Origin of the sequence: Flavobacterium sp. KMS (assembly GCF_000813005.1) — a bacterium.
GTDB lineage: Bacteria > Bacteroidota > Bacteroidia > Flavobacteriales > Flavobacteriaceae > Flavobacterium.
Window position 1 is genome coordinate 461,373 of sequence record NZ_JSYP01000001.1, and the last position, 115,343, is coordinate 576,715.

Sequence of the window (115,343 nt, forward strand, 5' to 3'; positions counted from 1 at the left end):
CGAAAACCTATGGGTTTTAAGAGTTCAGGGAAGATACCGAGCAAATAAACTTATTGATCTTGGTGGAGGTTTCGCTTATTTTAATGTCAATACCCAGAGTACCGAAATTGATCCCGATTTTTCGATTCCAGAATACAGAGCACAACAAGATATTACACTTATAAACGACATTGCAAAAATCACTTTCCACAATCGTTTTCAGCTAGAAGAACGTTTTATTCACAAAGCCAATCAAGAAGAATTACTCGATGGTTACTCTTTTTCCTTTCGATTTCGGTACCGTTTACAATCTACATTTACCCTTTGGGAGAAAGAAAAACGAAGCTTAAAAGGAACCATTTCTAATGAAGTCTTATTAAATTTCGGAAAAGAAATCAAGAGAAATACCTTCGACCAAAATAGAATTTATGTTGCATTACGTTATCATTTTAATCCAAATGTAGGTCTAGAATTAGGCTACTTAAAAAACTTTCAGCGAAGAGCGAGCGGAGTCGATTTTTACGACAGAGATATTATCAGACTTACACTTTACCACAGAATTAATCGGAAAATGTGAGAGCGTGAAGACTTGAGAATGTGAGATAAAAAGGTGCAACATGCAAGACGAAAAGATTTGGCTAAAGCCCTTTTCCTCTTAATCATTAATATCTCCAGCCAAAGCTGGAGCCAATTCAAACTTTAAGTTTTCCTAACTTTGTTTCTTTTGAACCTATAAAACCTTAGTATCTCAGAACCTCTGTAACTTTGAACCTTTGAACCTATAAAAAAACCTTAGTCCCTTCCACCCTTTTTCTTAGATCCTTTTTTATCAGATGCAAAATTTCCAATTTTATACGATAGCGAAAACATTACATATCGTCTTAAAACAGTATTTTCTTCATCACGAATAGATGTCGCCGAAATTGTCCTTGTGGCGCTTTGGTTTTGGTTTAAAAGATCATAAACTTTTACTTTTATAAACATTTTCTTGTCCAATATTCCATAAGACAAACTCGTATTCCATAGAAAGAAATCTTTCTTAAAATCACTCGAAATATTAGAATTGTAAGTGTATCCGAAATCATTACCAAAAACTAAATTTTCAGGCCAATAAGTTGTTGCCTGCAAATTAATTTTATGAATCACGTTAGAGGTCGCATCTCTAGAATAGTTCTCATACGTTGTTTCGTTATAAGAAAAACTATATGATGGAGCAATAGTAAGCAACTCGCCATAATCGTATGATAAATATACTTTTGGCGTAATTGCTGTAGATTTTGCATTGTACAAAACCGCATTTGTATATCCTTTATCAAAAGAATAACCACCATTTAATCCTAGACCATATCTTAAAACATGAGCATCTTTTTTTATAGACTGGTTCCAGTTACCTCCTGCATTAATAGCATAAGTTCCCGAAATATTAGTATAAGTAGTCGTTCTTTTTCCGCTATCATCATAAATTGAGGTCGAAACAACATCGTTTTTATAATAATCTCCCCTTACAAACAAACTATAACCGGATCGTGTTCGGAAATCAAAATTCCTAAAATTAAAATTAGCACTATTTTTCTCAACAGGATTTAAATCTGGATTCCCTATTATAGTATTCAATGGATTACTCAGATTCAAGACAGGTAATAACTGAGTCGAAGTAGGAAGCGCATTAGAATAATCATACTTAAACGATATGTTTTTTGACTTACTAAACTTGTATCTAATTTGGAAATCACCATAAGGCAAAGCATATTTTTTATTCAAATCAGTTTCTTTATTCAAGTACAAAGAGTGATTATCATAATCGACAATTGCTGTTCTAGAATTCACGTTTATGGTAAACTTATCTTTCTGCCAAGTAATACCAACTTTAGGACTAATCGAATTTTGTTTGGAGGTTATATAATTCGTCAATGATAAATTTAAATCCGAATACGATTCTGTAGTTGGATCAAAGTTGAATGTTTTTTCATCATTTATAGTATTTGCCAAATCAAAATTTGATCCAAATCTTACTCTCAACGAATCAGTTATAGGCTCTGTATATTCCAGATCTAACGAGTAAGTATCACTAATAGTATTCTTTTTAGTATTTTGATTTCTCTTATCACTAGGTTTACTGTCTTGATAAAAAATAGTTTCCGAAAGATTTAACGCGTCCGAATCATTACTTGTATTATTATTAATAAATACCAAACTTAGGTTACGATGCTTTCTCTCAAAATTTTTATTGAAGTTAATAACATTACTAAAGTTAGTATTGGTACTTTCTGAATAGGATTTCGAATTACTTTCGTTTAAAGATTGCCCGTTTCCATCTTCAGAAAAACTAGATGAATCTGAATTATTATTAGAACGAGACTGACCCAATTTTGGCGAAACAAAAATTTGAGTAGTCGGATTAATTTTATACTCTAACTCAAGGTTTACATTATTACCTGTATTTTCATTTCTTGTATTCGAGTCTGAACTTGTTACAATATTTCCTGTAGGCAAAAAACTAGTTTGATCAGACTTACTTGCGTTTTTGTTAACCGTATTAGAGAAATCATAACTCGCCGTAGCTTCCAAATCTTTAGACCATTCATCAGAGTAATTAAAGCCCAGCAAGTTCGATTGTGTGATTCCTTTACCACCACCAGAAGAGTTATTACTTAATCCTTTACTATTTCTTCCTCCTCCCATATTATCAAACACATCATCCATAGAGAATCCCGTAGAATTAATATTATTAGAAGAAGCTAAAACACTAATCTTTTGTTTATTATTAAAAAAATTCATGATAAGGCTACTCTCATATCTATCGTCAGAGCCATAACCGCCAAGAATCTTCCCAAAGAAACCTTTATTTTTCTTTTCGTCTATAGTTAAGTTTATACTCGAATAATCCGAAGTTGATTCTTGTTTAGATAATTCTTCTTTTTTGGTTTTAAAATCAGAAACCTGAACTTTTTTTATAATATCAGCAGGCAAATTTTTCAAAGCAATCGCCCCATCTTTATCAAAAAAAGCTTTCCCATTTACCAAAAACTGAGTTACTTGTTTTCCGTTTACAGTCACCTTACCATCATTATCTACATCTACGCCTGGCAATTGCTTCAATAAAGCTTCTACATTCGAGTCTGGGCGCACTTTATACGAAGCTGCATTAAACTCTAGCGTATCTTTTTTCATTGTAATTGGCGCAGCTTCACTTTTTATAACCACATTATCTAAGGCATTTACGTTCTCGAGTAAATATAATTTTCCATAATCCTTACTTGCCAGTAATCCTTTTTCCTCCTCATAATACGGCTGATATCCCATGTAATTTATCTTCATAAAAACAGGTTTATCATATTTCTTAGTATTTATGCTAAAAAAACCATTCTTATCCGTCGTTGCATATTCAATTATAGTCGAATCTTTAACTGTAGTAAAATAAACTGTAGCCAGTTCCAGTGGTAATTGCGTATTAATATCGATGACAGTTCCCTTTATAACAATGTCATTTTGAGCACTAGCAGTAAAACCTAAAATAAAAAGCAATAAGAAAGCGTATAATCTAATCATGAAAGGATTTTTTAATACTATAAGACCCAAAAAAAGGGCAAAGGTTTAACTATTTATCATCTATTTTCTTGGCTTTACAAACTAACCTTGCTAACAAAGATAATTCACCAAAATAAAACGCTGTAAACATACATTAATTGCATAAAAAAATCCCGATTTCTCGGGATTTCTGTTTATTATTTCTCTCTGATATAAATATCGATTGGCACTCCTGAAAAGTCCCAGTTTTCTCTAATCTTATTTTCAAGATATCTTTTATATGGTTCCTTAACATATTGTGGCATGTTAGCAAAAAACACAAACTGAGGCGTAGGTGTTGGCAACTGCATACAATATTTAATTTTCACATATTTTCCTTTAGTCGCTGGTGGCGGGTAAGCTTCGATCACCTTCAACATAAATTCATTAAATTTAGATGTAGGTATTCTTTGTTGTCTATTTTCATAAACCTGAACCGTAGCTTCTAATGCTTTCAATAAACGTTGTTTCGTTAAAGCCGAAACGAACAAAATTGGCACATCAGTAAAAGGCATTAATTCTTTTTTGATCTTCTCTTCGTAATCACGAGTCGACATCGTATCTTTTTCAACCAAATCCCATTTGTTCACAAGGATTACAACACCTTTACGGTTTTTCTCAGCCAACCAGAAAATACTTTGATCCTGACCTTCAAATCCACGAGTTGCATCTATAACCAAGATACAAATATCAGCATGCTCAATTGCACGAACTGAGCGCATTACTGAGTAAAACTCTAAATCTTCCTTCACTTTAGCCTTACGACGGATTCCCGCAGTATCAACCAAGTTAAATTCAAAACCAAAACGGTCAAATTTAGTATCAATTGCATCACGAGTAGTTCCCGCAATATCAGTTACCATAAAACGTTCTTTACCAATAAGTGCATTGATAAAACTAGATTTCCCAGCATTCGGACGTCCTACAACAGCAAAACGTGGTAAAACCACTTCTTCCTGAACAGGTTCTGGTTTTACAGGGAAAGATTCGATTAAAGCATCCAATAAATCTCCTGTTCCGCTTCCCGAAATACTAGCAAACGTATAATATTCACCTAAACCTAGGTTATAAAACTCAATCGCATCTTTCTCACGCATTGCGTTATCTACCTTATTTACAGCAAGTAAAACCGGTTTTGTAACTTTACGCAACAAACGAGCAACAATGTCATCCATTGGTGTAATCCCCTCTTCTACATCTACCACAAAAATAATAACATCGGCCTCATCAATAGCCAATTCTACTTGTTTGCGGATTTCTCCTTCAAAAACGTCATCAGAACCACGAACGTATCCGCCGGTATCAATAACCGAAAATTCTTTTCCGTTCCACTCGCTTTTACCATAGTTTCTATCACGGGTAACCCCAGATACTGAATCTACAATAGCTTCTCTTCTTTGTATCAGCCTATTAAAAAGGGTTGATTTCCCTACATTAGGTCTTCCTACTATCGCAACAATGTTATTCATTTTTTTGAATTTTAGATCCTGGATTCTAGATTTCAGCTTTTTAGTTACCCAAAAACCTAATCACTTGTAATCCAAAATGCTTTATTTTAATTTTTTGCAAAGGTAGTCTTTTTTAGTTTGCAGTTATCAGTTTTAAGTATTCAGTAAAAAAACTGCTAAAACTGTGACTCTAAACTAAAAACTGACTACTTTTTTCAGGAGCTGTTTCCTGCTACCCGCTTCAAACGAAGTTCACTGAACTCCGCTTTTAAATATACATAAAGTGAAGTAATCTTTTGTTCCGCTAAAGGAGCGTCACAAAAGGATTTTCACTACTATCAGGGCTAGACTTTCGATTAAACAATTAACCGATTCAACGATTAACCTTTTTTACAATTAACCAATCAGTGGTAAATATTTTTCTTCAATAAAATCCAAATGATGAATTTGATGACCAATTATATTAAACCCCATTGCCAATACAGACATTCTATATTTCCAATTAATTCCTGTTTTCTGCAAATCTTCAGCATCAAAACTTTTAAATAATGATACTGTGGCTCGTCTTACGGCAATTAACTCATCAATGATTTCAGTTATCGATTTAGAATTTGCTTTAGATTTTCTTGCCATTTCATCTTCATCAAAACTTATAACAAAATCCTTTTCATCTCTGGCAAATCTCAAAGTCCCTGAACATAATAATCTTTCGATATCAGTAATATGCTGGATAATTTCATTAACTGTCCATTTACCTTCCAGATATGTTTTTCCTTTTAATGCTATAAAAGTCGAAATATCCAACAATTGTAATTGTTCTATACTTTTCTCAAAAGCTTCTTCTAGTTCTATATCTTCAACAAGATTAATATACCTGTCAAAGTATTCTGGCATAGGATTAATATCCGATTTTATCATCAACTTTAGATTATACGTTTAAAACGACTCCCGATTAAATAGTTAAACGATTAACCAAATCAACATTTATTGGTTATACCCAAAACGTTTTAGCATATTAGCATTACTTCTCCAGTTTTTATTCACTTTTACGTATAGTTCAATATGAATTTGTTTTCCGAAGAACTTCTCTAAATCCGCACGAGCTTCCATACCCACTTTTTTCAAAGCAGCACCTTTATGTCCAATGATAATTCCTTTTTGCGTATCGCGTTCTACCATAATCAAAGAACGAATACGGATGATATTCTCATCTTCAAAAAATTCTTCGGTTACAATTTCTACTGCGTATGGGATTTCTTTACTATAATTCAATAAGATTTTTTCACGGATAGTTTCGTTTACAAAGAAACGTTCCGGCTTATCTGTCAATTGATCTTTTGGGTAATATGCTGGCGATTCAGGTAATAATTCGATGATTCTACCAAAAACCTCAGGCACATTAAAGTTTTGCAAAGCCGAAATTGGGAAAATCTCAGCATTAGGAACTTTAGCAGTCCAGAATGCAACTTGCTCTTCTAATTGTTCCTGATTCGAATTATCGATTTTATTCAATAACAATAGAACTGGAATTTTGGCATGTATGATTTTATTAAAGAAAGCTTCGTCTTTTAGCTCCTGCTCCCCTATCTCTACCATATAAACTAGGATATCAGCATCTTCAAAAGCCGATTTTACAAAGTTCATCATCGATTCCTGCATTTCGTATGCTGGTTTGATAATTCCCGGAGTATCAGATAAGATCAACTGAAAATCTTCTCCATTTACGATTCCTAGGATTCTATGACGTGTAGTTTGTGCTTTAGATGTTATTATAGACAATCGTTCTCCAACGAAGGCATTCATTAGTGTTGATTTTCCAACGTTTGGATTTCCGATAATGTTTACGAAACCTGCTTTATGTGACATTTGTGTACTATTTATTCTGCAAAGGTAGTCATATCAAGTCAATACAGAAAATAAAACATTTTTTAAAGTTTTTGTTGAAATATCCAATAATTGGTTATACCTTTGCACCCGAAACAACGCGGGATAGAGCAGTAGGCAGCTCGTCGGGCTCATAACCCGAAGGTCACAGGTTCGAGTCCTGTTCCCGCTACTAAAACAAAAGCTTCAGAGAAATCTGGAGCTTTTTTTTATTACAAAATCTAAGCTATCAGGCTCATATCCGCCGCGTCGGACACAGATTCGAGTCCTGCTCACGCTACTAAGACAAAAGCTTCAGATTTCTCTGAAGCTTTTTTTATTTTCCCCCTCTTTGTCAACATCTCGTTGCGTTCACGAACGGGATGCTCACGCCAGCAGGGGATTTAACTTTTATTTAATCAAAGGTTCATAATCATATTTTTTTATTTTACTTGATATATATGATAATCTTTCTTCAGTAGTATCTTATTTTCATTTAACGTATAATTTCTAATTCTTTTGAGCCTTTGGGAATGTGTAAAAATAAATTATTCCATTCAACAACTTTTGCTCCAGAATTATTTACAAACTGATATGAAAACATTGAATTTCCTTTATTGTGTCCTGATAAACTTTCTAAAGCTATTACTGTATTATTACAGTAATAAGATAATTTATAATTTTTCAATGGAAGCATCTCTAAACTATTAAAGCTGTTTTGATATAATGCTTTTTGAAATTTAGTTCTAACACTTTCAGAAAAATATTGTGATTGATACCATTCTGTATCAGCCTTAAGATAAAGAGTATTAAAATAATCAAAATCCTTATCTCTAAAAGCATCAATAGTTTTATGGTAATACTGTAATACATTTTGCAGTAAAACTTCTTTGTCTATTTTGCTTAGGTCTTCACTTTCTGACCATCCTTTTAATTCATAAGGTACTTTCGCTGTAAATGTAAATTCTTTAATGAATTGATTTTGTTTACTGTAATCGATAGGTTGTTCGTAATTAGGTTCATCATTATTATTTGTTTTATATTTTGGCAGTTCGTATTTTAAAATCGTTTCGGGTTTTTCTAAATTGCCATTTTTACTCCAAGATGTTTGCTCTATTTCCAAAGAAAAGAAATCTTTATTTGTTAGATATTCATTTTGAATGTTTTGAGAATTGTAAGTGGGATATATTTTCATTTTTAAAGTTTGAATACCACTTTTTAGAATAGCGGAATTAATACTAAAGCCTATTTTACCTCTCATTTTATCAAAATAAGTATATACAGGAAAATCATTTACTAGTATCTGATAGCAATTTTGTGTTTTAACTTTTATTTGATACAAGGGTTCATAATCATATTTTTTTATTTTATCTGCTATAAAAGATATTCTTTGTTCTGTATTCATAGTATTCTCTTTTTTTTCTTGTGAATTACAATTCACAAGAAAAAAAAGAAATATCCATCTTAGATTTATCATTTTGCTTCTCCCTTTAAGAAGTTTTTATCGATCATACTATATCGGATTATTTCAAAATCTTTTGCGCCTTTAGGTCTATGTAAAAAAATGTCAAAAACTAGTACATAATTAAAAGCCCCTTTTTTATAACGATATCTTAAAATTCCCTCATTTTTATCCCATGTTTTAACTCCTCTAATACTTACAATTTTACCATTACCGTAAAATTCAAGCTTACCGCTATCTATAGGTTCAAAAGTTTTTCCTTTCGCAACGAAATCAATCCATTTATTACTTTTTGATTTTGCACTTTCAATAGTGAAGTAATTACTTTGAAAATAATTAAATTCAGCTTTTTTGATACTATTGAGGTAAAAATCACTATTTCCGTCTTCAATACTGCTTCTAAATTCATTATAAAAAGCTAATACTTTCTTTTTTAGATCCAGAGTATCTGTTTTTGTTAAATCTTCGCTATCTTCCCAACTATATAAACTATAAGGCACCTTAGCTATAAAATCTAATTCTGTCGTAAATTCTTTTAATTTACTATAATCGATAGGCTTACTGTAATCTTCCTCATTATTCACATCACGTTGATATTGTGGTAGTTCATAATTCATAATAAGTTTAGGCTCTTCCAAACTTCCATTTTCCCAGGCTGTTTGTTCTACTTTTAATTTAAATTTGATTCCATTCTTTAGATATTCATTTGGCGTAACTTGCCCTTCGCCAAAAGGAATTGGAGGATAAATTTTTACTTTTAGTTTTTGTGAACCACTTTTAAGTATAAATGAATTATCAAAAGTTCCAAAAACATTCATAACATTATTGTGTTTTGTTAGAACCAAAACATCATTAGCCCAAATGTCATAATTATATAAAGTTTCTACTTGTAACTGATAAATGGGTTCATAATCATACTTTTTTATATTTGCTAATAAAGGATTTTCTTTCATCGTATTCTTTTTTTCTTGTGAGTTGCAACTCATTAAGCAAATGCTTAGTGCGAAAGTTAAAATTATTTGTTTCATATTATTGTTGTTTATTATAGAGAAATTATTGGTAGTTTCCATCCAGTACTCCATTCATAAGGGTCAAGAACTACTATTCTACCTTCAGCAGTGTAGTGTATTCCGTCTGATTCAGTTAGTTCAGTATCATCTACTGGTGGATCAACAATACCAGCTTCAAACTTGGCACCTATTACAAATCCTTCAAATTTCATTTCTGGTTCGATATAAATACTATCTTTATCAGCTTTGGTAACGCATTCTACAGATATCCCACTAGTCATTTCCACTTCAAGACCAGCGTATAATTTTCTTTTAACAAAACCTAAATATGCAACAGTTCCGTTACCTTTTATTTTTCCGGAAAGTGTCATCATTACTTTACCACCAACTTTACAAGGAGAATCATCGTCGTCTTTCATTAATCGCTCACTATATTTACTGCCCTCAGCGGTATTTATAGTTCCTTTCAGTGCACCACTAATTTCTGACGTTATAATTAGATCAAGATCAATGTCAAAATTGTCTCCAAGTGCTTCGTCTAAAATGTCTAACGTTGCTACTACAGCTAGAACAACAGGATGATTTATTTTGTATAACAATTGATAAACATCATACTTGATTTCAAATCCAAAAAGAGGGTCAAAATCTATAGCGCCTTCTATCATTGTGCCCATTACTGGAGTATATAAATCTTTTGGAGGGTCAGCATACCAACTTACCGATACTCCCACACTTGGTGGGATAAACTCAAAACTCCAATTACTCTTTTTTGTTGCTTTACTTTTTTCTAATTTTTCTTTTAATCTATTTGATCTAGCACTTGTTTTACTGTTTCCTTTAGGAGAATTTTGAGTAGTTTTGTCGTTTGTACCATTAAAGATACTTTCAATCAAATCTTTAATATTGCCTATTTTTTTTAAGAAATCGGTTATTTCGGGCATGCCTGATGATAGCTCTAAAGCTTGGTGAGGACGATCAAACTCACATATGAGCGAAAACTCACAATCAATTAGCCCTAAGTTTGTAGTGTTGCTAATCATGTGCGAAGCCTGGCTTTTATAGGACTGTTTTCTTTTTGCTTTAGCTTTAGCTTTTTTTGCTTTAAGTTTTGCTTCTTTTAGTTTTTTGCGTTTCTTTTTTTCATCAGAATCAAGGTTCTCAGATTTTGCCTTTAATTTTTTTAGATCATCTTTTGCTTCCAGTTCTTTAAGTTTCCATTTATCGTGATAGATATCTCGCAACTTATTAAATTCTTCACCATCATAGTTAAACGCTAATTGCAATGTCCACTTAGTATCAGGATAAACCATAATATCTAAAGGTATATCAGGACAGCATGTATGTAAGTTAACAGTGTATTTTTGTGCTAAACTTTCAGTATTCGGCCATAAAGTTTGCAGTAATCCACGTAATGCGCTGACTTTTTTTCCATTTGTAAAGTCATAACCTACCTGTAATTCTAATTTTTCATCTGTTGGGGGCTGCAAAACAAAAGGCTTATGCTCTTCTAAAACTTTAAAAGAGGCTTGCGATTTTAGAGATGAAATACCATTTATAAATTTAAAACTGTTTGTAATAATACTTTCATCAGAACCATGATTTTCAGCTTCTACATTAGGGTTTTCTTTTGAAACACTGTTGCTTTTATACTCTGCTAATCTCCATTTTTCGCTTTTTTTGCCTTTACCGTTTTCAATTAATTTTTCAATTTTAGAAATATCAATTACATGACCAGTATGTGTTTTAACGGGATCGTCAGCATAAATACATTCACTGGTTTGTAAACCCTCTAATTCTACTGTAAAATCTTTTCGAGCTTCTTTTATACCAGCTGTCAGAGGGAAAACTAATTTGGTTAAGTTTAGATTATTTTGAATATTATAGATTTCGATTTCAACCGTCTCTTCTCCTCTTGCATATTTACCAACAGCTCTGTTAAAGCGACATGGCAAAAAATTAGCAATTGAAGTTTCTATTGTACCCGCAACTAAAACTTTATTTCCTTCGGGCTCTAAAGCAGTTTTTTCAGATGTCCTGCCTAATACTCTTACAAGAGGCTGGTTGTCAGAATTATTTATCTTTAAATATTGGTTGTTAACCGCCGTGAATATATAGGCTTTTATCTCAACAGAATTGTCGGTACCTTGAGGATTGTTTGTTTCTTTATTAACAAAAAAAGCCCAAATAGGATCTACATAAATATTTACAATGCACTTTTGAACTGATTTTTTTGTCGTTTCATTCTTGCTTTCATCAATTATCTTTAGAGTGTATAATTCACATTTAATAACTCGATCTTGTAAATCATTATGTACTTTTACTTCTCTCGTTAATGTTTTGTGAGATATAGGGGCATTTTTTTTATTAATTTCCTCTTTAGGTCTGGGTACTTTTTGATATACGCCGTTATCTTTTTCAAATAAAGGTAAATCTTCATCTTCAAATTGTACATCATGAAGATTAATTAGTATTTCATCTCCATATAACCCTTCCGTATAGATATGAAGTTGTATTGTTTCTCCATATTTGACATCTCCCTTTATGATGGCTCCATCATTGTTCGATGAATACTTTCTCCATTCATAACCAATCACTTTTGGAGTTGCTTTTCCTGACACAAAAAGCCCTTTTTTAGGATTACCTGTTGGAGAGCTAACTCCATATATGTAGGGCTCTAACCAAGCAACTGCATTACCACTGTAAATTGCTGGAAGGCTGAAATTTCCACCAGAGTATCCTTTACCAATAAATTTATTATAGTCGTTATCTTTAAATGCTAACTTGTTCTCTAGTAAACTCCATATCCAAACAGTATCATTTTTTTCAGTCTCTGATAATTCATTCCAATTTTCTATTACAGCATGAACAATAGGATTATTATTTCCGAGTTCATTTTTACTATTTGGCTTAGAATTGGAATTTCCAATTTTAATAAATGAATTATTAGGATTGTAAATATCATTAATTCCAGGATTAACTTTTAATTTAAGTTTTGACATAATACTAATCTTTAATTGGCAGTTGTATATTTTTTGTTTCTAAATTACTCAGGTCTATTCCTGGGAATATTTGTGCATTTATTTCATTATCACTGTTTTTTACATTTTGTTTAGAAACTTCAGCAACTTGTCCATGATTTTTTATTGTGATGCAGTCAGCCCCTCCTATCGGACAAGTAGCTTTGCTATCTTCAAGTAATATTTTGCCTTTATTAGATAAAATTACTTTTTCATAAAAACCACTCCATTTTGTAATTACCGCCTGACAAGGCAGATAATCTCCGCTTCCGTTGGGCTGCATTTTACATTTACCAAAAGTATTTTTTTCTAATGTCTGCCCAATTTCTTTGTCAGTGGCAATAAGTTTATCCTTTCCGTCTTTATCATTTGCATAATGCTTCGAATGTGTTTTAACTTTTAACTTATCAATTTTGGGTTCAACACTAAATTTACATTCACAGGTTGCTCCTTGAACAACAAAATGTTTTTCAGCCATAATAATCTGGGATTAAATTATCTTATTTTTTAAACATCTTTAAGAATCTCTCTAATGAGCTTTTTCTTTGGAGAGTTGGGATTTCTTCTACAAATAGACTTATTTTTTCATGAGGCTCTTTTGAACTGGGAGTATATTTAAAATCTTTCAATCTTTTACTTATATCTATAATATCTTCGTCTCCTGCAGTTTGAAAGCTTTTAAATTGTTCCTGTGCCCTACGTGCTCCAAGATCAGACTCAGGCCTAAAAAATTTATCATCTACCAAATGGTATAATGATATTTTTTGTGTTTTGTTTTTAGTATCATTTATTTTAGTTTCATAAGTCGAAATAATCGAAAATATTGATCTGTCCTCTGCATAGAGTTTATATTTTACTTCCATTTCTGATTCTAAAGTTTTATAGGCTATACCTTGTAATTTTGCCTTTGGATAATCAATTCCCTGTAAAACTTCTTCAATGGAACGCTCATCACTACTTTTGCCTTTAGCATTAATAATTATTTTGTCTGTAGCAGTGTAATATTCCTCGATAGTATGATTTACATTATAACCAATAGACTGATTACCAAAAACAGGCGATTTCCATTTATATATTTGTGATGTTTCCAGAGGATAGTCAATATAGAGAGGAGAAAAATATAGATGAAAAAACCAATCTTGATTTAACGACTTTTCAAGTTCTTGTTTGTTTAAAATTAGTTTATGGACTTTATTTAATATTTTATAAGCAACGTCACTATAATAATAAGAACCAAGATGTTCTTTTAATGAGCGCCATCTTTGTAGAATTTCATCATGATTGTCGATCTCAGATAGTGTACCATCCTCAGCAGGTATAATTCTTATCGGAAAAATTGCTTTAGCACATTTTTCCAGCATTTGCTCTACTAATAGATCTGGTTCCTTATTGTCAACATAGACTTGTTTTCGGTTTATTTCAAAAATAAAATCATTATAACTATGGCGGGTTTTACAGTTTATGTCGACTTCGTAATGCACTTCTTTAATAAGTTTTTCATTTTCAAAATCTTGATACCTGTATCCGAATTTTCTTGTTTCATTAAAATTACTATGTTTTAACTCACGGTCTTTATAAAAATTTATTTTTTCTAAACTGGGCATATATTAAGAAAAGGTTTGTTATTTTTTTTATGTAAATGTAAGTTTTAGTTTTAAAAAAAAAGTATTTTAAATTAATTTTTTAACAGCAAATTTCGCATTTAAAAAACAGAGGCTTGATGTATTGATCTGCCTTCCCAATAAATAATTTTACATATTTAAAGAAACAATAGGGACACAATATATTTGGTAGGCTTCTTTTTATTCTTCAAAAAGGTTATAGCAGAATTTAAAAATTAAATTTATGATGCACATTCAATAAGATTATAATAATCTGGTTAGAAATTTGAATGCTTCCCGCTACTAAGACAAAAAGCTTCAGATTTCTCTGAAGCTTTTTTTGTTTATTTAGATTTACAACATTAATAGTTGCATAACTTTTCACAAACGGGCCTACAAAAATTTTGTGTATAAAACAATCGTAAACGTATCATCCTGAGGAACGAAAACACGAGTGATAGCGAACTGACGAAGCAATCTCCGCAAGAAACTAACATAAAATATTTTTAGATTATCTAATCTATTTGCCCGATTTCTAAAAATCATATCCCTTTTTCTTCTTGAATCAGATTACGGGTGCGAAGTCAGGAGACATTCGCACAGCTTTTCATAAGAACACTTCGAAGATCACTTTTTTTATTCTTCCAAGTATTCACAGTATTTTAAAAACAGATAATTATTACTTTTAATTATTTCAAAGAATTTGTCGAATGCTGTTTCGTTAGTGTTGTATAATTTTGATAAATCTGAAATTAATTCTTTTGCTTTATTCTCTTCCAATTTTTCATTTCTAAAAAAGCCTAAAAGTGAAGCACCTATTCCAAAAAGTTCAAAATTGTATTTTTCAAATAAGTGTTTTGCTAAAGCGTAATTTTCAAAAGGATTTAGGTCGCTTTCAAAATAACCATTCGGGAAACCGCAAATTCCTTCATATGGCTTTTCTACAGGAACAATTTTAAGAATTACCTGTTCATCTAAGTAATCAAGTGGCGTTCGATTAACTTTCTCTAAAATTAAAATTTCGGCTTCGTCAATTGTTAATTTTCTTTCACAAACAGATGCGAAGTCAATACCTTTTGCTTGTTTCAATAAGTTCTCCTTTCTAATGAAAAACTCAGATGGTGTTGAAAGATAGCCCAAATGTTCGCCATCTTCAAAACACGATTTATCAAGCCCTGATAAGTCATATCCTTCTGTTTCGTCAAGATCATTTGAATTTATCGAATGTCCACTTGTATATTCAGCTTGCCCTAAATCATCAAGTGTCAAAATTATTGTCTTATCAGAATTATTTTGTTTATAAGTCTGATAAATTTCAATTAGCTCATCGAAAGATTTTAGATTTTCGATTACAAAACTGTCAAATAAATTTTCCTCACTTGACTGATTCGATGTTAATGGTTGTATTTGCATAGTGTTTGTTTAAAATAGCAGGTAACCCCTTTTGGTTATTTTTTTGAAGTCAAACCTACAGGAATCATTAAACTGTCTTTATCGTACATATTTATGTAAATTCGTAGAGTATCATCCGTCATATCTTCCCAATATACTTTATAAGTATCAAGTGAACCTTTCATTCCTTTTTCTACATTAGGAGTTTCAAAAAGACAACAACTTCCTTCTCTGTAAAATCTAACTGTTTCTCCATTTGGACCTTTTAACGCACTTAAAAATCTTCGCTCATTTTTTGGCCCCATACTTTCGGAACTTCCTCCAACTTTAATTGGATTAGATTCTGAAAAGCCATAACTCTTATCAGAACTTTGATCAAGCAAGTGAAAGTAATCCAGTTCAACCTGTCCTTCTTTTTTTAAAAGCGCTTCTTCCAGTTGCTTTTGTTTATTATTACAAGACAGAAAGAATAATAAAATTAAGGAGAAATATGTCTTCATAGAAAATCTTTTTTTTACAATGTTGGCTAACATTCTGGTACTACAGCAGGTTTGGGACTAAATTAAGCCATTATTCGAATTTGCCACCCGACCGATAGCGAACAGACCAAGCAAATCATCCCATATACAAAACAATTTTTCCACCAAGGCTATTGCCCAAATCCGTTGTAGTAGCTGTTACCTGCTGGCTTTTGTTATTGCTTCTTCAATACTTTTTAGAGCGTTTATTTCTGATTTCATCCATATTTCGCTATCATAACCATTAGCTATCAACCAGTCTTTTAACGTTTCCAAATCTCGTAAGTTATTTAAGTCGGATTGAGCGATAAAAAAAGAACAATATGCTATTTCATTTCTATCCCCAATATTTAACATAAATAAGTCTAAAAGAAACTTACCAGCTCTTGAAACAATCTCATTTTTAATATAAGGTGTCAACATTTTGTCAAATCCAAATGCGACAGACTTAATTAGTATATCTCGGTCGTCTTCATTCCAATTTATAATATCTTCTTTTAAATCTTCCCAATCTTTTTCAGAAAAACTATTAAGTTTATTTTGTATTTCGTGACTTCCACCACCCCAAGACCAATAATCACTATCTACATATTCATTTTTTAATAAATAGTCATAAACTCCTAAAACTCTACAGTTTTGACTTTTAGTTTTTGAGTGTACTTTAAAATTCTTCTTCCATTTTTTTATTTCTGGGTGACAAAATCCGTTCTGCATTTTTGAATATAATTCTTGGGCTAATAGTCTTTTTTCATTATCGTACTTGACTTCAAATTTTCCATCAATTCCGTAGGCAACACAATCAGATACAATATTTTGTTCCAATTCACTCCAATTAGAAAAATCATCAATAAGAGAATTCCAATCATTCTCAGAAAGTTCAATCAAAATTCTATGCAATTCTAAGTTCTCTTTTGATTCCCAAGTTTTAGATTCTATGTTATTTTTTACAAAAGAATATATCTTCAGAATATTCTGATTTGAACTTTTAGAATTTGAAATTAGTTTTTCCGTCATTTTGTTTAAGCTTGCAGGTAACGTTCTGGTACTACAGCGGGTTTGGGATTAAATTAAGCCCATTCTTCGGATTTGCCAAATCATTCCAAATACAAAACCATCTTTCCATTAAGCCAATTGCCCAAATCCGTTGTAGTGGCTGTTATGCGTTCGGTTTTTTAATTACACCCAATTTTCGGAATACATAATTCTGGTGCAAGTCCACCAAAAAATGAAATTCCGATTTTAGTTTCTTCATTATCAAAATATAGAATGTTTTTTTCAATACATTTTGGCAAATCATAAGGCATCGCTAAATCATAAATTATAATTTGATTATTTTTTTTGTTAATAAAAGCAACTTCACTTCTTCCTCGTGGTGATAACATTTGACCAATTCCAAAAACATGAAAATTTGTTATTACGTGATAAGAGTCTTCTTTATTTAAGTCGCTTATTATTCCTAAATATTTTATTTCAGTTTTGGTTTGTTTTTCAGTTATCGTTTTAAGGATATTAATCTTTTTTGGATTTATAAATTTCTTGTAAAATTTAAGTTTGATTTCAGCAGATTTAAACTTTTCATTTAGTAATTCACCTTTCATATTTTTATTAAAAACTAAAGTGTCATAAATAATTGCAAGAGATTTTTCTGCTACAATATTTTTAGATGATTTAATTTCTGTTTTCGGTGATTTTTTTACAATCTCAATTTTCGGCTTATTGTTTTTTGAATTACAACTCAAAACTAAAATGGAAACAATTATGATTATAAAATTATTCACATTGGCTTTAGTATTTTTTGTCTATTTTTTTCTGTAAGGTTCTGGCAAACTGACGTATAAAGTTCTGGCGCTTGGCGTGGTTAGGGACTAAAGAGGCGGGATTTTTCGGTTAAACACAAATTTCCCAAACACAAAACCTATTTTAAATTAAGCTCAAAACCCCAATCTTGCCAAACGCCTGTTACCAGTAGTTTTTTATTTTGCTAAACTTCGGATATAGTCATAAAAAAGTTGCCTGACTCCGCCTGGCAGTCTTAATTCGAGTAAAGAGTTTTGATTTAAATCGTCAGCTTTTTGTATGCACTTATAAACTAAATCCCTAAATTTCTCAACATTAATATGAGTAGTGTATTTATCACGGCTGCCATCAAGAGTTTCATAATTACCATCCCATTTCTCTTCTGCTTTTTGGTAAACATTCTCAATTTCCTTGTTATAGCGAAATATGTAATGATTGTCTTTAAATTTGTCAATTGATGTCAAACTTACATTGTGTAAAAGCCCATTTCTTAATGCATAAAGAGTATTTATAAGTTCATCATCTTCGTCTATTTCGCCAAAATAGACTAAACACCTTTTTATACCGTTCTCAAATTTTGGTTCAGCCTTGTCTTTTCTGTTATAACATATGCCTAATTGGTCTAGTATTGCACACAACGATAAATATGGCATTAACTGTTTGCTGTATTCAAAAGACAACGAGTGTTGAATATTCTGACATATAAAAGATAAAGTAGACCTTAGAATTACGTTTTTTACTGGAATAGGAGAATAGCTTGTAGATAAATGTATGAAAGCCATCTCTTCAAATGAGAGTTCATCTGTTTTTTTGCCGTATAATTTGTGTGGAGTAATGTTATATTCCATTTTTCATATAAAATAGTTTGTTCTTAATTGTTCGATGTGTCCTTTTTAAAATTGCTGGTAACGTCCTGGTACTTCAGCGGGTTTGGTACTAAATTAAGCCCATTATTCGGATTTGCCAAATCATCCCAAATACAAAACCAACTTTCCCTTAAGCCTTATGCCTAAATCTGCTGTAGTAGCTGTTGTGCGTTCGGTGTTTTAACAAGGAAACCACCAATGCATAAAGTATAATTTATCATTTTTAATAAATATTTTTATATGTCCGCTAGAGGCATTGTTTTCATCCTCTCTTAACTGAATTACTTCTAGTTTACCCTCTCCATAAACATCCATCTTTCCAATATCTTTAGTTGCATTTGGAAAGAGCTTTTGAAGATCACTTATTGATGTAGTTGATTTTAATTTTATTCCTTTAAATAAAATAAAATTACTTTTTGTAAATCTAAATTCATCCACGGCTACTTTGTCTTTTGAGTTTTCAAATCGTGAACCATCTTTATAAAGATATTTGTCTTCCGGATCAACACTTCCATCTTCATTTTCAAAAATTGAATAGCAAGGTCCCTCTTCTAAGACTAATTTAATGCTGTCATTTTCTCCAAATACTTTTTCGAATTCGCTTAGAGTGAAATATCTTTTTAGTCTTCCATTAAAAAGAATATCTTTTTCATTCATTACTTCATTTTGGTAATCTTTAATATCAGTAGTGTCAGATTTATTTTTATTCTCAGAAATTGTCTTTTCTATTTTCTTTGAATTATCTATTTTTTTAACTGGTTTTATTTCCTTGTTTTTGCAGGAAATACTGAATAATAAAATTGATATAATTACTAATATTTTCATCTCTTTCTTTTTACACTAACGCACAACTTGTGTATATCCCTGACAAATGTCAGTGCTTATTTATTTTCAAAAATAGGATTTTTATTTCATGAATCATCAAATGAGCTTTTTATTTGTAGAATACTTTTCGTACTAACATGAGTGTAAATTTTGGTGGTCTTGCTGCTTTGATGACCTAAAAATTCTTGAATATATCTTAAATCAGTTCCGCTTTCAAGTAAATGAGTAGCAAAGCTATGGCGCAACCAATGCAAACTTATAGGTTTTGTTATGCTAACTTTTTTAAGTACTTGTTTTAATACACTTTGTAAACTTTTTTCAAGATAACTCAATTGAAATTTACAAAACAATACCTGATTCACTTTGTGTGTACAGATTACAACCCCACATTACCTTTTATCTATTTCACGTATCTTATCCAGCAACTCCATTTCATCCTCAGGAAGAAGCTGTAAAGCAATTTCGAGTAAGATTATTAAATCAATTGCGATTCCAGAATAAATATCATTTTTAAGTAAATTAATACTTGTTTTAAGCAAAGAAGAAACCATTAGATTTAATTCATAATAAGAAGATAATTTTATTGGTACGCTAAGCGAATTATTATCAGCATCGGGGTTTAGTTTTGTAAAAAATTCCATGTTACTCATTATTTTTTTAAGATTCTCTAATTTTTTAGTTTCAGCTATTTCCATGATATTTTATTATTTTTATTTGCATAGTTCAGGAAGTTTTTACAATAAAATAGGAACGTATATGACTAGACTTATACGTTCCTCCATTTATGACTGTCTATTTACAAATGCTAATAATTAAAGCAACAAACACAGGTTCGAGTCCTGTTCCTGTAAAATCAAAAAGCTACAGATTTCTCTGAAGCTTTTTTCGTTTCTAAACTTTCGTTGAAACTTTTATATTCGTTACGTTCACGGGATTATCTCAGCACAAACTTATCTTTATTTGTTAGTTTTCCTTTATCAAATACATTAACAAAATGAATTCCTTTTTTAAACTCTTTCATTCTAATTTCATGTTCAAATTTCAATGAATCATTTGGATATTTTACATTAGAAATATAACTGTAATTCAAAACAGAATTTCCAAATTTGATTTCCTTATTTTCACCCAATATATTATTTTCACTATCAATAACCTGAACATAATATTTTTTTTTCAAAGAAAGCCCCGAATTTAAAAACCCCACTATTGTAAAAGAAATTTTTAAGATATTTACTTTTTTTGCTTTATCAGTAACTGTAAATTTCCCTCTCTCTTCTTTAAAAGACTGTACCTCAAGGTTAGTCAATACAATTTCGTTACTGTTTTTTTGTATTTCCTTCAAATAATTATTCCAAGCAATGAGAGTGTCATTTTTTTTCTTTACACTACCTAAAATCATTTTTGTACTGTCTCTTTGCATTTTATACAATTTCGCAATTTTTGATAATTTTATTTTTTCTTTTTGCATAAGAGAAACAATTCTTTTCAATCGAAGTACTTCTTTTTTATATTTTATTATAACTACAGCATCAACATTAGTATTCTTTATTTCATATAATAAATTTTCCACTTTTTGCTTTTCGTTAATCAATTCATCTTTATAATAAATATTTTCGGAAATAGCAGTTTCAAGTTCTTTTTTTGATTCTATTAAATTCTTTACCAGTTCTATTTTTTCTACTTTTAAATCATTAGCTACTGTTTGAGTATATACATATTGATTGTAAGAATACCCCAATATCCCAAATAATACAAATAATACAATTATAGTAGAAATTTTTAATGCCTTTCCAGAAAGATTTTTCATCATAAATTTTTAACAGCAAAAGAACATTTTTTTTTAAATTCATAATTATATTATATTATCCATAAATAAATCTATTTTAATCTAATTCTAGAAACACTAGCTATTTGATGTTTATAAAAAAAGCCTAAAATACACAGTAGATTTATTTGAGATGCAGTCGCATCTGTTAGTTTACCTCTAAAATATTGGAACATTCTAAATTTACGCTACCAACTTATAGAATGATTTGAACATAGTTTGTCGAGGATTAATCATCTAATCGTTACTTAACATGCGTATAACTTCAATTCTGAGTATGAATATCAGTAAGTGTATAATTCTATAGCATAAATTAAATTCCGACAAAGACAGTCTATTACAAGTATTGCCATTTGCATTTGCATTTACATTATCCATCACTGCTTTATTGCTTAAACAAAACCAGGATATCTTATCGCAATCATCATTCACAATAACAAAAAAATGTGCAAAGTCAGTAATATTCGCATTATATCTCATTAGAATACTTCCAACAACAGGCATTTTTTCAAAAAATCAACAGAAAAACTATAAGAATAATCTCTCAAAAGTAAATATTTATCATTCTTAATAAAATTTAACATTTTAATATAAAGAAGAAAAAAAACCTCTTCATCCATTTTTAAAACAAAACAACCAATTATTAATCAAATAAATACATTTTAATTAACTCAATTCTGTTTATGATTGATGATTTTTAACAATGCTCTTTTCAGTGTAACCAAAAAAAGTTTTTCGAAAAAACTATTGTGTATTTTAAAATTGATTGTATTTTTGCACCCGCAATAGCAAAGTAGGCCCGTTCGTCTATCGGTTAGGACGCATGGTTTTCATCCATGTAAGAGCGGTTCGATTCCGCTACGGGCTACTAAGAAAAAGCTTCAGAGAGATCTGAAGCTTTTTTCGTTTATATTTACTTTAAAGAAATAAAAACTACACTCTTTAGAGAATAGATAACACAAAGGTTTACAAAATTTAATCAATAGCTTTATAAATCTTTGCAGTTAAATCAACACAAAAAAAAGGACTGCATTAATAATAAATAATAGTAAAATGGAGCAGATTTTAGAAAAGCTAAACTTTTTTATTGAGAACAATTTACCTCTTGTACTGTCGAATTATACTGAAGATGATTTTGACATGATTTTAGATGAAAGAGACGAAGACTATTTTTCTGAAAAATGGATGGAAATATTTGATATCATCAAAGTGAAAGTTAGTGAAAGTAAAATAGACAAAACTAGTAGCCACAGCTTAAGAGAAAAAGTTTTTAAACTCGTATATTCTATAACAAATCATCCTGATTTATCTTCCTACGTATCTGATGATTTTGGCTTAATATTACAGTCATTAGAAATTAAACATAATGATTACTGGTTAAATTCGCTGTGGTTAGAATATAAAAAAGGCAATTTACCACATGGCCAATTAGCGGAAACTAAAGGTGAATTAATTGATTTAATCTAAAGAAAGCTTCAGATCTCTCTGAAGCTTTCTTTTTTTAGAACTTTTGATATTACTAGTGATATTTACAATTCTTCCTTCACTCTGACTCCATCCCTTCTAATAATATATGCAGGAACACCAATTACGGTACAATTCTCAGGAACATTTTTTACAACTACAGCGTTTGCTCCAGCCTTAGAGTTATTTCCCATTTTTACTTTTCCAATTATTTTAGCACCTGCATTAATTGTTACATTATCTCCTAATTCAGGACTATCTGTAGCATTTGAAAACCCAATAGTTACTTGCTGATTAATCCAACAATCGCGACCAATAGATTTAGCAGATATTATTGTTGCAAAACCATGCTGAATAAATAACCCTGGCCCAATATTTTTTGTCAAAATAAATAGTGTATTCATCTTTGGGCACAACCAATTTATTAAAAAAGAAATCTTTCCTACTCTTACATAAAAAACGTTTCTATATTCTGGGTAAAATGTCATAAGTGTTAGGAAACCAAATTGAGTATTGCTTCCTGAATTAGTTATCTTCAGCCAACGTTCGACATCATAATGTATTACTTTCTTATTCCCATGAAAATTAAACAAAAGAATATGAGGTAAAAGTCGTATCGCACTTAATATTACAACGATTTTTTTTATATTATTTTTCATCTTATTTCTTGTAAATGCAAAATTTGCCTTTGCTTAATTGATATTACTTAATAATGGCGCAGTAAACTTAATGCTTACCTCTAAATTAAGATAGATTTACAAAGGTTTGCATTATTTTTTTGCCAAATATATAATATTTATCCTACTAATCGTTAAGCCTTATATATATTTTAAGGAAACATTAGACATTACGTTTTTTATAGTAGATATTAATGCCAGGTAAAAAATCAAAATTATAATCTCGCATTCCTAAACTTATCTCTTTTTTGTAATTTCTAAGAACTATAACAAAGGTTATGAGATTTTTATAGATTTCATAAAATACGAAAAGTTGTACAGATACAGGAATCCTAATGCAATTTTATATAGAAACACTTCCCTAAATGAGTCATTATTCCACTTTTCTAAATAAATCACATTTGCTTATTACTCTTTTTCAACACATTAGAAATATAAAATAATATGCGAGTGTCTTAACAATTTAATAATATATTTTCCTAATAACTGAGTTTGTTCTAATAAATGTTTTTATAAATTTGTGGCCTTGTATTTAATAGTTTTTACTTCACAGCATTTAAGACTTGGTAACCAAATACTCTATCATTTTGTCACTTATATATAAGCAACTAATCATGAGATCCTTTTACTTTATTGTTAATATAAAAGATATATTAACCTTGAGAAGTCCACTTCTGTAGTCTTTAAATTATTTACACTAAAAAAATATTACCCACAATTCAAATATCTAATTTACAAACAAAACAACAAACAATTCCCTCACAATCTTTATTCATTAAATTATAACAGTAATTAAATCCAATGCTTAAAAAACACACAACCCAAATTCTAATTTTTACCCTTTTAAGTTTATTTTTTTCCATCAATTCATTTTCTCAAAAAAACATTTACGCAGGAATTGAAATCGGACGTAGAGCAATAAAAACTTCTGTTGTAGAGATAAATAATATTAAGAAAGCAGACTATACAATTCTCCACTTCTCGAATGAGAGAATTAACCTTGCCGAACATATTTCTACTTACGGAGAGCTTCCTCAGGACGACATTAATAAAACTAGCAATATAGTTCTTAGTCAACTGAGAGAAATAAGAGCCAAATTTAAAATTCCCGAAGAAAATATTTTTATAGTTGCTGCTCCTGCTTTTTCATCTGCTCGCAACATTGACGTTTTAAGAAATAGAATTTCTACTTTAACTAGCAAAAGTTTTGATATAATTAATGTTGACGAAGAGGCTAAAATACTAGTTAAAGGTGCTATACCACCTGTTGATTATTCAAACGCTCTGCTCCTTGATATTGGTGCCCAAACTACTAAAGGCGGATACATTGATGAGATTGGAGATAACAGATTAGAGTTTATTCCTTTGGAACTTGATTTCGGTACAATGACACTTACTGATGCAGTAAAAAAAACGGTTGTAAATCAAAGTCAAGCTAATGATATGTCAACCTATCAGGAAAAGGCTTTTGATTTTAACCCAATTCTGCGTAAGAAGATAAAACAATTGCTTGATGCAAATCCTCTTTTATTAAAAAAGGAAAAGATTTATTTATCTGGAGGAGCTGTTTGGGCGTTTTCAGCTCTTTATTATGATGAAAACACTAAAGATCATTATATTTCTTTTACGTTGGAGGACGTTATGAATTATGATGCAATCCTGAAAAATAATTTCGGTAAGTTTACTACCTATGCTAAAACGAATAAAGAAGCTGCTAGAGTTTTGACTACATACGATCAACGATACCTTATTTCAGCAAACAACATACTAGTAACTTGCCTGGAAAGTATTCCAAATTTAGAGAAAAAGAAAATATACTTTGTAAAAGACGGACAAGTAACTTGGCTTATGTCATACATTGCAGATCGCTCTAAAAAAGTAAATACTAATTTTTAAGTATCTTTTTTTACACTCTTACAAAGTCTATTCTGTTTTGTCATTATAGAACTTACATATAACATTAAGTAAAGCTTCAGAGAAATCTGGAGCTTTTTTTTATAGAATAGTATTTTATGCCTGATCAAAAGATCATGTTGCTAAATCGTTGCTGAAAAATTTATTACTTGTAGTAAATTAGCTTTATATTAGCTTTTAAAAGACATCGTGAACATAGACATACTCATATCGCATTTTGATAATTATCTTCCTCTTGACAGCAAGGAAAAGGAAGAATTGAGTAATCGTGTGATTGAAAGAAACATCAAGCGAAGACAATTTATACTTCAGGAAAATGATGTTTGCAGGCATTATACTTTTGTTATTTCTGGACTTTTTAAAATGTATGCTGTTGATAAAAACGGAACGGAACATAACATTCAATTTGCTTCAGAAAATGAATGGATTACTGACATTGGTAGTTTTCATTCTGAACAACCAAGCCGACTTTATATCGAAGCTATGGAACCAGCTGTTATTTTGCAAATAGAAAAATCGAACCTTTTATATCTCTATACTCATTTTCCGAAATTTGATCGAAATTTTAGAGTTATTATCGAAAACAAATTTATTGAACTCGAAAATAGGGTTCTACAAAATATTAGTTCTACTGCCGAAGAAAGATATCAGACTTTTCTAGGTCAATATCCGAAACTTTCTAACCGAATTCCTAATACTCAAATAGCTTCTTATCTTGGTATAACGCCTGAATTCCTGAGTAAAATCCGCAATAATATTACTAAAAAGTAATTTACCCTTAATATAGTTTAAGGGTATTTCTTAAACTTGTTTATAAGTGTTACTCTTCTGTTTACCTCAACTTTGTAATGTAATTAAAGCATTATAAAATGAAAAAAATACTAATCCCGATTTCTTTGCTCTTGCTAATGGCAAGTTGTCAAAAACAAACAGAAAACAAATCCGTAACAAATAATTTAAAACAAGTAGAAATGAATACAACAGCAGAAAAAACAGCCATAGAAAAATTATTTTTCTCTTATCGTGATGCCTTAAACACATCAGATGTATCTAAAGTTTTGTCATTATACACTCAAGATGGTGTATTTATGCCAACCTCTGCCCCAACTGCAAAAGGCCAACAACAACTAAAAGATTCCTATGAATTTGTATTTAAATCAATTCAATTAAACATTGAGTTTTTTATTGAAGAAATAAACATTAGTGGAGATATTGCTTATGCAGTAACAAACTCAAAAGGCACAACATTAATTCACGCTAATGGACAAACTGTTCCAGAAGAAAACAGGGAGTTATTTGTATTGGCAAAAGAAAATGGAGAATGGAAAATTGCCCGTTATATGTTTAATAAAACAAAATAATCAATAAAACAATTCCAGAATTGTCCTGTGAGGGGTGCAGTAAAGCTTCAGCGAAATCTGAGGCTTTACTATTTTATAACCCTTTTATTATAGTTTAATAAAGTTCCGAATAAGACAAAAAAAGCAAATCTAACAATTGCTAAAAATTATAATAATTAAATAGTACTACACTATTTTAGAAATCATCATAATAGCAATAAAGGAAACCACAGCAAACACTATTGAGTTAATAATTCTGCCTTTTCTCTTCATCGATTTTTCTGATATGTCTAGCTCTGTCAAATCTTTTTTTCTTGTTTTATTTGCTTTCATGTTTTTTAATTTTAATTCATAATATTAGGAATCAAAGTGTGCAAACTGTATGCCAAAGCAATCAAAAATAAATTAAAGCACTAAATACCAATAAATTAAATAATTAATATTGCCATTTAATTTATAATACCTATCAAAATGATAAGGTTAAGCATTCAAAATGAAAGGGATAGGGAGTTTTATCAAACAAAAACAATATTAGAACTTAAATTTGTACAAAATCTCCCTTTCATACATATTTAAGTTTTAATTATTTATTCTTCTATTACGTAATCAAAATTTCCATCAGCTGGAATCGTTAAAACTTCTTTTTTATGCATTTCATCCGTTGCTTGTGTATAAATGAAATGATACCACCAGATAAAAAATTCCTCGAAAGATATTTCCTTATCGTAGCCTAATTTAGTATAGATTTTTTTACTGTATTCTCTTTCGCTTTCCAGAATCTTTAATAAGTCTGGCAAATAGTTTTTAGCTATTTCTTCAAACAAAATATTGTCTGATTTAGAAACTAAATTTCCGAATGAATTTGTTTGTACATGAAGTCTGTTATTTCCGTAAACACAAACGTCTTTGCCATCTATTTGTTCGGATTGATTTCCGTAAATCCCAAAAGATTCTGTTTTTGCATTTGTATTTTCACTAATTCTGTAATAGTAATGATTTCCGTGTCTTAAAGGTCTGTCTTCTTGCTTTAGAAATCCTTTTTCGACATCATTAATTTGCCAGGAATCTAATAGCACATTACTTAAAATAAAGAATGACCATTTTTGGAAATCTTGTGTTTTTGATATCTCTGTTTTTCCAAATTGCAGCTTAATATCGGCTAAGTTTTTAATTATCGATTTGGTTATTTTTCCCGAAATGGGTTTTGCATATTTATAAAGCAGTTCTCCATCTTTTGCATCGGTAATAAAAACTGTTGGTTTATATTGATTATTGATTTTATGAAGCCAATTTTTAGATTCTAACAAGGTAATTAAACTCGTCATTTTTTCATCACTAAACTTTGTGAATTTCTGAAAATCTGCTGGCGAAAACCCTTTATGGAGTGCAAATAAAAATATATCTAAACTGTCTTTATTTGTTCTGAAATTAGGAAAATTATCTCCTCGTGAAATTAACGCTTGTTCTATTTTCAATTTAAAAATACCATCGATTTTGTTTTGAGCATTTATGTTTTTTCCAAATAATAGAAAGATAATAGCCAGTAATTTCAATTTTTTCATTGTTTTCTTTAGATAGTATTGCTACTTAATTTAGTTAGTTAATGATAAAAAAAAGCAAATTATAAATGATTTTACACCACATAACTTGCTTTTTTACCAACGCTAATATATAAGTATTTATACTACAAACAATAAACTACATAATTTTAATTTTATGCAATTATATTTACCTCGGTATCTGTGGACGCTCCATTTTGTATTGTCTTCCCGATAAGGTTTTAATAAAAGAAACCAAGGCTATAATCTCATCATCATCTAGATTTAGAGGTTGCAACAATACATCTGTCTGTGGAAATAAAGGATCCGCAGCTTTTTCGCTTTCATCTGGATCTATCATGTGCATTCCGCTATTGTATATATTAACAATACCTGTCATATTATCAAACAAACCATTATGCATCCATGGCCCTGTGTGCATGACATCGCGAAGTGAAGGCGTTCTGAATTTTCCAACATCTTCTGCCTTTTTAGTAATATGATAAAGCCCTAAATCTTCATAATCTCTCTTATAATAGGTAAGTCCTATATTGTGGAATGATTCATCGGTAAAATATTTCCCCGAATGGCAATTCATACAACGCGCTTTAGTACGGAAAAGATGCAACCCTTGTATTTCCTGGTCAGATAATTGACTATAATCTCCATCGATAAAAGCGTCAAACCGGCTTCTTTTACTCAGTATTGTCTTTTGAAAGGTTGCCAATGATTGCAAGATTTTATCATAAGTAACATCAGCGTTTCCGTAGGCATTTTGAAATAAAACGACGTAGCCTTTAATATTTTTTATCTTTTTAGCCAGACTTTTAGCATCCATATTCATTTCATGATGTGCCGTAATTGGTCCTTGCGCTTGCTCTTCTAACGTTGTTGCACGACCATCCCAAAAGAATGATTTTCGCGCGTTAATATTATATAAAGACGGGGTATTGCGCTTGCCTTGTAAATGGTCATTACCCAAAGATACTTCTCTCCCATCTCCCCAAGCCAGTTCAGGATCATGGCAGCTACTACAGGAAACCTGATTAGAACCTGAAAGTTTTGGATCAAAGAAAAGCATCTGTCCTAGTATAACTTTGGGATCATCCATCCTTTCGTAATAACTTGTATCTACATCCAAAGGTTCAAATTCTTGCCAAGTAACACCTTTGTCGATAGTTGGTTTTGGCCATTGATTTGTTGGCTTACTATAAAGTTCTCTCCAATTGGTATTTGCTATTTTTTCGCTTAGCGTAACGCTAAAACTCAATAATGAATGTACAATACCAACGGACAGAATAAGAAAAAAGGTTTTTAATAAAATAGACTTCATTATAAAGTAATAGATATTTTGCAATGCCTATTAAAACGTCATTCCTAGTGACATTTGAAAATAAGTATTGTTTTTGTTTTTAGAATAATTGTAGTAATCCAAACCTGTTTTGATGAAAAAATTAAGGTCTGTTTCATATTTGTAATCCCAACGTGCTGTTAGATTTACTTTGGTATAAGCAGATGATAAGTAAGCAAAATTATAATCTAACATTTCAAAAATTTGATTTGTATTTATGCGATCACTAAGTTTCATCTTTGAATCTAGAGCCCAGCTATGCTCTAATGATGTCGAGACTTTAATTAATGATTCCGATATAAGTTTTGATACAGAAAGATCTAATCGGCCAATACCTTGCTGGATATCGATAGTTCTTAAGGGATCTATATATTTTGTTGCAGTATTTTTTAAATTAAAACTTGGCGCAATAGACCATGATAATTCTGGATTAGGAATACTGTATAAACCTGAAAATATAACCGATGTAACCTGATTTGTATATTTGGTAGCTTCGGATATTTTTACGTAAGATGATGAAGTCTGATTGTCGAATATATTCTCGGTTCCTGCCCGATCAATATAATAAAATCCGATTTTTGTACCCCAAGCCTTTTCTTCTGATTTTTTTAAATAAGAAAGTTCTCCATCATAACGTTTCTCTAGAATACTAGATGCGATAAGGTCTTGAAATTCGGTCATTATTTTTTCATAATCAAAATGGTTATATCCAATAGATAAAGCAAACCCATTCCTGTCTTTTGGAAATAATTGCACGTTTGCGCCATATCCTTTCCCATCATAATAAGAGCTCAGTTTGTTTCCTGTAAGTAGGTTGTTATAGACTCCAAGTCCTGTCATATGATACACAGCGGGTGCGCCTAACTCACTGAAGAATTTCAAATTATTTGACTGTGTGTATTTTTGCAAATTAATAGCTGATCCAATCGCATAATGATTTCCTATATTTCGTGATATTCCGAGTGCTACTTTAAGATCCGAAACTGTATTTTTAGGTCTGGGATCTATATCTCGGTATTCCATTAAAGCACGGTATTCGGCAACGATTCCCAAGGTCATTTTTTGATATCCTTTAGAATATCCTCCCTTAAAAGAATATTCTTCAAAGGAGAGATCTCCTCCTATAGAGTCGGCGGTTACATAAGGATATATTACCTGATAATCTGAGCTTTCGTTCCATTGTACATTTTTACGTTGACCATTTTTATAGTTTGCATTTCCCCAAACCGTATTTTTAGAATCAATCTTATAATAGGATTGTGCGTTAATAAGAAACTCACGAATGCCGTTTCCTAATTGTTGAATATTGGCTTGCTGCGATGTAGTATTATATCCGGCGCTAAACTCTGATAAGGAATAGCGGCGTGCATATTGCATATTTGCAGGGTTTGTATAAAATGCACCAGAAAAATTATTTTCGAGAGCTAAATCCTCATGAATCCGGATAAGAACCGAGGTACTATCCTGTGCATGTAGCATAGCTGAACTAAAAATAATAAATAGAAAGATGGAACGAAAACTCATGATTAAATTATTAATTCATTAAAGATGGTTTAACCTCTGGGCTAAAATCTAATGTAGAGTTATTAGTGTCTTTCAATTCTTTTTTACCTTTTGAGTCAGTTGAAAGCACTTTACGACGAACACTTTTTCCGTAACGACTTTGGTCTGCATCTACTTTTCCGCAGTATGTCCATCCCATATCCAATGATGGATCGGTAACAATCCATTGAAATTCTGACGCAACACTTAAATTAACTGCATCTACAATCCATGAATTAGGAATAGAGTAAACACTCTCTCCCATAGGATAACTTTCTCCTCCTACTACCAAATTATATTCATAGTCGTACGTGTAATCTGCCAAGTAAGCATCTTTATTTATTGGCAAACGAGCAATAACAAAGCTCTTGAATCCTCTGTTATGTACAATCATCGATGAGAATAAATTCTCCATATTAGGAACTGCAGGATTATCTACGTCATCTGCATCTTCTGTATAAAATTCGAAATTGGCTGTTCTTAAATCAATCGAACCCGGGTTGTATTCTTTATGATTAATTGCATCTTCGGCAATAATAAAAAATCCTCCCGGAGCAATAGGATATGTAGTTCCTGTTCCGGGAACAATAGCAATTGCCGATGCTGCAAAAGATTTCGCCATGATATTTGGCGTATAAGCCTGTTTCTCTACCGTCATAAATTCCGATTGAGCAATCATTAATCCATCTGCGTATAATACTTCATCTGTATTGTTGTAAATTTTAAAGTATTTGTCTCCTAGATATTGTTTTCCTTCGGCAGTTCGGGTTCCTGTAAAAAACACTTCTTCGATAATAAAATCTGATTGGCTTGTTTTTAGAAAAAGGTTTAAAGAAACCAGCGCTGTTTTTCCTGTAATAACAACCGATTCTTTGTAACCGCTTACTGCTGCCTCAACAGTACTTTCTCCCGCAGAATATTGGATTTTTCCGTTGATAGCAATTTCGTAAGATCCCTCACTTAATTCGATAGAAAGATCATTATTTACAAATGACTTACTCTCTGTTATTTTACCTGTATTAAGTTCTTTAAAAGATACCGAAAGATTAGAAAGTGCAACATTATTTAAATCTTCCGGGTTAACAAGTTTTAAGGTTATAGCGGTTTGTTTGCTACTATAATTATCGTCATCTTTTGAGCAAGATTGTAGTAAAGCCATTATGGCTATTGTGAGATAAATGGGTAATAGTTTAATTTTCATAATTGAGGTATTTATTTAATATTAAAGGTTATAAATTCAAGTTTAATTCCATCCCGAAATAAGGAGAAGTTAGCCCTCTTTGTTCTATCTTCTGTCCATTGATTTCGTAGTTTTGATAGTAACTAAAGAGTCGGTTAACGAACATTGATATTCTGATTTTTTTATAAAAATCTTTAGAGATTTTCAAATTCATATTCATTGACATTGGGATTGTTCTTTTCTCAAATAAATCGTCGTTGTATTTTATATCCAACCATTGCAAAATAGGATCTGATTTATCTTCTTCGAGATAAGGATATTGTTCTCCAGAAGGGTTTATATAAGCAATTGGTGTTCCGTTCATAGGTGTAGATTGATTGCTTCTAAACCACATAAATTGAAAGGAACTAGAAAATTCTAAACCAAGTGAGGGGATATAAGTATCGACAATTAAGTTTGTATTTAATTGCTGTTTTATAGAACCATCATCCCACTGGTAAAGACCTAAATACGGAAGTCGTTTGCCATTAATAATTATATCTTTTTGTCCACTTTTATACACAGGATTACTATTAGTATAAGTCGTTTTAAACCAAGCACCATTTAATGTAAATCGCGTATTTATAGACTTAAAACGTTTAGACGATAACTGAAATTCAACACCGCTTTTTAGTAGTTTACTTCCGTTGTTTGTAATGTTGTAAGTGGTTAATAAAGTATCCATTACAAAACTCATTTGGGCAAGATCGGGTTGCGATGTTAGTACTGAAGGATCTATAGAACTACTATCATATTTTTTATAAGAAAGCGCATGATATCGTGACCCACTTCGGAATCCGGAATCTAAACGTTCATTAAAAAAAGTAACAGAGAATCGGTTATTATCATAAGAGAAATCTGTGCGAACCTCCCATTTTTTATTTATTGCCGGCTTTAAATCATAATTTATTGCAGACGTTTTATAGGTCATTAAATTAATTCTTCGGTATTCGGGAGTATTATGATAATAGTTAAGCTGCACCAAATCATTATATACATAATCGGGATAAAGCTGTGCCAATGTTGGGAACTTAGTATATTGCCCTGCTCCTACTGTAAGTTCCGTTTTTAATGCATGTTTCCCTATCTGGAAAGACGGAAGTACCCATTGTGCATTAATTCGGGGATCAAAATAATATTTTCCGTGAATAGCATAAGCTGATGGTACATTTAATAATGACATGGCTCGAATACCACCCGCAAGGTTTAATTGATGTTTTCCTAAAGGAATTGTAATAGCATCTTCGGCAAAAAAAGCAATATCTGTACTAGCAGGAATATCTTTATATGATCTGGGGCGTGTTGTCATTTCTGGAGATGGCGGATGTGTGGTATCGTAAACCTGACCTTTTCCGTTATTTTTAGAATATGTCCACTCCGAACCTGCTTTTAAAGCATGTGTTATTCCAAATAAACGAACCTCAAAATCTCCCATTGCTTTTAAGAAAGCATCAAATGGTTTACCATCAACCAGAAGATCTGAAGCGTATTGGGGCGTTAAAAAAATACCGTCGGATTCTCCTTGTTCTGTATTATTAGGTATCGCTGTAGCATTTGATACTTGTACCCATTTGGTTTGTTCGATTTTATCATATTGCTGACTAAGTGATGTAGCTACATGAATCGATTTTAAAAATCGTGATGTTTTAAAGTCTAAATCGAATGAGTTAGCTATAGAAAATCGATTATAATCAGAACTATATCTATCAATTTTTGCGTAACCAACATTAGGATCTGCTCTCTCATTATCCATCGAACCGCTATAATCTAAACTAGAATCCCATTGAAGCAGATAAGAATCATCCTCCCATATTTTTTGCGCTCGTATAGATGCAGTGATTCTTTTGTAGTTTTCGAAACTATTACGAGGATCTGATTTTGCATCCAGATAATCAAGTCCAACATTCAATACAAATCGTTTCTCTTTAGATTCAAATCCTTTCCCTACATAATACAGCTTACTAAATTCATCTGCTTTAAAACGAGATTCCCAATTACTGCGTCCTCTTTTTCGTTTAATTTTAATAAGTCCGCTGGTTAAATCACCATATTCTACAGATGGAATACCTCTTATAATTTCGACTTTCTCAATTTGATCTGTAGAGATAGAACGCATATCTACTCCTTTTGATGTTGTATTCCTGCGTGTATTTGCATATCCGGAACCCGGAGTAATAGTCATTCTTGGTCCAGTCGAATATTGTAAGTTAGCATCGGTATTAAGAGGAATTCCGTCGATTACAAAAGCAGTTCCAAGAGAGGAAATATCATAATTAGAATCGGCTATACCTACTTCTCTTAATTTAATGTGATTTGATGCATTAAACACAGGATCTTTGGAGCGTCCGCCTGGTAATAGTTCTAATAAATCGGTAAAGCTCGAAGGTTGCAAATGCTGCATGGCTCTTTTATCAATAATAGAGGTACTTGTCATTCCTCGAGACTCTGTAGCTGTTATAACTACTTCGTTTAACTCAATACTTGCAGGTTTTAACTCTAAAGACAAATTTTGATTGGTTGTAAACTCTAGCTTTTTTTCGATGGTTTCGTAACCTGAATATGATAGCTTTATTTTGTAACTACCGCTTACAATAGCATTCAGAACAATGCTTCCAAAATCGTCTGATTGTCCTTTATATTTCTGAGACGATCCTTCTACAGTTAGCAAAGCCCCTTTTATAGGTAGTTTACTTTCGGCATCTTTAACGGTAATCTGAATATTTAACTTATTTATATTTTGTGTAAAACCAAGGTTAGAAAATAAGATGAATACTAACAGAATAATGCTTTTAGAAAATATTGGCGGGAGACTATTACAATAAGTCATTGTAGTTAATTTGTAATGCAGTTATATGATATATAACAGAAAGGTGATTAAAAGTTGCAAATATAACTTAATTTAGACTAGATAAAAATAGTAAGTCTTAAAAAATGTAATCTCCCATATTTAAAGGGCTCAATCTCCTAGTTATCTAAAAAAAACAAAACACTAACTATCAATCAATTAAAGACTTCTTTTTCCAGATTTAGTTTCTAAAATAAATTTCTCCCTTAATCATAAAGGTGTCTGAAAAAGAATACAAAGCAAATGTGTCTCAACTTTTGTATTGTTTATAATAAAGGTTATCCGAAAAGTTAAAAATGATAAATCAGATTACCTAGTTATCGGTATTTAATTAGAATTCTAAAAGACATAAAAAATGTGAAAAATGAAAACATTTTTTCGGTTTATAATTAACAAACACTTTTGGAAAAAAGAAAATTTAAAAAGAGCTACTTTTGTATGACACGCTATTTATACTTGCAACTAACAGATTAAAAAAAGGTATAAAAAATAAAATCTCCATTCTACTTATTACCTCTTCAATACTTCTACTTTTTCTTGTAGCAAATCTGATATCGAGAAAGGGATTGATTGTATTTCAGAATCTATATATGTTAAATTAAAACACAATTCAGACGAAACTAATCCGAAAAAAGTTAATTACGAAATTGAATATACAGGACAGTACACTCTCGATGCTGTAACATGGACTTTGGGAGATGGTACTAGTGAAACTGTAAGTAGCAATACGATTTCACATGTCTATAGTACTTCTGGTACTTTTGAAGTAAAAGCTGATGTAACAGTTAAAAAAGGTTCAGAATCATCTTGTACTTCCTCGCATAAAAGAAGCATAACCATCGATTAAATAAGCATTATATAAATACATAAAAATTAAAAGAATCCTTTATTATTCTATTAATTTTTATGTATTTATATAATTATAAACCTTTAACCAATAACACAACGCATTGTTGTAGTTAGATTTTTAAAGCCCGCTTTTTCATATGCTTTAACTGCCGATTCATTTTCGTAATATACTTCGAGTCTTACCTCTGTTATTCCTTTAGATAAAACCCATTTTTTAAGGTCGTTAAGTATTAGATTACTAACACCTTTTCCTCTAAATTCCGGGCTCACAAACATGAAACCTATATACCCGAATAATTCATGTTTCTGAAAATCTTTTGCCGATCTTATTTGCGCATATCCGCATCCAATAATTTGATTATCGCTTTCGACAACCAGAACTTCTGTCACCTCATCTAGTATAAGTTCCTGTATATCATAATAGAATATTTCGCCCTCTTTTAATGTTGGGTCAAACGGGCGTTCTGCATTAACAAGATGTTGCAAAAATTCTGAAAGTTTAGGCAAATCAGTATTTGTGGCTCGCCTTGTAGCTATGTTTTTATTATTTATATTCATATTTCAAATATATGCAAAATACTTTTTTGAATGAATTAAAAAACACGCAACCTGAATAGAATATCATTAAGTTAAGAAGAACATCTTTACACTGATATAAATTAAATTTAACCCATTGTGTGCAATTCGTAAAAAAATTATTTAACACATAGAAACATAGATTTTATGTGTAAAAAAGAGTACAAAAAGAAATATATTCCTTTCACATAGCTAGCTATGTGCATTTTAAATAAGTGAAACGCCTTTTTTGTGCGTACAAGACCTATGTCTCTATGTGTTAAAATTAATTGCACCCAACGGGTTAAATTTAAATAAAAAACCTCTCCAAAATAAAACATTTGAAGAGGTTTTGAGCTTTCTCCTTATAATGAAGCACTCGTGGTATTTTTAATTCTTTTTTATTATTTCGGTTGTTGCTGTGTTACACAATGCACCATTCCTCCATTTTTGTATAAATTTCGAACATCGATTCCTATAACTTTTCTTCCCGGAAACAAACCTGCAATAATACCATTTGCTACAGCATCGTTAGGATCATTATAATTTGGCACTAATACTTTTCCGTTGGCGATATAAAAATTTATGTAACATCCTTTATAGCCTAAATCGGTTCCATTTGTAGTTACTACATCATTTTGAGATAATGGCAAATAAACTTTGGTATATGCCTGATTATTTTTGTTAGAGGCATTATACAATAAATCGATATCACTTTGTTTTAATCCCCAATCCAGCAAATCATCATTACTCATCGTTACCAATTTATTACCAGGAACAAACTTTGCAATTCCATCAATATGCATATCGGTTACATCATATTTACTAAAACCTCCTTCTAACCAAATAAATTTTGTTGCACCATAATACTTTGTGAAATTAGCTTCTGCTTGAGCTTGTGTCATACCGTAATTTCTGGTCGATCTGTTTTTCTGACTCAAAACAGCACTTTTAGTAGCCATTAATACGCCATTACCATCTAGTTCTACAGCTCCGCCTTCGTTTACCATAGGAACTTTTATTGCTGTCATACCAATTTCTGATGCTATAAAAGATGGGATTGCGTCACATTTTTCATAACCAAATTTTTCTCCCCAACCATTAAATCCCCAGTCCTGAAGTACTACCTGACCTGATTGGCTTTTGGCAAAAATAGGACCGTTATCCCTAACCCAAACATCATTTGTTTGATGTATTTTAAAATTAATATTCGTTAGTGGTATTCCGGCTGTTGCCAAAAGTTTTTCTATTCTTGTTTTTTCTGTTGTATCATACGCTATAATATGAACTTTTTCTGTAGACTCTAATGCTTTGGTCATCGCAACCCATGTTGCATCCAAACTATTTCTATAACTTACTCCGTACTCATATTGATGTGGCCATTGTAACCACGTTCCTTCATGAGTCGAAGATTCTTCTGGCATCGTATAAAGAACAGAAGTAAGTGGCTTAGTTGGATCTGGTTTAGATGTTGTCGCATCAAGATCTGCACTATCGCAAGCCGAAATTAAAATTGCAAAAGTCATAGTTAAGATTGCTTTATTGTTCATTTTTTTTGTTTTTTAAATTATTTATACTCTTTGGTATAACTATAATTCCTCTTTTATTTTAGGCAAAAACTATTGACTAATACGAGAAGGGGTTTAATAATTATTCGACAAATAGAATACTTATTAAACCCCTAATTATTTTTTTTCTCCCAAATGGATTGTTTTGGGTACAGAAAGTTTGTTTTGCTTATTTCTTAACCAATTCTCTTACCTAATTTGGCTAGAAATTCTTGTTTGTTTAATTTACTAATCGGCACTTTATGAGTGCCAATAATGGCCAGATTACCATCTATTAATTCTACCTTGTTGAGGTTGACAATAAAGGAACGATGGCAACGATAAAAAGTCTGGTTCGAAAGTTCTTCTTCCATTGTTGACAGAGCAATTAAGGTTGTGTAATTTTTTTTCTCCGTAACAATTTTTACATATTTATGAAGCCCTTCTATGTATAAAATATCTGTCAAGAGAATTTTAATATGCTGATGGCTGGATTTTATAACTATCGATTTATCTACAAAAGTAGCTTCGGTAGCATCTTTGGTATCATTCTCTAAATTCAATAATTCTAATGCTCTGGTTGCTGCTTTATAAAAGCGCTCAAATGTTATTGGTTTTAATAAATAATCTACAATGTTTAGTTCATAACCATCCAAAGCAAATTCAGAATAAGCTGTTGTAAAAATCACTTTTGGCGGATTTTGTAATGACTTTAAAAAATCTATTCCTGATAAATGCTGCATCTGAATATCTAAAAAAACTAAATCAACTTTATGCGTTTTTAGGTATTTGTCTGCTTCAAGAGCCGATGAGCATTCGTGTACAACTTCGAGTTCTGGAATTTGCAGCAAATGCGTGCGTATTAATATACGGGCCAGCGTTTCGTCATCGACGATTAAACATTTATATACTGTCTTTGTTTCCATAAAAGCTTAGGCTTACTTTATATATCAAATTGCTGTCTTCAACTTTTAATTCATATTCATTCCCAAACAAGTTTTTAAGCTGAGATTCTAAATTCTGCAATCCAATTCCTTGATTATTTGATTTAAACTGAAATGAATTTGCAATCGTAAATTCAATCTTATTCTGAATCGTTTTTAAATCTATTGTAACAAATCCATTTTTACTTTCAATAATATCACCGTGTTTAAACGCATTTTCTATAAGTGTAATGAGTAACAATGGCGGCACTTGTTTTACCGAATTGTCGTCGGAAACATTAAACGTGATATTATCCATTCCTTCTATCTGGCGGTATTTTTGAATCTGAATATACTTGTTGATTATTTCAATTTCCGATGTTAGGGACGTTTGTTTTTTGCTGCCTTCGTAAAGAAAATAACGAAGTATATCTGCCAGAGTAGCTAGCATTTTGGGTGCATTATCACTTTTTATTACAGTTAATGCGTAAATATTATTGAGGGCATTAAAAAGAAAATGTGGGCTAATTTGAGATTTTAGCAGCATCATTTCCGTTTGTAATTTTTCGTTTTCTAATTGTAATCGCAACTGTTTCTCGGTAAAATATTTATTAAAAACCCAAACAATATAGGAGATAAAAATATAAAGCGAATGGTTTAAAAGAAATGAAGTAAAAGACTTTAGCAAATCATCATCGTACAAAATAACATTTAAACCCGTAAAGTAATAAACAGAGAAACTAAGACTTAATAAGACAACTAGTGATGCGATATAGGCTATTTTCCCTTTTTTGTTTAAAACAAACGGAAGCAAAACCAATAGATTAATATAAAATTCTATACCAAAAAATATAACTTCAAGAGAAGAGTACAAAACACTTTCTTTGAAATTGTAAAAAGAGGCTATATAATCAAATACGTATAAAAAGATAAATACCCAAAAAAGAATATGGTAGTAAATTTTATTCATTTGACTTTAAATTTTATACAAAGTAATTAATTTAGAAGATACATTGGCAGTAAACGAGTAATTGTTTTTTTTATTGGTTAAACCAAAAAAATCTCATAAACCAATGATACTTGTTGCTACAATTAATTTCAATGCATAAAAAATTTCGCCTAGCGTTACGTTGACGAATCCGAACGATTCTCAAGTCTTTCAAATTCTTTTTCGGCTATTTCTTTTGCCATCATAAAGAATTTAATACACTTTTCTTCTAGAATATTTCCATCTTCGATAGTCACACTTTGCACATCTTTAGATCCTGACATTTCAGAATTTGCAATCATCAGCTGATGGATTGCTGTTTCTTTTTCATCAGTAAAATCAAAAGGAAACTCAATTTCTTCTATGTAATTCAATAAAGAAAATAAATAATTCATAGAAAACTTACCCGAGTGATATCCCAGAAACAAGTAAATGAGTCCTCCTGCTATTTGTTCAACAGCTTTATGATGGAGTATATTTTTTATAAAAGTCGAATCTTCTATAAAACAATTTTGAGCAAGGCTAAGGAACTGTTGAGCAAGCAACATGCGATTTTCAAAATATTTCTTTGAAAAATCTGTATCTCTTTCCACCTCAAAAACATTAGAATAAACAAGATATAAAGGATTATTATAAATCAAGAGTCCGTTTGCTATAATAGTATCTAAGAAATATTTCTTGTTTTGGCTTTTCTTACGCAAGTAACTAGCACTATGATTAAGGATGGTTACTTTATAGTTATTCCCAAATTTCTCCGTAATCTGAGTTTGCAGCAACTCTATCACATTCTCTATATGTTCCAGGTTAAGAACCAACAAATAAAAATGATAATCAGGAAGTTCATTACTATAATTCTTGTTTTTATCTATTAATTCCTGTTTATGATTTGTTGTATATCCAAAACAATATATTGATCTTGTTTTAAGGGATTCAACAATTACAGCACTTATCTGGGAGAATGCCTCATCCATAATATAATTAGGCTGGATTCTTCCATTAAAAATCGATTTCCCTAAAAAAGATTGATTATTCAGTTCTCTTACTTTTTGTTTACACGATTTTACGTATTCAATAAAGAGTCTGTTAATTTCTCTCTGCATTAATTCGATTTTTCCTTTGGTTTTATCAATTAATGCAGCATCAATATCGACCATATCACGGTTTTGCTGTATGCTATTGTAAGCGGCATTAAGCATTACCAAAATCTCTTTATCTTCTTGGTTTTCTTTATTAAGTATGGTTTTAAATGTAGGTGCAAAATCTATTATATAATCATAATGCATTAATAAACACGTAGAACTAATAAATTCTGGCATAAGAAACTCTGAAGCACAGATATAAATATAACGCAAGGTTTGATGCAATGCAAAGGCTGCTTCTACCCGCTTATTGTTTCTGGTATAAATAGAGACATTACGAAAAATTACAACCGCAGCTTCAATGTCTATATCAAATCGTTTTTTGGCTCTTTTAGACAATTGTTTAGAAGTGTCTGTACGTGGATAGAATACTTTAGAATCTGGCTCAAAATAAACCAATTCTTTAAAGGTACAATGTTGTATAAAAAACAGTTTTCCTTTTTTAAATCCATAATCTACCCAATTAGAATTAATGAATTTAAAGACAAAATCAGGATATAATTTTATGAATTTATGTGTTGTTTCATTTAATGCATCTCCGTCCTGACTACAATTTTCTTTCAGGACAAATGTTATAATAACTACATTATTGCTAGCACTATAGGATACATAAACTGCTCCTGCTTCGATAAAATGAAGCAAATCTTTAATTACTTTTTCCAATCGCTCACGATGGGGATTACTTTGTGCTATTTTAATCGGATAATCCATAATTTACTTTTACTTGTTAAAACATCTCCTATTTTGTAGCTACTAATCTTGCCCTTATAACCACCTAAACACTACTGAATACTAAAGACTTTCGCCTCATTTCTTGTACAAGCTGCTAATGATACGTGAGTCATAAGCATACTTCTTCTTTTTTTTTGTACGTTTGTCTTTTAGTTAATCTTTTTCTTATAATGTTACAAATATATAGAGTATATCCTACATATTATAATAAATTGAGTAAATAATCTATAAATATATACAATGATTATCGACAGAATCCTACAACTTATTAAATATAAAGGAATTAACAAAAGAAAATTCTACATCGAAACTGGTCTTTCTAATGGTTTTTTAGATAAGGTTAGAGATATTGGTGTATCAAAAATAGAGCATATACTCAATGTCTATCCCGATATTAGTGCCGAATGGCTTTTAATGGGAACAGGAAACATGATTTTAAAGCCCGTTGGTTTTGAAGACGAGTCCGATTTAGGAAATAATTTACTTCAGGAACCAAATCCTGTTTATAATAAAACTGCACAAAACAAAGTACCATTATACGATATCCAGGATTCTGCTGGAATTGTTTCTTTGTTTAAAGATGCCAACCAAGACCCAATAGATTTTATTTCGATTCCTGGTTTACCAAAATGCGATGGTGCTATTTATGTAAATGGTGATAGTATGTATCCTCTTTTAAAAAGTGGAGATATTATTGTGTACAAAAAAGTAAATAACATTCCAGAGAATATTTTTTGGGGCGAAATGTATTTGGTTTCTTTAATAACCGATGATTCTGAAGAATTTGTTATGATTAAAAAAGTCCAAAAATCGGATAAAGGCGAAGATTGGATAAAATTAGTAAGCGAAAACCCTCAGCATCAAGCTAAAGATATTCACTTTAAAAACGTTAAAGGATTAGCGTTACTAAAAGCAACAATTAGAATAAACGCTACACATTAAATACAATACATAATCATTTTATATCATAAACAAAGCTTCGGAGAAATCCGGAGCTTTTGCATTTTACAGCTTTCCTATTTAAGTCTACCTCAAAATAAATTATATATTAGCTAAACCAAACAATAAAAAATTGTAAAATGAAATTACCTCCTTACAATAGTTTTCCAAACGTTATTAGCGATAAAATCTCGTTGCGCCAAATACTACCCTCTGATCTTAACGACATTATAGAAATTTCGTATTATGATGCAGTTCAAGCAAAAACACTAGAGCAAGCAGCAGAAATGCAAGCTAAAATCGATAAAGATTATACTGATGGCAACTCTATACATTGGGGTATTGCAGATAATACAACCAATAAAATTGTTGGAACTTGTGGCTACTATCGCGGACTAGACATTGGAGCGGGAGAACTTGGTTGTGTTTTATTGCCTCAATATCGCGGGCAAGGTTTTATGACTTTGGCAATGACTCTGGCCATAGAATTTGGAAATAATCATATAGGATTAAACCGTATTTGGGCCGAAACATCTCAGGAAAACCAAAACGCAATAAAACTTCTTGAGCGTCTTAACTTCATTAAAATTGCTGATCTGGATGACAACCATATCGAATATGAATTAAAACAAAATGCATAAATAAAAAGCTTCAAGGGAATCCTGAACTTTATAAGTTCTCGTATTTTCATCTTGGTCTAAAATTAAAATAAATTATATATTAGCTAAAGAATTAATACAAACCATTTTAGCTATTTAGACCACGAACCCCATGACTAAGAAAACCATAATCTTACTCGGATTTATTATTTTAAAGTTTGCTTTACAATACATATTAATAAGTCCGGAATATGATTTGCAACGTGATGAATACCTACATCTCGACCAGGCAAATCATCTCGCTTGGGGATATTTATCGGTTCCTCCTGTAACATCCTGGATTTCTTATATCATCCTGTTACTCGGAAATTCAGTTTTCTGGGTAAAATTCTTCCCAGCTCTTTTTGGTGTTTTAACCCTTTTAATCGTCTGGAAAACTATCGAAAAACTCAACGGAAATTTATACGCCTTAATTCTCGGTGCAACTTGCATTATATTTTCGTCATTACTGCGAATAAATATTCTTTATCAGCCCAACTCCTTAGATGTATTATGTTGGACAGGATTTTATTATATCATAATACAATACGTTACAACCGAAAAACCTAAATGGCTTTATATAGGAGCAATTGCATTTGCCTTTGGATTCCTCAACAAATACAATATTCTTTTCCTGCTTATAGGATTACTTCCTGCCTTGATACTATCTAAACAACGCAGAATATTTACAGAAAAAAAACTCTATATCGCCTTAATACTAGGCATACTACTAATTATTCCAAATCTTTTATGGCAATACAACAACCATTTTCCGGTAGTTCACCACATGAAAGAGCTTGCCGAAACACAATTGGTAAATATGGATCGCGTAGAATTTTTAAAAAAGCAATTTCTTTATTTTATAGGCTCTTCTCTTGTAATTCTCTCGGCATTATATGCGCTATTATTTTATAAACCTTTCGAGAAATATAGATTCTTTTTCAGCTCACTTATCTTTACAATAATCGTTTTTCTATACTTTAAAGCCAAAGCTTATTACGCAATTGGACTGTATCCTATTTACATTGCTTTTGGCGCTGTTTATCTCTCACAAATTTTAAACTCGGGTAAGAAACGTTATTTACAGCCTGTATTTGTAATCATTCCGTTGTTGTTGTTTATTCCTATGTACAATTTGTCTTTTCCTAATAAAAGTCCTGAATACATCATAAAGCATCCCGAAGGCTACAAAAAACTAGGCATGCTTAAATGGGAAGATGGCAAAGACCATAAATTACCTCAGGATTACGCCGATATGCTTGGTTGGAAAGAACTTGCCCGCAAAACCGATTCGGTTTATGCAACTATTCCAAATCCTGAGAAAAAGAAAACCCTGGTTCTTTGTGACAATTATGGACAGGCTGGAGCAATTAATTATTATACCAAACAAGGAATAAAAGCCGTCTCTTTTAATGCCGATTATATTAACTGGTTTAATCTTGATATACAATACAACAACTTAATACGAGTTAAGGAATACCATGAAAATGATGATGAAATGGCAGAAACTGGTCCATACTTTCAGACTGCTATAATAGCCGATTCTATCAAAAATAAAAATGCCCGAGAATACAAAACAACCATTTTTGTATTTACAGGCGCCAAGATTGATATTAATAAAAGAATTGTTGAGGAGATTTCTAAGGAAAAGAACTAAGGTTCTTTTTTAAAGGCACAAAGGTTCAAAGGTTTCTCAGTTTGTGTGGAGAAAGGTTTTGAAAAAAGGTTCAAAGGCGCAAAGGTTCTGAGGTACTAAGGTTTGGATTGAACATAAAACACAATTCTGTCATTTGATGCAAGGAAAACTCAGATAATATAAATCAAACTAATAGCTCGACAACGGATTCGAGCCACAAATAACATGCTATAAACATAGCCAACGGTTTCAACCGTTGGAACGCAATGAATTATCGCAATCTGTATCACACGGTTGAAACCGTGAGCTATGATAAAATTGAATAGAATTTAATAAATTAGAGTTCTTTGGCACATGAAATCAAGTTCCTTGTCCCCTTGAATTAAAACTTTAAAATAATATTTGGCTTTGATTGTCGAGCTACTTATGTGTTCTTCTCCCGAAGCTTCGGGACGCTCAGAATGACAAGATTGCGAATACTTAAAACCTTAATACCTCAGAACCTTTGAACCTCAAAAAGAAAAAATGCGAAACAACCCAAACTCCTTAATATCCAAACTTAGCTCTAACCAAAAAAATATATTCCTTTTGGATAGTATTGGTGCTTTTTTAACTGCTTTCTTATTGGGATTTGTTTTGGTAAGATTTCAAGATAGTTTCGGAATGCCTCAAGAAACGCTTTATATTTTATCGGCTATAGCGTTTATTTTCGCAACATACTCTTTGTGTTGTTATTTGTTTGTTTCTAACAAATGGCGCTTTTATCTAAATATAATCATGATTGCTAATGCTTTATATTGTTGCCTTACAACGGGACTTATAATTTACTATTTCCATAAACTAACCTCTTTAGGTTTAATTTATTTTATACTCGAAATAATTGTTATTGTTTTCTTAGTTTACTTAGAAGGTTCAAAGGGTTTAAAAAAGGCACTAAGGTTCTGAGGTACTAAGATGCTAAGTTTTTGGATTGAACATAAAAAAACGCAATACTATCTCTCATGATAATATTGCGTTTTTTACTCATAATGAAGGCTTTAACCTCTTTACAGACAAACTAAGAGCCTCTGAACCTTTGCTACTCTGAACCTCATTATAGACAAACTGAGAAGCCTCTGTCCCTTTGAACCTTAGTGCCTCAGAACCTACCTCAAGCCATAAACAAGGCGTGCTTATTATAGTTGTACAATACTAAATCGTACGGTACTAAGTTTGGTAATACTTTTTCAGAAGTGGGATCAAACTTTATATTATTTGCTTTGCGGAATAAGTAAATATCTTTTAAACAATTAGATAAACTCTGATGTATCATTGATGAAGTTATAGGCAGTTTATTATCTCCTACCAATAAATCGATTTGATAATTAGAACTAGATTTAGAAAGATTATTACCAATTATTCTTATTTCGAATGTTGTCGGTTTCCCATTATGTTCTCCTTGATATTGTACTTTCATAGTTTTATCGGTTTAAATTAAATACAACTTTGTTACTATTGTTTTTTATGTAATCGTTTGTAAAAATAAATTTAGTAATAAAATCTTTTTAATTCGTAAAAAAAATTAAAATATTTTTCAGAAACCACCTCCTCTCTCCCTCCTTGTATTTACTCGGATTCAAGCTAAATATTCTTATCAAATTCTTACTTTTTGAACTAACAAATAAGAATATCACACGTATTTTCTTAAATAAACAATTTAGTCAATTTTTTACATAGATATTTTTCCTACTTTTGGCAATTATTACCTAACGACTAAAAATAACGCCAATCAACTGACCTTTAAACCCTTGAGTTATGGAAAAAAAACTACTCATTAGACTAATATTCCTCCTTATTAGTTCCCAAATTTTTGCATTCCAAACCCCAACAAACATTCCAATTCCTGATACAGAATACCAAGCTTTGGTCGATTTTTACAAAGCTACCGGTGAGTCCAACTGGAATAATAAATGGAATACCAAAGAAAATAATCTTCACGAAGTTGCCTGGTATGGTGTAACCGTAGAAAACGGACACGTAACAGCAATTAACCTCAACAATACAAGTAACATTGTTGGAAAAATCCCAGTATCTTTTGGGAATTTAAAATTCTTAAAAAGCCTTTCCCTTTACGGCGCAAGTTACAGCAAAGACTTAAGCACAACCGATTTGGGAGTTCTATCAGAATTAGAAGCGCTAGAAACTCTCGACCTAAGAAATTGTAACATAAAAGGTAGCATTCCTGCTTCATGGAATAAGCTAAAAAAATTAAAAACCTTATATCTAAGCAACAACGCCATCACTTCTTTACCTAAAGAAATTGGAGAGATGGAAAACTTAATAACTTTAGAATTATCTACCAACCAGATAACTGTTTTAACAAAAGAATTAGAAAACCTTACTGCTTTAAAAACAGTAAATCTAGCCAGCAATAAAGTATCAACTATCGACGCTTTATTAAAAAGTACTGTTAGCTTAGAATTAAATTCCCAAACTCTTAGCATTGATAAATTGCAATATGAGGGAGTTGATTTAAAAATTAGCAATCTCCCAAATGTTGTTCTTTACAACAGAACCAAAAATGATTTCTCGGCCAGAAGACCAATAGGAATTTATGTGCGCGGGAGTCAGGTGGGAACAAATGTAACCGTTGCCGAAGATGGTAGCCTTACGATTCCATCGGCTTATCTGGCTACATTAAAAAATGGAGATGAAGTATATCTGCGTCAGCAATATGATGGAACTTCTGGAGCGGCATATTATAGTAATATTTATTTCACTACTGTAAAAGTAAACCAACCCGGAATACCAAATATAGAATATCAGGCATTGGTCGATTTTTACAATGCCATGAATGGTAGCAAATGGAATAATAAATGGGACATTAACGAAAACAACCTTAATGAAGGTGCATGGAATGGTCTAAGTATAGAAAACGGACATGTAACGGGAATTAACCTCAACAATACCAACAATATATCGGGAGCAATACCGGCTTCTTTTGGAAACTTAAAATATCTAAAAAGCTTTTCTCTATATGGAGGAAACTACGGTAAAGATTTAAATACTACAGATTTGAGTTCTCTATCAGAACTAGAATCTCTAGAAACTCTTGATCTAAGATATACCAAGCTAAAAGGGAATATCCCAGCTTCATGGAGTAAACTAAAAAAATTAAAAACATTGTATTTAAGCAACAATACAATTACCGGATTACCAGATGAACTAGGAGAAATAGAAAATCTGGTAACCTTGGACTTATCTTCCAACCTGATAAAAACAATTCCAGTTTCTATAGGTAATCTCTCTTATTTAGTAACGCTAAACTTAGCCAGTAATCAGATAGAAGTTCTTATAAAAGAATTTGAAGGTTTAAACGCTTTAAAAACGTTAGATCTTTCAAGCAACAAAATTTCGAATATTGTAGCCTTGCTAAAAAGTACGGTAAGCTTAGAGCTAAATTCTCAATCTATAAGCCTGGAAAACTTTTTGTACAGTGGTACCGATGTAAAAATCGATAACATACCGAATATAGTTACCTATAATAAATCTAAAAATGATTTTTCGGGCAGAAGACAAATTGGTGTTTACATACGAGGCAGTCAGGTAGGAGCAAATATTGCAATGGCAGAAGATGCCAGCCTAACTATTCCGGCAAGTTATCTCGCAACCTTAAAAACAGGCGATCAGGTATATCTACGCATACAATATGATGGAACGCTTAGTGCTGCTTATTATACCAACATCTTTTTTACTAATGTAAAAGTTGACCAACCACAAATACCCGATTTAGAATATCAGGCTTTAGTAGATTTTTATAATACTATGGGCGGAACACAATGGAATAATAAATGGTATATAACTCAGAACAATCTTCACGAAGGTGCATGGTATGGTGTGGGTATCGAAAACGGACATATTACAAGCCTTAACCTTAACAATAATAGTAATGTTGCGGGAGCAATACCAGCTTCTTTTAAAAATTTAAAATATCTAAAAAGTCTTTCTCTTTATGGAGGAAGTTATACCAAAGATTTAAGCACAACCGATTTAGGAATCTTATCTGACTTTGAATTTCTGGAAACTTTAGATTTAAGATATTCAAAATTAAAAGGAGATATTCCTGCTTCATGGGGTAAATTAAAAAAACTAAAATCATTGTATTTAAGTTACAATGCAATTACAGGATTGCCAGAAGAGTTTGGCACAATGGAAAGTCTGGTAACGATAGATTTATCATCCAACCAGATAAAAGCTATCCCAGTATCAATAGGCAACCTCTTAAATCTTGTAACCTTAAACCTGGCAAGTAACCAAATAGAAGTACTTATAAAAGAATTCGAAAATCTGAATGCATTAAAAACACTAGATCTTTCAAGCAATAAAATATCCAATATTGTAGCGTTGCTAAAAAGTACCGTAAGCCTCGAGCTAAATTCACAAACCGTAAACATAGAGAATTTCTTGTACGAAGGAACCGATGTAAAAGTGGACAATTTCCCGAATGTAGTTACTTACAATAAATCTAAAAATGATTTCTCAGGTCGAAGACAAATTGGCGTTTACATACGCGGTAGTCAGGTAGGAGCAAATTTAACTATGGCGCCAGATGCCAGCCTGACGATTCCTGTAAGCTATCTCGCTACACTAAAAACCGGAGATCAATTATACCTGCGTCAGCAATACGACGGAACACTAAGTGCAGCATATTATACCAACATCTTTTTTACTAATGTAAAAGTTAATCAGCCAAAAATACCCGATGCCGAATACGAAGCTTTGGTCGATTTTTATACCGTAATGGGCGGCAATAAATGGACTAATAAATGGGACACTAGCCTGAACAACCTTCATGAAGGAGCATGGTACGGTGTGAGTATCGAAAACGGACATATAACAGGTCTTAACCTTAATAATAACAATTACGTTGCGGGATCAATTCCTGCTTCTTTTGGAAATTTAAAATTCCTAAAAAATCTTTCTCTTTATGGAGGAAGTTACCCCAAAGATTTAAGCACTACCGATTTAAGTGTTTTATCTGAGTTAGAATCTCTAGAAACTTTAGACTTAAGATATAGCAAATTAAAAGGAGACATACCTGCTTCATGGAGCAAGCTTAAGAAACTAAAATCATTGTATTTAAGTAGCAATGCAATTACAGGATTGCCAGAAGATTTGGGCGCAATGACAAGTCTTGTTACAATGGATTTATCTGTTAATCAGCTAAAAACTATCCCTGCATCAATAGGTTCTCTTGCCAATTTAACAACTATAAACCTAAATAGCAATCAGATAGAAGTTCTTATAAAAGAATTAGAAAACCTAAATGCATTAACATCTTTAGATCTTTCTAGCAATAAAGTAGGTACTATTCAGGGATTATTAAAAACTTCTGTAGCTCTGGAATTAAACTCACAAACTCTTAGTATAGAAAACTTTCTGTACGAAGGAACCGATGTAAAGATTAGTAATTTACCTAATACCGTTCTTTATAACAGACCTATTAATGATTTTTCGGCAAAAAGACAATTCATAGTATACGTGCGTGGTACTCAGGTAGGAACTAACCTAACCGTTGCGCAAGATACTAGCTTAACCATTCCTGCAACTTATCTGGCAACACTAAAAACAGGAGATCAGTTATATCTGCGTCAGCAATATGATGGAGCTTCGGGAGCAGCTTATTATAGTAATATTTATTTCACTAATGTAAAAGTAGATCAGCCTAAGATTCCAGATGTAGAATATCAAGCTTTGGTTGATTTTTATAATGCAATGGGAGGCAGTAAATGGACTAATAAATGGGACACTAGCCTAAATAATTTGCATGAAGGTCCCTGGTATGGTGTAAGTATACAAAACGGACATATTACTGGTATTAATCTCAACAATAATAGCAACGTTACAGGAGCAATACCTGCTTCTTTTGGAAATTTAAAATTCCTGAAAAACCTTTCTTTGTATGGAGGAAACTACACAAAAGATTTAAGCACCACCGATTTAGCAATCTTTTCTGAGCTGGAATCTCTAGAGTCTTTAGATTTAAGATATTGCAAATTAAAAGGTGTTATTCCTTCTTCATGGGGAAAATTAAAAGCATTTAAAACACTTACTCTAAGTTATAATAATATCGAAAATGCAGACGAAGCATTAGCTAGTTTACCTTTACTAAAAACAGTTGATTTTACATATCAAACCATCGCCATCCCAACTATAGAAGTAGGTGCAAATGAATTGGTGATAAACCTGCCAACACTTAGCACTTTTATTTTTAACGCTGATGGAGGAAGTATTAACAACAAAAATTATTTTACGCTTTTCATCAATGGCGTAAATAAAGTATCAAATTATTCTAATAAAGAAGGCAACTTAATCTTTAAGGATATAGCATTACTGAGCATAAAACTAACCGACAAAATTTCGATTACACAAAACGACGGAACTGCTCAGGGAACAACTATCAACTATAATAAAGTAACATTTGGAAAACCATTGGCAGAGGAAGAATTTGAAATTCTAAAAAAATTCTATGCTAGTACTAATGGAGCACAATGGACTCAAAAATGGGATACTTCACAAAACAAACTTCATGAAGTAAGTTGGTATGGTGTAGGCACAAAAGAAGGTCATGTTGTATCAATAAGTTTATCAGGAAATAATCTGTCAGGAACACTTCCTGAAGAATTATCTGGTTTAACCTATCTGGAAACCCTAAACCTGCAATCGAATGTTATTGAAGGAAATATTCCAACAACTATTGGGCAACTCACAAATTTAAAAACCCTGAACTTACAAGCAAATAAACTAGGAGGAACAATACCAATACTTTCTGGAATATCAGGGTTAAAAAAATTATCTATAGCAGCCAACCTGTTTAAAGGAACTATCCCGGCACAATTCAATCAATTTCAGAATATAGAACAACTGGATTTATCTAATAATGGTTTTGATGCTCTGGAAACAGCATTTACCTATGATCTGAGTAAAGTATATGTAAACCTAAGAGGACAAACAATTGTAAAAGAGGAGTTCCTGTATTTAAAAGGAGACGAAATTAGTGTAGTCTTACCTCCTATCACTACCTATAACGAAACTAATCCAGAGCAAGAAGGAAAGTATTTATTTGCCTTACAAGCAAATAACTTTAAAATATCTGAGGCAACACCAGAAGGCAATATTCTTGTATTCCCGAGCGTATCTATTGCAGATGTTCCTGCGGGAGCAAAAATTACTATCTGGCAAAGAACAGGTGCTTCTCAAGGTACTTACTTGCAATATAAAGGAATTGCAGACGGATCTGAAACACCTCTTCTAGCAGAAGAATTTGATGCCTTAGTTGCATTTTTCCAAAAAGCCGGAGGTGCAAACTGGAAAACACCTTGGGATATATCTACAAATAATCTTCATGAAAAAAGATGGAAAGGAGTTACAACCAATGATGGACACGTGGTAGCAATTAACCTAACCGATAATAACTTAATTGGAGATATAAGTGCCGAGTTAGGCAAATTTGTAGAGCTACAAAGCCTTAACCTAACCCGTAATAAATTAACAGGCAGTATTCCAGACGAGTTATCAAGATTAACCAAACTTAAAACAATCGACCTTTCGGAGAATGAACTTACTGAAACAAATGTTGTATTTCCGTCCAACGTGAATTTTAAAATTGACCGTCAAAAAATTAATTTAGGTGCATTACCGCTAACAGTAAATACAGTAATAAAAGACAAGAAGATAAATCGTTACGACCATACCAATCAGTTATTCAGTCCAAGTCAATCGTATAATATGACGCTAAAAGACAATTACCAAATGGTAACAGTTCCTGAAGATGGTATTAAGCTAATGAATATAATGAGCGAATGGAATATTCCTAACAACCAAACTCTTGAGCTTAGACAAATAGCCGGATCAGCTAGAAATAGTATCCTTACTTATACATTAACCTATCGTGAGGGAGACAGCAATCTGGATGGTATTGTAAATATATTAGACATCCAATCTTCTTTAAATTATACTCTGAGCCAAAAACCAAAGTATTTTAATTATGCTGCAGCCGATATTAATAAGGATAAGAATTTAAACCTCTTGGATATTATTCTTCTGATAAATAAAATTCAGGATGGAGTACAAGAAAAAGTACAACAAGCTGCTAAACGTTTTGCCTTAACAAATGATCAGAATACAGTGTTAAGTATTGAAGATGATATTTTATACATCGATAGTCAAGCAACAGCTACAGCAGCATTTGACATTCGTTTAAAAGGAATAAGCAAAGAACAAGTATCAGATTTACTTTCTGCCAAAGGATATACAGTATCTATTGCAGAGAATAAAGAAGAAACAAGTGTTGTCGGATTCTCTATAGACAAAACATTATCGGGTAAGGTGGCTATTGCCAAAGTAGCGCCTAAAACGACTATTGTTTCTGCCGTAATATCTGATGATAATGCAAACGAAGTTCCTTATAAAATTGTAAACGGAACACTAGGAATAGATGATATTGATGCTAATTCTGGAAAAGATATTGTTATGAACTTCCCTAACCCTTTTAGAGAACAAACAACAATAAAATATCATTTACTAGAAAACGCAACTAAGGTAACGCTGAAAGTCTACAATATGCAAGGGCAAATTGTTCGACTACAATCAGATTTAGAAACCTCAGAAGGGAAACATGAAGCGGTCTTTTTACAAAAAGAACTTGCTGCTGGTGTATATTTTTATACTCTGGAAGTACAAGCTTCAAACAGCCCAAAAATATTTAAAGGAAAAATGTTAATACAATAAATTTATTAAAATGACATCTACTAAATTAACCCCTATAAAATTAAGACCCTTTCTTGCATTTATTCTTCTGTTTTTAGGAACACTTACTTATGCCCAAAATAGTCTAAAAGTTATAAATGCAACTGCTGGACCAGGAGAAGAATCAAAAATTTTGATCGATTTATCCAATACAGATGAAGTAGTTGGAGCTGAGTTTACGCTAACAGTTCCACAAGGACTTATCATTAACGAAAAAGCAAGCAAAATAAGTGATAGCCGTAAAGGAGATCACGCTGTTTATGCAAACATCGAGAAGAATAATCCACGAAATTATCATTTTATAATTCTCTCGCTAACAAGTAATCCTTTTAAAGGAAATAGCGGGACTTTATTAGAAATTCCAATCGAAATTCCGATAAATTATCCGTCTGGGCAAACTCATAACCTAAACCTTTCTAGTGTTGTATTGAGTTCTAAAAATGCAATAGACATAGGCTCAAACCATACAAACGGAATACTTACAATAGCAACAGCACAATATCCCGATTTAACTATTTCGGGTATAACAAGCAGCGAATCTCAGATTACTCCTAACGGAAAAATTACATTGTCATGGGGAGTAAACAACATCGGAGATCGTATTGCATCTGGAGGATGGACAGAACAAATTAGTATAATTTCGGAAACAACCGGTATCGAGTATAATTTAGGAAGTGTTTCCTATGATGGTGATTTAGAAAGCAAGAAAACCATTAGCCGAAATGCTACTTTCAACCTTCCTAAAATTATAGGGATAGACGGAAACGTAAAAATAAAAATAAACCTGGTTCCTAATCCATCTGTAAAAGAACCAGATGCGTTACAAGCCAACAATAAACTTATTAGTCCCAATACAATATTGCTCGAAAAAATATTGTATTTAACCTTAGATAAAAAATCTATTCCCGAAAATGCAACAGAAGTAATCCGGGCAACCATAACCCAAAGCGGAGACCGAAGCACTGATAAAACATATCAACTTGCTGCTTCGCAAAACGGACAACTAGATTTTCCTGCGAGTATAAAAATCCCTAAAGACCAATCATCTGTCGTTTTTTATATAAAACCTGTAGACAATACTGCTGCCGATGGAAATAGAACAGTAGCGTTATCTGTAACGGGCAATGATTACCCTACAGTTTCGAATAATATCGAAATTATAGATGATGAGGTTTCATTAATTACACTAACACCATCAAAAACAACAGCCACAGATGGGGAGATAATTACTGTTACTTTACAAACCGATTTTGCAAAAACCAAAGACACAAAATTCAGCATTACTGCTGATCAGAATTCCCGTTGGAATATCCCATCAGAAATCATTCTTCCATCAGGAAGCAAAAGTGTTTCTTTTTCTGTTCAGGTTAGAGACAATAAAGTACCAGAAGCAACAGTAATAGGAAAGATTACAATCCGAGCCGAAGGTTTCCAGGCTAGTAGCACCGAAATCATCTTAAAAAGCTCGAACATTCCTACTTTTGAATTCGAGATAACACCCGAAACCATTTCTAAAGGAGATGGAGTTTATGCAACTTATGCTATCATAAAGCGATTGGATAAAACAGACGTTAGCATAAAAATCCGTTTGTCTGCCAATGTAGCAAATACTTTAATTCTTCCCGATATTATTGAATTTCCTGCAAATGTAAACCAGAAAAAAATCAATATTGGAGTTATAAATAACGGACTTGTCGATGGAACAAAAACTGTAAAAGTAACCGCAGATGCTTATATTCCTTCTTGTAACTGTACAGTTGCTGCAGGAAACGGAGGAAGCCAATTGGTAAAAACCATTACCATACTAGATAGTAATGGCCCTGCTTTGTTTGTAAAAGCAAACCCTACAACCGTTAAGGCAGGACAAGAAAATTCTGCAAAAATAACTATTGCAAGAAATACTGTAGATACATCGACAGCTATTCCTGTCAGACTTTCGTCAGATGCTCCTACAATTGTATCTATTCCTGCAACTGCTACTATTCCTGTAGGAAAAGAAGCCATAGAGATAGAAATAAGCACTAAAATAGATCCAAATAAAAAAGGAGATCAAACCATACGTGTTCAAGCCGAAGCAGACAATTATAGTTCTGGATTTGCGTGGATAATTGTAACCGATCAAAATAAACCTGATGCTACTATTACAAAAATAAACACTGTAACTCAAGCAACAGGAAAAGATAACATCGAAGTAGCTACAACAATTACCAATCAAGGATTTGCCATTCTTACCAAAGGTTCTAAAATAGAATATTACCTTTCTAAAGATAAATCTACAAAAAATGCAATCCTCCTGGCAACTACCGAATTAGACAAAGATATCGAAGCAGGAAAATCACTAAATTTAGTTAAACCTATTCAGCTCCCTGAAAAAGCTGGCGATTATTTTTTAATTGTAACTATAAATTCAAATCAAAAAACAGACGAATTAACATTTACAAATAACGAAGCCAATACTGAAATAAAATTACTTCCGGGTTATTTTGCAACCGCTACCGTAGCTAAATCATTATACAAATCTGGTGAGTTAGTTACTATAACCGGATCTGCCAAAATGCTCAATAATTCTCCTGCTACAATCAAAGAAGTAGAAATCACGATTACAAGCGGAAACTTTGTTCGCCTATATACCGTTACAACAAATGCTTCTGGAAACTTTGCTTATGATTTTGAACCGCTACAAACAGAAAACGGGCACTATGGCGTAAGTGCTGGTTACCCAGGAACGAATAATACTGCACAAGCAGAATTTGACATTATTGGTTTTGAATGGACCAACAAACCATCTGGTTATTTAAAATGGGAAGTAGTAGAAAAAACACCTTTTAAAGGAGAGTTTAAATTAAAAAACAATGGCAAAACTGCGCTAACTAATATAAAAGTTGAACTTCCTGCAGATGCTGGATTTAACATTCAAGTAACGCCATTAACACTGGCAGCAGGACAAGAAGCCATATTAAACTATACAATATTAGCCGATAAAGCTTCTGAAGAAGAGAAGTACTACCCTATTAACTTTACCATCTCATCTGATGAAGGAGCAAAACTAACAGCTCTAGCTTATTACCATTGTCAAATTCAAACAGCAAAAATAGTAGCAAACCCTGTGAGTATTAATACCACAATGACCAAAGGAAGTTCTCGCTATTATGAATTGGCAATTACCAATACTGGAGCTATAGATGCCGAAAAAGTAAAAGTGGAATTACCTAAACTAGACTGGATGAAACTTAAAAGTCAATCCGTTATAGATAAAATAGCTCCAAATGAAACCGCTAATATAATATTAGAATTAGCCCCTACAGAGAAACAACAAGTTAACATTCCTCTATCTGGAAACTTAGCAATATCTCTTGCTAATGGGCAAGGAATTAGTGTCCCTTTTAAAATAGAAACAGTATCCGAATCCAAAGGTTCTTTACTTATTGATGCAGTCGATGACTATACATACAATACTGTAGAAGCACCACATCTAAAAGGAGCAAAAGTAGTAGTACGTCATCCATTCTCGGGCGTTATTGTTGCAGAAGGAGTAACTGATCAAAACGGATTATTTAATGCCGAAAATCTTCCAGAAGGAAGTTATGTTTTAACCGTAACGGCTGACAAACACAGTAATCATCAAAGTAATATTTTGGTTGATCCGGGTAAAGTTAACAAGCAAAGTATTTATTTGGCTTATCAGGCAATCAGCTACGAATGGACTGTAAAACCTACAGAAATAGAAGATAAATATGAAACTGAACTTGTTGTAAAATACGAAACCAATGTTCCCATTCCGGTAGTTGTCGTAGAAATGGATAAAAAAGTTCAGGATATAGCCAAAGGAAGTAGCTATATACTAATGGCAACCCTTACAAACAAAGGGCTTATTACTGCCAAAGATGTATATCTGCAGTTTCCGAGTGACAACGAATATAAGTTTACACCATTAATTGATAAAATAGATATATTAGCCAAACAATCTATCCAAATTCCTGTTAAGGTCGAAAGAATGACGGGAACCATATTAAGAGCGGCAGCATCAACAGCTCCTTGTGATGCAGTTGTAATGGCTTGGTATACGTATCAATGTATTGATAGTCATTGGGTAGCTGTACCACATTCATTTTCTTTTTCGAGAGAATGTACCAATCCAGGACCTGTAGACATTCCGGTAATTAATGGTCCAAATTATGTATATTGTAGAAATTGTCCTGTACCAGGAGGAACCGGTTATTCCCCAATCGATTTTACTTATGATGCCAATATTACATGTGACCCATGTGCATTTGCCATTGGAACTGCAGTTCTAGCCTGTTATCCACCTACAGTTCTTCTTAGTTGTGGGCTTTCTCTACTTACATCGACTACTTGGGAAGATGCAATAATAAGCGGAATCGGATGCCTCATAAAAAAACAGACTTATGGTTGTATATGGGGAGCATTAAGCGCGGTAAAAACGTGTCTGGGACTTTCAATAACAGGTCGAAACGCAGGACCAAGCTTGTTCGAAGTAATTGAACAGGATTTAACAAAATTAAAAGCTGCAGACGATGCTTTTACCAAGAAAAAAGAACTTATTTTTAATAACAATAAAATTCTTGAAAGCGAAAGTTTCCCTGATTTTGTAAAAGAAGTAGCCACAAACTTAGATAAGAAACAAATTTTTACCGAAACAGATATTGCTGTTATGAAAAGCAGGTTTGTTTTAACAGATATTAGCGCTGCCGACATAAATGTATTCAGTCAAAGATGGAATGAGTCTGTAGAAGCCTGGAATAAAGGAATTACTTCTCCAAATGCACAATATGCTACCATTATTAGTAAAGATAGTTTAGATGTTTATGCCTTAAAGGCAAAAGAATTAGCAGACCATACAAAAGCAAGAGGTTTTGTTTCTGCTTACGAAATGTATGAAAAAGATAAAAGTGACTTACAAGAATATGTAGACAGAAAATCATCTAATTCTGTTTGTGCCACAGTTACAGTAAAGTTCTCTCAAAAAATGACGATGACCAGAGAAGCTTTTGAAGGTACTTTAACTATGAACAATGGTAGTGATCTTAACTCAATAAAAAACATAAACTTAGATTTGATAATCACAGACGAATCTGGAAATGATATGACCCATCTATTCCAAATTAATAAAGATGCTTTCCTGAGCGGAACAGGAATTGTTGGCCCGCAAAGTAACAAATCTGGAACAGTACTTTTTATACCAACAAAAGAGGCTGCTCCTACAGTTGCTAAATCTTATTCGTTTGGAGGAACATTATCTTATCTGGATCCAAATACAGGAGAAATAGCAACAATAAAATTATACCCAGTTACGCTGGAAGTAAATCCAAGCCCAGATTTAGTACTGCATTATTTTATGCAGCGTGATATTATTGGAGATGACCCATTAACCGAAAAAGTAGAGCCTATGGTTCCTGCAGAAATGGCATTATTAATTAAAAATGAAGGTTACGGTCAAGCCAAAAATGTTCAGGTAGAATCTGTGCAACCTGAAATTATCGAAAACAAAAAAGGACTATTAATTGATTTTGAAATCATCGGTAGTAACTTTAATAATGAGCCTAAACAATTAGGTTTACTGAATGTAGATTTTGGAAATATTGAACCACAAAAAGCTGCTATCGGACAATGGTGGTTTACCAGTACATTGTTAGGACATTTTATAGAATATGATTTAAAAGTAAAACATTTGAGCAGCTACGGAAATAAAAATCTGAGCCTAATAAAAGCATCTTATGTTCATGAACTTATTAAAAGCATAAAGGCTTATGAGGCTGGACATGATAACATAGCCGATTTCTTAGTAAATGATATCGCAGATATAAACGATGTTCCTGATGCTATTTATTATTCTAATGGCGGAAGTGACGAAGTATATAAAGTAAGTACCGCAACTATTTCTAACCCTATTTCACCAACTCAGGTAACGACAATTCTAACTATGAACTCGTCTAAAACAGGATGGAATTATGGTAATTTAACAGATCCGGGTAGAGACAAATACAAACTTGTAAAAGTTGTTAGAAACAGTGATCAACTGGAATTGCCTTTGCTAAACTTCTGGCAAACATTTGTTACATTAAGAGATGGAGCAGATCCTAAATATGAGAACAATCTTCATTTTGTTGACAAAATATCAGGATTAGAAAAATACACATTGTATTATACACCAATAAATACCAATGTACCGAAAGTAGCTTCTTATGAGAGCATTCCGTCAACAACAACCAAAGCAGTAGAATCTGTTCAGGTAAACTTTAATAAAGCCATAAACCCGAGCACCTTTACTGCCCAAAACATAACATTAATTCACCAAGGAAATAAAATCCCTTTTAATGATAGTTTTATAGGTAAAGTAAACGATTCTACTTATGTATTAAACATTAAAACACTAACCGTTGCTTCTGGTTATTATGAACTAACAGTGCAATGTGCAGGAATAAAAGATCTGGAAGAGAACGAAGGAGTTGAAGGTAAATCTGTTTCCTGGACACAAATAATTGGAGAATTAGGAATCATTCAGTTTAAAACAGATCAAACAGAAGCCCAAGCCGTAAATAGCATTGAAATATCATTTAATAAAATAGTAAAACCAATCCAGTTTACTAAAGACAAATTAAAGCTAAACGGAAAACCTTTGGATAACATTTCGATAGTAACGGAGAACAATCAAAAATATACTATCGTAGGATTAAACCAATACAATCTGGAAAAAGGAGAATATGAATTAACTGTTGATTTGCCATCTATGAAAGCCGAAGATAACTCGTTAGGTTTAGTAGTACAATCTCATAAATGGAAAGTTGATTTAGTTGTTCCAGAAGTAGATAGCTTTAAGCCACAATATCAGGGAGCGCTTAATAGCCAGAACGTAACAGATATGCAGATAGTTTTAAATAAACCATTAAAAAATAATTTTGAAGCTAGCTGGATTAAGCTATACAAAGGAAGTGTGGATCTAAATGCTAAATTAACTGTTACAAAACAGGATGATTTACATTATCTGATCTCGGGATTAGGAGAACATACCCATACTGCAGGTGGATACAAACTAGTAATTGATCAATCTAACTTTATAGATGTATCTGGAAATTATGGAACTGGTAATACAAGCACGATGTGGACTGTGAAATTTGATAAACCAGCTTCTCCAAATAATATGCGTATAACTCCTGATAGAGGAATTTCGGCAACAGATAACATTACTTCTGGTAATGATTTATCTATCGCTCTAAAAACTATAGAAAATAAACAATCTATAGAACTTTATGTAATAACTCCAACTAGTAAAGTATTAGTAGATAAAAAATACATAGAAACAGCAGGAGATTTAAGTTTTGTTATTACAGGATATATCGGGAAAAATACTTTTGAGGCCATTGCTTATGATGAATATGGAAATGCTAGTGCCCCTGTAAGTATCGAAACATACATAGATGTTGTGGACTTTAGCAGTACAATTACACCAGTAAAAACCAGCAATACCGATTGTGCCGAAATAGAGCATCTTAAAGTACTTTTTACAGATGAAATCACGGCATCTCAGTTTACAAAAGACGCTTTAATAATCAAAGCTGGAGGAATAAATATCTCTAATGAAAATGCAGTAATCGCTAAAGTATCTGATACTGAATTTAAAATTCAGAATATAGAGAAATTCAATGAGAATGGAGAACTTACATTTGGTATCGATTTATCTAAACTACATAAAAAAACAAGTGCCTTACAAGGAAAAGGAATTGTTTATGAAAATGTGGGTATTATAAATACTATTTTGGCTAGTATAACAGGAGATGCTCTTATTACCGAAACCAATGCTACTACTATCTATACCGCTACTCCAAATATGCAAAGCTATAACTGGACTGTAACCGGAGGAGAAATTGTAAGTCAGGCAAATAATACTGTTACCATAAAATGGACACAAAAGGGTACACAAACTCTTTCTCTAAATTATGTAACAACAGGTTTATGTAGCAAGACAACATCTTCAGAAATAAAAGTAGATGCTACTCTGGCTATCGATGATCATACAAATCCAGATAAAAAAGGATTAACAATTGCTCCCGTTCCTAATAATGGTACATTCACACTATCTTTAATCGGTGAGCAAGGAACATTTAAACTCACAATATATGATGTGGGAGGAAGAATTGTTTATGAACAGGATAAAATAAATGTAAACGATAACTTTAAAAAAGAAATCCATACCCATTTAAAAACTACTGGAGTATATTATCTGGTATTACGCAATTCAGAAACAACTTATAAATCTAATTTCTTAATTAAATAGAAAAAAGGGATGCTATAAAGCATCCCTTTTTTTATCAAAATAGAACAGAATAAAAAACGCACCTAACATTTTAGACATCAGTTATTTAAAACAAAAACATCTAATGTAATTAGTATTTAATATTTTATTAAATTTGAACAACTAACCTTAAACCCTAATCTTATGGAAATGAATTTCTTAGCATTTTTTGCTTCGGCACTAACAACTCTTGTTACTGGTTTTATCTGGTATAACCCTAAAGTATTTGGAACTATCTGGATGAGAGAAGCTGGAGTAACTCAAGAAGACCTCCAGAAAGGAAGTATGCTTAAAATATTCGTATTAACATACATCTTTTCTTTAATGATGACTATAATTGTTTCGGGATTAACAATACATCAATCGGGCGCTGTAGGAATGGTAGGCGGACCACCAATGATAGAAAGTGCAAAACCTTCTTTTGCAGCTTTTATGGCCGATTACGGAACTGCATTTCGCACTTTTAAACATGGAGCACTTCATGGCTTCATGACAGGTTTATTCTTTGCTTTCCCTATGTTAGCAATCAATGGTTTATTCGAAAGAAAATCTTGGAAATATATTTTTGTGCATGCCGGATATTGGATTCTTACCCTAACTATTATGGGAGGAATTATTTGTGCCTGGGCATAAATAATTAAAACATAAAATCCGTTTGAAATTAGAAAATCAAACGGATTTCTTTTTTGGAAAATTTACAAGTAAAACAAACCGTAAATTATATTATTCTGTTATTATTAAGTAAATTTGAACAATATAGTACTCTTACCTTGAATGCATCTTATTCCTTCCAGATTTATACTAATACAGCCTCACTTCCTGAAACATGGAATGACTTGGCAACGCATAATATTTTCTTATCCAGAGAATATCTGGAAGTATTAGAAAAATCGGCACCAACCAATATGTTGTGCCATTATATCGGACTTTTTAAAGACGCTGAATTAGTTGGTATTGCTCTAACCCAATTCTTAGATTCTAATAAGCTCGAGTCATTTGGAGAACGAGATAAATGTGTAAAAACTTCCGTTCGTAATTTTGCTTTCAAGAAATTCGCTTCCCATGTTTTATTTGTTGGAAACAACATGCTTACAGGTCAAAATGCTTATTCATTTTCTGAAAAAATAAGCCAACCAAAAGCAATTAAACTATTGCACAAAGGAATCAATGCTCTAAAAAAAGATTTTAAATCGAAAGGGCAAAAAATCCATATTACAACTATCAAAGATTTTTCGGCAACTGAAATTGATATGCTTTCTGCCGAATTTAAAAAAGGCTACACGTTTTCTATCCAGCCAAATATGGTTTTTAAAATCAATGAAGATTGGAAAACCGAAGAAGATTATATTAATGCATTATCCAAAAAATACCGCGATCAATACAAACGTACTCGCAAGAAAGCTCTAGGAATAGAAAAAAGAAAAATGGATCTAGAAGATATCATTGCTTTTGAAGATGTTATTTACGACCTATATCATCACGTAGCCAAAAATGCTCCTTTTAATACCTTTTTCTTAGCCAAGAATCATTTTAGAGTTTTTAAAGAAACACTAAAAGAGAAGTTTCTTTTTTATGGTTATTTTATTGATGGAAAACTAATTGGTTTCAATACTTTAATCATGAATGGAACTGCAATGGATACTTATTTTTTAGGTTATGACGAAAGTGTTCAGCGCGAAAAAATGCTGTATTTAAACATGCTTTACGACATGATTGCACTTTCTATAAACAGGAATTTTAAAGAAGTTATTTTTGCCAGAACTGCTCTCGAAATAAAAAGTTCTGTGGGTGCAAAACCAGTAAAATTATACGGACTTATCACACACAGTAATAAACTGATTAACCATAATATCGCCAAATTATTTAATTATCTGGAACCAAAAACAGATTGGCAAGAACGAAATCCGTTTAAATAATTAAATCCATTATTATACCAAATTAGATAGGCTTTCTTTTTTATAAATCATCAAATAAAATTCCTCTTTTGTTCATCCAGCCTCCGGTATGATTCCTTTTTTTATATCTTAAATAGTTATAACTAAAAAAATCAATATTAGAAAAACGCATCTTATTTACCTTAAAATCTTTATCATAAAAATCCATTTGATTGTTTTTGTTTAAAATCACAAAACCATTTAATGAATAAATCTTATCGTATTTTATAGGTACTATTTCCTTCAAAGTGATCGTATCATTTTTTTGTTTAAACATGTAAAGCCCTTCCTTTTTATTTTTTATTAATATCACTCGATCATCAAAACCACCATTCACAGAATATTCCATAGTCTTTCCTCGGCTTATAAAAAGCAGCGAATCAAATTTTATTTTAGAGTCGATAAAAATATTTTTAGGCATCGATGTATAACCATAAGTCATTTCTGCATTAACGATTTTCCTAATTCTGTTCCGTTTTATACTCAATGCATATCTTGTAACAGTTCCACAGCCTAAAGCTCTATTGCTGTAAAATGCGGGAGTAAAAACACGAGTGTCAATTTTTTTAATTTTGTTTTCTGTCAATATCTCTATATTCCCAGATCTTTGATAAATGTCACGGTAGGCAAAAGTGCTGTCTAATACAAAATCAGAATTGTAGAATTTTACAGTCTTATCATCGATCGTAACAAAATGTTTGTTATTGTAATATTTTAACGGAAAGTCATCCAAGATCTTTTGATTGCCCTTAAAAACCGTATAACTGCTGTCTTTTCTTATTTTAAGAGTATATTTTCCAATTTCAAAATATCCTGTTTCCATATTAACAGCATTTTTATCCTTTATGGAAACCTTAAGACCATAAGTGTTATAATCACTTTGCAAATCCAGAAAACTTGTTTTTATCTCATTATCTTTTTTATAAATCAAACCTAGACGTGAAGACCAATAAATAATTTTATTATTAGCCATGACCATCTTATGTATTTCATCTTCTTTTTCACTTTCTAATTCCCAAACCTCTTTCTTTCTTATTACTTTACAAACCAAAACACTATCATTCTTCAAGAAATAAAAATGTTTCAAATGAGGCTGATTCACAAAGTAAACTTTGTCTCTAAACTCTTTTAACAAATCAAAATCACTATTCAAATCAGAGAGTTTTATCGCATCCATACTGCCATAATATTTTTTGTCTATAAAATCTACTTTTTCTGTAGCATAAACATCGAATATATTACTATGAAAAAAATTGCCGCGACTTTCAGTAAACCCTTTTTTCTCAATTTTATAAAAATAAAGCGTGTTGCTATTAACTTGACAATAATCGTAGTTAGTAATGTCTGTAACTTTGTTTTGCGCATTCGCGATTGTCACAAAAACAAATAGAATTAAGAGAAGTTTATTTTTCATTAATAGTAATATTATCGACTAATCTTCTTGTTCAGCATTTTGAATTAAATCCTGCATAATCTCTATTCTTTCCTTAAGCGTTATTTCATTAGATAATTTTTCTTTTAGCTTTCCCATTACACTATCATCCATATAGTCTGTATTTGTAGCCCTTTCGTATGCCTCATTAAAATCATAGGAACTAAAATACTCTTCTTCATTTTTGCTTAGTATCTCCTTCATTTTATTAATATAAAATTGTTTTACTTCTTCGGGAAATTTTTCCGAAATCAATTTATAGTAGCTTTCATTTCCCCCCAAAAAATTATCTTTCGCCAAGATTAATTGTTTCTCGGTTAAGACTAAAGTATCCGATTTTAAAACTTTTACTTGTCTGTAATAATTTATAAAATCATACTTGGGCAAGTCATTACACTTCAAATAATAGTCAATACTTTTTTCATAACGTTCTTCTGGTGATTTTGAATTTTCAATTTCTTTTACCTTTTTTATTTTCTCAATTATATTTTTCCAGTCAGAATCACTTTTCGAAAGATGCACCAATAACGTCAGTTTCTTTTTTTCTTTTTTAAAAAACAGTATACCATAATATTTTCTATTAGAATCAACGCCTTCCGCAATGCCCATACAAGTTTCACCATTCATCATACTGCTTTCGTAATAATCATTTTCACTTTGAGGGCAAAAAATTTCTTTATCTATAAATTTAATATTAGAGTCATTTTTTATGATTTCCTCATAATTATTTACCTTAATATATCCCACTTTATAATGATCATTAATATACCTATTTCCGTATTCAAAATCTGAATATTCAACAAAAAGGATTAAATCGCTATTCATTGTCAAATTTCTCAAATCAACACTTTGAGAATATATTACACTCTGAATCAGAATAAAAATTGTGAAAAATATTTTTTTCATTATTAATAAATATATGACGGGGTTATTATAAAAACTAAAATACTTTTTTACATTTAAAAACTTACTTTTTTAGTTAAGGTTTTCCCCCTTTTTACTAACCCTTGTATAAATTTTACCCCTAAACTGATTTTTGTCTTTATTCTTTTTTCAAATTAAAACTTCACTTTTAAGGAATGGCAATTTTCATTTGCTTATGCAAAATACGAATATCCAATTTAGTCTGAGCGCCACAATACTCACCATCAATTTGAAAACTAACTGGATGATTTGTTTTTATGACTGCTTGATCTGTCGAAATAATAACAATATCATCAGAATCGATAGGCATATTACCCGTAATTATTTTTCCAAGAATTATTAAATCAAGATTTTTTAAAACAACCAATTCAAATTTACCATCATTAATAGCTCCATTTGGATTAATAACAACGCCTGTTCCATATTTTTGAGAATTGGCAATTACAACCATTCTTGCTTCATGTTCAACCGTTTGATTATTGGCTGTAATAGAAACTACAAAAGAATCTCCAGACTCTTTGATAGTAGTATAAGCTTGAGATGCATAACCCCAAAATCCTCTTATCTCACTTTCTTCATAATTCTTGATTAAATCGGCATTGAGTCCTATATCGCTTAAATGAATACTTTTTTTCCCGTTAATACAAATCATATCCATCTCGATATAATTGTTATTAAAAGCAATACTTAGATTCTCTTCGAGCGTTTTAGGTAAGTTTAAATCAACCGATAATCCGTTGGCAGATCCTGCTGGCAATATCCCAACAATAACATCATATTCCTCCATTGCTTCGGCAACCATTTTTACGGTACCATCTCCACCAGCAACGATAATTCTAACAGGTAAATGTTGGCTATACAGCGCTTGTATTTCGCTGATATCATTCTGCCCCGTAGTTTCGTAAACTTTTAAATTAATATGACACGTTACCGCATAGGATTTTACTGTCTCAATAAGCTCAGATTTATCCAGATCACCCGAAATAGGGTTTACAACAAATAAGATATTCCTTTTCAAAATTTTATCTTTATATTTATTCAAAAGTAATTACACAAGTTATCCCAAAAGTAAGCAATTAATGAAACCTATTTTAAAATTATATCGCGGTTATGCCAATGATCAGGAACTAATTGTTATGGGACACGTTTTTAAACCATCGACTGCCAATGATTATGATTTTCAAAAGCGAAGTTTTAAAAATGCCACTTCTGTTCTTAAACTTTTCCAGATAAAAACAATCCCAAATTACGATGTTTATTTAAAACATGGAGAGAACCAAATTCATACCAAAACGCTCGATGATGGTTTTTTTAAATTCTGCATTCCTTTAAAAGAGGAAACAGGTTTTGGATGGATGAATTACCAAGTTAGCATTTCTCATAAAAACGAAACAATATCCTGTGCCAGCACTTTTATAAGACCTCATGAAGGAAATCTTGGGATTATATCAGATATTGATGATACTTTTTTGGTTTCGCACACACATAATTTCTTCAGGAAATTATATATTTTATTGTTTAGAAACGTAAATGATCGCAAAATATTTGATGAAGTTGTACCGCATTATCAAGCATTAAGTTCTGCAGGAAGAAACAACAAAGAAGAGAAAAATGCTTTTTTTTACATCTCGAGTAGCGAGTGGAATTTATATAGTTTTATTGTTCGTTTTACCAAAATACATGAACTACCAAGGGCTGTAATTTTATTAAAGGATATTAAAACCGGAATTGCCGACTTTTTTATGAGTGGCAGAGGAAACCATGACCATAAGTTTGATAAAATCAAACACGTCCTAGAGTTTTACCCAAACCTAAAATATGTTTTACTAGGTGATGATTCTCAACACGATCCAATGTTATATGAAAGAATTTGCAAAATATTTCCTGTAACGGTAAAAGCGGTTTATATAAGGCAAACTGGTAAAAACAAAAAAGAATCAACGAAAGCAATCCTTAAAAATTTAGAAAACCTTGAGGTTTCTGTTTGCTATTTTAAACACAGCAGCGAAGCCATTGAGCATTCTAAAAAGATTGGAATTATAATGTAACTGTGAAAGGTATTTTGAAAATGTGAAATGTCAGCTGAAACTGAAAAACCTTTGTCAAAATTCGAAAACTTTGACAAAGGTTTATAGATAATATTCTTATTTTCAAAAAACTGAAAACTGAGACTAAAAACTGTATTATGCGTTGAAATTATCAATCTCCTCCTGAACTACTTCCCAGTCTGATAATAATTGATCCAAATCTTTTTTCTTTTTATTATATGCCATAAAGAAAGAAGCGTCTTCGATGTGTTTATCATAATTAGATGCCAACATTTTATCGTCATGCTGAATATCTTTTTCTAATTGTTTGATTTGACTTTCGACTTTACTCAAACGATTTTGTAATGCTTTCGTTTTCTTCTGATCTTCGTAAGAAGTTTTATTACTTTCTTTAGGAGCAGCAGCTTTTACAGCATCTTTTTTCTCAACTTCACGCATATTTTCCATATTACGTTGCTCTAAGAAATAGTTAATGTCTCCTAAATATTCTTTTATCTTCTGATCTTTAAATTCGTAAACCAAATTAGACATTCCCTGAAGGAAATCTCTATCGTGAGAAACAAGTAGTAAAGTTCCACCAAATTTTTGAAGTGCCGCTTTTAATACATTCTTAGATTTGATATCCAAGTGATTCGTAGGCTCATCCATTAACAAAACGTTTATAGGTTGTAATAACAACTTACATAATGCCAAACGGTTTCTTTCTCCTCCTGAAAGTACTTTTACTTTTTTCTCTACATCATCTCCACGGAACAAGAATGATCCCAACATATCACGAACTTTTGATCTATTGGTATCCATTGCAGCATCTTCCATTGTTTGCAACAATGTGATTTCTCCGTCTAGGTATTCAGCTTGATTTTGGGCAAAATAACCTAACTGTACATTATGTCCTAATTTTATACTTCCTTGGTATTCAAACTCATCAACGATTGCTTTAATAAAAGTTGATTTTCCTTGTCCATTCTGTCCAACAAAAGCAATTTTGCTTCCGCGTTCCACTAACAGGTTTATGTCTTTAAGAATAACTTTATCTCCGTAAGCCTTTGTAACATTATCGGCTTCTACTACTACTCTACCTGGTTCTTTAGAAACTGGGAAAGAAATATTCATTACCGAATTATCATCTTCGTCAACCTCGATACGCTCTACTTTATCTAATTTCTTGATAAGCGATTGCGCCATAGAAGCTTTAGAAGCTTTTGCACGGAATTTCTCGATTAGTTTTTCTGTTTCTTCTATTTTTTTGGCTTGATTCTTTTGTGTAGCCAATTGTTTTTCACGAATTTCATGACGCAATTCTAAGTACTGAGAATATGGTTTATTAAAATCATATGCTTTACCTAATGAAATTTCGATAGTTCTGTTGGTTACATTATCCAGGAACATTTTATCGTGCGATACAATTACCACTACTCCAGGATAATTACGCAAGAAACTCTCTAACCAAATGATACTCTCGATATCCAAGTGATTCGTAGGCTCATCCAGCAACAATACATCATTAGCTTGTAATAATAATTTAGCTAACTCGATACGCATTCTCCAACCTCCAGAAAAAGTTTCTGTTTGATTATTAAATACTTCTCTTTTAAAACCTAATCCTAAAAGAATTTTCTCTGTATCTCCTACATAATTATAACCTCCTAATAACTCAAAACGATGAGTATAATCAGATAAATCTTCGATAATCTGACTGTATTCTTCGCTTTCATAATCGGTTCTGGTTACCAATTGATGATTAATATGCTCTAATTTTTTCTCAACGACTTTAATATCCGTAAAGGCTTCGTAGGCTTCTTCTAATACTGTTCTTCCTTGTTCAAAATCGATATCTTGACGTAAGAAACCCATTCGAACTTCTTTTTCTGTTGCGATTTGTCCAGAATCTGGTTTAAAATCTCCTGCAAGAATTTTTAGCATTGTTGATTTTCCAGCACCATTTTTTCCTACAAGACCTACTCGGTCTCCAGCACCTAAACGAAAAGTAACTTCTTCAAACAAATAAGTACCTCCAAAAGAAACTGATAAATTATGTATATTAAGCATTTATTATTGTTATTATAAACTAATTGATTGTTTAAATTTATATCTCTAATTTGACTAGAAATCTAATTTTTGTAGACATTAAAAATACCTTTCTCTGAATAACAAAATATTTCTTTAAGCTTACCAAAACTTTAAATATTTTATTTAATCAACCTCTAATCAGTATTTTTCATTCTTGTTTTTCTAAAACATATTGCAATTTATATTGCCTTTTACTTATAATTTTAAAAATGCAAAGGTAGTGAAAAGGAATGTATTATGCTATAAAGATAAAAAGGCTGTTTTTGGATATTAAGAATTGAAAATTGTTAATGTGATGACCAATGATTATCTTTGGGATAAATTCATCATTTTTATTAAAAAAACAACTGCATAATTTCTCTTCGAAGTATTTACATCGCAGTTTATACATTACAAAAACTTACTCAAAATGTTCAAAAAAGGATCTAAACTAAATAGTATTTTAAAAGGAACTTGTCCTAAATGTCAAAACGAAAGTATGTACGAAGACAAGAACCCGCTACATTTAACCAAAGTTTTAAAAATGAATGAATCTTGCAGTCATTGCGGACTTAAATACCAGATTGAACCTTCCTTTTTTTACGGAGCAATGTATGTAAGTTACGGATTAAATGTAGCATTAGGAATTGCTGCTTTTATCATATCCTACGTTTTCCTAAACTCTAGTATCGAAGCTTCTTTTATAGCAATTGTAGTAACACTTGTTGTATTATTTCCATTTGTATTAAGATGGTCAAGGAATATCTACATTAATATGTTTGTTTCTTACGACCCAATTACTAATATAAAAAAATAGAGATTGCAAAAGCATAAGCAATTACACCTTTTTTTGATTGATTTCAAAAGATTAACCATATAAGTTATGTAAGCTCATTTAAGAAATACCTAAACTTATATTTTCTTAAATAGCTTACATGGTTTAAAAACTTATACTTTTTTTTGTAGAAAAAACATTAAATAACCTAATCGATTACTTGTTTTTCTTTTTATAAAAACGCTCAATATCTATTTCGGTATCCAAAGGAATTTCATTTTCTATATTTTCGAATAAAGCTTCAGCCATTGCTGGTCCTAACATTACTCCTCGTGTACCTAATCCGTTAAGGATATGCAACGATTTATGCGTATTATGCGTTCCTACCAGTGGTCTTCTATCTTGTACTGTAGGACGGACACCAGCAAAATGCTCAACGATTTCAAACTCGCAGGTAATTATTTCGCGAATGCGTTCTAGGAGTTCTTGCTTTGCCTCCTCCGTAGGTAAATCGGTTTTATCTTTCCAATTATATGTTGCCCCTACTTTAAACAAATCATTTCCTAAAGGCAGGATAAATACACTTGTATTTACAATAACGTCTAAATTCAAACCTACTGCTTTAATAATAAATAGTTCTCCTTTAGTTCCATCCAGAGGCAAATCATTAAAGAATGGGTTCTTATGCAACCCAAATCCTTCTGCAAAAATAATATGACGCGCTTGTATGTTTTTATATTGAATTCCTGAATCTAAAAATTCAATCTGATCATAATCAAATGATTCTTCTAACAGCAAATTATTAGCAAGTAAATATTCTCTATACTTTTCTAATAATAAAGCCGTATCAACATAACCTGTGTGCAAAACTTCGCCATAATCGTATGGAGAATCTATACTGTTATATTTTCTGTTAACTAATTTGGTAGACAAGAAAGGCGCTAAGTTTTTTTTATCTGAAGCACTAAACCAATTATTTTGCTCTTCAATCGAGAAAAACTTTCGTAAAATAGGTAGCTGGAAATTGAATTTTGTAGCAAGTTTATTTTCAATATCTGCATAAAAAGAATCCATTAAAACAAGTTGTTGTTGCGCTTGCCATACTTCACTAAATCTTTTTAAAATTACGGGATTATACAAACCTCCTGCTATTTTTGATGAGTTTTGCGATTTATCATCTACTACCAAAATAGATTTATTGTGCGACAATGCTTTTTCTGAAAAAGAAATCCCTGCTAAACCTGAACCAATAATTAAATAGTCAATCATGAAAAAATAAATTAAACTGTTACCGCCAACAAACATAAATGAAAAAACTCTTACCAAAAAATGGTAAGAGTTTTTTATATTAAAGAAGGAAATTAAATTTTAGTAATTCCACATATCTGATTCGAAATTTCTAATTTTCTCTTTCACTCTCTCAGACTCCAATAATTGGTTCTGAGCGTTATCCTTCATGTATTCTTCTATAGCTCTATCTCCGTAAACGTTTTCTTCTTTATAGATTGTGCTATTAAAACGTCTAGAGTTTAAGATTTGATCAAAAGAAATTGGCATTGCAGAGTTCTTGTCATTAAAGGCTTTAGCCTCATGTAAGACACCTCTAGCATCTGGGAAGAATACCCAGAACAATTCAATATAATCTTTTTCTTCACTATTAATAGTGTAAACATCTGGAGTAACAGGACAAATTCCTAAAAGACGATACTTCAATTCACTTTGACGTTTGTCAAAATACCAATATCCTTTAATTTTATATTCTGTAACATCTTGAGCTGTTAAATCAGTTTTCAAGATATATTCAGAAGATATAGTTTTAGATGCAGGAACAGTTACAGTTTCTGAAGTTGTTACTTTGTTTTTTCCTTTACCAGTTGTCTTCTTTTTTTCGATTGTTTGCGTAACATACGCATTCGGATCTTGATTCAATTGTTCTCTACCAGCATCAGTTGTATCGATACGAGATAAAGAAGATTGAATGTCTTTCATAGACTTTTTGGTATTGAAATAACTATCAGTATAAACTTCAGTAATTTTACCATTTTTAATTGCCTTTGTCAAAACATCGTACATAGAACGTCTGTCCGAACCGATATTTGCAGTATCAATTGGGAAATACATAGAAAAGTTGATTTTTTCATTTAAATCAATGATTTCCCAAACAGTTTTCCCCATCAAAACGTCTCTATCATGTACATAACCATAAGCTAATGGTTTGTCATTATCAGAAACAAGTTGTGCTGGAGTTTTTAAACCAATTTCAGCTGGTGTTTTTGCATTAAGCAAATTCGACTGTGCAAAAGCGGTATAACTCCCTGCAATAGAGATAATAGCTATTAAAAAATTTCTTACATTCATCATGGTATCAGTATAATATTGAAGTAGTTTTACTTTATAGATCTACTTATTATTGTATTTCATAAATTACTGGAGCGGTTCTAGGCAATAAATAACTTCCTGCTCCAACAAGTTTAGTTTTAATCTCAGAAATAGTAACTTGGTCTCCTCTACCTGCTTTTGAAAGAACTGATTTACATTGTGCATTTAATCTATTACCAGAAACTACAACTGTAGGTTGTCCAGTAACTTTTAAATTAAATCCAACAACATCTAATCCAACTTCGAAATCAAAATCAACTAATTTAGCTCCAATTGTAGCAATCTCTAAATTTGATTTAGGTCCTTTTACAACACCCATTTCTCCTCTAATTGTTCCAGTTGGTCCAGGAATACCTTTAATTCTAAAAGTTTTCTTATCTGTAACCTTAGAACCATTTGGCAATGTACCTGTAACAGTAATTGTAGTTTCAGTACCTGTACTTGGGCTCATGTTATATTTACCTGGTTTACCAGCAGAAGATAATCCTGGAGCAGTTGCAACAACTTTATTATCAGCAACACCCGCAAATGAAACTGAAATTGGGTTAACAACTCCTCTGTAAACTACATTCATTTTGTCTGCAGAAATAGTTGCAGAGTTTGGTTTTGGTACTACAACATATTTACCTTCAAATTTAAGTGGAATGTTTTTTCCATCTTCTAAGAATGTAAATTGTCCGTTAATACTTTGTTCTCCAATTCCACCAGCAGTCATCGAAATAACAGCTTGTCCATTTTCAATTTTACCTGGACCAGAGAATGAAGTAGGAGTTGTGTTTTCGTCATAACGACCTAAAACAACTTTACCTGTAACAGTTTCTCCTTGAAAGTAAGCACTTTTATCAAGAACTACAATCGCTTTATAGTTGTTATAAGAAGCTGCAGCTACTGCCGCTTTTCCTAAAGCTGAACTATAAACATCAGATTCTACTTTTTTAACATCACTCTGCCAAGCAGATAATTTTGCAACTGATGCAACAGCTGGAAAACCTTTAAAGTTATAAGCTAAAAATTTATCTTTTAAACCTTCTTTGTTTTTAACGTCAGAAGTATTAAATTTATTATCAATCTCAGCTACAATTGCACTATATTTTTTATCGCTCAATACAGATTTCATATCTGCTCTATACTGATTGATTTTTGCAACGATTTCGTCACCTTTTTTAGTATAACCTTCACCTGTAAACCAGTTGTCGATATTATCACCTTTGTCCATAGACTCGTAAGGTAATTTTCCAGTTTCTTTATCTTTTTCGAATCCTTTTAATACATCACCTTTTAAAGTTCCGATGTATGTATAAAAATCTTTAGATATTGCTGCCACTTTGTGAGCTGTTTGAGCAGCTGCTTCAAATTCTCCTTTGGCCTCAGCAGCTTTCTGGTCTAATGACATCAACATTTGCTCATTAGTCATATTAGCAGACTCGTTTGCACTTTCAAATTTTTCATTCATTAAGCCAAAAGCAGATAAAACTTCTTTTGACATATTCATTGCTAACATTGCGATAAAAACCAGATACATCAGGTTTATCATCTTCTGTCTAGGGGTTAATTTTCCTCCTGCCATATTTTCTAAATAATTAGTTTTTTATTAATAATAATTGTTTTTAACTAATTATCCTTTATTATTCATAGCCGAAAGCATACCACCATATACATTGTTTAAAGAAGCAATATTTGCAGTCATAGATTGCATTTGCTCTTTTAACTTACCTGCATTTTCAGCGATTTCTTTGTTTGCTTCTGCGTTTCTTGAAGCACTTTCTAATTGAACTTTATATAAACTATTTAATGATTCCATTTGTGCAGCTGCAGTAGATAACTCTTCGCTGTATTTTTTAGTAGAAGCGATTGAATCAACAGTTGGAGCAATTCCTTTAGCAGCAGATTCAAAGTTTTTGATACTGTTACCTAAGCTTGACATTAACTCACCGTCAATTTTAGCTTCTTTAAGCATAACGTCTAATTTTTGAGATAATAGACCTTGTGCATCAGATGGGGTTTCAACTTTTGCAGCTTTAGTTTTTGCTTGACCATTAGCCAATTCTGGATAAACTAAAGTCCAGTCTAATTCTTCGTCAACTGGTTCAAAAGCAGATAAAGCAAAGATTAATGCCTCTGTTACTAATCCGATTGAAAGCATCAAGGTTCCTGTTAACGGTCCGATTTCAAAGTGGGTAATTTTGAATAAAGCTCCAATAATTACTACTGCTGCTCCCATACCGTAAGCGAAGTTCATCGCTTTTTTACTTAATAATGCCATAATTTTGTTTGTTTGTTTTAGGTTTTAAAAATAAGGATTTGGTTATTGTTTTAATTGTACTCTCTAATTATAATTTACTCTTTTTATTCCCGGTCACTTGCGTTCCCATGTAATCTTGAACTGTTCTAAAACCAATAAAACTTCTTGCTGAATCTGCGTATTCAAAATCTCTGGTACTTACTTGTAGGAAATAAGCAACATCTTTCCATGAACCTCCACGAACTACTTTACGCTTGTTTGAACCATCTTGAACGTTAGGATTCATAGTAGAAACATATTCGTAAGCATTTGGGCTATATGAAGAATCTGTCCACTCGGCAACGTTACCTGCCATATTGTATAAATTGTATCCGTTTGGATCGTATGATTTTGCTTCTACAGTGTATAAAGCATTATCTGCAGCATAATCTCCTCTACTTGGCTTAAAGTTAGCCATAAAACAACCTCTATCACTCATGATATAAGGACCTCCCCAAGGGTAAGTAGCAGACTCCAGACCTCCTCTAGCAGCATACTCCCATTCTGCCTCTGTAGGCAATCTGAAAGAATTCACTAAATCATGACCTTTCTTTTTAGATTTTATGTAAGTATTTTTGTTTAATGTTCTCCAAGCACAGAATGCTTTTGCCTGAGTCCATTGTACTCCTACAACTGGATAATCTCCGTATGCCTTATGCCAGAAATAGTCATTATGCATTGGCTCATTATATGAGTAAGTAAAATCTTTAATCCAAACTGTTGTATCGGGGTAAACCTTAACTTCTTCTGTCTTAACGAAATCTTTTCTTTTTCCAACTTTAGCTTTAGCTGCAGCCTGAATATCCATCCAAGAATATCTAAATTTCAATTTATTAACATCAATAGTTCTTAAACCATTATATGACTCTTCTATAGGAATATACATAGAATCCATTACCTCTGTATAATACTCATCTGGATATGCCTGAGTACCTTTAGCTAACTTTACTTTTCTGTTTAATTTTCTTCCTGCATAAGGATCATCAGCAGTACCGATACTATAGTAATTGTCATACATATATTTATCGTAAGCTGTCATTTTTTCTGGATCAGAATCGTTAAAAGCATAATCTCCTATGCTTCCACCTTTTTTACCTTTAGCATCTGTTCCGCCACCTGGTTTTTGTCCCATTTCATCTGCCATAATTGCCAAACGAACTCTCATTGTTGAGTCTTTTACCCACTCCACAAATTGACGGTATTCACTATTTGTTATCTCTGTCTCATCCATATAAAAAGAACGAACGGTAACCGTTTTTGTTGGTGCATCTTCTACTTGAGCTAAGTCATCATCTGACTTACCCATAATGAACGACCCACCTGGAACTAAAGTCATTCCATAAGGCTTTTCAGGATACCATTTCCCACCTTTAACACCTACCAATTCTCCTTTGTCACTTGACCTACCACAACTAATCATTAGTGTTAAAAATGCCGCAAATGCAATAAACTTCTTCATATATATTTGGATTATCTATTCATTATTATAAGTCCGTAAACCTATTTATTATTTTCTTAAAAAACAATAGCTTTTTGTGTAATTTATTTCACGGTTCAAAAATAAAGTTAAAAAAAATAAAAAAAAAATATTTAGTCGATAAACTGTCATTAAAAATCGACATAAAACGTTAAATTTTAGTATTTATAAATCTATTCCTACTAATAAAATCAGAAACAATCATTTCAAAAAACCCTTAAATACTGGTACCTTATTACGAAAACGATTACACAGTATTTTTACGTTGTGCTTTCCACCATCTTTCAGGTAATTCCTGATTACAAGCAGTCAAATATTCGTCATACGAACATGATAACAACGTATTTCTCTTCAATTTATTACTTCCGTCAGAAATAAAAGGAATTTCTATCCACCAACGGTCAGTTTTGTCGCTTTTATAAAAAACCAGCTCTTCTTCTTCTAATGGAACTATGTATTTTAAATAGTTTTTTCGGCTACCATATGGATACTCATTAGAACGATAATGATACCCTTCGATAAAATACCAAACGATCTGCGCCATTAAAGGAGCTTCTTGCGATGTATTATTATGATTAAAAAGTCCAAAAGCAGACACTTTATCACTAATACCTGCATATCGAGCAAGCGAACAAATCTCTTTCCCATTAAACCCATTAGGTTCAAAAGTGATGATATTTCCTGAATCGGCAGATTTTATTGAATTTAAATCAAAACTCACTAAATCAGCATCTCTAAAAACTGGCTCAGCAAGCGCAATTTTATTCGAAACCTCTCCTAATCGATACGCATCAAAAAACAATTTTTCGATTAAATCAATCTCTTCTTGCGAGTTGTAATAAGTTTGATAACCTATGTTACAATAATTAAATAGATTGTTTGGCTCATCAACTATAATCTTGGTTAAATATGAAGTTGCTGAAGAATCTTCACTTTCTTTTCCAAAATCAAATTTATTATCTACAGCAACCAAATTAACCATTTGCTCTAAATCATCGTAAGCACGATACAAAGCATAGGTTAAATCCTGAGATCCACCTATAACTATAGGTACAACTCTGTTTTTTATTAAGGCTGCAGTTATTTTTTTTAAAAGATAGTAGGTATCATCTATTGAATTTCCTGGTAAAATATCCCCTAAATCAGCAATAGTCATATCCCAGTTTCCAGGAAACATACTATATAGCTTTTTACGAAAAGGATTTAAGTTTACATCGCTAATCGCAGAAGTATCTCCACGATTATCTAAAACTCCAATTATAGCAATATTTACTTTTGCTAAATCTGGAAACTGTTCTTTTGTATGTAAAACTATTTTACTTCCCAATTCTTGAGAAGACAATGTATCAATGTAGTTTAGAATTTCTTCGGCAACTGGTTGTAGAAAATCAAATTCCATTCTTTATTTCTTTTTAGCTACTGGTTTTTTAGCCACTGCCTTCTTAGCAGCAGGTGCTTTCTTTGCAGCTGTCTTTTTTACTGGGGTTTTCTTAGCAATCATTTCCTGAACTTCAGCCAACGTTAATTTTGTAGCATCAACATCTTTACTAAGTTCAATTTTAATTTTACCTTTGGTAATAACCGAACGTCCCCAACGTGCTTTTTCAACAAGAATACCTTCTTCTTCCCAGTTATGAAGTACTTTATCAATATTTTTTTGAAGTTTATCTTCTATCAGCGCTTCAATATCTGATTGTGATAAATTATCAAAATTGTATTTTTTACTTACGTTAATAAACAATCCATTCCATTTGATAAAAGGCCCAAAACGACCTACTCCTTTTTGCACTCCTTCTCCTTTATATACAGCAATAGGCGCATCAGCAAGTGCTTTTTCATCTATTAACTCCTGAGCTCTTGTAATTGTTACATCCAGAGGATCTTCTCCTTTTGGCAATGAGATAAAAACACTTCCGTGACGAACATATGGCCCATAACGACCATTACTTACCTCTACTTCTTCTCCTTTGTATTCTCCTAAGTTTTTAGGCAATAAAAACAAATTCAAAGCTTCTTCCAGCGTTATATTTCCGATATTCTGATCTGCCATTAAACTGGCGAATTTTTTATCTTCATCATCCGGCTCTCCAATTTGTGCCATTGGTCCAAACTTTCCTAAACGAACAGAAACTGGTCTTCCTGAAACCGGATCTTTCCCTAAGATTCTTTCTCCACTTTCTCTCTCAGCATTAGCTTCGACATCTTTTACATTTGGATGGAATTTATCATAAAACTCCTTCATCATTTGTGCCCAGTCGATATTTCCTTCAGCAATTTCATCAAAATCCTGTTCTACTTTTGCTGTAAAGTTGTAATCTAATATTGTCCCAAAATTCTTAACCAGGAAGTCTGTAACAATTGTTCCGATATCAGTTGGAACTAACTTCCCTTTATCCGAACCTGTATTTTCTTTAAGCAACTTCTCTCCTACTTTGTTTGATTGTAAAGTAAGTTGAGTATAATTACGCTCCTGACCATCAAGGTTACCTTTTTCTACATAATTTCTGTTGATGATTGTAGAAATAGTTGGCGCATAAGTCGAAGGACGACCAATACCAAGTTCCTCTAATTTCTTCACCAAAGAAGCTTCTGTATAACGTGCCGGCGGTCTTGAATATCTTTCGGTTGCTGTGATATAATTATTTAATAATTTCTCATTCACTTTCATTGCAGGCAACATTCCTTCTTGCTCTTCTTCGTCATCATCATGACCTTCAAGATATACTTTTAAGAATCCTTCAAAAAGTAAAACTTCTCCAGATGCTGTAAAAATTTCGCTATGATTATTAGCTTCAATCTTCACATTAGTTCTTTCTAATTGTGCATCACTCATTTGCGAAGCCAATGTTCTTTTCCAAATCAAATCATACAAACGAGCTTGATCTCTGTCAATATTTACTGTATGACGCGACATATCAGTCGGACGAATAGCTTCGTGCGCTTCTTGCGCTCCTTTGCTTTTGTTTGTAAAAGTTCTTGGTTTTGAGAATTCTTTCCCGTACGATTTTATAATTTCAGCTTGTGCAGCATCCATTGCATCTTTAGAAAGATTAACGCTATCAGTTCTCATATAAGTAATAAGTCCTGCTTCGTATAGTCGTTGTGCTAGTTGCATTGTGATTCCAACTGGTAAATACAACTTTCTTGCTGCTTCTTGTTGCAATGTAGAAGTTGTAAATGGAGCTGTTGGTGATTTTTTAGTAGGTTTCGTTTCTAAATCCGATACCTTATATGAAGAACCGATGTTTTTATTTAAAAAATCTTCGGCTTCTTTTTTTGTATTAAAGTTTTTAGGCAGTTTAGCCTTAAACGTTTTTCCGCTTTCATTTGTAAACTCAGCTACAACAGAATACGATGCTATTGCATTAAAATTCTGAATTTCTCTTTCTCTCTCAACAATTAAACGAACTGAAACTGACTGAACACGTCCTGCAGATAAACCTCCTTTAATTTTTCTCCATAATACAGGAGATAATTCGTAACCAACCAACCTGTCTAATACACGACGCGCTTGTTGTGCGTTAACCAAATTATAATCTATCTCTCTAGGATTTTCAATCGCTTTTAGGATTGCTGATTTTGTGATTTCGTGAAAAACAATTCGCTTAGTCTTTTTAACATCAAGTTTTAATTCTTCCGCAAGATGCCATGAAATAGCCTCCCCCTCGCGGTCCTCATCACTTGCTAACCAAACCATTTCGGCATTCTTAGATAATGTTTTTAGTTTACTAACTAAAGCTTTTTTATCCGGAGAAACTTCATATTTAGGTTTAAAACCATTCTCTACATCCACACCGATTTCTTTTGAAGGCAAGTCGGCAATATGCCCATAACTTGACTCTACTTGAAAATCACTTCCCAAAAATTTCTCTATCGTTTTTGCCTTTGCAGGTGACTCAACTATTACTAAATTCTTTGCCATTACTCTATTTTTCTGGAACAAAAGTAGAAGTTTTTTTTAAATGAGAGTGCACCCAAATCGTTTTTTGAGAAAAATCTATTTTCGCAGCTGCTATTTTATACCTTAATATATAACAAAAATATTCTCGTTATTATATATTCCTTTCCTCCAAAACAAAATAAAAATCAAAAACTTTACTACAAAAGCCTATCCAATAAATAACTACATTAAAAAAAGCCTGAATTACAAAATCAAAACTAAATTTTACCAGCAACAACTACATCAATACCCATTTCTTCGAGTTTCGTTTTAGTTTCAACATCAATGCCCGCATCTGTAATCAGTACATCAATTTTACTTAAATCACAAATTTTACCAAAACCCCGAACATTCATTTTTGTCGAATCGGCCAAGACAATAACCTTCTCTGCAACCTCTATCATCGCTTGATTTAAATGCGCCTCCAAAGCATTTGATGTGCTTAAACCAAAATCTAAATGAAGACCATCTGTTCCTAAGAATAATTTATTGCAAGAAAACTGACTCAAAGTTGCTTCTGCAATTGGTCCCACAGCCGAAGTTGAACTGTTTCGAATATCTCCTCCTAATTGTATTGTGTCAATATTTGTTTCCTTACTAAGCTCTAAAGACACTTTTAACGAAGGTGTAAGTACTGTTAGTTTTTGAAATCCTTTTATAACCCGAGATAAATAATGAATATTCGATCCCGACCCTAATATAATATAATCGTGATTACTTATATATTTTACCGCCTCTTCTGCTATTTGTTTTTTTTGCTCTACTTGCAACCCTTCTTTATCATTAACATCTCTTTCAAAAGCATAAATAGGCTGCTTGCTCGCTCCTCCATGTGTACGATGCAACAGCTTTTGATTCTCTAAAAAAGTCAAGTCCTTTCGTATGGTTACGCTTGAAACATTAAGTGTTTCGCATAAATCAACCACATTTACATATCCCTTTTGATTTAATTCCTTAAGTATATCCTCTTGCCGTCTATTGATTATAGTCATAAGTCCTCTTTATTATTAAGATTTTCCAGAATCGAAAGATACAACAATTAAATAAAAAAATAAATTTCATTTTGTTTTATTTAGTTTCATTTAATTTCGTTATGTTTGTTATTCGAAAGTAAAACGACATAAAACACAACAAATAAGACATATAATGAAACGACTCGAACAATTAACAAAACTAAAACAAACACCTGAATGGGATGTAATCGTTATTGGTGGCGGAGCTAGCGGGCTAGGTACCGCACTCGATGCAGCTAGTAGAGGCTACAAAACAGTTTTAGTCGAAGCAATAGATTTTGCAAAAGGAACATCAAGCAGAAGTACAAAATTAGTTCATGGTGGTGTTCGCTACCTGGAACAAGGAGATATCTCTCTGGTAAGAGAAGCTTTAAAAGAAAGAGGTTTAATGGCTCAAAATGCAGCCCATCTAGTAAAAAACCAATCTTTTGTTATACCAAATTATAACTGGTGGGGTGGCTATTTTTACACTATCGGACTTACTATATATGATTTATTAGCTGGAAGACTGAGCCTAGGTAGATCCAAGTATATTTCGAAGAAAAAAACTATTGAACTACTTCCTACAATAGAGCAAAAAGGCTTAGTCAGTGGTGTTATTTATCAAGACGGACAATTTGACGATTCTCGCTTGGCTATAAATATCGCACAGACTGCAGCAGAAAAAGGCGCATGCATTTTAAACTATGCCAAAGTTATGAATCTATTAAAAGACGACAACCATAAAGTTATCGGTGTACAAATAGTAGATCACGAATCTGGCGAGTGGTATGATATAAAAGGGAAAGCAGTTATTAATGCTACAGGTGTTTTTACTAATGCAATAATGAAACTAAACGACGCTGTATATAAAAAATACATCGTACCAAGTCAGGGAATTCATCTTGTATTCGACAAATCTTTCCTGCCAAGCGACCACGCTTTAATGATTCCAAAAACTAGCGATGGAAGAGTATTATTTGCAGTGCCTTGGCATGATAAAATAGTAGTAGGAACAACTGATACCCTAATTAAAAAGCATAGCCTAGAGCCTATTGCTCTGGAATCAGAAATTGAATTTGTTTTAGAAACAGCACAAAGATTCCTTGCAAAAAAACCTACTCGTGCTGATGTTTTATCTGTTTTTGCAGGATTAAGACCATTGGCAGCGCCAGAGAAAGAAGGAACAAGTACCAAAGAAGTTTCAAGAAGTCATAAAATAATTGTTTCCGAAACCGGATTAATAACTATAACTGGTGGAAAATGGACTACTTATAGAAAAATTGCTGAAGACATCATTGACAAAGCAATAGTTGTACACCGCTTACCAAAAAAGGAATGTAAAACGGAACATATCGCAATTCACGGAAGTACGGAAACAAATTCTACAACTCGACAAAATCATTTATACATATACGGAACTGACATTCCTAAAATACTAGAATTACAAAATCAAGAACCTGAATTAAAAGAAAAACTACACCCTAATTACGACTACACTATGGCAGAAGTAGCCTGGGCAATTCGTCATGAAATGGCAAGAACGATAGACGATATTTTAGCAAGAAGAGTACGTTTATTATTTCTAGATGCTCATGCAGCCATTGCTTCATGCGAAAAAGTGGGACATTTATTAGCAAAAGAACTTGGTCATGACGAAACATGGGCACAAACCCAAATATCGCATTTCAAAACAATCGCTAACGGATTCATCTTATCAGATTTTCAAAAAAATCATCAGTAACAACATACATATATCATGCAGGACAAATTAATCTTAACACTAGACCAAGGAACAACTTCTTCCAGAGCCATCGTATTTAATCATGACGGAGAAATAGTAAGTATTTCTCAAAGACCTTTTGAACAGATATTTCCAAAACCAGGATGGGTAGAACATGACCCTAACGAAATTTGGTCATCTCAAATTAGCGTCGCTGCCGAAGTTATTGCAAAAGTGGGAATTTCTGGAAAAGAAATAGCCGCAATTGGAATCACCAATCAACGCGAAACAACAATTGTTTGGGACAGAGAAACCAGCGAACCTTTATATAATGCTATCGTCTGGCAAGATCGCAGAACAGCAAAATATTGTGACGAATTAAAAGCAAAAGGTCATGCTGAAATGATCAAGAAAAAGACTGGATTATTATTAGATGCCTATTTTTCGGGGACTAAAATAAAATGGATTCTAGACAATGTCGAAGGGGCACGCGAAAAAGCAGAACAAGGAAAACTATGTTTCGGAACTGTAGACACATGGCTAATCTGGAAACTTACTCGAGGTAAAATATTCATGACCGATGTCTCTAACGCAAGCAGAACTTTATTATTAAACATTCATACATTAGAATGGGATACTGAATTACTAGAATTGTTCAACATCCCAAGAGCAATGCTACCTGAAGTAAAACAAAGTAGCGAAATATACGGAGAAACCAGTACAACATTATTTTCTACAAAAATTCCAATCTCAGGTGTAGCTGGTGACCAGCAAGCAGCTCTTTTTGGACAATTATGTACAGATCCTGGAATGGTAAAAAATACTTACGGAACAGGTTGCTTTATGTTAATGAATACAGGAAATAAGGCTGTTTATTCTAAAAACAATTTACTTACCACAGTTGCTTGGAAAATAAATGGCGAAACAACGTATGCCCTAGAAGGAAGTGTATTTGTAGGCGGAGCCGCTGTACAATGGTTGCGAGACGGTGCAAAAATGATCAACTCAGCCCAAGAAATCGAAACCTTAGCAGCAAGCGTACCAGACAATGGCGGTGTATATTTCGTTCCTGCTTTAACAGGTTTAGGCGCACCACATTGGGACCAATATGCCAGAGGCGCAATTTTAGGAATTACAAGAGGAACTACAAACGCACATATAGCACGCGCTACTTTAGAAGGAATCGCTTACCAAGTACTAGATTTAGCAACATCAATGGAAGCAGATTTTGGAAGAAAAGGAAAAGAACTAAGAGTAGATGGTGGTGCTGCCATTAATAACTTAATGATGCAATTCCAATCAGATATATTTGGTTTTAATGTAGTTAGACCTAAAACACTAGAAACAACAGCATTAGGCGCCGCATACCTGGCAGGATTAGCCGTAGGATACTGGAAAAACATAAGCGAATTACAAGAACAATGGCATATCGACAAAACTTTTACTCCAAAAATGCCTAAGGCAGAAGTTGACAAACTTGTAAAAAACTGGGATAAAGCCGTTGGACGTACTAAAAACTGGATTGAGGACTAAAATATGAATCATTAAAACTTAAAAGATGTCGCCATTTACTGCTGAAATCATAGGAACAATGCTAGTTATCTTACTAGGTAATGGCGTTGTTGCAAACGTAGTTCTTAAAGGAACAAAAGGAAATAACTCGGGATGGATTGTAATTACTACCGGTTGGGCATTTGCCGTTTTTGTAGGCGTAACAGTTGCAGGGCCAATTAGTGGTGCGCACTTAAACCCTGCCGTAACAATCGGACTAGCTCTTATTGGAAAATTTGCCTGGAGCCAAGTATCTTATTACATTATTGCTCAAATAATCGGAGCCATGTTAGGAGCATTCTTAGTCTGGCTATTTCATAAAGATCATTTTACCATTACTGAGGACGAAGGTGGAAAACTTGCTTGTTTTAGTACAATACCAGCAATCAGAAATACCTTTTCTAATTTGATTAGTGAGATTATCGGGGCTTTCGTTCTTATTTTCGTAATCTTTTATATTGCAGGTCCCGAACTCAGCATTAGCACTGCTTCTGATGCTAAAATCGGACTTGGATCTATTGGTGCTTTACCCGTTGCTATTTTGGTATGGGCGATTGGATTGTCTTTAGGTGGCACTACAGGTTACGCTATTAATCCCGCAAGAGACTTAGGACCGCGTATTATGCACACTCTTCTTCTTAAAGGAAGCAGCGACTGGAGCTATGCCTGGATCCCAATTCTTGGTCCAATTATAGGAGCATGTTTAGCAGCACTCTTATATATAGCAATGCTCTAGTATGGCTTTATAAATCAAAAAATCATGAAAAAAATATTATTTTTCTCTATAATCTCAATTATAGGGCTAGCTGGATACGCTCAAAAAAGAACAGTTCAAGATAGCATTTCTACTCCAATAGAAGACACAAAACCATCCCGTTTAGACTTTAACGTAGACTTAGAAACTAGCCATTTATGGAGAGGACTCGTTATAAATGATGGTATGACTGCAACTGGAAACATCCATTATGCATTAAATGAAGGACGAAATTTTACCGTTGGAATTTGGGGAGGTGCTGGATTTGATGGGAAATATCGTGAGATAAACTATTATATTCAATATCAAAAAAATAACTTATCAATCGGACTGTGGGATTTATTTAATACTACAGGAATTGAAAACCCTGAAGTTTTTAATTACAATAAACTAACTACTACTCACCTTATTGATTTAAGAACTTCGTATCGTTTTCCCGAGTCATTCCCCATTCGAATAGAAGCTGATATTTTACTTTACAGTGGGTTAAATGATAGAGAATTAGACAATAATAATGATTACAGAAGTAGATACTCAACTTACATAGAATTAAGCTACCCAGTTATCCGAAATCAAAAAGTAAATCTAAATGTTTTTATGGGAGGAGCTTTTGCAATCGACGGGAAAAAATATTTGTACACAAATCAGGAAGAAAGCGCTTTTGGCATTGTAAACACAGGGATAAAAGTCTCCAAAGATATTTCGGTATTTAACTATAAATTACCTGTATCGGCAACTGCAATGTGGAATCCTGCTAATAAAATTGCAAGAGTACAATTAGACGTCAATTTGTTCTAATCTCTGCATAGATTTTAATTTGTTAATCAAAGCTCTCTTTATCCTCAAAAGAGAGCTTTTTTTATTCAAATTTTAAAATAAAAAACAATGTTAAATCTTCATCTGACATCTTGTCACAATCATACAAATAATCGTACCTTTGCGACCTTATTAAAATACACTTTTGAAAGTGACTTATGGAAAAGATTATTGAAGAAAGCAAACAAGGTGAAAGTCTTGTTTTAGAACATAAACCTGAGAATACAAAAAAACTCTTTATAGAAAGCTACGGCTGTGCGATGAATTTTTCGGATAGCGAAATCGTTGCTTCAATTTTATCAGCAAATGGTTTCAATACAACTCAAAAGCTTGAAGAAGCCGATTTAGTTTTGGTAAACACCTGCTCAATCCGTGATAAAGCAGAGCAAACTATACGCAAACGTTTAGAAAAATACAATGCTGTAAAACGCATTAACCCAAAAATGAAAGTTGGTGTTTTGGGCTGTATGGCAGAACGTTTGAAAAGTCAGTTTCTAGAAGAAGAAAAAATCGTAGACCTTGTTGTTGGTCCAGATGCCTACAAAGACTTGCCTAATTTATTAAGTGAAGTTGAAGAAGGTCGTGATGCTATAAACGTAATTTTATCTAAAGATGAAACCTATGGTGACATCTCACCCGTACGATTGATGAGCAACGGAATTACTGCTTTGGTTTCTATTACTCGTGGTTGCGATAATATGTGTACGTTTTGTGTAGTACCTTTTACCCGCGGACGTGAACGTAGTCGTGAGCCTCAAAGTATTATGAATGAGATTCAGGATTTATGGGACAAAGGCTTTAAAGAAATCACGCTTTTAGGTCAGAACGTAGATAGTTATTTATGGTATGGTGGCGGATTAAAAAAGGATTTCGATAATGCTACAGATATGCAAAAAGCTACTGCTGTAAACTTCGACCAATTACTAGAAATGGTAGCCGTTACTTTCCCTAAAATGCGTATTCGCTTCTCAACTTCGAATCCTCAAGATATGCACGAAAGTGTTTTGCATATTATTGCAAAATATCCAAATATTTGTAAACACATACATTTACCGGTTCAGTCAGGAAGCAATAGAATCCTAAAAGAAATGAACCGTTTACATACACGTGAAGAATACATGACTTTGATTGATAAAATCAAAACCATAATCCCGAACAGTTCTATCTCACAAGATATGATTGCAGGTTTCCCAACAGAAACAGAGCAAGATCACCAAGACACTATGAGCTTAATGGAATACGTAAAATATAACTTTGGCTATATGTATTCCTATTCAGAACGTCCTGGGACTTTGGCCGGAAGAAAAATGGAAGATGATGTCACCGACGAAACCAAAGCAAGAAGATTACAAGAAATTGTCGATTTACAACAAAAACATGCTTGGTTACGCTCTGAAGAGTTTATCGGACAAACTGTAGAAGTTCTGGTTGAGAAAGTTTCAAAAAAATCGACTGAAGAATTCTCAGGAAGAAATTCACAAAGTATTACCGTGGTTTTCCCAAAAGAGAATTATAAAATAGGAGATTTTGTAAATGTAAAAATTACAAGTTGTACTAGTGGAACTTTAAAAGGTCAGGCTGTTGGGTTGAGCGAAATGAATTAATTTTTTTGTTGCCACAGATTAATAGGATTAAAATGATTTTTATCTTATTTTTCTTATATTTAAAAAATATGGTAAACAAATAAATTTATGCAACATTACAAAGAAGGCGAAACCTATAAGATAATCGGCATTTGCATGGAAGTGCATCGAAATCTTGGACCAGGTTTATTAGAAATAATTTACAAAGACGCCTTAGAAATAGAGTTTAAAGAAAATAATATTCTTTTCGAAAGAGAAAAAGAATATTCAATTGAATATAAAGGAAAAATTTTACCTCATAAATTTTATGCTGATTTTATAATTAATCAGGACATCGTTTTAGAGGTCAAAGCAATAAAAGAATTTTCAAATGAACATATTGCTCAGGTTTTAAATTATATAAAACTATCTGGATCTGAAGTAGGATTGCTTGTCAATTTTCAAACAAAATCACTTCAATATAAAAGATATATTATATAAAATAATTAAAAAAAATCTGTGCTAATCATTTTAATCTGTGGCAAAAAATATATAAATGGAGACAGTTCAAGCTATAAAACAACGTTTTGAAATTATTGGAAATGATCCTAAGCTTAATCGCGCCATCGAAAAAGCAATTCAGGTTGCGCCAACCGATATTTCGGTAATGGTAACTGGAGAAAGTGGTGTTGGTAAAGAAAGTATCCCAAAAATCATACACTCGCTTTCACATAGAAAACACGGAAAATACATAGCTGTAAACTGTGGTGCAATTCCAGAAGGAACTATAGATAGTGAATTATTTGGTCACGAAAAAGGAGCTTTTACAGGTGCTACAAGTACACGTGAAGGTTATTTTGAAGTTGCCGATGGAGGAACTATTTTTCTGGATGAAGTTGGAGAATTACCACTTACTACACAGGTAAGACTACTTCGTGTACTAGAAAATGGCGAATTTATAAAAGTAGGTTCATCACAAGTACAGAAAACAAATGTGAGGATTGTTGCAGCAACCAACGTTAATTTATTTAATGCAATCGAAAAAGGTAAATTTCGTGAAGATCTATACTATCGTTTAAGCACTGTTGAAATTACTTTACCCCCATTGCGTGAGCGAAAAGAAGATATTCATTTATTATTTAGAAAATTCGTATCTGATTTTGCTCATAAATACAAAATGCCTCCATTAAAACTAGATGATGATGCGGTACAACTATTGCAAAAATTTAGATGGAACGGTAACATTCGTCAGTTACGAAATGTGGCCGAACAAATTTCGGTTCTGGAAACAAATCGTGATATTACTCTAGCAACACTACAATCTTACTTACCAGCCGAAGGTCCAAATTTACCTTCTGTAATTAATGATAAAAAAAATGATAGTGACTTTAATACGGAGAGAGAGATTTTATACAAAGTTCTTTTTGACATGAAAAGTGATTTGCATGATTTAAAGAAACTTACTTTGGAATTAATGCAAAATGGTAGTGCCAATGTACAGGAAACCAATAAAAACTTGATTAAAAAAATATATGGTTCGCAAGAAAATGATAGCGAAATTGATTTTGAAGAAGAACCAAGAACAGCTGTTATGACGACTCCTAATCGTGAGGAACAATACCAGTCAAACGATGACAATTATTTATTTGCAGAAACAATTGAGGAAGAAGAAGTTTTACGATTGGAGCAAAAAGAAATCGAAATGATTAAAAAATCATTAGAAAAAAATAAAGGAAAACGAAAAGCTGCCGCAGATGAATTAGGAATTTCGGAACGAACTTTATATCGAAAAATAAAACAATTTGATTTGTAAAAAAACAAATGGAGTAAAATTGATTAACTAAATAAATACCTTTGGTTCTTTTAAAAAACAAAATGAGAAATATACAGTACCTAATTATAATTGCAATTCTTTTCACCTTTAGTAGTTGTTCCGTTTACAACTTTACAGGAACAGGAAAAATTGATGCAAAAACATTTCAAGTTAATTACTTCCAGAATAATGCTGATTTAATTCAGCCAGGACTGGATCGTACTTTCACTTTACAATTACAGGATCTTATCCAAAATCAAACTAACCTGAATTTAGTAAGTACAGGTGGTGATTTAGTATATGAAGGAGAAATCACTGATTACCGAATTAGCCCAATGACTGCAACAGCAGACCAACAAGCATCTCAAAACAGGTTAAAAATTCGTGTAAACGTAAGATTCACTAATAAAAAGAAAGAAACAGACGATTTCGAAAAATCTTTTGAATTCTATTATGATTACCCTGCACAAGATCAACTTGTAGGATCTGTATTAGACACGGCTCTTAAAGAAATTTTCGACCGTATTACCCAAGATATATTTAATGAGTCGTTGGCAAAATGGTAAAAAGGTTGGTTCGTTTAATTGGTTAATCGTTAATTCGATTCAAAAAAAACGAGTATACAAATAAACAATTCAACGAATAAACAGTTAAACAATTTTAAAATAATGAATGTTAACGATTATACATACCTAATAAACAGACCCGATGCTATTACAGAAAAGCAAACGGAAGCATTAGGCAATGTATTGAATGAATTTCCATATTTTCAGAGTGCAAGAGCATTACGATTAAAAGGGCTTTACAGTCAAAACAGCTTTAAGTATAATTACGCCTTAAAAGTTACCGCTGCACATACAACAGATAGAGCTATTTTATTTGATTTTATAACATCCGAAACTTTTTCGATCATTCAAAAAGAGTATTATGACAAAAAAGCTTTGGCTCTTTTGGACATAAATGTTGTTGATAGCGAACATCTTTTACCTGAAGTCGTTGCTCTGGAAGATTTCATAGAAAAGGTAGAACCTAAATTAATAGATCCTATTGAGCGCTCTATTCTTACTTCTATAAAGGAAGCATCTATACCCAATATTGAGGAGAATGTAAATACTCCTGAAGAAACTATAGAAAACTTAGAAACTATAGAAAGTACTGAAGCTATAGAAACTGCTGAAGAGAACCTGGAAATAGGAAAACCTTTAGATTTTTCAAAAAGCGAAAAACATTCTTTTCAAGAGTGGCTTCAACTTTCCAGAACGGAGCCTATTGAGCGAAAAGAGGAAAAGAAAGAAGAAAAAATTGAAGTAAAAATCGAAGAAAAAGAAGAAAAAGAAGAAAAGGAAGAAGAGAAACAAGTAAAACCAGTTGAAATTGATTCTTCTATAATCGAAATTGACGAAGAGAAAAAGAAAAAAGCTGAGTTAATAGATAAATTTATTGAAACAAGCCCAAAAATCTCTCCTGTAAAACAAACCACAACAGTTGCAGCAAACATACAGATAGACATTAACAAGGACGATAATACCTATTTAATGACAGAGACTTTAGCCAGAGTATATTTAGAACAAAAGAAATATACAAAAGCAATACAAGCATATGAAATATTAATTTTGAAATATCCAGAAAAAATTAGTTTCTTTGCAGACCGTATTTCGGATATTAAGACATTACAACAAAATAACAATAATAATTAAACAATGAGCACATTTTCAATTTTTTTAGTTTTAATCACAATAGTATGTTTTCTATTGATCGTAGTAATCATGGTTCAAAACCCTAAAGGTGGTGGATTATCTTCAACAATAAGTGGATCTCAAATGTTAGGTGGAGTTCAAAAAACAACTGACTTTTTAGACAAAAGTACTTGGACTTTGGCTACAATTTTAATTGCATTAATCTTACTTTCTAGTTTAAGTTTTACTGGTTCATTAAGCGATGTAGAATCTAAAATTATCGAGAAATCTACAACTACTGCTCCAGTCACTACGCCTGCAGCTCCAGCACAAGAAGCACCTGCTGCGACAAACCCAGCAAAATAATACATTCTTTATAAAATATAGAAATGCCAGCCTGTCAAAGCTGGCATTTTTTATAAGAAATAATGTCAGTTTTTTTAAGGTGGCATAGTTTCTGAAAGTTTATAAGCAAACAAAATTATAAACATAACATAATTATAAAATCATGACTTTAAACATTAAACCGCTTTCAGATCGCGTACTTATTGAGCCAGTTGCTGCTGAAACTAAAACTGCGTCAGGGATTTTTATTCCAGATACTGCCAAAGAAAAACCACAAAAAGGAACTGTTGTAGCCGTAGGTAATGGTACTAAAGACCATACTATGACTGTGAAAATTGGAGATACAGTTCTTTATGGTAAATATGCAGGAACAGAATTAAAACATGAAGGAATTGATTATTTGATTATGCGTGAAGATGATATCTTAGCGATAATCTAAAAAGCTTTAAGTCCTAACTATTAAGGAAACTTGAAACAAATAAAACATTAAACAAAAAACATTAAAATGGCAAAAGATATAAAATTTGATATTGAAGCACGTGACGGATTAAAACGTGGTGTTGATGCATTGGCAAATGCAGTAAAAGTAACTTTAGGACCAAAAGGTCGTAACGTAATCATCGGAAAATCTTTTGGTGGACCAAACGTAACTAAAGATGGTGTTACAGTTGCTAAAGAAATTGAATTAAAAGACCCATTAGAAAATATGGGAGCTCAGATGGTTAAAGAAGTAGCGTCAAAAACTAATGATTTAGCTGGAGATGGTACTACAACTGCTACAGTTTTAGCTCAAGCAATCGTAAAAGAAGGTTTGAAAAACGTAGCTGCCGGAGCTAACCCAATGGATTTAAAACGTGGTATCGACAAAGCTGTTGAAGCTATCGTTGCCGACTTAGCTAAACAAGCTAAAGTAGTTGGAAGTGATTCAGAAAAAATAAAACAAATTGCATCTATTTCTGCAAATAACGACGAAGTAATTGGTGAGTTAATCGCTACTGCTTTCGCAAAAGTAGGAAAAGAAGGTGTTATTACTGTTGAAGAAGCAAAAGGAACAGATACTTTCGTAGATGTTGTAGAAGGAATGCAATTTGACAGAGGATACCTTTCTCCATATTTCGTTACAAATCCTGAAAAAATGGAAGTAGAATTAGAGAATCCATATATCCTTTTGTACGACAAAAAAGTTTCTTCTTTAAAAGAACTTTTACCAGTTTTAGAGCCAGTAGCTCAATCAGGAAAACCATTATTAATTATCGCTGAAGATGTTGACGGAGAAGCTTTATCAACTCTTGTAGTTAACAAATTACGTGGAGCTCTTAAAATTGCTGCTGTAAAAGCACCTGGTTTTGGAGACAGAAGAAAAGCAATGCTAGAAGATATCGCTATCTTAACTGGCGGAACTGTAATCTCTGAAGAAAGAGGTTATACTTTAGAAAACACTACAATCGAAATGTTAGGTACTTCTAAAAAAGTAACTATCGATAAAGATAACACTACAATTGTAAGTGGTGCTGGCGAAGCTGACATGATCAAAAATCGTGTAAACCAAATTAAAGGTCAAATGGAAGCTACAACTTCTGATTATGACAAAGAAAAATTACAGGAACGTTTAGCTAAATTAGCTGGTGGTGTTGCTGTACTTTATGTTGGTGCTGCATCTGAAGTAGAAATGAAAGAGAAAAAAGACAGAGTTGATGATGCATTACACGCTACTCGCGCTGCTGTTGAAGAAGGAATTGTTGCTGGTGGTGGAGTTGCCTTGTTAAGAGCTAAAAACGCTTTAAGCGAAATTAAAGCTGACAATGCTGATGAAGCTACAGGTATTCAAATCGTATCTCGTGCTGTAGAAGCTCCGTTAAGAACTATCGTTGAAAATGCAGGTCTTGAAGGTTCTGTAGTTGTTGCTAAAGTTGCCGAAGGTTCTGGTGATTTTGGATACAATGCTAAAACTGACGAGTATGTAGATATGCTTAAAGCAGGGATTATCGATCCTAAAAAAGTAACTCGTGTAGCTTTAGAAAATGCTGCTTCTGTAGCAGGTATGATCTTAACTACTGAATGTGCTTTGATCGATATTAAAGAAGATAATGGAGGCGGAAACCCAATGGGTGGAGGTATGCCAGGAATGATGTAATATCCTTCCTGACTTACAAAAAGTCCCGAAATAAAAAATCCGAAGTTTATAGCTTCGGATTTTTTGTTATAACACCTATCGTATTTTTTCTACTATCGCTTCTTTAGCAATTTATTAAAGCTAAAAAGTTGTTATGATAACAATCATAAATAAAAAAATCCGAAGTTTAAGCTTCGGATTTCTTAGTTTTAATATCTATTGTATTTTATCTGCTGGTCTTTTCTTTAGTAGTTTCATTAAAACTGGAAAAGTCGTTATGATAACAATAATTATAATGATGTATTCAATATGCTGCTTTAAGTCAACTCCTTGTTTCAAAAACACACCGTAAAGATAGTGTCCTGAAAATATCAGAATGAAAGCCCATAAAAATGAACTTAAAATATTGTAGAACATAAATTTCTTTTTGTCCATAGATACAATTCCTGCAACTATAGGCGCAAATGTTCTAAAAATTGGTAAAAAACGAGCATAGATTATAGCTTTACCTCCGTATTTTTCAAAGAAATCTTTTGATTGTAACAAGTATTTTTTCTTAAACCAAAATGTATCTTCTTTTTTAAATAAATAATAACCGCTTTTGGCTCCAAACCAATATCCAGTCATATTACCAAAAATTCCAGAAATAGCCACCATTAAAGAGAGCAAAAAAACATTTATAAAGTCGCTTTCGATATAAACCATATTCTGGATTAAATCACGGCTATAAATTCCTGCTAAAAAAAGTAAGCTATCACCTGGTAAAAAGAAACCTGCAAAAAGTCCTGTTTCGGCAAAAACTATAAATATAACAATGTATAAACCAATTTGAAATCCACCAATGGTAAGGGTAATATAAAACTCAGGATTGATTAATTGAGTCCAATCAAAATTATTCATATAAGCGATTTATTCGTTAAATTTATAAGTTGGTGAAAGTAATAATAAATTAGTTTAGCCACAATAAATTGGCATATTTTAAAGTTTTATTAACGCTATAAAAAGTCAAATTCACACTTGTTCTCTAATATTATTTTCTTTCATATTGGCAACACGTCGGAAGTCCATCATAAACATCTTGCGTAGTCTTCGCAGCATCAGTATCATGACCTACTTTGGCAATAGCATTTTTCACATCTACAAGTGAAGTTTTCTCTTCATTCAAGATTAAATTTAATTTATGGGTACTAATATCCCATGTTGCCGATTTCACTCCCGAAACACTAAAAGCTGCTTTTTCTATTCGCTTTTTACAATCCTCACAATTACCACTTACTTCTGTCTCGTATTTTGCATTCTTATTCTTTTTCTCTTGTGCCTGAGCAGCAAATGAGAAAAGAGTCACCAGTAAAACTATTATTACATTATTACTCATCATTTTTCTATTATTTTTTGGGAGTTCATAAATCTTCGATTTCATTTTGTTTTATTTTTAAGGGTTTATTAAATTATATTTAAGTTGTTTTTATTTTATTTTAAATCGTAATCCTGCATAATACATTTGTCCAAAAACCGGAGCATAGACAATTGACGCATCAAAATCTGGCCCAAACGGATTATCACTTCCTAAGATAGCCTTGTCTTGTCGGTAATTTCCAACATTCTCCCCTCCTACATACACTTCAAAAGTATCCGAAAAAACTCTTGTTACTTGTGCATTCATCAAAGAGTATGAAGGTGAAAACTCAGGCAATCTATCCTTTTCTGGATTTGAAGCTGTGTTTGGCAATTGCTGTTGTCCAATCCAATTAAAAGTATAGTCCATTTTCCATTGCTTTCCGTCAACAAGATTTGTTTCATATTCCAGATTACCAAAAAAACGATGTTTTGCCTGTAATGGTCTTGCGTAATTTCCAGATAAATAATCTGTTCGAATATCATAATATTTATAAGCCGAACGGAAATTAAAATTCTTTAATAATTCATAATTAAACTCAACTTGCAAACTATTAGCATATGATTTCCCGTTTAAATTATAGAATAAAACTTCCTGTGGGCTTTGCATTACATCTACAACAACCTGATTTTGAAAATCGGTTCTGTATAAATCAAAAACAACTTCGGCATGTCTATCAAAAAGAGAAAATCTTTGCGAAAAGCTCAACCCATAATTCCAAGCGATCTCAGGATTCATTCCGTAAATTTTACCGCTATTATCAAGAATCGAGAATACTCTTGAACTAGCAAAGAGTTGCTGATTCTCGGCAAAAATATTAGCCGAACGTTTCCCTCTTCCTGCTGAGAATCTCAAAACTGCTTTCTCCCAAGGGTTGTACCTTACATGCAAACGTGGTGTTACAAAAGTTCCCAACCGATTATGGTTATCTATTCTTCCACCTAAAATAATACTGAAGTTATCAGCGTTGTCGTACGTATATTCAAAGAAAGCTCCAACAGAATTATCGATTCGACTATAATCAGTTACATTCACAAACTCCTGATATTGATCGTATGTAAAGTTTAATCCTGCTGCAAATTTGTTCTTGGTATTATCGATAATCGAATTAAAAATCAAATTAGAATAATAACTATTCTGCTTGATATTATAATCATTTAAACCATAGTAAGATTTCTGATTATGACTATTAAATGCATTCTGAAAACCAATACTCTGAAAAGGCATATCTGGAAAAACATAACCTATTTTAGTCGAAACATCAATTCGCTCTGTATTTATTTCAGATCCCCAATAATTGGTTGTGCCTTTATCCCGATCTTTATCAAAGTCAAGTTCTCCAGTTTGCTTTTTGTCATTCATATATCTAAGATTAACAAAACCAACCCAACCTTTCTCGGCATTAGTATATTGATAACGGTTTAGAATATTGATTTGCTTCGCTAATGGATTATCCATAAATCCATCATCATTCATATCGGTTTTTGCAACACGCGCGTTACCATGAACTAACAAACTTGTTGCCCATTTATCCGAAAGTTGCTTAGTAAAATGCGTATTTAATTCAAATCGTGAATCGGTAGAACCATAAGCATTCAAAAAGAATGGGATATCATCCATCGGCTTTAACAACTCTGTGTTTATTTGTCCAGAAATACTTTCGTAACCATTTACAACACTTCCAGCTCCTTTGGTTATCTGAATACTTTCAACCCAAGTTCCTGGTGTAAATGACATTCCATAGGCTTGAGAAGCTCCACGAACTGATGGAACATTCTCTTCAGTAATCATTAAATATGGACTCGTAAGCCCCAACATTTTAATTTGCTTCGTTCCCGTTAATGCATCCGAAAAGTTAACATCAATAGATGGATTAGTTTCAAAACTTTCGGCAAGATTACAACAAGCTGCTTTAAGCAATTCTTTACTTGTTATAAGCGAAGTATTTCCTGTAAGCGTATATGATTTTTTAATTCCTTTTTGCTTTTTAGTAATCTTAACTTCTTCCAATTTTTCTTGCGCAAAAACAGGAATACAAAGCAAAAGCATAGCAAAAAGTGCTATATTTTTTTTCATGAGAATAATTTTAATGTTTAAAAAAAGTAGATTCAAACCATACTGAATGATTTGACTTTAAAAAACATTAAAATCAGGCGTAAAATATATATTGGTGATAGAGTTTAAATAGCGGAGGTGCATGAGCATCGCTATAATATGCAATTATCTGTTTGTTTTTAAAACTCGGAATAGAGAAAAAAGCAACAGTTTTAAATTCTTGTAGTGTAAAAGGAAAATCAAACTGAAACAAGAATGTTTTAATCGTAGCTGTATCTGACTTTTTCTCAAAATGAACTACTTTATCTTTGCAGCAAGATGATTTTTTTTCGGAAGTAATTCCACAACATGTTTTTGTTGGTGGAGCCTCTACAGTTTTGTTTAATGAAATTGAAGCTAATTTGTCACCACAATAATGCACATCAAAAGCTAGTCCTACATTGCAAACCAATAGTAGAAATGCTAAAAATAAACTAGTGCATTTTTTTATATTCATATCGTTTGCAAAATTAGCATTATAATCAATTCTTAAAATCAAATTCTTGTTAAAAATTTCAAAAAGCACCTTTTACAAGTCAAACTCCTGTCCCATTAAAGGAATAGAGCAATTAAAACCGTATTTCTCTTTAATTTTTATACGAAGCGCATCTGCAGGAACATTTTCTCCATGAACCAAAAAAACTTTTTTAGGCTTATTTTCTAATGCCGAAAGCCAAAGGAGCAAATCATCCTGATCACCATGAGCAGAAAGTCCCGCTATTTCTAAAATCTTAGCTTTAACTGGGAAATATTTACCTCTAATTTTAATTTCATTATCACCTTCTAATAACTTTCTACCACGAGTTCCTTCGGCTTGATAACCAACAATAATTACCGTTGTTTCACGCAATCCGATATAATGTTCAAAATAATTTAGAACCCTTCCTCCTGTTGCCATTCCGCTTGCAGCAATAATAACCTTTGTACTTTTATTATAAATTATATCCATCGTTTCCTGATAATCCGAAACTAGAGAAAACATTTTGGCCATACCTGTACATTCTTCCATCGTTAATTTATGCCATTCTCTATTATTCATAAAGATTTCTAAGGCACTAATTCCCATTGGTGTATCAATAATATAAGGAATATTCGGGATCCTACCTTCTTTCTTAAGCTGCCACAACAAATACATTACACTTTGTGCTCGCTCTACAGCAAAACTAGGAATGATAACTGTTCCCTTTTTCTGAAATGTAGCATTGATGTATTTTTCGAGTTCATCTTTAGCATCGGTATCTGGATGCAATCGGTTTCCGTAAGTACTTTCTAAAAATATATAATCAGCAGTTTTAGGTTTTTCTGGAGGATATAACAGTACATCATTATCACGACCGATATCTCCCGAAAAAACTAGTGTTTTTTTCTCAACTATTAATGCAATGCTACAAGCTCCCATAATATGTCCCGCAGTAAAAAAAACTGCCGAAATATCTGCTTCTAAAAGAAATGGTTCATTTACTGTTACCACTCTAAAAAGCGGAAAGACTTTCCTGGCTTGTTCCACTGTATAAAGTGGTTCTGCTATTTCATGTTTAGAATATTGCTCTTCGTTAGCTTTATTAGCTTCTTCTTCCTGAATCTTAGCACTATCCAGAAGGATAAGCTTGGCTATTTCTTTTGTAGGGCCAGAACAATATATTTTCCCTTTAAATCCCTGGTATACCAATCTCGGCAACCAACCACAATGATCTAAATGCCCATGTGTAAGCAACACAAAATCTATAGTTGAAGGTAAAATAGGCAAAGGTTCCCAGTTGAGTTCCCGTAAAGGTTTTATCCCCTGAAACTGCCCACAATCAATTAAAATTCTAACCCCATTACTCTCAATCAACGTTTTGGAACCTGTTACTGTTCCCGCACCTCCAATGAATTTGACTTTCATTTTATTTGAATTTAAATTACACCGACAACAAAAAGCAATACTCTCAAGAATACCTACACAGTTCTGAGGCTTCTTTTGTAACACTTTTTATTCTTTGAGAACTCAATCCAATTTCTTCTAAACAACTGCGGTTATTCAACAATTCTTTAACCAAAATCACATCCAAAGCCAATAATTTATCCTTTTCGGCCAAGGCAAGTGTGGTTAAACAAGTTATAGGATATAGATTATTATTCTCATTCTTTGTTCTCAAGTTATTATTTGCAGGATAATCCCAACTTAATAAATTTAATCCTGAACACGCTCCAAAAGTCATCGCATCCAATGTAAATCGATTATTGGTAACTATCCAACACTCTGAGATAACATCTTTGTCTGTAAAAACAGGATGTCTCCTTTCTTTAATATCATTAAATCGGGATAGAATATACATTGGTACTTTTACATCTGTAGATGCTTCTTTTCCCATATGAAACTTACATTCTACCATTGCAATAACATCATTCTTTTTTATCAGGACATCTATTTCATGAGTAACACATTTGCCTTGCAAAGTCAAATTAGTCTTTGTTTCATAATTTTCTTTAGAAAAAAGTCTGGCAATATATTTTTCGAAGTAAAAACCAGCAGGTCCTAATAACTGAATGGCTTCTTTTAGGTTATAACGTGCCGCATGCGAATGGGATATTTTTCTTAACAACTTAAAAGCCATCTTATAGATTCTCTTGGTCGAAATCCCCTCATACATTTCTTTCTCTATCATTTGTAAAACATCCTGAACAACTGATTGATTTGCACCAGAATTCAAAAGAGATTTCTCTAATTTCTTTCTATCAAAAACAACAGTATCTCCTGATTTTTTTACAACTCTCATTTATTTTTTGATTTGAAAATTAAACAAATACAAATCGACTAATAAAGGTACGAAAAAAGGGCTATTTATTTATTTTTTGATAATAAAATCCAGGAATAAACAACAGTATAAGAATAGGTTGAATTAAAAAACGACGTACATAAAAAAGAATCAAATTATTATGGTTGCCATAAAAATAAATAATACAATAGAAAGCAATAATGAGGATAAGAAAAAACAGAACATATAAAACTGAAGCAAACTTAACCAGTTCAGTTTCTCTAAAAATGACATAAATTATTCCCAATGATATAATCGTATTTAAGAAATACCTAAATAACAATCCCAAGAACAATTGAATCGAATTGAATTCAGGCAGAGGAAGTTCTTTATAATCTCTCTCAAAATAAACGAGAAAAGGATCATAAAATAATTGATTCTCGTATGCTCTTATCCCTGCCAGAAGAAACACAAACACAATTAAGAGAAAAATTCTTGATTTATTTTGAAGAATATTATTTAGCATATTTTGAAAATTTACTTACCCAAATAATCCACAAAATAAAAACTACTCCATAAATAACCAATGGAAAAAGCACACCATGTAAGAGATGAGTTTTCTCTGGGAAATAATATAACAATCCAGCTAATGAAGCGATTCGGCAAATATTAAGAATATAAATAAAAAGACTTCCTCCCAGAATATAAAACAATGTCGGCTTTAATTTACCTGAAAAAGCGACTATAAAAGCGACAAACAAAATAATCACGCTAATCGCATTACAACCTTCTACAATTACAGCAACTACTTCCCGATTGTAGAATATCTGTAAATATGGCTCTGAGGGAATTTCATCAACCCTAGCATCATTATTAAATAATTGCAATAACCACTCGGTATGATTGCCTACTAATTTTGTTATTCCATCTATTTTATCATTCTCAAAACTACCTAAATAGAATTGATAAACTAATGTCAATAGAATATAAGTCCCAAAAAATGTACCTATAAAAAGAAGAAAAGGCTTGTACTGGATTAAATATTTTTTCAAGAGAAATTTTTAACAAATTTATGTATTTTTTGAATTTGGCTTTAAATACTTTTGTATAAAAACTAAATAAGATGACTTTTCAGGAATTACAACCAAAAATAACTGCAATTGTAGCAGATACAAATCAGTCTAGAGACGAAAAACTATTAAACATTTGTCAATTATTAAGCGACAATGTTGACTATTATAACTGGGTTGGATTTTATTTTGCCAATCACGAAAATAAAACATTGCATTTAGGACCGTATGTAGGAGCTGAAACTGATCATACTGTAATTCCTTTTGGGAAAGGAATTTGTGGACAAGTTGCTGTTTCTAGCGAGAATTTTGTAGTTCCAGATGTAGCTGCTCAAGACAATTATATTGCTTGTAGCTTTACTGTAAAATCTGAAATCGTGGTTCCTTTATTTGTTGACGGAGTAAATATTGGTCAAATTGATATTGATAGTCATGTTATTGACCCTTTTACAGAAGCTGACGAGAGATTTTTAGAGTTTGTAAATTTGGAAGTTGCAAAATTGTACTAAAAATAATACATTCGCGTAACTTTACTTTTAAACTCTTTTATGAAACTAATTTTACGCGTTTTCTTTTTTCTCACTATTTCGACAAAACTGTTTGCACAAACACAAACGGCAATTTCTTCAGATAAAATTGTTTATCTCGATTCTACTTGGCTAGAAACAACGTCTGAAAACTATAAATATATAAGAGTCATTAAAGATTATTACTCTGATGATAAAAAAATTTATATCGTTAAGGATTACTACAAATCAAAAACCTTGCAAATGATTGGTGGTACAACTGACAAGGACATTATCAAAGAAGAAGGACCTTATATTTATTATTACGAAAATGGGAATAAAAAACTCTCCGTCAATTATTCAAATAGAAAAAAAACTGGAAAAGAGTTTAATTGGTATGAAAACGGAAACCCGAAATCTGAGCTTGAATATTTTGAAAAAAAAAGAGAAGTTCAGTTTAAAGTAAATAACTTTTGGAATCCCGAAAAAGAACAAACTGTGATAAATGGTAACGGCGAACTTAAAGAGGCAAATGAAAACATTGAACAAAGCGGAAAAATAAAAGATGGTTTTCCTGACGGAATCTGGAAGGGAAAAAGTATAAAAAGTCAATACACTTTTACAGAGATTTATGAAAACGGAAAATTAAAATCAGGAACAAGCATTGATTCCTTACAAATCGGACATCATTATAAAGTTGTCTTTCAAAAACCCGTGCCTAAATCCGGAATGGAATCATTTTACAAATACATATCACAAAATTTAGATACTTCTGAAAATAGATTTTTAGGAAAAATGTATATTTATTTCGTTATAGACAAGGAAGGAAACCTGATTGAACCAAGAATTTTAAGAGGACTTGGCTACGATTTAAATCTAAAGGCAATAACCACAATTACAAATGCTGGAAAATGGAATCCGGGCTTAATAAGAGGCATTCCAAGCCGAGTTAGCTATTCATTACCTATAACAATTAGAAAAAATACTCAATAAAATTTATTTTTAGAGAAAAAAGTACTATTTTTGCACCCGTCTTACAAAAGTTGTATGACATACATAAAAATCATTAAATAATATTGGAATGTATTTAACTAAAGAAAAAAAGGAAGAGATTTTTGCACAACACGGTGATGTTACAAACACTGGAAAAGCTGAAGGTCAAATCGCATTGTTCACTTACAGAATTTCACACTTAACTGAACACTTGAAAAAAAATCGTCACGATTATAACACTGAGCGTTCACTTGTACTTTTAGTAGGTAAAAGAAGAGCTTTGTTAGATTACTTGAAGAAAAAAGAAATCAACAGATATCGTGAGATTATCAAAGTATTGAATATCAGAAAATAATCAATATAAAAAAGAGGTGCGAGAGTGCCTCTTTTTGTTTTTACACAAACAAAGAAAAAAAGTTTGGTTTTTCATTGGGTTTTAGGCATTAACTACGCACAACAACAACTACAACACAACTAAAACCCATTGTATAACCAATAAGGAAAAATTTATGATTCCACAATTATTTGTAGAAAAAATCGATTTAGGTGATGGCAGAAGCATCACAATCGAGACAGGACGTTTAGCTAAACAAGCTGATGGTTCTGTAGTAGTAAGAATGGGCGATACGATGATACTTGCAACAGCAGTATCTGCACGTAGCGCTAACCCAAATGTTGATTTTTTACCATTAACGGTAGATTATCGCGAAAAATTTGCAGCAGCTGGTCGTTTTCCAGGAGGTTTCTTCAAGAGAGAAGCTCGTCCAAGCGATAGCGAGGTATTAACGATGAGATTAGTTGACCGTGTTTTACGTCCGCTTTTCCCAGATGATTACCATGCTGAAACACAAGTTATGATTCAATTAATGTCTCATGACGAAACTGTTATGCCTGATGCATTAGCTGGTTTAGCTGCATCTGCAGCATTGGCAGTTTCAGATATTCCTTTTTACAACTTAATTTCTGAAGTACGTGTTGCACGTATTGACGGAAAATTTGTAATTAACCCAAGTAGAGAAGACTTAGCAAAATCTGACATCGACATGATGATTGGAGCTTCTATGGACTCAGTTGCGATGGTTGAAGGAGAGATGAAAGAAATTTCAGAAGCTGAAATGGTAGAAGCAATTAAATTTGCTCACGAAGCTATTAAAGTTCAAATCCAAGCACAATTACGTTTACAAGCTGCTTTTGGTAAAAAAGAAATTCGTACTTACGAAGGTGAGAAAGAAAACGAAGAAATTTACAAAAAAGTAAAAGCTGCAGCATACGATAAAATTTATGCTATTGCAAAAGTTGGTTCAGCTAAACACGAAAGAACTGCTGCATTTGCTGAAGTAAAAGAAGAAGTAAAAGCTTTATTTACTGAAGAAGAATTAGCTGCTGATGGAGATTTAGTTTCTAAATATTTCTACAAAACAAACAAAGAAGCTGTTCGTAACGTAGTATTAGAATTAGGTGTTCGTTTAGATGGTAGAAAAACAACAGATATCAGACCAATCTGGTGTGAAATTGATTATTTACCAAGAGTTCACGGTTCTTCTTTATTTACACGTGGAGAAACTCAAGCATTGGCTACAGTAACTTTAGGAACTTCTAGAGAAGCTAACCAAATTGATTCTCCATCTGAACAAGGTGAAGAGAAATTCTACTTACACTATAACTTCCCTCCTTTCTCAACTGGTGAAGCTAAACCTCTAAGAGGAACTTCAAGAAGAGAAGTTGGTCACGGTAACTTAGCTCAAAGAGCTTTAAAAAACATGATCCCTGCTGATTGCCCTTACACTATCCGTATTGTATCTGAGGTTTTAGAATCTAACGGTTCTTCTTCTATGGCTACAGTTTGTGCTGGAACAATGGCTTTGATGGATGCTGGAGTTCAAATGGTAAAACCAGTTTCTGGGATTGCTATGGGATTAATTACTGACGGTGATAAATTTGCTGTATTGTCTGATATTTTAGGTGATGAAGATCACTTAGGAGACATGGACTTTAAAGTAACTGGAACTGCAGACGGTATTACAGCTTGCCAGATGGATATTAAAATTGATGGTTTACGTTATGACATCATGGAGCAAGCTTTAGGGCAAGCACGTGAAGGACGTTTACACATTTTAGGAAAACTAACTGAAACTATTGCTGCTCCAAGAGCAGACGTTAAAGCGCATTCTCCAAAAATCATCACTAGAACTATTCCTGGAAACTTTATTGGAGCATTAATTGGACCTGGAGGAAAAGTAATTCAAGAATTACAAAAAGCTACTGGAACAACTATTGTAATCAACGAAGTTGATGAGCAAGGTGTTATCGAAATCTTAGGTACAGATCCTGCAGGAATTGAAGCTGTTTTAGCTAAAATTCAATCTATTACTTTCAAACCTCAAATGGGTGAAGCTTACGAAGTTAAAGTAATTAAAATGCTTGATTTTGGAGCTGTAGTAGAATATACTGCTGCACCAGGAAACGAAGTTTTACTTCACGTATCTGAGCTAGCTTGGGAACGTACTGAAAATGTTACTGATGTAGTTAACATGGGAGACGTTTTTCAAGTTAAATACCTTGGACTTGATCCTAAAACAAGAAAAGAAAAAGTGTCAAGAAAAGCACTTCTTCCAAGACCTCCACGTGAGGAGAAAAAAGAGTAATCAGATCTTAGTTTACTAAAGGTTTATTCATAGAAAACCCCAATTCATTTGCTTGAATTGGGGTTTTTCGTTTTAATTTAACACATCTAAATATTACACAAAACTCATCCTGCAATCCATTTTAAACAATTACCCATTAAACCATCTCTGCCTTTTAATTGTTTTTCCTTCCCGAATTAAATAAGCATGATAAGAACTCGGAACATCATGTGTCCATTTAGGTAAAAAATAAATGATCAGGTAAACATCAATATGCCCTACTATCCCAAAAAATACTGCAAGAAAAAAAGGAATTCCAGCATGACCAAAACCAACCATAGAGACAAATGCAACTAATAATGTTACTCCCCATAATTTAGATAAAATAGCATGCGTACATGTTTCTTTTCCGAATTTTAGAATACTAAAAACATACGTTAAACCTTCCATTATAAAAATTGAAATAATAGCATATTTATAGTCACGTATTATTTCTGGATTTAATAACCAAGTACACCAACCCACGCAGAGCCAAAAAACTAAATCTACCTGACTATCCATGCGGCGTAATTTTTCTGACGAAACACCCACTTTACGAGCAATTATACCATCAAAAATATCTGTCAACAAGCCCAATATCATCAACAAGACTAAAACCAATCTAACATAAGCAAAATTATTGTTTGCTATTGCAATCATTACAAAACCCAACATTAATCGAGTCATAATAAGCAAAAAAGGAACTTTTTTCATGATTCTACCAATTTAAAAAAGGCATTGTCCTTTTATTATTCACATTCCAAAGCCCTAACTGAAAACCTTTAGAATTTGATTTATTAAAAACACCTATCTGTAACCCTTTATTAATTCTAGCCTTATTAAAAACGCCAACATGCAAACCGTTCAACTGATATGATTTGTTGTAAACACCAATCGCAGAACCTGCTAAATTATTATTTGCACTATACAATCCTATTGAAATTCCATTCTGATTATCTGCAATTGTACCCAAAACAGTAACCGAAAGTCCGTTAAAATTATTGAATTTGTTTCCTGCAGAAATATTTAATCCATTCATACTGGTGGTTGTAAAAAAACATCCGGAACTAACATTCAAACCATTCAATTTTAAATAAGGCGTATAATTCATGTTTTTAATTTTATAATCTTCTTCAGTAGATTTTAAAGCATCTTCTTTTTTATGATTTTCGATTGCTTTATCAATATACATTAAACACATAAAAGCATATAAAGCTCCAGCAGCTGGCGCCGGGTTTGCTTCTATATTTATCCCATTAATTGTTTGAGACTTTATATGTCTATTTTCAACATGTCCAACCCCAAGAGCTAATCCGTTTACTTTATTTACTTTTTTAGAAATTGGAGATAGGCTAAAAATTTTCGAGTGTGGCGCAATAGAATCAATAGTCTGAATTCTAATTGTATCCTGAGCATATATTCCTCCAAAACCAAATAATAAGGATACCAAAATTGATGTTTTCATAAATCATTATTTTAAAATTTCAAGACAAACCTATCGCAATAATCACATATAAATTTGCTTAAAACAATAAAACTATTTCTTATATTTGTGATTATCGCAAATTATGAAATATCAAGAATCATTTCTAAAAGCAATTAGAAGTAAAGTTTCTAAGTCAGCTTCTTTAATAGATGAAGTCGCCTCTGTTTTAGAGATTAGCTATGATGCATCACACCGAAGAATATCCGAAAAAAGTAAATTTTCGATAGACGAAACCATTAAACTTGCAGATCATTTTAATATTTCGTTAGATAATTTATTTTCAAAAAAAGAAAAAGTTATTGTTGAAAAAACAATTGAAATAGAGACATTAAAAGATATGCTTCAGTATTTCAAAACTTCAGCAGAACAAATTGAATTTTTAACCAAAAATCCAAAAACTACTCTTTTTTATTCCGCCAAGGATATTCCGTTATTCTATTTTATGGAAGGAACTATCTTATCAAAATTCAAAGCTTTTGTATGGCTGAATCTTTTAAATACTAAACAGAAGAAAGTTACTTTTGAAAATTTTGTAATCGAAGAGTCCTTTACAGAATACATGCAAAAATTGAAAAATGTTTATGAAAACGCTATTGTAAATGAGATATGGAATGACACCACTATAAACAGTAGCCTGCAGCAAATTTTATATTTTTATGAAGCTGGTTTACTTAATCTTAAAAATGCAAATGCACTATGTAAAGACTTAAAAAGGATCATTAATTCTATTCAGGAAAAAGGCAATAAACCAAATTCTAATTTCACTATATACTACAACGAGTTAATATTATTAAACAATAATATGCTCATAGAAACCGAAGAAAAACTAACCATGTTTGTTCCTTATACCTTACTCGGTTATTTTATTACTGATAATGTAGATAGTTGCAAAAACGTACATCAATTCTTTAAGCAGCAAATTATCAACTCAAAGTCTTTGGGCGCTTCGGGAATCAAAGAGCAAAATTCATTCTACAATCGAGCCAATCGAAAAATAGATTATTATGTAGAAAAAATAAATTCTCAGGTAGACCTATTGTTTTAAAGGAATAATTGATTTTTTTATTTTTTGCAATAGCTATTATATTACTATTTAACACATTTACGTGATATTTATAACATTTTTTTAATACTTTTGAAATTAAGCAAGAAATTAACTTTATATCAAAAGATACAGTTGAAAAATTCCCAAAACAAACTAACATTACTATTACTAGGCGTTATCATAAGCATTAATGCTTTACATTCTCAAACAAACAAAGAAACTTCTATATATAATTTGTTTGATAAAGCCATAGGTAAAGAAAATTTAGCAATATACAATGGCTCACGCCATGTGAACTATTACAGAACAATAGATAACAGCCATAGTTATTATTTTTCAAATAACTTTAGTATTGGAAATCTTAACTATGAAGGTCAAAACTATAATAACCTTGATCTTAAATACGATGTTAATAATGATGTTCTGGTCTTAAAAGCCACTGGCGAATTTGACTACCTAGGAATTAATGTTATAAAAGAAAAAACAGCTAGTTTTAGCATTAATAATAAAAATTTTATTAATGTAAACTACAACAATCCTACATGTCCAGACTACATGAATGGTTATTATCAAGAAATTATTTATTCTCCAGATGATGTTCTTTATATTAAACATCATAAAAACAGAGGAAAGATTATTGATAATAAAAGAATTTCTGATGTAGCTAACCAAAATACATTTGATGAATTTATTGAGAAGAATGATTTTATCCTAAAACACAAAGGCAACTATTATAAAATAAGTTCCAAAAGTGATATTATCAAAATATTTCCCGAGTCTAAAAGTAAAATAAAAAATTATTACAATAACTATTCTCAGTTAGAGGAATCGGATAAGAAAATTTTCATTGAAAATCTAATAAAAGAAATCAACAGTACTCCCTCTAACTAATGTATTCAATTAAAAAATGAGAAAAATTATACTAACCCTATTTTTATTAACTTTTCATGCGTTATCATTTAGTCAAGAAAAAGGAAATAAAATATCCATTGAATTTAATAACGTTGATTTAAAAACTGCATTAGAGAAAATTGAAAAAACTACAGATTATAAATTTTATTTTGATACAAATTGGCTTAATACTGTTGATGCCGTCTTAATTAATAAAAATTATGTAAATACTTCGGTTGAAGATATATTAGATAATCTTTTTGAGAAGACTAATCTGAATTATTTTATTTCTGACAAAAAAATAATTCTAACAAAAAACAGCATCATTCACAATTCGCTACCCAACGATTATTTTGGGTCTTCATCAACTCCACAAATAGATAAAACTGAAAATAAAGACTCTGCAAAACCAATATTTCATCAACAATATGATACAATAATACACAACAATATTAATTCTGGCATAACTTACATTGGTAAAGAAAAAAAGGGAGGAGAATTAAAATCATATACTCTTTCTGGTTTTATAAAAAATGAAAAAACAAAAAAACCTCTTTCTAACGTAACGATTAGAATACGCGATAAAAACACAAACACAGTTACCAATAATGAAGGATACTACACTATTGAAGTTCCTTATGGTCTTAATTATATTGAAATAGAATCAATCAATCACAGAAAAAATACGGAGACTGTCATGATTTATGGCAATGGTAAACTAGACGTAATTCTTTATGAAAACATAAATGAATTAGATGAAGTTGTTATAAAGAAAAACGCAAATAAAAACGTAAAAAATGTCATTGCTGGAGTTTCTACTATAGATGTAGAAGGAATAAAGAATGTTCCTCTAGTTCTTGGAGAAAGAGACATTTTTAGAGTAGCTACAACTTTACCCGGAATAAAAACTACTGGAGAAGGTTCTGCTGGTTTCAATGTTAGAGGAGGTAAAGATGATCAAAATCTTATCCTTTTAGATAATGCCGTTTTATATAATACATCTCATTTTTTAGGATTTTTCTCTGCAGTCAATCCTTATACTACCAGTAAAGTAGATATTTATAAAGGAAGTATTCCTGCTCGATTTGGAGGCAGACTATCGTCTGTTTTTGACATTACAACAAAAAATGGTAATCCGGAAAAATTTTCTGGAGAAGGAGGAATTGGATCTGTAACAAGTAATCTTTCTATAGGAACTCCTGTTATAAAAAATAAATCTAGCTTGTTAGTTGGTGTAAGAGCTACTTATTCTGAGTGGATTTTGAAAAAAATAGATAATGAATCTTTAAATAATAGCCAAGCAGCATTTTTTGATGGTATTCTAAAATACAATCATAAAATAAATACCAACAATACTATTGAATCTACCTTGTATTATAGCAAAGATCGTTTTAGTATCTCTTCAGATTCTGTTTATAAATATAGTAATGCTCTAATTTCATTAAAATGGAACCATGCATTTAACAACAAAAGTAAAGCTGACTTAATTTTTACAAATAGCGAATACAAATTCAATATCGACTATGATAATGGAGGAATGAATTCTTTTGATTACGGTTATAAATTAAATGAAACTCAAGTTATATTAAATGGTAATTATACACCAAATAATAAGCATGCTTTTAATTATGGAGTTTCAAGCAAACTCTATAATGTTGAACCTGGATATCTCAACCCAAAAAATCCCAACTCTACATTAATTCCAATAACTATAGCTGACGAAAAAGCAGTAGAATCTGCTGTTTATATTTCGGAAAATTATAATCTAAGCGAAAAAATATTGGTTAGTATGGGACTGCGTTATTCTACATATTCAGCACTAGGAGAATCAACACAAAGAATTTATGGAGACAATACTCCTGTTAATGATAATACCGTTACAGGTACTCAATATTACAAAAAAAATGAAGTAATTAAGACTTACGGCGGATTTGAACCCAGACTAGCAGTACGTTATTTATTTACTGATGATTTCTCTGTAAAGGCAAGCTATGACAAAACTTACCAATACATTCATCTATTAACAAATAACACTACTCAATCACCTACAGATGCATGGAAGTTATCTGGCTTACACATTGCGCCACAAGATGCTCAACAATTCTCATTAGGTTTTTATAAAAATCTTGATAATGATAATATTGAGCTTAGTTTGGAGGGGTATTATAAAAAATCTAACAACTTACTAGATTATAAAGTTGGAGCCGATTTAGTCTTAAACAAAAACACAGAAACACAATTATTACAAGGTGAAGGGAAAGCTTATGGAATTGAATTGTTACTTAAAAAAAATGCAGGAAAACTTAATGGTTGGTTAGGATATACCTATTCACGTACTTTTATAAAATTAGACACTCAGTTTAATGAGGAAAAAGTAAACAACGGAGATTATTTTCCAACAAATTTTGATAAACCTCATGAGATAAGTGCTGTATTAAATTATAAATTCACGAAGAGATATAGCATATCAAGTAATTTTGTATATCAATCAGGAAGACCAATCACCTACCCTATTGGAAGCTATATGTACAATGGGATGGAATATACTGTATATAGTGACCGAAATAAATATAGAATACCAGACTATTATCGATTGGATATTGGTTTTAATATCGAAGGAAATCATAAAATCAAAAAATTAACGCATAGTTTCTGGAACATATCTATCTATAATGTATTAGGAAGAAACAATCCATATTCTATCTTTTTTGTAACAGCAAATGGAGAAATTAAAGCATACAAAACCTCCATTTTTTCTGTTCCTATTCCTACGATAACTTATAATATTAAATTTTAACAAATGAAACTAAGAATCCTAGATATTAGATACTTATACAAGTCATTTGTTTTTATACTTCTTTGTCTTACTATAAGTAGTTGTACGGAACAGTATGCCTTTAAAACGAGTACATTCGAAAATATACTTGTTATTCAGGCAAACATTACAAATGAATATAAAAAGCAAGAAATAAAAATTTCCAGATCTTATCGTTTTGAAGAAAATGGACCAACTAACGAAGAAGGTGCTACTGTGTATGTAACCGATAATGATAATAATAGCTATCAATTTGGCTTTGAAAAAATATCAGGTTTATATGTTTCAAATAGCGAATTTAAGGCAGTTCCGGAAAAAACATATCAATTAAACGTTATCACAAAAGAAGGAAAATCATACTCTTCATCAGTTCAGTCTTTAACACCTGTAAGCGAAATTCAGGTAGAACCAAAGGTAGCAACTATCAATGGAGAAAAAGGAGTGCAAATAGTTGTGAGTAGCTATGATCCAGATGCAAAAACAAAATTTTACAGATACGAATATGATGAAACATATAAGGTAATAGCACCAAACTGGAAACCTGTTAAGCTTATTGTAGCTCCATATACAACAAATGGTCATCCTGATTTTTTGGTTGTTCCCAGAACAGAAGAAGCCAGAATATGTTATACTACAAAAAAATCTGATGATTTATTTTTACTAAATACTGTAGGTTTAAGCGAAGATCGAATTAATTATCCGATACGTTTTATAGAGATCAAAAATCCTATTCTTAACGAACGATACAGTATTATAGTACGCCAGTATGTGCAGAATTTAGAATCTTATGCATATTATAAAACATTAAAAAGTTTGTCAACTAACAAAAGTATCTTCTCACAAGTTCAGCCTGGATTTAACTACGGTAATTTAAAATCAAATGATGATCCTAGTGAAAAAATAATTGGCTTCTTTGAAGTATCATCAATTTCATCAAAAAGAATTTTCTTTAATTTTAGAGACCTCTTTATAGACGATCAATATCCCCCATATTATTTCAAATGCGAAACTAGCATATACAGAAACTGTTGGGACCCTCAAATAACATGTAGAGGTCCAAAAATATTTTCTTTAGTTGCTGGATCTGGAACGGAAGAAGTATATTACGGAACTGACAAAGAAAACTTTATATTTACAACCGCACCTTGTGGAGATTGCACCAAAATTTCATCAAACATCAGGCCTTTATTTTGGATAGATTAAATAATGCATTCAAAAATGGATAGCAAATCATAGACTGTTATCTCACAAAATAACTCATTAAATAAAAATGAGATTAAAACACATAATATTAAATTTCAACAGTCAAAGCAAATGAAATTAAGAAGCCAACATATTAGGTACTTGTATAATACATTATTTTTTATACTCTTTTGCTTTACTATAAGTAGTTGTACGGAGCAGTATGCCTTTAAAACCAGTACGTTCGAAAATATTCTTGTTGTACAAGCAAATATTACAAATGAATATAAAAAACAAGAGATAAAAATCTCCAGATCTTATCGTTTCGAGGAGAGTGGCCCAACTACAGAAGAAGGTGCTACTGTTTTTGTAACCGATAATGATAATAATTCCTATTCCTTTAGTCTAGAAAAAACATCAGGCCTATATGTTTCGAACAATGAATTTCAGGCAATTCCAGGAAAAACATATCAATTAAACATTACGACAAAAGAAGGAAAATCATACTCTTCATCTGTTCAGTCTTTAACCCCTGTTAATGAAATTCAGGTAGAACCAAAGATTGAAACTAAAGATGGAGAAAAAGGAGTACAAATAGTTGTGAGCAGCTATGATCCAAATGCAAAAACAAAGTTTTACAGATATGAATATGATGAAACCTACAAGGTCGTAGCGCAAAGCTGGACGCCCTATAAACTTGTGTTAGCTCCATTTACAACAAATGGTCGTCCAGATTTCATTGTTGTACCCAGAGAAGGAGAATCCCGAATTTGTTTTACCACAAAAAAATCTGATGATTTACTTTTAATGAATACTGTGGGATCGAGCGAAGATCGCATTAATTTACCAATACGTTTTATAAGTGCCAAAGACCCTATTATTAAGGAACGATATAGTATTATAGTTCGCCAATATGTTCAGAATTTAGAATCCTATACCTATTACAAAACATTAAAAAGTTTATCTACTTCCGAGAGCATCTTTTCACAAGTTCAGCCAGGATTTAACTATGGAAATTTAAAATCTAATGATAATTCTAGTGAAAAAATAATTGGATTTTTTGAAGTATCATCAATTTCATCAAAAAGAATATTTTTTAGTTATAGAGATATCTTTATAGATGAACCATATCCTCCATATCCCTCCGAATGTGCTTACGAGTCATATAAAAACTGTTGGGGACAAACAGAAGATAGATCTTGTAGAGGCGAAAAAATACTTTCGATTGTTAATGGCCCCGGATTGGATGTCTTATATTATGGAACCGATAAAGATTCGTTTGTATTTATTACCGCAGCTTGTACAGATTGTACTAAAATTTCATCTAACATTAAACCTTTATTTTGGATAGACTAAAAAAATCAATAAGCATAGCTATGCTAATAGTAATTAATACATTAGCTACAGCGCAAAATAGTTCATTAAATAAAAATGGATTTATAAGCAGATCAACTAGCGAAAATATATTTGTTCACTTAAGCACCTCTACTCTAATTACTGGAGAAACGTTGCATTGCAAATTATATGCTGTAAACCCTGAAAATAATAAATTAAGCAGCATTAGCAAAATTGCTCATGTAGAACTTATTGACAGTGAAAATAATCTTATTTTCATGAATAAAATCTATTTAGATAACGGAAAGGGACACGGTGATTTCTTTATACCAACAACTATTAACACTGGTAACTACAAGCTTATTGCTTATACAAATTGGATGTTAAACAAAAAAGATTCTAAAGTTTCAGAAATTGATCTTGTAATAATAAATCCTTATT

Annotated in this window: 90 protein-coding genes and 2 tRNA genes (2 of these 92 cut by a window edge); 39 read left to right on the top strand and 53 right to left on the bottom strand. The window is 32.1% G+C overall.

The features are described 5' to 3' along the window. On the top strand, positions 1-556 hold the 3' portion of the coding sequence (locus OA93_RS01970) for a DUF2490 domain-containing protein (RefSeq protein ID WP_039111448.1). The gene continues 182 nt to the left of window position 1, outside the view; the window shows 556 of its 738 coding nt (coding positions 183-738); the start codon falls outside the window, past its left edge; its stop codon occupies positions 554-556. Positions 557-771: 215 nt separating this feature from the next. Here the strand turns inward: OA93_RS01970 and OA93_RS01975 are convergent, their stop codons facing one another. From OA93_RS01975 to era, 4 genes are all read right to left on the bottom strand, one after another. Then, complete coding sequence (locus OA93_RS01975) at positions 772-3,528, bottom strand: outer membrane beta-barrel protein (protein WP_039111449.1); 2,757 nt, start codon at positions 3,526-3,528, stop codon at positions 772-774. Positions 3,529-3,704: 176 nt separating this feature from the next. Beyond that, on the bottom strand, positions 3,705-5,015 hold the full coding sequence (gene der, locus OA93_RS01980; RefSeq protein WP_039111450.1) for a ribosome biogenesis GTPase Der: 1,311 nt from the start codon (positions 5,013-5,015) through the stop codon (positions 3,705-3,707). Between the two features lie 375 nt (positions 5,016-5,390). Continuing rightward, positions 5,391-5,912: a DinB family protein gene (locus OA93_RS01985; protein ID WP_039111451.1), complete on the bottom strand. Its 522-nt coding sequence runs from the start codon at positions 5,910-5,912 to the stop codon at positions 5,391-5,393. A 66-nt stretch (positions 5,913-5,978) separates the two neighbouring features. Further along, entirely contained in the window at positions 5,979-6,860 is an 882-nt protein-coding gene (gene era, locus OA93_RS01990; protein WP_039111452.1) for a GTPase Era, read from the bottom strand. Between the two features lie 117 nt (positions 6,861-6,977). Between era and OA93_RS01995 the strand changes: the two genes are divergently transcribed. Beyond that, positions 6,978-7,050: transfer RNA gene (locus tag OA93_RS01995), tRNA-Met, on the top strand. Between the two features lie 303 nt (positions 7,051-7,353). Here the strand turns inward: OA93_RS01995 and OA93_RS02000 are convergent. The 14 genes from OA93_RS02000 to OA93_RS02065 all read right to left on the bottom strand — a co-directional run bounded on the left by OA93_RS02000 (position 7,354) and on the right by OA93_RS02065 (position 21,155). Continuing rightward, entirely contained in the window at positions 7,354-8,262 is a 909-nt protein-coding gene (locus tag OA93_RS02000; protein ID WP_039111453.1) for a hypothetical protein, read from the bottom strand. Between the two features lie 68 nt (positions 8,263-8,330). Continuing rightward, positions 8,331-9,347 carry a hypothetical protein gene (locus OA93_RS02005; protein WP_131474442.1) on the bottom strand — a complete coding sequence of 339 codons (1,017 nt, stop codon included), beginning with the start codon at positions 9,345-9,347 and terminating at the stop codon, positions 8,331-8,333. Between the two features lie 14 nt (positions 9,348-9,361). After that, positions 9,362-12,328 (bottom strand): hypothetical protein, encoded by a 2,967-nt coding sequence (locus OA93_RS02010; RefSeq protein ID WP_039111455.1) that lies wholly within the window; start codon positions 12,326-12,328, stop codon positions 9,362-9,364. Positions 12,329-12,332: 4 nt separating this feature from the next. Further along, entirely contained in the window at positions 12,333-12,824 is a 492-nt protein-coding gene (locus tag OA93_RS02015; protein ID WP_039111456.1) for a DUF4280 domain-containing protein, read from the bottom strand. A 22-nt stretch (positions 12,825-12,846) separates the two neighbouring features. After that, positions 12,847-13,950 carry a hypothetical protein gene (locus tag OA93_RS02020; protein ID WP_039111458.1) on the bottom strand — a complete coding sequence of 368 codons (1,104 nt, stop codon included), beginning with the start codon at positions 13,948-13,950 and terminating at the stop codon, positions 12,847-12,849. A 633-nt stretch (positions 13,951-14,583) separates the two neighbouring features. Continuing rightward, complete coding sequence (locus OA93_RS02025; protein ID WP_039111459.1) at positions 14,584-15,360, bottom strand: hypothetical protein; 777 nt, start codon at positions 15,358-15,360, stop codon at positions 14,584-14,586. A gap of 35 nt (positions 15,361-15,395) precedes the next feature. Further along, positions 15,396-15,839, bottom strand: coding sequence for a hypothetical protein (locus OA93_RS02030; protein ID WP_039111592.1), 444 nt, complete (start codon positions 15,837-15,839; stop codon positions 15,396-15,398). Between the two features lie 177 nt (positions 15,840-16,016). Further along, positions 16,017-16,871 (bottom strand): hypothetical protein, encoded by an 855-nt coding sequence (locus OA93_RS02035; protein WP_039111460.1) that lies wholly within the window; start codon positions 16,869-16,871, stop codon positions 16,017-16,019. A gap of 158 nt (positions 16,872-17,029) precedes the next feature. Continuing rightward, positions 17,030-17,635 (bottom strand): hypothetical protein, encoded by a 606-nt coding sequence (locus tag OA93_RS02040; protein ID WP_131474443.1) that lies wholly within the window; start codon positions 17,633-17,635, stop codon positions 17,030-17,032. A 195-nt stretch (positions 17,636-17,830) separates the two neighbouring features. Next, positions 17,831-18,502 (bottom strand): hypothetical protein, encoded by a 672-nt coding sequence (locus tag OA93_RS02045; protein ID WP_039111462.1) that lies wholly within the window; start codon positions 18,500-18,502, stop codon positions 17,831-17,833. A gap of 198 nt (positions 18,503-18,700) precedes the next feature. Then, on the bottom strand, positions 18,701-19,345 hold the full coding sequence (locus tag OA93_RS02050; RefSeq protein WP_039111463.1) for a hypothetical protein: 645 nt from the start codon (positions 19,343-19,345) through the stop codon (positions 18,701-18,703). A gap of 86 nt (positions 19,346-19,431) precedes the next feature. Then, positions 19,432-19,707 carry a tyrosine-type recombinase/integrase gene (locus OA93_RS24410; protein WP_165572081.1) on the bottom strand — a complete coding sequence of 92 codons (276 nt, stop codon included), beginning with the start codon at positions 19,705-19,707 and terminating at the stop codon, positions 19,432-19,434. 27 nt (positions 19,708-19,734) lie between these two features. After that, the gene (locus tag OA93_RS02060) at positions 19,735-20,040 is read right to left on the bottom strand and encodes a hypothetical protein (protein ID WP_039111464.1); all 306 of its coding nucleotides are present in this window, start codon (positions 20,038-20,040) and stop codon (positions 19,735-19,737) included. A 239-nt stretch (positions 20,041-20,279) separates the two neighbouring features. Continuing rightward, entirely contained in the window at positions 20,280-21,155 is an 876-nt protein-coding gene (locus OA93_RS02065; protein ID WP_131474444.1) for a hypothetical protein, read from the bottom strand. A gap of 811 nt (positions 21,156-21,966) precedes the next feature. Between OA93_RS02065 and OA93_RS02075 the strand changes: the two genes are divergently transcribed. Next, a tRNA-Glu gene (locus OA93_RS02075) sits at positions 21,967-22,038 on the top strand. Between the two features lie 185 nt (positions 22,039-22,223). Further along, entirely contained in the window at positions 22,224-22,637 is a 414-nt protein-coding gene (locus OA93_RS02080; protein WP_052259339.1) for a hypothetical protein, read from the top strand. A gap of 62 nt (positions 22,638-22,699) precedes the next feature. Here the strand turns inward: OA93_RS02080 and OA93_RS02085 are convergent, their stop codons facing one another. After that, complete coding sequence (locus OA93_RS02085) at positions 22,700-23,293, bottom strand: serine acetyltransferase (protein ID WP_039111467.1); 594 nt, start codon at positions 23,291-23,293, stop codon at positions 22,700-22,702. 819 nt (positions 23,294-24,112) lie between these two features. Here OA93_RS02085 and OA93_RS02090 point away from each other — a divergent pair. From OA93_RS02090 to OA93_RS02100, 3 genes are all read left to right on the top strand, one after another. Continuing rightward, positions 24,113-25,207: an exopolyphosphatase gene (locus OA93_RS02090; RefSeq protein ID WP_039111468.1), complete on the top strand. Its 1,095-nt coding sequence runs from the start codon at positions 24,113-24,115 to the stop codon at positions 25,205-25,207. 207 nt (positions 25,208-25,414) lie between these two features. Beyond that, positions 25,415-25,996: a Crp/Fnr family transcriptional regulator gene (locus tag OA93_RS02095; protein ID WP_039111469.1), complete on the top strand. Its 582-nt coding sequence runs from the start codon at positions 25,415-25,417 to the stop codon at positions 25,994-25,996. Between the two features lie 98 nt (positions 25,997-26,094). Then, positions 26,095-26,586, top strand: a complete 492-nt coding sequence (locus tag OA93_RS02100) for an SgcJ/EcaC family oxidoreductase (protein ID WP_052250070.1) — start codon at positions 26,095-26,097, stop codon at positions 26,584-26,586. A gap of 165 nt (positions 26,587-26,751) precedes the next feature. Here OA93_RS02100 and OA93_RS24980 read toward each other — a convergent pair whose 3' ends face one another. The 6 genes from OA93_RS24980 to OA93_RS02125 form a co-directional block, all read right to left on the bottom strand. Continuing rightward, positions 26,752-26,898, bottom strand: coding sequence for a hypothetical protein (locus OA93_RS24980; RefSeq protein WP_165572082.1), 147 nt, complete (start codon positions 26,896-26,898; stop codon positions 26,752-26,754). A gap of 254 nt (positions 26,899-27,152) precedes the next feature. Next, positions 27,153-28,127: a hypothetical protein gene (locus tag OA93_RS02105; protein WP_039111470.1), complete on the bottom strand. Its 975-nt coding sequence runs from the start codon at positions 28,125-28,127 to the stop codon at positions 27,153-27,155. A gap of 166 nt (positions 28,128-28,293) precedes the next feature. Next, positions 28,294-29,436, bottom strand: coding sequence for a cytochrome c peroxidase (locus tag OA93_RS02110; protein WP_052259340.1), 1,143 nt, complete (start codon positions 29,434-29,436; stop codon positions 28,294-28,296). 30 nt (positions 29,437-29,466) lie between these two features. After that, entirely contained in the window at positions 29,467-30,978 is a 1,512-nt protein-coding gene (locus OA93_RS02115) for a DUF6850 family outer membrane beta-barrel protein (protein WP_131474445.1), read from the bottom strand. A gap of 10 nt (positions 30,979-30,988) precedes the next feature. Further along, complete coding sequence (locus tag OA93_RS02120; RefSeq protein WP_052259341.1) at positions 30,989-32,197, bottom strand: DUF4876 domain-containing protein; 1,209 nt, start codon at positions 32,195-32,197, stop codon at positions 30,989-30,991. A gap of 28 nt (positions 32,198-32,225) precedes the next feature. Then, a complete protein-coding gene (locus tag OA93_RS02125; RefSeq protein ID WP_052259342.1) occupies positions 32,226-35,042 on the bottom strand; it encodes a carboxypeptidase-like regulatory domain-containing protein in 2,817 nt (938 codons plus the stop codon). Between the two features lie 664 nt (positions 35,043-35,706). On the opposite strand from OA93_RS02125, the gene OA93_RS25315 reads away from it, so the two are divergent. After that, entirely contained in the window at positions 35,707-35,907 is a 201-nt protein-coding gene (locus OA93_RS25315) for a PKD domain-containing protein (RefSeq protein ID WP_255398717.1), read from the top strand. A gap of 83 nt (positions 35,908-35,990) precedes the next feature. Here OA93_RS25315 and OA93_RS02130 read toward each other — a convergent pair whose 3' ends face one another. From OA93_RS02130 to OA93_RS02150, 5 genes are all read right to left on the bottom strand, one after another. Continuing rightward, a complete protein-coding gene (locus OA93_RS02130; protein ID WP_039111472.1) occupies positions 35,991-36,467 on the bottom strand; it encodes a GNAT family N-acetyltransferase in 477 nt (158 codons plus the stop codon). A 401-nt stretch (positions 36,468-36,868) separates the two neighbouring features. After that, on the bottom strand, positions 36,869-38,014 hold the full coding sequence (locus OA93_RS02135) for an agmatine deiminase family protein (RefSeq protein ID WP_052259343.1): 1,146 nt from the start codon (positions 38,012-38,014) through the stop codon (positions 36,869-36,871). A 194-nt stretch (positions 38,015-38,208) separates the two neighbouring features. After that, the gene (locus OA93_RS02140) at positions 38,209-38,937 is read right to left on the bottom strand and encodes a LytTR family DNA-binding domain-containing protein (RefSeq protein ID WP_039111473.1); all 729 of its coding nucleotides are present in this window, start codon (positions 38,935-38,937) and stop codon (positions 38,209-38,211) included. Further along, positions 38,915-39,904, bottom strand: coding sequence for a histidine kinase (locus OA93_RS02145; RefSeq protein ID WP_039111474.1), 990 nt, complete (start codon positions 39,902-39,904; stop codon positions 38,915-38,917). Before OA93_RS02145 ends, OA93_RS02140 begins: the two co-directional genes overlap by 23 nt. A 155-nt stretch (positions 39,905-40,059) precedes the next feature. Next, positions 40,060-41,772: a hypothetical protein gene (locus OA93_RS02150; RefSeq protein WP_039111475.1), complete on the bottom strand. Its 1,713-nt coding sequence runs from the start codon at positions 41,770-41,772 to the stop codon at positions 40,060-40,062. A 261-nt stretch (positions 41,773-42,033) separates the two neighbouring features. Here OA93_RS02150 and OA93_RS02155 point away from each other — a divergent pair, with 261 nt between their 5' ends. The 3 genes from OA93_RS02155 to OA93_RS02165 all read left to right on the top strand — a co-directional run bounded on the left by OA93_RS02155 (position 42,034) and on the right by OA93_RS02165 (position 45,027). Further along, entirely contained in the window at positions 42,034-42,735 is a 702-nt protein-coding gene (locus tag OA93_RS02155; RefSeq protein WP_039111476.1) for a S24 family peptidase, read from the top strand. A gap of 137 nt (positions 42,736-42,872) precedes the next feature. Further along, positions 42,873-43,373, top strand: coding sequence for a GNAT family N-acetyltransferase (locus OA93_RS02160; RefSeq protein WP_039111477.1), 501 nt, complete (start codon positions 42,873-42,875; stop codon positions 43,371-43,373). Positions 43,374-43,503: 130 nt separating this feature from the next. Further along, positions 43,504-45,027, top strand: coding sequence for a glycosyltransferase family 39 protein (locus OA93_RS02165; protein ID WP_039111478.1), 1,524 nt, complete (start codon positions 43,504-43,506; stop codon positions 45,025-45,027). A 1,129-nt stretch (positions 45,028-46,156) separates the two neighbouring features. On the opposite strand, the gene OA93_RS02175 is transcribed toward OA93_RS02165, so the two are convergent. Beyond that, on the bottom strand, positions 46,157-46,462 hold the full coding sequence (locus tag OA93_RS02175) for a hypothetical protein (protein WP_039111480.1): 306 nt from the start codon (positions 46,460-46,462) through the stop codon (positions 46,157-46,159). Between the two features lie 338 nt (positions 46,463-46,800). Between OA93_RS02175 and OA93_RS02180 the strand changes: the two genes are divergently transcribed. The 4 genes from OA93_RS02180 (at position 46,801) to OA93_RS02195 (ending at position 64,020) form a co-directional block, all read left to right on the top strand. Further along, positions 46,801-53,775 carry a leucine-rich repeat domain-containing protein gene (locus OA93_RS02180; protein WP_039111481.1) on the top strand — a complete coding sequence of 2,325 codons (6,975 nt, stop codon included), beginning with the start codon at positions 46,801-46,803 and terminating at the stop codon, positions 53,773-53,775. Between the two features lie 10 nt (positions 53,776-53,785). Further along, positions 53,786-62,086, top strand: a complete 8,301-nt coding sequence (locus OA93_RS02185) for a CARDB domain-containing protein (RefSeq protein WP_039111482.1) — start codon at positions 53,786-53,788, stop codon at positions 62,084-62,086. A gap of 162 nt (positions 62,087-62,248) precedes the next feature. Continuing rightward, a complete protein-coding gene (locus OA93_RS02190) occupies positions 62,249-62,737 on the top strand; it encodes a DUF1761 domain-containing protein (protein ID WP_039111483.1) in 489 nt (162 codons plus the stop codon). 137 nt (positions 62,738-62,874) lie between these two features. Further along, a complete protein-coding gene (locus OA93_RS02195) occupies positions 62,875-64,020 on the top strand; it encodes a peptidogalycan biosysnthesis protein (RefSeq protein ID WP_039111600.1) in 1,146 nt (381 codons plus the stop codon). Positions 64,021-64,060: 40 nt separating this feature from the next. On the opposite strand, the gene OA93_RS02200 is transcribed toward OA93_RS02195, so the two are convergent. From OA93_RS02200 to OA93_RS02210, 3 genes are all read right to left on the bottom strand, one after another. Next, positions 64,061-65,452: a hypothetical protein gene (locus OA93_RS02200; RefSeq protein ID WP_039111484.1), complete on the bottom strand. Its 1,392-nt coding sequence runs from the start codon at positions 65,450-65,452 to the stop codon at positions 64,061-64,063. Between the two features lie 18 nt (positions 65,453-65,470). Then, positions 65,471-66,376: a hypothetical protein gene (locus OA93_RS02205; RefSeq protein WP_039111485.1), complete on the bottom strand. Its 906-nt coding sequence runs from the start codon at positions 66,374-66,376 to the stop codon at positions 65,471-65,473. Positions 66,377-66,542: 166 nt separating this feature from the next. Beyond that, entirely contained in the window at positions 66,543-67,412 is an 870-nt protein-coding gene (locus OA93_RS02210) for a diacylglycerol kinase family protein (RefSeq protein WP_039111601.1), read from the bottom strand. Positions 67,413-67,473: 61 nt separating this feature from the next. Here OA93_RS02210 and OA93_RS02215 point away from each other — a divergent pair, with 61 nt between their 5' ends. Further along, on the top strand, positions 67,474-68,442 hold the full coding sequence (locus OA93_RS02215) for an App1 family protein (protein WP_039111486.1): 969 nt from the start codon (positions 67,474-67,476) through the stop codon (positions 68,440-68,442). Positions 68,443-68,577: 135 nt separating this feature from the next. Here the strand turns inward: OA93_RS02215 and OA93_RS02220 are convergent, their stop codons facing one another. Beyond that, on the bottom strand, positions 68,578-70,491 hold the full coding sequence (locus OA93_RS02220; RefSeq protein ID WP_039111487.1) for an ABC-F family ATP-binding cassette domain-containing protein: 1,914 nt from the start codon (positions 70,489-70,491) through the stop codon (positions 68,578-68,580). A gap of 430 nt (positions 70,492-70,921) precedes the next feature. Between OA93_RS02220 and OA93_RS02225 the strand changes: the two genes are divergently transcribed. Next, positions 70,922-71,308, top strand: coding sequence for a DUF983 domain-containing protein (locus OA93_RS02225; RefSeq protein WP_039111488.1), 387 nt, complete (start codon positions 70,922-70,924; stop codon positions 71,306-71,308). Between the two features lie 174 nt (positions 71,309-71,482). On the opposite strand, the gene OA93_RS02230 is transcribed toward OA93_RS02225, so the two are convergent. From OA93_RS02230 to OA93_RS02265, 8 genes are all read right to left on the bottom strand, one after another. After that, on the bottom strand, positions 71,483-72,535 hold the full coding sequence (locus OA93_RS02230) for an FAD-binding oxidoreductase (RefSeq protein ID WP_039111602.1): 1,053 nt from the start codon (positions 72,533-72,535) through the stop codon (positions 71,483-71,485). Between the two features lie 99 nt (positions 72,536-72,634). Then, positions 72,635-73,624, bottom strand: a complete 990-nt coding sequence (gldN, locus tag OA93_RS02235) for a gliding motility protein GldN (RefSeq protein WP_039111603.1) — start codon at positions 73,622-73,624, stop codon at positions 72,635-72,637. Positions 73,625-73,673: 49 nt separating this feature from the next. Further along, on the bottom strand, positions 73,674-75,212 hold the full coding sequence (gene gldM, locus OA93_RS02240) for a gliding motility protein GldM (RefSeq protein WP_039111489.1): 1,539 nt from the start codon (positions 75,210-75,212) through the stop codon (positions 73,674-73,676). A gap of 48 nt (positions 75,213-75,260) precedes the next feature. Next, on the bottom strand, positions 75,261-75,908 hold the full coding sequence (gene gldL / locus OA93_RS02245; protein ID WP_035623274.1) for a gliding motility protein GldL: 648 nt from the start codon (positions 75,906-75,908) through the stop codon (positions 75,261-75,263). Positions 75,909-75,975: 67 nt separating this feature from the next. Beyond that, positions 75,976-77,385, bottom strand: coding sequence for a gliding motility lipoprotein GldK (gene gldK / locus OA93_RS02250; protein WP_039111490.1), 1,410 nt, complete (start codon positions 77,383-77,385; stop codon positions 75,976-75,978). Positions 77,386-77,650: 265 nt separating this feature from the next. After that, a complete protein-coding gene (locus OA93_RS02255) occupies positions 77,651-78,802 on the bottom strand; it encodes a formimidoylglutamase (protein WP_039111491.1) in 1,152 nt (383 codons plus the stop codon). Positions 78,803-78,805: 3 nt separating this feature from the next. Then, positions 78,806-81,325 carry a type I DNA topoisomerase gene (topA, locus tag OA93_RS02260; RefSeq protein ID WP_039111492.1) on the bottom strand — a complete coding sequence of 840 codons (2,520 nt, stop codon included), beginning with the start codon at positions 81,323-81,325 and terminating at the stop codon, positions 78,806-78,808. 236 nt (positions 81,326-81,561) lie between these two features. Further along, the gene (locus OA93_RS02265) at positions 81,562-82,335 is read right to left on the bottom strand and encodes a DeoR/GlpR family DNA-binding transcription regulator (protein ID WP_039111493.1); all 774 of its coding nucleotides are present in this window, start codon (positions 82,333-82,335) and stop codon (positions 81,562-81,564) included. 154 nt (positions 82,336-82,489) lie between these two features. Between OA93_RS02265 and OA93_RS02270 the strand changes: the two genes are divergently transcribed. The 12 genes from OA93_RS02270 (at position 82,490) to groL (ending at position 94,709) form a co-directional block, all read left to right on the top strand. Further along, positions 82,490-84,079: a glycerol-3-phosphate dehydrogenase/oxidase gene (locus OA93_RS02270; RefSeq protein ID WP_039111494.1), complete on the top strand. Its 1,590-nt coding sequence runs from the start codon at positions 82,490-82,492 to the stop codon at positions 84,077-84,079. A 15-nt stretch (positions 84,080-84,094) separates the two neighbouring features. Then, positions 84,095-85,591 carry a glycerol kinase GlpK gene (gene glpK, locus OA93_RS02275; protein ID WP_039111495.1) on the top strand — a complete coding sequence of 499 codons (1,497 nt, stop codon included), beginning with the start codon at positions 84,095-84,097 and terminating at the stop codon, positions 85,589-85,591. A gap of 25 nt (positions 85,592-85,616) precedes the next feature. Beyond that, positions 85,617-86,345 (top strand): MIP/aquaporin family protein, encoded by a 729-nt coding sequence (locus OA93_RS02280; protein ID WP_039111496.1) that lies wholly within the window; start codon positions 85,617-85,619, stop codon positions 86,343-86,345. A gap of 24 nt (positions 86,346-86,369) precedes the next feature. Continuing rightward, positions 86,370-87,161 (top strand): hypothetical protein, encoded by a 792-nt coding sequence (locus OA93_RS02285; RefSeq protein ID WP_039111497.1) that lies wholly within the window; start codon positions 86,370-86,372, stop codon positions 87,159-87,161. Positions 87,162-87,337: 176 nt separating this feature from the next. After that, on the top strand, positions 87,338-88,783 hold the full coding sequence (gene miaB, locus OA93_RS02290) for a tRNA (N6-isopentenyl adenosine(37)-C2)-methylthiotransferase MiaB (RefSeq protein ID WP_039111498.1): 1,446 nt from the start codon (positions 87,338-87,340) through the stop codon (positions 88,781-88,783). Between the two features lie 87 nt (positions 88,784-88,870). Beyond that, positions 88,871-89,242 (top strand): GxxExxY protein, encoded by a 372-nt coding sequence (locus OA93_RS02295; RefSeq protein ID WP_039111499.1) that lies wholly within the window; start codon positions 88,871-88,873, stop codon positions 89,240-89,242. A 55-nt stretch (positions 89,243-89,297) separates the two neighbouring features. Then, complete coding sequence (locus OA93_RS02300) at positions 89,298-90,554, top strand: sigma-54 dependent transcriptional regulator (RefSeq protein WP_039111500.1); 1,257 nt, start codon at positions 89,298-89,300, stop codon at positions 90,552-90,554. 62 nt (positions 90,555-90,616) lie between these two features. Continuing rightward, positions 90,617-91,120, top strand: coding sequence for an LptE family protein (locus OA93_RS02305; protein ID WP_039111501.1), 504 nt, complete (start codon positions 90,617-90,619; stop codon positions 91,118-91,120). A gap of 102 nt (positions 91,121-91,222) precedes the next feature. Next, positions 91,223-92,251, top strand: coding sequence for a tetratricopeptide repeat protein (locus tag OA93_RS02310; RefSeq protein WP_039111502.1), 1,029 nt, complete (start codon positions 91,223-91,225; stop codon positions 92,249-92,251). 3 nt (positions 92,252-92,254) lie between these two features. After that, a complete protein-coding gene (secG, locus tag OA93_RS02315) occupies positions 92,255-92,596 on the top strand; it encodes a preprotein translocase subunit SecG (protein WP_039111503.1) in 342 nt (113 codons plus the stop codon). Between the two features lie 142 nt (positions 92,597-92,738). Continuing rightward, entirely contained in the window at positions 92,739-93,014 is a 276-nt protein-coding gene (locus OA93_RS02320) for a co-chaperone GroES (protein WP_035623321.1), read from the top strand. Between the two features lie 66 nt (positions 93,015-93,080). Next, a complete protein-coding gene (gene groL, locus OA93_RS02325) occupies positions 93,081-94,709 on the top strand; it encodes a chaperonin GroEL (protein WP_039111504.1) in 1,629 nt (542 codons plus the stop codon). 195 nt (positions 94,710-94,904) lie between these two features. Here groL and OA93_RS02330 read toward each other — a convergent pair whose 3' ends face one another. From OA93_RS02330 to xrtF, 8 genes are all read right to left on the bottom strand, one after another. Beyond that, positions 94,905-95,588: a VTT domain-containing protein gene (locus tag OA93_RS02330; protein WP_039111505.1), complete on the bottom strand. Its 684-nt coding sequence runs from the start codon at positions 95,586-95,588 to the stop codon at positions 94,905-94,907. A gap of 130 nt (positions 95,589-95,718) precedes the next feature. Further along, positions 95,719-96,108 carry a heavy-metal-associated domain-containing protein gene (locus tag OA93_RS02335; RefSeq protein WP_240474645.1) on the bottom strand — a complete coding sequence of 130 codons (390 nt, stop codon included), beginning with the start codon at positions 96,106-96,108 and terminating at the stop codon, positions 95,719-95,721. Between the two features lie 45 nt (positions 96,109-96,153). Beyond that, entirely contained in the window at positions 96,154-98,160 is a 2,007-nt protein-coding gene (locus tag OA93_RS02340; protein ID WP_039111506.1) for a TonB-dependent receptor plug domain-containing protein, read from the bottom strand. A 73-nt stretch (positions 98,161-98,233) separates the two neighbouring features. Next, complete coding sequence (locus OA93_RS02345) at positions 98,234-98,635, bottom strand: hypothetical protein (protein WP_039111605.1); 402 nt, start codon at positions 98,633-98,635, stop codon at positions 98,234-98,236. Positions 98,636-98,707: 72 nt separating this feature from the next. Then, positions 98,708-100,063 carry an MBL fold metallo-hydrolase gene (locus tag OA93_RS02350; RefSeq protein ID WP_039111507.1) on the bottom strand — a complete coding sequence of 452 codons (1,356 nt, stop codon included), beginning with the start codon at positions 100,061-100,063 and terminating at the stop codon, positions 98,708-98,710. Between the two features lie 43 nt (positions 100,064-100,106). After that, positions 100,107-100,937: an ATP cone domain-containing protein gene (locus tag OA93_RS02355; protein WP_039111508.1), complete on the bottom strand. Its 831-nt coding sequence runs from the start codon at positions 100,935-100,937 to the stop codon at positions 100,107-100,109. 61 nt (positions 100,938-100,998) lie between these two features. Next, positions 100,999-101,442 carry an exosortase F system-associated protein gene (locus tag OA93_RS02360; protein WP_039111509.1) on the bottom strand — a complete coding sequence of 148 codons (444 nt, stop codon included), beginning with the start codon at positions 101,440-101,442 and terminating at the stop codon, positions 100,999-101,001. Further along, entirely contained in the window at positions 101,432-101,968 is a 537-nt protein-coding gene (gene xrtF, locus OA93_RS02365) for an exosortase family protein XrtF (protein ID WP_039111510.1), read from the bottom strand. The genes OA93_RS02360 and xrtF overlap by 11 nt, the downstream gene beginning before the upstream one ends. 71 nt (positions 101,969-102,039) lie before the next feature. On the opposite strand from xrtF, the gene OA93_RS02370 reads away from it, so the two are divergent. The 4 genes from OA93_RS02370 to OA93_RS02385 all read left to right on the top strand — a co-directional run bounded on the left by OA93_RS02370 (position 102,040) and on the right by OA93_RS02385 (position 106,130). Beyond that, positions 102,040-102,495 carry a GAF domain-containing protein gene (locus tag OA93_RS02370; protein ID WP_039111511.1) on the top strand — a complete coding sequence of 152 codons (456 nt, stop codon included), beginning with the start codon at positions 102,040-102,042 and terminating at the stop codon, positions 102,493-102,495. Positions 102,496-102,534: 39 nt separating this feature from the next. After that, positions 102,535-103,485 (top strand): energy transducer TonB, encoded by a 951-nt coding sequence (locus OA93_RS02375; RefSeq protein WP_039111512.1) that lies wholly within the window; start codon positions 102,535-102,537, stop codon positions 103,483-103,485. 88 nt (positions 103,486-103,573) lie between these two features. Continuing rightward, on the top strand, positions 103,574-103,840 hold the full coding sequence (gene rpsO / locus OA93_RS02380) for a 30S ribosomal protein S15 (protein ID WP_039111513.1): 267 nt from the start codon (positions 103,574-103,576) through the stop codon (positions 103,838-103,840). A 154-nt stretch (positions 103,841-103,994) separates the two neighbouring features. Further along, on the top strand, positions 103,995-106,130 hold the full coding sequence (locus OA93_RS02385) for a polyribonucleotide nucleotidyltransferase (RefSeq protein WP_039111514.1): 2,136 nt from the start codon (positions 103,995-103,997) through the stop codon (positions 106,128-106,130). A 129-nt stretch (positions 106,131-106,259) separates the two neighbouring features. On the opposite strand, the gene OA93_RS02390 is transcribed toward OA93_RS02385, so the two are convergent. Together OA93_RS02390 and OA93_RS02395 are read right to left on the bottom strand one after the other, a co-directional pair. Continuing rightward, positions 106,260-106,862, bottom strand: coding sequence for a CDP-alcohol phosphatidyltransferase family protein (locus OA93_RS02390; RefSeq protein ID WP_039111515.1), 603 nt, complete (start codon positions 106,860-106,862; stop codon positions 106,260-106,262). Positions 106,863-106,866: 4 nt separating this feature from the next. Beyond that, positions 106,867-107,613, bottom strand: coding sequence for a hypothetical protein (locus tag OA93_RS02395; RefSeq protein WP_039111516.1), 747 nt, complete (start codon positions 107,611-107,613; stop codon positions 106,867-106,869). Positions 107,614-107,716: 103 nt separating this feature from the next. On the opposite strand from OA93_RS02395, the gene OA93_RS02400 reads away from it, so the two are divergent. The 6 genes from OA93_RS02400 to OA93_RS02425 form a co-directional block, all read left to right on the top strand. Then, the gene (locus OA93_RS02400) at positions 107,717-108,679 is read left to right on the top strand and encodes a hypothetical protein (RefSeq protein ID WP_039111517.1); all 963 of its coding nucleotides are present in this window, start codon (positions 107,717-107,719) and stop codon (positions 108,677-108,679) included. A gap of 132 nt (positions 108,680-108,811) precedes the next feature. Further along, the gene (locus OA93_RS02405; RefSeq protein WP_039111606.1) at positions 108,812-109,570 is read left to right on the top strand and encodes a hypothetical protein; all 759 of its coding nucleotides are present in this window, start codon (positions 108,812-108,814) and stop codon (positions 109,568-109,570) included. A gap of 16 nt (positions 109,571-109,586) precedes the next feature. Further along, complete coding sequence (locus tag OA93_RS02410; RefSeq protein WP_039111518.1) at positions 109,587-112,367, top strand: TonB-dependent receptor; 2,781 nt, start codon at positions 109,587-109,589, stop codon at positions 112,365-112,367. 3 nt (positions 112,368-112,370) lie between these two features. Beyond that, a complete protein-coding gene (locus OA93_RS02415) occupies positions 112,371-113,588 on the top strand; it encodes a DUF4249 domain-containing protein (RefSeq protein WP_039111519.1) in 1,218 nt (405 codons plus the stop codon). Between the two features lie 111 nt (positions 113,589-113,699). Beyond that, positions 113,700-114,923 carry a DUF4249 domain-containing protein gene (locus OA93_RS24420; RefSeq protein WP_039111607.1) on the top strand — a complete coding sequence of 408 codons (1,224 nt, stop codon included), beginning with the start codon at positions 113,700-113,702 and terminating at the stop codon, positions 114,921-114,923. Between the two features lie 20 nt (positions 114,924-114,943). Next, positions 114,944-115,343 carry the 5' end (the start) of a hypothetical protein gene (locus OA93_RS02425; RefSeq protein ID WP_082001750.1) on the top strand. The gene runs 1,343 nt beyond the window's last position, so 400 of the gene's 1,743 nt are visible here — the first part of the coding sequence; its start codon is at positions 114,944-114,946; its stop codon lies beyond the right edge, outside the window.

Bases quoted from the DNA above. Each gene is read 5' to 3' on its own strand.
- OA93_RS01975 (WP_039111449.1), bottom strand. From the start codon at position 3,528: ATGATTAGATTATACGCTTTCTTATTGCTTTTTATTTTAGGTTTTACT.
- der (WP_039111450.1), bottom strand. From the start codon at position 5,015: ATGAATAACATTGTTGCGATAGTAGGAAGACCTAATGTAGGGAAATCA.
- OA93_RS01985 (WP_039111451.1), bottom strand. From the start codon at position 5,912: ATGATAAAATCGGATATTAATCCTATGCCAGAATACTTTGACAGGTAT.
- era (WP_039111452.1), bottom strand. From the start codon at position 6,860: ATGTCACATAAAGCAGGTTTCGTAAACATTATCGGAAATCCAAACGTT.
- OA93_RS02000 (WP_039111453.1), bottom strand. From the start codon at position 8,262: ATGAATACAGAACAAAGAATATCTTTTATAGCAGATAAAATAAAAAAA.
- OA93_RS02005 (WP_131474442.1), bottom strand. From the start codon at position 9,347: ATGAAACAAATAATTTTAACTTTCGCACTAAGCATTTGCTTAATGAGT.
- OA93_RS02010 (WP_039111455.1), bottom strand. From the start codon at position 12,328: ATGTCAAAACTTAAATTAAAAGTTAATCCTGGAATTAATGATATTTAC.
- OA93_RS02015 (WP_039111456.1), bottom strand. From the start codon at position 12,824: ATGGCTGAAAAACATTTTGTTGTTCAAGGAGCAACCTGTGAATGTAAA.
- OA93_RS02020 (WP_039111458.1), bottom strand. From the start codon at position 13,950: ATGCCCAGTTTAGAAAAAATAAATTTTTATAAAGACCGTGAGTTAAAA.
- OA93_RS02025 (WP_039111459.1), bottom strand. From the start codon at position 15,360: ATGCAAATACAACCATTAACATCGAATCAGTCAAGTGAGGAAAATTTA.
- OA93_RS02030 (WP_039111592.1), bottom strand. From the start codon at position 15,839: ATGAAGACATATTTCTCCTTAATTTTATTATTCTTTCTGTCTTGTAAT.
- OA93_RS02035 (WP_039111460.1), bottom strand. From the start codon at position 16,871: ATGACGGAAAAACTAATTTCAAATTCTAAAAGTTCAAATCAGAATATT.
- OA93_RS02045 (WP_039111462.1), bottom strand. From the start codon at position 18,502: ATGGAATATAACATTACTCCACACAAATTATACGGCAAAAAAACAGAT.
- OA93_RS02050 (WP_039111463.1), bottom strand. From the start codon at position 19,345: ATGAAAATATTAGTAATTATATCAATTTTATTATTCAGTATTTCCTGC.
- OA93_RS02060 (WP_039111464.1), bottom strand. From the start codon at position 20,040: ATGGAAATAGCTGAAACTAAAAAATTAGAGAATCTTAAAAAAATAATG.
- OA93_RS02065 (WP_131474444.1), bottom strand. From the start codon at position 21,155: ATGATGAAAAATCTTTCTGGAAAGGCATTAAAAATTTCTACTATAATT.
- OA93_RS02080 (WP_052259339.1), top strand. From the start codon at position 22,224: ATGGAGCAGATTTTAGAAAAGCTAAACTTTTTTATTGAGAACAATTTA.
- OA93_RS02085 (WP_039111467.1), bottom strand. From the start codon at position 23,293: ATGAAAAATAATATAAAAAAAATCGTTGTAATATTAAGTGCGATACGA.
- OA93_RS02090 (WP_039111468.1), top strand. From the start codon at position 24,113: ATGCTTAAAAAACACACAACCCAAATTCTAATTTTTACCCTTTTAAGT.
- OA93_RS02100 (WP_052250070.1), top strand. From the start codon at position 26,095: ATGAAAAAAATACTAATCCCGATTTCTTTGCTCTTGCTAATGGCAAGT.
- OA93_RS24980 (WP_165572082.1), bottom strand. From the start codon at position 26,898: ATGAAAGCAAATAAAACAAGAAAAAAAGATTTGACAGAGCTAGACATA.
- OA93_RS02105 (WP_039111470.1), bottom strand. From the start codon at position 28,127: ATGAAAAAATTGAAATTACTGGCTATTATCTTTCTATTATTTGGAAAA.
- OA93_RS02110 (WP_052259340.1), bottom strand. From the start codon at position 29,436: ATGAAGTCTATTTTATTAAAAACCTTTTTTCTTATTCTGTCCGTTGGT.
- OA93_RS02115 (WP_131474445.1), bottom strand. From the start codon at position 30,978: ATGAGTTTTCGTTCCATCTTTCTATTTATTATTTTTAGTTCAGCTATG.
- OA93_RS02120 (WP_052259341.1), bottom strand. From the start codon at position 32,197: ATGAAAATTAAACTATTACCCATTTATCTCACAATAGCCATAATGGCT.
- OA93_RS02125 (WP_052259342.1), bottom strand. From the start codon at position 35,042: ATGACTTATTGTAATAGTCTCCCGCCAATATTTTCTAAAAGCATTATT.
- OA93_RS02130 (WP_039111472.1), bottom strand. From the start codon at position 36,467: ATGAATATAAATAATAAAAACATAGCTACAAGGCGAGCCACAAATACT.
- OA93_RS02135 (WP_052259343.1), bottom strand. From the start codon at position 38,014: ATGAACAATAAAGCAATCTTAACTATGACTTTTGCAATTTTAATTTCG.
- OA93_RS02140 (WP_039111473.1), bottom strand. From the start codon at position 38,937: ATGGAAACAAAGACAGTATATAAATGTTTAATCGTCGATGACGAAACG.
- OA93_RS02145 (WP_039111474.1), bottom strand. From the start codon at position 39,904: ATGAATAAAATTTACTACCATATTCTTTTTTGGGTATTTATCTTTTTA.
- OA93_RS02150 (WP_039111475.1), bottom strand. From the start codon at position 41,772: ATGGATTATCCGATTAAAATAGCACAAAGTAATCCCCATCGTGAGCGA.
- OA93_RS02155 (WP_039111476.1), top strand. From the start codon at position 42,034: ATGATTATCGACAGAATCCTACAACTTATTAAATATAAAGGAATTAAC.
- OA93_RS02160 (WP_039111477.1), top strand. From the start codon at position 42,873: ATGAAATTACCTCCTTACAATAGTTTTCCAAACGTTATTAGCGATAAA.
- OA93_RS02165 (WP_039111478.1), top strand. From the start codon at position 43,504: ATGACTAAGAAAACCATAATCTTACTCGGATTTATTATTTTAAAGTTT.
- OA93_RS02175 (WP_039111480.1), bottom strand. From the start codon at position 46,462: ATGAAAGTACAATATCAAGGAGAACATAATGGGAAACCGACAACATTC.
- OA93_RS02180 (WP_039111481.1), top strand. From the start codon at position 46,801: ATGGAAAAAAAACTACTCATTAGACTAATATTCCTCCTTATTAGTTCC.
- OA93_RS02185 (WP_039111482.1), top strand. From the start codon at position 53,786: ATGACATCTACTAAATTAACCCCTATAAAATTAAGACCCTTTCTTGCA.
- OA93_RS02190 (WP_039111483.1), top strand. From the start codon at position 62,249: ATGGAAATGAATTTCTTAGCATTTTTTGCTTCGGCACTAACAACTCTT.
- OA93_RS02200 (WP_039111484.1), bottom strand. From the start codon at position 65,452: ATGAAAAATAAACTTCTCTTAATTCTATTTGTTTTTGTGACAATCGCG.
- OA93_RS02205 (WP_039111485.1), bottom strand. From the start codon at position 66,376: ATGAAAAAAATATTTTTCACAATTTTTATTCTGATTCAGAGTGTAATA.
- OA93_RS02215 (WP_039111486.1), top strand. From the start codon at position 67,474: ATGAAACCTATTTTAAAATTATATCGCGGTTATGCCAATGATCAGGAA.
- OA93_RS02220 (WP_039111487.1), bottom strand. From the start codon at position 70,491: ATGCTTAATATACATAATTTATCAGTTTCTTTTGGAGGTACTTATTTG.
- OA93_RS02225 (WP_039111488.1), top strand. From the start codon at position 70,922: ATGTTCAAAAAAGGATCTAAACTAAATAGTATTTTAAAAGGAACTTGT.
- OA93_RS02230 (WP_039111602.1), bottom strand. From the start codon at position 72,535: ATGATTGACTATTTAATTATTGGTTCAGGTTTAGCAGGGATTTCTTTT.
- gldN (WP_039111603.1), bottom strand. From the start codon at position 73,624: ATGAATGTAAGAAATTTTTTAATAGCTATTATCTCTATTGCAGGGAGT.
- gldM (WP_039111489.1), bottom strand. From the start codon at position 75,212: ATGGCAGGAGGAAAATTAACCCCTAGACAGAAGATGATAAACCTGATG.
- gldL (WP_035623274.1), bottom strand. From the start codon at position 75,908: ATGGCATTATTAAGTAAAAAAGCGATGAACTTCGCTTACGGTATGGGA.
- gldK (WP_039111490.1), bottom strand. From the start codon at position 77,385: ATGAAGAAGTTTATTGCATTTGCGGCATTTTTAACACTAATGATTAGT.
- OA93_RS02255 (WP_039111491.1), bottom strand. From the start codon at position 78,802: ATGGAATTTGATTTTCTACAACCAGTTGCCGAAGAAATTCTAAACTAC.
- topA (WP_039111492.1), bottom strand. From the start codon at position 81,325: ATGGCAAAGAATTTAGTAATAGTTGAGTCACCTGCAAAGGCAAAAACG.
- OA93_RS02265 (WP_039111493.1), bottom strand. From the start codon at position 82,335: ATGACTATAATCAATAGACGGCAAGAGGATATACTTAAGGAATTAAAT.
- OA93_RS02270 (WP_039111494.1), top strand. From the start codon at position 82,490: ATGAAACGACTCGAACAATTAACAAAACTAAAACAAACACCTGAATGG.
- glpK (WP_039111495.1), top strand. From the start codon at position 84,095: ATGCAGGACAAATTAATCTTAACACTAGACCAAGGAACAACTTCTTCC.
- OA93_RS02280 (WP_039111496.1), top strand. From the start codon at position 85,617: ATGTCGCCATTTACTGCTGAAATCATAGGAACAATGCTAGTTATCTTA.
- OA93_RS02285 (WP_039111497.1), top strand. From the start codon at position 86,370: ATGAAAAAAATATTATTTTTCTCTATAATCTCAATTATAGGGCTAGCT.
- miaB (WP_039111498.1), top strand. From the start codon at position 87,338: ATGGAAAAGATTATTGAAGAAAGCAAACAAGGTGAAAGTCTTGTTTTA.
- OA93_RS02295 (WP_039111499.1), top strand. From the start codon at position 88,871: ATGCAACATTACAAAGAAGGCGAAACCTATAAGATAATCGGCATTTGC.
- OA93_RS02300 (WP_039111500.1), top strand. From the start codon at position 89,298: ATGGAGACAGTTCAAGCTATAAAACAACGTTTTGAAATTATTGGAAAT.
- OA93_RS02305 (WP_039111501.1), top strand. From the start codon at position 90,617: ATGAGAAATATACAGTACCTAATTATAATTGCAATTCTTTTCACCTTT.
- OA93_RS02310 (WP_039111502.1), top strand. From the start codon at position 91,223: ATGAATGTTAACGATTATACATACCTAATAAACAGACCCGATGCTATT.
- secG (WP_039111503.1), top strand. From the start codon at position 92,255: ATGAGCACATTTTCAATTTTTTTAGTTTTAATCACAATAGTATGTTTT.
- OA93_RS02320 (WP_035623321.1), top strand. From the start codon at position 92,739: ATGACTTTAAACATTAAACCGCTTTCAGATCGCGTACTTATTGAGCCA.
- groL (WP_039111504.1), top strand. From the start codon at position 93,081: ATGGCAAAAGATATAAAATTTGATATTGAAGCACGTGACGGATTAAAA.
- OA93_RS02330 (WP_039111505.1), bottom strand. From the start codon at position 95,588: ATGAATAATTTTGATTGGACTCAATTAATCAATCCTGAGTTTTATATT.
- OA93_RS02335 (WP_240474645.1), bottom strand. From the start codon at position 96,108: ATGAAATCGAAGATTTATGAACTCCCAAAAAATAATAGAAAAATGATG.
- OA93_RS02340 (WP_039111506.1), bottom strand. From the start codon at position 98,160: ATGAAAAAAAATATAGCACTTTTTGCTATGCTTTTGCTTTGTATTCCT.
- OA93_RS02345 (WP_039111605.1), bottom strand. From the start codon at position 98,635: ATGAATATAAAAAAATGCACTAGTTTATTTTTAGCATTTCTACTATTG.
- OA93_RS02350 (WP_039111507.1), bottom strand. From the start codon at position 100,063: ATGAAAGTCAAATTCATTGGAGGTGCGGGAACAGTAACAGGTTCCAAA.
- OA93_RS02355 (WP_039111508.1), bottom strand. From the start codon at position 100,937: ATGAGAGTTGTAAAAAAATCAGGAGATACTGTTGTTTTTGATAGAAAG.
- OA93_RS02360 (WP_039111509.1), bottom strand. From the start codon at position 101,442: ATGCTAAATAATATTCTTCAAAATAAATCAAGAATTTTTCTCTTAATT.
- OA93_RS02370 (WP_039111511.1), top strand. From the start codon at position 102,040: ATGACTTTTCAGGAATTACAACCAAAAATAACTGCAATTGTAGCAGAT.
- OA93_RS02375 (WP_039111512.1), top strand. From the start codon at position 102,535: ATGAAACTAATTTTACGCGTTTTCTTTTTTCTCACTATTTCGACAAAA.
- rpsO (WP_039111513.1), top strand. From the start codon at position 103,574: ATGTATTTAACTAAAGAAAAAAAGGAAGAGATTTTTGCACAACACGGT.
- OA93_RS02385 (WP_039111514.1), top strand. From the start codon at position 103,995: ATGATTCCACAATTATTTGTAGAAAAAATCGATTTAGGTGATGGCAGA.
- OA93_RS02390 (WP_039111515.1), bottom strand. From the start codon at position 106,862: ATGAAAAAAGTTCCTTTTTTGCTTATTATGACTCGATTAATGTTGGGT.
- OA93_RS02395 (WP_039111516.1), bottom strand. From the start codon at position 107,613: ATGAAAACATCAATTTTGGTATCCTTATTATTTGGTTTTGGAGGAATA.
- OA93_RS02400 (WP_039111517.1), top strand. From the start codon at position 107,717: ATGAAATATCAAGAATCATTTCTAAAAGCAATTAGAAGTAAAGTTTCT.
- OA93_RS02410 (WP_039111518.1), top strand. From the start codon at position 109,587: ATGAGAAAAATTATACTAACCCTATTTTTATTAACTTTTCATGCGTTA.
- OA93_RS02415 (WP_039111519.1), top strand. From the start codon at position 112,371: ATGAAACTAAGAATCCTAGATATTAGATACTTATACAAGTCATTTGTT.
- OA93_RS24420 (WP_039111607.1), top strand. From the start codon at position 113,700: ATGAAATTAAGAAGCCAACATATTAGGTACTTGTATAATACATTATTT.